General features: G+C 54.7%; 106 protein-coding genes and 1 pseudogene (1 of these 107 running past the window's edge). 64 read left to right on the top strand and 43 right to left on the bottom strand.

The window, feature by feature from the left end; translation table 11 throughout:
* Nucleotides 1-421, top strand: partial view of a glucuronyl hydrolase gene (locus CAP48_RS18320; RefSeq protein WP_100699315.1) — the final stretch only. Its footprint begins 680 nt before the window's first position; only the last 421 of its 1,101 coding nucleotides appear in the window; its start codon lies beyond the left edge, outside the window; it ends in the stop codon at nt 419-421.
* Here CAP48_RS18320 and CAP48_RS18315 read toward each other — a convergent pair.
* From CAP48_RS18315 to CAP48_RS18305, 3 genes are read right to left on the bottom strand one after another with little or no spacing between them, the layout of a single operon-like run.
* Nucleotides 379-1,671 carry an MFS transporter gene (locus tag CAP48_RS18315; RefSeq protein ID WP_100699314.1) on the bottom strand — a complete coding sequence of 431 codons (1,293 nt, stop codon included), beginning with the start codon at nt 1,669-1,671 and terminating at the stop codon, nt 379-381. The two genes, CAP48_RS18320 and CAP48_RS18315, sit on opposite strands and share 43 nt — an antisense overlap.
* Nucleotides 1,668-2,717 (bottom strand): methyltransferase, encoded by a 1,050-nt coding sequence (locus tag CAP48_RS18310; RefSeq protein ID WP_161495304.1) that lies wholly within the window; start codon nt 2,715-2,717, stop codon nt 1,668-1,670. Before CAP48_RS18310 ends, CAP48_RS18315 begins: the two co-directional genes overlap by 4 nt.
* A 9-nt stretch (nt 2,718-2,726) precedes the next feature.
* On the bottom strand, nt 2,727-4,757 hold the full coding sequence (locus tag CAP48_RS18305) for a TonB-dependent receptor (RefSeq protein WP_100699312.1): 2,031 nt from the start codon (nt 4,755-4,757) through the stop codon (nt 2,727-2,729).
* A 250-nt stretch (nt 4,758-5,007) separates the two neighbouring features.
* Here CAP48_RS18305 and CAP48_RS18300 point away from each other — a divergent pair, with 250 nt between their 5' ends.
* Nucleotides 5,008-5,412: a YchJ family protein gene (locus CAP48_RS18300; RefSeq protein WP_100699519.1), complete on the top strand. Its 405-nt coding sequence runs from the start codon at nt 5,008-5,010 to the stop codon at nt 5,410-5,412.
* A gap of 395 nt (nt 5,413-5,807) precedes the next feature.
* Here CAP48_RS18300 and CAP48_RS18290 read toward each other — a convergent pair whose 3' ends face one another.
* Entirely contained in the window at nt 5,808-6,695 is an 888-nt protein-coding gene (locus tag CAP48_RS18290; RefSeq protein ID WP_100699310.1) for a LysR family transcriptional regulator, read from the bottom strand.
* 142 nt (nt 6,696-6,837) lie between these two features.
* Here CAP48_RS18290 and CAP48_RS18285 point away from each other — a divergent pair, with 142 nt between their 5' ends.
* From CAP48_RS18285 to CAP48_RS18260, 6 genes are all read left to right on the top strand, one after another.
* Nucleotides 6,838-8,346, top strand: a complete 1,509-nt coding sequence (locus CAP48_RS18285) for an ABC transporter substrate-binding protein (protein WP_100699309.1) — start codon at nt 6,838-6,840, stop codon at nt 8,344-8,346.
* 113 nt (nt 8,347-8,459) lie between these two features.
* A complete protein-coding gene (locus CAP48_RS18280; protein ID WP_100699308.1) occupies nt 8,460-9,398 on the top strand; it encodes an ABC transporter permease in 939 nt (312 codons plus the stop codon).
* Nucleotides 9,395-10,234 carry an ABC transporter permease gene (locus tag CAP48_RS18275; protein WP_100699307.1) on the top strand — a complete coding sequence of 280 codons (840 nt, stop codon included), beginning with the start codon at nt 9,395-9,397 and terminating at the stop codon, nt 10,232-10,234. The genes CAP48_RS18280 and CAP48_RS18275 overlap by 4 nt, the downstream gene beginning before the upstream one ends.
* Complete coding sequence (locus CAP48_RS18270) at nt 10,231-11,223, top strand: ABC transporter ATP-binding protein (protein WP_100699306.1); 993 nt, start codon at nt 10,231-10,233, stop codon at nt 11,221-11,223. The genes CAP48_RS18275 and CAP48_RS18270 overlap by 4 nt, the downstream gene beginning before the upstream one ends.
* Nucleotides 11,217-12,215 (top strand): ABC transporter ATP-binding protein, encoded by a 999-nt coding sequence (locus CAP48_RS18265; RefSeq protein WP_100699305.1) that lies wholly within the window; start codon nt 11,217-11,219, stop codon nt 12,213-12,215. Before CAP48_RS18270 ends, CAP48_RS18265 begins: the two co-directional genes overlap by 7 nt.
* Nucleotides 12,216-12,225: 10 nt before the next feature.
* Nucleotides 12,226-13,176: a serine hydrolase gene (locus CAP48_RS18260; protein ID WP_100699304.1), complete on the top strand. Its 951-nt coding sequence runs from the start codon at nt 12,226-12,228 to the stop codon at nt 13,174-13,176.
* Between the two features lie 115 nt (nt 13,177-13,291).
* Here the strand turns inward: CAP48_RS18260 and CAP48_RS18255 are convergent, their stop codons facing one another.
* On the bottom strand, nt 13,292-14,272 hold the full coding sequence (locus tag CAP48_RS18255; protein WP_161495302.1) for a tripartite tricarboxylate transporter substrate binding protein: 981 nt from the start codon (nt 14,270-14,272) through the stop codon (nt 13,292-13,294).
* Nucleotides 14,273-14,408: 136 nt separating this feature from the next.
* Between CAP48_RS18255 and CAP48_RS18250 the strand changes: the two genes are divergently transcribed.
* From CAP48_RS18250 to CAP48_RS18220, 7 genes are all read left to right on the top strand, one after another.
* Nucleotides 14,409-16,001 (top strand): class I adenylate-forming enzyme family protein, encoded by a 1,593-nt coding sequence (locus CAP48_RS18250; RefSeq protein WP_100699302.1) that lies wholly within the window; start codon nt 14,409-14,411, stop codon nt 15,999-16,001.
* Nucleotides 16,002-16,092: 91 nt separating this feature from the next.
* Nucleotides 16,093-16,866, top strand: coding sequence for a citryl-CoA lyase (locus tag CAP48_RS18245; RefSeq protein ID WP_100699301.1), 774 nt, complete (start codon nt 16,093-16,095; stop codon nt 16,864-16,866).
* A gap of 279 nt (nt 16,867-17,145) precedes the next feature.
* Complete coding sequence (locus CAP48_RS18240) at nt 17,146-17,997, top strand: NADPH-dependent oxidoreductase (RefSeq protein ID WP_226817092.1); 852 nt, start codon at nt 17,146-17,148, stop codon at nt 17,995-17,997.
* A gap of 282 nt (nt 17,998-18,279) precedes the next feature.
* Nucleotides 18,280-19,176 (top strand): LysR substrate-binding domain-containing protein, encoded by an 897-nt coding sequence (locus tag CAP48_RS18235; RefSeq protein ID WP_100699300.1) that lies wholly within the window; start codon nt 18,280-18,282, stop codon nt 19,174-19,176.
* Between the two features lie 379 nt (nt 19,177-19,555).
* Nucleotides 19,556-20,737 carry an alpha-hydroxy acid oxidase gene (locus CAP48_RS18230; RefSeq protein WP_100699299.1) on the top strand — a complete coding sequence of 394 codons (1,182 nt, stop codon included), beginning with the start codon at nt 19,556-19,558 and terminating at the stop codon, nt 20,735-20,737.
* Nucleotides 20,738-20,808: 71 nt separating this feature from the next.
* Nucleotides 20,809-21,801 (top strand): tripartite tricarboxylate transporter substrate binding protein, encoded by a 993-nt coding sequence (locus tag CAP48_RS18225; protein WP_100699298.1) that lies wholly within the window; start codon nt 20,809-20,811, stop codon nt 21,799-21,801.
* 383 nt (nt 21,802-22,184) lie between these two features.
* Nucleotides 22,185-22,859 (top strand): GntR family transcriptional regulator, encoded by a 675-nt coding sequence (locus CAP48_RS18220; protein ID WP_192871362.1) that lies wholly within the window; start codon nt 22,185-22,187, stop codon nt 22,857-22,859.
* A gap of 95 nt (nt 22,860-22,954) precedes the next feature.
* Here the strand turns inward: CAP48_RS18220 and CAP48_RS18215 are convergent, their stop codons facing one another.
* The 4 genes from CAP48_RS18215 to acnA are packed head-to-tail and all read right to left on the bottom strand — an operon-like array spanning nt 22,955 to nt 28,862.
* Nucleotides 22,955-23,950, bottom strand: coding sequence for a GTP-binding protein (locus CAP48_RS18215; RefSeq protein ID WP_100699297.1), 996 nt, complete (start codon nt 23,948-23,950; stop codon nt 22,955-22,957).
* 25 nt (nt 23,951-23,975) lie between these two features.
* Nucleotides 23,976-24,701, bottom strand: coding sequence for an isochorismatase family protein (locus tag CAP48_RS18210; RefSeq protein WP_100699296.1), 726 nt, complete (start codon nt 24,699-24,701; stop codon nt 23,976-23,978).
* A 29-nt stretch (nt 24,702-24,730) separates the two neighbouring features.
* Nucleotides 24,731-26,101, bottom strand: coding sequence for a dihydroorotase family protein (locus CAP48_RS18205; protein ID WP_100699295.1), 1,371 nt, complete (start codon nt 26,099-26,101; stop codon nt 24,731-24,733).
* A gap of 52 nt (nt 26,102-26,153) precedes the next feature.
* Nucleotides 26,154-28,862 (bottom strand): aconitate hydratase AcnA, encoded by a 2,709-nt coding sequence (gene acnA / locus CAP48_RS18200; protein ID WP_242444558.1) that lies wholly within the window; start codon nt 28,860-28,862, stop codon nt 26,154-26,156.
* Between the two features lie 318 nt (nt 28,863-29,180).
* Here acnA and CAP48_RS18195 point away from each other — a divergent pair, with 318 nt between their 5' ends.
* From CAP48_RS18195 to CAP48_RS18180, 4 genes are all read left to right on the top strand, one after another.
* Complete coding sequence (locus CAP48_RS18195; protein WP_100699294.1) at nt 29,181-30,074, top strand: oxaloacetate decarboxylase; 894 nt, start codon at nt 29,181-29,183, stop codon at nt 30,072-30,074.
* A gap of 9 nt (nt 30,075-30,083) precedes the next feature.
* Nucleotides 30,084-30,791 (top strand): SDR family NAD(P)-dependent oxidoreductase, encoded by a 708-nt coding sequence (locus tag CAP48_RS18190; RefSeq protein ID WP_100699293.1) that lies wholly within the window; start codon nt 30,084-30,086, stop codon nt 30,789-30,791.
* Nucleotides 30,788-31,546 carry an SDR family NAD(P)-dependent oxidoreductase gene (locus CAP48_RS18185; protein ID WP_100699292.1) on the top strand — a complete coding sequence of 253 codons (759 nt, stop codon included), beginning with the start codon at nt 30,788-30,790 and terminating at the stop codon, nt 31,544-31,546. Before CAP48_RS18190 ends, CAP48_RS18185 begins: the two co-directional genes overlap by 4 nt.
* A gap of 66 nt (nt 31,547-31,612) precedes the next feature.
* Nucleotides 31,613-32,644, top strand: coding sequence for a tripartite tricarboxylate transporter substrate binding protein (locus CAP48_RS18180; protein WP_100699291.1), 1,032 nt, complete (start codon nt 31,613-31,615; stop codon nt 32,642-32,644).
* Nucleotides 32,645-33,077: 433 nt separating this feature from the next.
* On the opposite strand, the gene CAP48_RS18175 is transcribed toward CAP48_RS18180, so the two are convergent.
* Both CAP48_RS18175 and CAP48_RS18170 read right to left on the bottom strand, forming a co-directional pair.
* Nucleotides 33,078-34,055, bottom strand: coding sequence for a tripartite tricarboxylate transporter substrate binding protein (locus CAP48_RS18175; RefSeq protein ID WP_100699290.1), 978 nt, complete (start codon nt 34,053-34,055; stop codon nt 33,078-33,080).
* A gap of 86 nt (nt 34,056-34,141) precedes the next feature.
* Nucleotides 34,142-35,068, bottom strand: coding sequence for a TauD/TfdA family dioxygenase (locus CAP48_RS18170; RefSeq protein WP_161495301.1), 927 nt, complete (start codon nt 35,066-35,068; stop codon nt 34,142-34,144).
* 149 nt (nt 35,069-35,217) lie between these two features.
* Here CAP48_RS18170 and CAP48_RS18165 point away from each other — a divergent pair, with 149 nt between their 5' ends.
* The 3 genes from CAP48_RS18165 (at nt 35,218) to CAP48_RS18155 (ending at nt 38,065) form a co-directional block, all read left to right on the top strand.
* Entirely contained in the window at nt 35,218-35,958 is a 741-nt protein-coding gene (locus CAP48_RS18165) for a GntR family transcriptional regulator (protein ID WP_100699288.1), read from the top strand.
* Between the two features lie 156 nt (nt 35,959-36,114).
* On the top strand, nt 36,115-37,116 hold the full coding sequence (locus CAP48_RS18160; protein ID WP_100699287.1) for a tripartite tricarboxylate transporter substrate binding protein: 1,002 nt from the start codon (nt 36,115-36,117) through the stop codon (nt 37,114-37,116).
* Nucleotides 37,117-37,123: 7 nt separating this feature from the next.
* Complete coding sequence (locus CAP48_RS18155; RefSeq protein WP_100699286.1) at nt 37,124-38,065, top strand: D-2-hydroxyacid dehydrogenase family protein; 942 nt, start codon at nt 37,124-37,126, stop codon at nt 38,063-38,065.
* A 551-nt stretch (nt 38,066-38,616) separates the two neighbouring features.
* Here the strand turns inward: CAP48_RS18155 and CAP48_RS18150 are convergent.
* A complete protein-coding gene (locus CAP48_RS18150; protein WP_100699285.1) occupies nt 38,617-39,501 on the bottom strand; it encodes a LysR family transcriptional regulator in 885 nt (294 codons plus the stop codon).
* A 165-nt stretch (nt 39,502-39,666) separates the two neighbouring features.
* Between CAP48_RS18150 and CAP48_RS18145 the strand changes: the two genes are divergently transcribed.
* Genes CAP48_RS18145 through CAP48_RS18135 form a run of 3 tightly spaced genes read left to right on the top strand, consistent with a single transcriptional unit; the run spans nt 39,667 to nt 42,303 of the window.
* Nucleotides 39,667-40,626 carry a tripartite tricarboxylate transporter substrate binding protein gene (locus tag CAP48_RS18145; RefSeq protein ID WP_100699284.1) on the top strand — a complete coding sequence of 320 codons (960 nt, stop codon included), beginning with the start codon at nt 39,667-39,669 and terminating at the stop codon, nt 40,624-40,626.
* 22 nt (nt 40,627-40,648) lie between these two features.
* Complete coding sequence (locus tag CAP48_RS18140; RefSeq protein WP_100699283.1) at nt 40,649-41,998, top strand: acyclic terpene utilization AtuA family protein; 1,350 nt, start codon at nt 40,649-40,651, stop codon at nt 41,996-41,998.
* Entirely contained in the window at nt 41,995-42,303 is a 309-nt protein-coding gene (locus tag CAP48_RS18135; protein ID WP_100699282.1) for a hypothetical protein, read from the top strand. The genes CAP48_RS18140 and CAP48_RS18135 overlap by 4 nt, the downstream gene beginning before the upstream one ends.
* Nucleotides 42,304-42,338: 35 nt before the next feature.
* Here the strand turns inward: CAP48_RS18135 and CAP48_RS18130 are convergent, their stop codons facing one another.
* Nucleotides 42,339-42,938: a TetR/AcrR family transcriptional regulator gene (locus CAP48_RS18130; protein WP_100699281.1), complete on the bottom strand. Its 600-nt coding sequence runs from the start codon at nt 42,936-42,938 to the stop codon at nt 42,339-42,341.
* Nucleotides 42,939-43,033: 95 nt separating this feature from the next.
* On the opposite strand from CAP48_RS18130, the gene CAP48_RS18125 reads away from it, so the two are divergent.
* Both CAP48_RS18125 and CAP48_RS18120 read left to right on the top strand, forming a co-directional pair.
* Entirely contained in the window at nt 43,034-43,810 is a 777-nt protein-coding gene (locus tag CAP48_RS18125) for an SDR family NAD(P)-dependent oxidoreductase (RefSeq protein ID WP_100699280.1), read from the top strand.
* Entirely contained in the window at nt 43,803-45,017 is a 1,215-nt protein-coding gene (locus CAP48_RS18120; RefSeq protein WP_242444557.1) for an MFS transporter, read from the top strand. The genes CAP48_RS18125 and CAP48_RS18120 overlap by 8 nt, the downstream gene beginning before the upstream one ends.
* Before the next feature lie 13 nt (nt 45,018-45,030).
* Here CAP48_RS18120 and CAP48_RS18115 read toward each other — a convergent pair whose 3' ends face one another.
* Nucleotides 45,031-46,005 (bottom strand): tripartite tricarboxylate transporter substrate binding protein, encoded by a 975-nt coding sequence (locus tag CAP48_RS18115; protein WP_100699279.1) that lies wholly within the window; start codon nt 46,003-46,005, stop codon nt 45,031-45,033.
* A gap of 302 nt (nt 46,006-46,307) precedes the next feature.
* On the opposite strand from CAP48_RS18115, the gene CAP48_RS18110 reads away from it, so the two are divergent.
* From CAP48_RS18110 to CAP48_RS18095, 4 genes are read left to right on the top strand one after another with little or no spacing between them, the layout of a single operon-like run.
* Complete coding sequence (locus CAP48_RS18110; protein WP_100699278.1) at nt 46,308-48,077, top strand: NAD(P)/FAD-dependent oxidoreductase; 1,770 nt, start codon at nt 46,308-46,310, stop codon at nt 48,075-48,077.
* A gap of 37 nt (nt 48,078-48,114) precedes the next feature.
* Nucleotides 48,115-48,942, top strand: a complete 828-nt coding sequence (locus CAP48_RS18105; RefSeq protein ID WP_100699277.1) for an SDR family NAD(P)-dependent oxidoreductase — start codon at nt 48,115-48,117, stop codon at nt 48,940-48,942.
* An 18-nt stretch (nt 48,943-48,960) separates the two neighbouring features.
* The gene (locus tag CAP48_RS18100) at nt 48,961-49,542 is read left to right on the top strand and encodes a carboxymuconolactone decarboxylase family protein (RefSeq protein WP_100699276.1); all 582 of its coding nucleotides are present in this window, start codon (nt 48,961-48,963) and stop codon (nt 49,540-49,542) included.
* Nucleotides 49,539-50,630 carry an amidohydrolase gene (locus CAP48_RS18095; RefSeq protein WP_100699275.1) on the top strand — a complete coding sequence of 364 codons (1,092 nt, stop codon included), beginning with the start codon at nt 49,539-49,541 and terminating at the stop codon, nt 50,628-50,630. The genes CAP48_RS18100 and CAP48_RS18095 overlap by 4 nt, the downstream gene beginning before the upstream one ends.
* Here the strand turns inward: CAP48_RS18095 and CAP48_RS18090 are convergent.
* From CAP48_RS18090 to CAP48_RS18080, 3 genes are all read right to left on the bottom strand, one after another.
* Complete coding sequence (locus tag CAP48_RS18090) at nt 50,578-51,492, bottom strand: LysR family transcriptional regulator (RefSeq protein WP_100699274.1); 915 nt, start codon at nt 51,490-51,492, stop codon at nt 50,578-50,580. The two genes, CAP48_RS18095 and CAP48_RS18090, sit on opposite strands and share 53 nt — an antisense overlap.
* A complete protein-coding gene (locus tag CAP48_RS18085) occupies nt 51,485-51,826 on the bottom strand; it encodes an Ldh family oxidoreductase (RefSeq protein ID WP_100699273.1) in 342 nt (113 codons plus the stop codon). The genes CAP48_RS18090 and CAP48_RS18085 overlap by 8 nt, the downstream gene beginning before the upstream one ends.
* Before the next feature lie 421 nt (nt 51,827-52,247).
* A complete protein-coding gene (locus CAP48_RS18080; RefSeq protein WP_100699272.1) occupies nt 52,248-52,988 on the bottom strand; it encodes a GntR family transcriptional regulator in 741 nt (246 codons plus the stop codon).
* Between the two features lie 110 nt (nt 52,989-53,098).
* Here CAP48_RS18080 and CAP48_RS18075 point away from each other — a divergent pair, with 110 nt between their 5' ends.
* From CAP48_RS18075 to CAP48_RS18065, 3 genes are read left to right on the top strand one after another with little or no spacing between them, the layout of a single operon-like run.
* Nucleotides 53,099-54,460: an adenylosuccinate lyase family protein gene (locus tag CAP48_RS18075; protein WP_100699271.1), complete on the top strand. Its 1,362-nt coding sequence runs from the start codon at nt 53,099-53,101 to the stop codon at nt 54,458-54,460.
* A gap of 20 nt (nt 54,461-54,480) precedes the next feature.
* Nucleotides 54,481-55,455: a tripartite tricarboxylate transporter substrate binding protein gene (locus CAP48_RS18070; protein WP_100699270.1), complete on the top strand. Its 975-nt coding sequence runs from the start codon at nt 54,481-54,483 to the stop codon at nt 55,453-55,455.
* Nucleotides 55,456-55,458: 3 nt separating this feature from the next.
* Complete coding sequence (locus CAP48_RS18065; RefSeq protein ID WP_100699269.1) at nt 55,459-56,973, top strand: fumarate hydratase; 1,515 nt, start codon at nt 55,459-55,461, stop codon at nt 56,971-56,973.
* Here CAP48_RS18065 and CAP48_RS18060 read toward each other — a convergent pair.
* Both CAP48_RS18060 and CAP48_RS18055 read right to left on the bottom strand, forming a co-directional pair.
* A complete protein-coding gene (locus CAP48_RS18060; RefSeq protein WP_100699268.1) occupies nt 56,951-57,136 on the bottom strand; it encodes a type II toxin-antitoxin system ParD family antitoxin in 186 nt (61 codons plus the stop codon). The two genes, CAP48_RS18065 and CAP48_RS18060, sit on opposite strands and share 23 nt — an antisense overlap.
* 121 nt (nt 57,137-57,257) lie before the next feature.
* Nucleotides 57,258-58,169: a LysR substrate-binding domain-containing protein gene (locus CAP48_RS18055; protein ID WP_100699267.1), complete on the bottom strand. Its 912-nt coding sequence runs from the start codon at nt 58,167-58,169 to the stop codon at nt 57,258-57,260.
* A 145-nt stretch (nt 58,170-58,314) separates the two neighbouring features.
* On the opposite strand from CAP48_RS18055, the gene CAP48_RS18050 reads away from it, so the two are divergent.
* From CAP48_RS18050 to CAP48_RS18035, 4 genes are all read left to right on the top strand, one after another.
* Nucleotides 58,315-59,319 (top strand): tripartite tricarboxylate transporter substrate binding protein, encoded by a 1,005-nt coding sequence (locus CAP48_RS18050; protein WP_100699266.1) that lies wholly within the window; start codon nt 58,315-58,317, stop codon nt 59,317-59,319.
* Between the two features lie 4 nt (nt 59,320-59,323).
* Nucleotides 59,324-60,388 (top strand): maleylacetate reductase, encoded by a 1,065-nt coding sequence (locus tag CAP48_RS18045; protein WP_100699265.1) that lies wholly within the window; start codon nt 59,324-59,326, stop codon nt 60,386-60,388.
* A gap of 129 nt (nt 60,389-60,517) precedes the next feature.
* Nucleotides 60,518-61,327, top strand: coding sequence for a citryl-CoA lyase (locus CAP48_RS18040; RefSeq protein WP_100699264.1), 810 nt, complete (start codon nt 60,518-60,520; stop codon nt 61,325-61,327).
* Nucleotides 61,328-61,349: 22 nt separating this feature from the next.
* Nucleotides 61,350-62,501 carry a CaiB/BaiF CoA-transferase family protein gene (locus CAP48_RS18035; RefSeq protein ID WP_100699263.1) on the top strand — a complete coding sequence of 384 codons (1,152 nt, stop codon included), beginning with the start codon at nt 61,350-61,352 and terminating at the stop codon, nt 62,499-62,501.
* Here CAP48_RS18035 and CAP48_RS18030 read toward each other — a convergent pair.
* On the bottom strand, nt 62,476-63,066 hold the full coding sequence (locus CAP48_RS18030) for a DUF4202 domain-containing protein (protein WP_100699262.1): 591 nt from the start codon (nt 63,064-63,066) through the stop codon (nt 62,476-62,478). The two genes, CAP48_RS18035 and CAP48_RS18030, sit on opposite strands and share 26 nt — an antisense overlap.
* 483 nt (nt 63,067-63,549) lie before the next feature.
* Here CAP48_RS18030 and CAP48_RS18020 point away from each other — a divergent pair, with 483 nt between their 5' ends.
* From CAP48_RS18020 to CAP48_RS17990, 7 genes are all read left to right on the top strand, one after another.
* On the top strand, nt 63,550-66,555 hold the full coding sequence (locus tag CAP48_RS18020; protein ID WP_100699260.1) for a molybdopterin cofactor-binding domain-containing protein: 3,006 nt from the start codon (nt 63,550-63,552) through the stop codon (nt 66,553-66,555).
* Nucleotides 66,552-67,391 (top strand): xanthine dehydrogenase family protein subunit M, encoded by an 840-nt coding sequence (locus CAP48_RS18015; RefSeq protein ID WP_100699259.1) that lies wholly within the window; start codon nt 66,552-66,554, stop codon nt 67,389-67,391. The genes CAP48_RS18020 and CAP48_RS18015 overlap by 4 nt, the downstream gene beginning before the upstream one ends.
* Nucleotides 67,392-67,393: 2 nt before the next feature.
* Nucleotides 67,394-67,906, top strand: coding sequence for a (2Fe-2S)-binding protein (locus tag CAP48_RS18010; RefSeq protein WP_100699258.1), 513 nt, complete (start codon nt 67,394-67,396; stop codon nt 67,904-67,906).
* Nucleotides 67,899-69,452 (top strand): AMP-binding protein, encoded by a 1,554-nt coding sequence (locus CAP48_RS18005; protein WP_100699257.1) that lies wholly within the window; start codon nt 67,899-67,901, stop codon nt 69,450-69,452. Before CAP48_RS18010 ends, CAP48_RS18005 begins: the two co-directional genes overlap by 8 nt.
* A 21-nt stretch (nt 69,453-69,473) precedes the next feature.
* Nucleotides 69,474-70,280 (top strand): enoyl-CoA hydratase/isomerase family protein, encoded by an 807-nt coding sequence (locus tag CAP48_RS18000; RefSeq protein WP_100699256.1) that lies wholly within the window; start codon nt 69,474-69,476, stop codon nt 70,278-70,280.
* 86 nt (nt 70,281-70,366) lie between these two features.
* Nucleotides 70,367-71,686, top strand: coding sequence for a benzoate/H(+) symporter BenE family transporter (locus CAP48_RS17995; protein WP_100699255.1), 1,320 nt, complete (start codon nt 70,367-70,369; stop codon nt 71,684-71,686).
* 101 nt (nt 71,687-71,787) lie between these two features.
* Nucleotides 71,788-72,657: an AraC family transcriptional regulator gene (locus CAP48_RS17990; RefSeq protein ID WP_100699254.1), complete on the top strand. Its 870-nt coding sequence runs from the start codon at nt 71,788-71,790 to the stop codon at nt 72,655-72,657.
* A 219-nt stretch (nt 72,658-72,876) separates the two neighbouring features.
* Here the strand turns inward: CAP48_RS17990 and CAP48_RS17985 are convergent.
* Together CAP48_RS17985 and CAP48_RS17980 are read right to left on the bottom strand one after the other, a co-directional pair.
* Nucleotides 72,877-73,098: pseudogene (locus CAP48_RS17985) on the bottom strand (DUF1697 domain-containing protein); the annotation flags it as partial.
* Between the two features lie 205 nt (nt 73,099-73,303).
* Nucleotides 73,304-73,903 (bottom strand): TetR/AcrR family transcriptional regulator, encoded by a 600-nt coding sequence (locus tag CAP48_RS17980; protein ID WP_100699253.1) that lies wholly within the window; start codon nt 73,901-73,903, stop codon nt 73,304-73,306.
* Nucleotides 73,904-74,164: 261 nt separating this feature from the next.
* Here CAP48_RS17980 and CAP48_RS17975 point away from each other — a divergent pair, with 261 nt between their 5' ends.
* Complete coding sequence (locus CAP48_RS17975; protein WP_100699252.1) at nt 74,165-74,926, top strand: SDR family NAD(P)-dependent oxidoreductase; 762 nt, start codon at nt 74,165-74,167, stop codon at nt 74,924-74,926.
* A gap of 123 nt (nt 74,927-75,049) precedes the next feature.
* Here the strand turns inward: CAP48_RS17975 and CAP48_RS17970 are convergent.
* Nucleotides 75,050-76,125 (bottom strand): IS3 family transposase gene (locus CAP48_RS17970; protein WP_369806375.1). Its coding sequence is split into 2 segments (ribosomal slippage): nt 75,050-75,876 and nt 75,876-76,125, totalling 1,077 coding nucleotides; the frame shifts between segments, so codons are not numbered across the junction.
* Nucleotides 76,126-76,521: 396 nt separating this feature from the next.
* Here CAP48_RS17970 and CAP48_RS17965 point away from each other — a divergent pair.
* Nucleotides 76,522-77,496 carry a tripartite tricarboxylate transporter substrate binding protein gene (locus CAP48_RS17965; RefSeq protein WP_100699251.1) on the top strand — a complete coding sequence of 325 codons (975 nt, stop codon included), beginning with the start codon at nt 76,522-76,524 and terminating at the stop codon, nt 77,494-77,496.
* Nucleotides 77,497-77,582: 86 nt separating this feature from the next.
* On the opposite strand, the gene CAP48_RS17960 is transcribed toward CAP48_RS17965, so the two are convergent.
* Nucleotides 77,583-78,518 carry a fumarylacetoacetate hydrolase family protein gene (locus CAP48_RS17960; protein WP_100699250.1) on the bottom strand — a complete coding sequence of 312 codons (936 nt, stop codon included), beginning with the start codon at nt 78,516-78,518 and terminating at the stop codon, nt 77,583-77,585.
* Nucleotides 78,519-78,690: 172 nt separating this feature from the next.
* Between CAP48_RS17960 and CAP48_RS17955 the strand changes: the two genes are divergently transcribed.
* Nucleotides 78,691-79,470, top strand: a complete 780-nt coding sequence (locus CAP48_RS17955; protein WP_100699249.1) for a helix-turn-helix domain-containing protein — start codon at nt 78,691-78,693, stop codon at nt 79,468-79,470.
* A gap of 415 nt (nt 79,471-79,885) precedes the next feature.
* On the opposite strand, the gene CAP48_RS17945 is transcribed toward CAP48_RS17955, so the two are convergent.
* From CAP48_RS17945 to CAP48_RS17925, 5 genes are all read right to left on the bottom strand, one after another.
* Nucleotides 79,886-81,475 (bottom strand): amidohydrolase family protein, encoded by a 1,590-nt coding sequence (locus CAP48_RS17945; protein WP_100699247.1) that lies wholly within the window; start codon nt 81,473-81,475, stop codon nt 79,886-79,888.
* 54 nt (nt 81,476-81,529) lie between these two features.
* Nucleotides 81,530-82,507, bottom strand: coding sequence for a tripartite tricarboxylate transporter substrate binding protein (locus tag CAP48_RS17940; protein ID WP_242444556.1), 978 nt, complete (start codon nt 82,505-82,507; stop codon nt 81,530-81,532).
* A 28-nt stretch (nt 82,508-82,535) separates the two neighbouring features.
* The gene (locus CAP48_RS17935) at nt 82,536-83,525 is read right to left on the bottom strand and encodes a D-cysteine desulfhydrase (protein ID WP_100699246.1); all 990 of its coding nucleotides are present in this window, start codon (nt 83,523-83,525) and stop codon (nt 82,536-82,538) included.
* A gap of 13 nt (nt 83,526-83,538) precedes the next feature.
* On the bottom strand, nt 83,539-84,438 hold the full coding sequence (locus CAP48_RS17930) for an amino acid ABC transporter substrate-binding protein (protein WP_100699245.1): 900 nt from the start codon (nt 84,436-84,438) through the stop codon (nt 83,539-83,541).
* Nucleotides 84,439-84,562: 124 nt separating this feature from the next.
* Nucleotides 84,563-85,975, bottom strand: coding sequence for a PLP-dependent aminotransferase family protein (locus CAP48_RS17925; RefSeq protein ID WP_100699244.1), 1,413 nt, complete (start codon nt 85,973-85,975; stop codon nt 84,563-84,565).
* A gap of 148 nt (nt 85,976-86,123) precedes the next feature.
* Here CAP48_RS17925 and CAP48_RS17920 point away from each other — a divergent pair, with 148 nt between their 5' ends.
* The 5 genes from CAP48_RS17920 to CAP48_RS17900 are packed head-to-tail and all read left to right on the top strand — an operon-like array spanning nt 86,124 to nt 89,628.
* Nucleotides 86,124-86,525 (top strand): RidA family protein, encoded by a 402-nt coding sequence (locus tag CAP48_RS17920; protein ID WP_197707288.1) that lies wholly within the window; start codon nt 86,124-86,126, stop codon nt 86,523-86,525.
* Nucleotides 86,522-87,445, top strand: coding sequence for a dihydrodipicolinate synthase family protein (locus tag CAP48_RS17915; protein ID WP_100699243.1), 924 nt, complete (start codon nt 86,522-86,524; stop codon nt 87,443-87,445). The genes CAP48_RS17920 and CAP48_RS17915 overlap by 4 nt, the downstream gene beginning before the upstream one ends.
* A 10-nt stretch (nt 87,446-87,455) precedes the next feature.
* Nucleotides 87,456-88,220 (top strand): amino acid ABC transporter permease, encoded by a 765-nt coding sequence (locus CAP48_RS17910; protein WP_100699242.1) that lies wholly within the window; start codon nt 87,456-87,458, stop codon nt 88,218-88,220.
* Nucleotides 88,213-88,899 (top strand): amino acid ABC transporter permease, encoded by a 687-nt coding sequence (locus CAP48_RS17905; RefSeq protein ID WP_100699241.1) that lies wholly within the window; start codon nt 88,213-88,215, stop codon nt 88,897-88,899. Before CAP48_RS17910 ends, CAP48_RS17905 begins: the two co-directional genes overlap by 8 nt.
* Nucleotides 88,900-88,902: 3 nt before the next feature.
* Nucleotides 88,903-89,628: an amino acid ABC transporter ATP-binding protein gene (locus CAP48_RS17900; RefSeq protein WP_100699240.1), complete on the top strand. Its 726-nt coding sequence runs from the start codon at nt 88,903-88,905 to the stop codon at nt 89,626-89,628.
* Here the strand turns inward: CAP48_RS17900 and CAP48_RS17895 are convergent.
* Both CAP48_RS17895 and CAP48_RS20140 read right to left on the bottom strand, forming a co-directional pair.
* A complete protein-coding gene (locus tag CAP48_RS17895; protein WP_100699239.1) occupies nt 89,625-90,662 on the bottom strand; it encodes a saccharopine dehydrogenase in 1,038 nt (345 codons plus the stop codon). The two genes, CAP48_RS17900 and CAP48_RS17895, sit on opposite strands and share 4 nt — an antisense overlap.
* Before the next feature lie 81 nt (nt 90,663-90,743).
* The gene (locus tag CAP48_RS20140; RefSeq protein WP_153045725.1) at nt 90,744-91,106 is read right to left on the bottom strand and encodes a hypothetical protein; all 363 of its coding nucleotides are present in this window, start codon (nt 91,104-91,106) and stop codon (nt 90,744-90,746) included.
* Here CAP48_RS20140 and CAP48_RS17890 point away from each other — a divergent pair.
* The 5 genes from CAP48_RS17890 (at nt 91,096) to CAP48_RS17870 (ending at nt 95,565) form a co-directional block, all read left to right on the top strand.
* Entirely contained in the window at nt 91,096-91,617 is a 522-nt protein-coding gene (locus CAP48_RS17890; RefSeq protein ID WP_242444555.1) for a TetR/AcrR family transcriptional regulator, read from the top strand. The two genes, CAP48_RS20140 and CAP48_RS17890, sit on opposite strands and share 11 nt — an antisense overlap.
* A 182-nt stretch (nt 91,618-91,799) precedes the next feature.
* A complete protein-coding gene (locus CAP48_RS17885; RefSeq protein ID WP_100699238.1) occupies nt 91,800-92,696 on the top strand; it encodes a LysR family transcriptional regulator in 897 nt (298 codons plus the stop codon).
* 105 nt (nt 92,697-92,801) lie between these two features.
* The gene (locus tag CAP48_RS17880) at nt 92,802-93,581 is read left to right on the top strand and encodes an aldolase (protein ID WP_100699237.1); all 780 of its coding nucleotides are present in this window, start codon (nt 92,802-92,804) and stop codon (nt 93,579-93,581) included.
* Between the two features lie 53 nt (nt 93,582-93,634).
* Complete coding sequence (locus tag CAP48_RS17875; protein ID WP_100699236.1) at nt 93,635-94,963, top strand: MFS transporter; 1,329 nt, start codon at nt 93,635-93,637, stop codon at nt 94,961-94,963.
* Nucleotides 94,960-95,565, top strand: a complete 606-nt coding sequence (locus tag CAP48_RS17870) for a 2-hydroxychromene-2-carboxylate isomerase (protein ID WP_100699235.1) — start codon at nt 94,960-94,962, stop codon at nt 95,563-95,565. The genes CAP48_RS17875 and CAP48_RS17870 overlap by 4 nt, the downstream gene beginning before the upstream one ends.
* Nucleotides 95,566-96,202: 637 nt before the next feature.
* On the opposite strand, the gene CAP48_RS17865 is transcribed toward CAP48_RS17870, so the two are convergent.
* Together CAP48_RS17865 and CAP48_RS17860 are read right to left on the bottom strand one after the other, a co-directional pair.
* Entirely contained in the window at nt 96,203-96,793 is a 591-nt protein-coding gene (locus tag CAP48_RS17865) for a cysteine dioxygenase (RefSeq protein ID WP_100699234.1), read from the bottom strand.
* On the bottom strand, nt 96,790-97,968 hold the full coding sequence (locus CAP48_RS17860; protein ID WP_192871360.1) for a CaiB/BaiF CoA-transferase family protein: 1,179 nt from the start codon (nt 97,966-97,968) through the stop codon (nt 96,790-96,792). Before CAP48_RS17860 ends, CAP48_RS17865 begins: the two co-directional genes overlap by 4 nt.
* Nucleotides 97,969-98,097: 129 nt before the next feature.
* On the opposite strand from CAP48_RS17860, the gene CAP48_RS17855 reads away from it, so the two are divergent.
* Nucleotides 98,098-98,439 (top strand): carboxymuconolactone decarboxylase family protein, encoded by a 342-nt coding sequence (locus CAP48_RS17855; protein WP_100699233.1) that lies wholly within the window; start codon nt 98,098-98,100, stop codon nt 98,437-98,439.
* Between the two features lie 44 nt (nt 98,440-98,483).
* Here CAP48_RS17855 and purB read toward each other — a convergent pair whose 3' ends face one another.
* From purB to CAP48_RS17830, 5 genes are read right to left on the bottom strand one after another with little or no spacing between them, the layout of a single operon-like run.
* The gene (purB, locus tag CAP48_RS17850) at nt 98,484-99,833 is read right to left on the bottom strand and encodes an adenylosuccinate lyase (RefSeq protein WP_100699232.1); all 1,350 of its coding nucleotides are present in this window, start codon (nt 99,831-99,833) and stop codon (nt 98,484-98,486) included.
* A gap of 2 nt (nt 99,834-99,835) precedes the next feature.
* Nucleotides 99,836-101,233 carry an MmgE/PrpD family protein gene (locus tag CAP48_RS17845; RefSeq protein ID WP_100699231.1) on the bottom strand — a complete coding sequence of 466 codons (1,398 nt, stop codon included), beginning with the start codon at nt 101,231-101,233 and terminating at the stop codon, nt 99,836-99,838.
* Entirely contained in the window at nt 101,230-102,726 is a 1,497-nt protein-coding gene (locus tag CAP48_RS17840) for a tripartite tricarboxylate transporter permease (protein WP_197707287.1), read from the bottom strand. The genes CAP48_RS17845 and CAP48_RS17840 overlap by 4 nt, the downstream gene beginning before the upstream one ends.
* Nucleotides 102,727-102,736: 10 nt before the next feature.
* The gene (locus CAP48_RS17835; protein WP_161495300.1) at nt 102,737-103,177 is read right to left on the bottom strand and encodes a tripartite tricarboxylate transporter TctB family protein; all 441 of its coding nucleotides are present in this window, start codon (nt 103,175-103,177) and stop codon (nt 102,737-102,739) included.
* Nucleotides 103,178-103,209: 32 nt separating this feature from the next.
* Entirely contained in the window at nt 103,210-104,205 is a 996-nt protein-coding gene (locus CAP48_RS17830) for a tripartite tricarboxylate transporter substrate binding protein (RefSeq protein ID WP_100699228.1), read from the bottom strand.
* 276 nt (nt 104,206-104,481) lie between these two features.
* Between CAP48_RS17830 and CAP48_RS17825 the strand changes: the two genes are divergently transcribed.
* Nucleotides 104,482-105,234 carry an IclR family transcriptional regulator gene (locus tag CAP48_RS17825; RefSeq protein ID WP_100699510.1) on the top strand — a complete coding sequence of 251 codons (753 nt, stop codon included), beginning with the start codon at nt 104,482-104,484 and terminating at the stop codon, nt 105,232-105,234.
* Between the two features lie 211 nt (nt 105,235-105,445).
* Here CAP48_RS17825 and CAP48_RS17820 read toward each other — a convergent pair whose 3' ends face one another.
* The gene (locus CAP48_RS17820; RefSeq protein WP_100699227.1) at nt 105,446-106,735 is read right to left on the bottom strand and encodes an amidase; all 1,290 of its coding nucleotides are present in this window, start codon (nt 106,733-106,735) and stop codon (nt 105,446-105,448) included.
* 126 nt (nt 106,736-106,861) lie between these two features.
* On the opposite strand from CAP48_RS17820, the gene CAP48_RS17815 reads away from it, so the two are divergent.
* Nucleotides 106,862-107,998 carry a 4-oxalomesaconate tautomerase gene (locus CAP48_RS17815; RefSeq protein ID WP_100699226.1) on the top strand — a complete coding sequence of 379 codons (1,137 nt, stop codon included), beginning with the start codon at nt 106,862-106,864 and terminating at the stop codon, nt 107,996-107,998.
* A complete protein-coding gene (locus CAP48_RS17810; RefSeq protein WP_100699225.1) occupies nt 107,995-108,969 on the top strand; it encodes a tripartite tricarboxylate transporter substrate binding protein in 975 nt (324 codons plus the stop codon). Before CAP48_RS17815 ends, CAP48_RS17810 begins: the two co-directional genes overlap by 4 nt.
* Here the strand turns inward: CAP48_RS17810 and CAP48_RS17805 are convergent, their stop codons facing one another.
* The 3 genes from CAP48_RS17805 to CAP48_RS17795 all read right to left on the bottom strand — a co-directional run bounded on the left by CAP48_RS17805 (nt 108,970) and on the right by CAP48_RS17795 (nt 112,072).
* Entirely contained in the window at nt 108,970-109,899 is a 930-nt protein-coding gene (locus CAP48_RS17805; RefSeq protein WP_100699224.1) for a LysR family transcriptional regulator, read from the bottom strand.
* A 248-nt stretch (nt 109,900-110,147) separates the two neighbouring features.
* Complete coding sequence (locus CAP48_RS17800) at nt 110,148-111,386, bottom strand: arabinose transporter (RefSeq protein WP_100699509.1); 1,239 nt, start codon at nt 111,384-111,386, stop codon at nt 110,148-110,150.
* A 26-nt stretch (nt 111,387-111,412) separates the two neighbouring features.
* Nucleotides 111,413-112,072, bottom strand: a complete 660-nt coding sequence (locus CAP48_RS17795) for an O-methyltransferase (RefSeq protein WP_100699223.1) — start codon at nt 112,070-112,072, stop codon at nt 111,413-111,415.
* A 367-nt stretch (nt 112,073-112,439) separates the two neighbouring features.
* Here CAP48_RS17795 and CAP48_RS17790 point away from each other — a divergent pair, with 367 nt between their 5' ends.
* Nucleotides 112,440-113,072 (top strand): TetR family transcriptional regulator, encoded by a 633-nt coding sequence (locus tag CAP48_RS17790; RefSeq protein WP_100699508.1) that lies wholly within the window; start codon nt 112,440-112,442, stop codon nt 113,070-113,072.
* A 245-nt stretch (nt 113,073-113,317) separates the two neighbouring features.
* On the opposite strand, the gene CAP48_RS17785 is transcribed toward CAP48_RS17790, so the two are convergent.
* Nucleotides 113,318-114,436, bottom strand: coding sequence for an NmrA/HSCARG family protein (locus CAP48_RS17785; RefSeq protein ID WP_242444554.1), 1,119 nt, complete (start codon nt 114,434-114,436; stop codon nt 113,318-113,320).
* On the opposite strand from CAP48_RS17785, the gene CAP48_RS20685 reads away from it, so the two are divergent.
* Nucleotides 114,348-114,707: a winged helix-turn-helix transcriptional regulator gene (locus tag CAP48_RS20685; RefSeq protein WP_369806374.1), complete on the top strand. Its 360-nt coding sequence runs from the start codon at nt 114,348-114,350 to the stop codon at nt 114,705-114,707. The two genes, CAP48_RS17785 and CAP48_RS20685, sit on opposite strands and share 89 nt — an antisense overlap.
* Nucleotides 114,708-115,037 lie beyond the last annotated feature (330 nt).

Here is a 115,037-nt window from a genome sequence, read left to right as displayed (position 1 = left end):
GGCGTGGGCCATGCTTGGCTTGGCGCAAGCCGTCAGGTGCTATGGAGACGATTATCAGGCTGCGGCCCTGCTTGCCTGCCAGTGGTGGAGGCAGGTCCGCAGCCAGCAGAATCAGCCGGCAGAGAGTAGCCGGCCTTGGCCTTTGCCGTCGGCCGCGGCCGGCGCCAGCGAGTTTGATCCTTGCGCATCGGCGATTGCCTGCGTTGCGCTGGAACAGATGTCCCGGCAGATGTCCGGGCAGCCGTGGCTGCGCGAAGCGGCGCAGCAAGAACGGGCCAACCTGGTGAGCTGCATGGTTGGAGAAAATGGCATTTTTGCCGGTCACCTGTATAAAGTCGATGCGCAAGCAGCCTCAATCGTAGAGACGCCTTGCGCCCTTTATTTCCTGCTTGAAGCGGTCATGGCGGCCGTCAGCGATTGATGCCATGATGTCGTGGCCCAGGCGATGATCAGCGCGCCGGAAACCAGAAAGCCCATCATGCCGGCATAACCGGTACGATCCATCAGCACGCCGGCTACTGCAGGCATGAGCGTGCGGGTCAGGATAAACAGGCTTGACTGTATTCCATAATCGAGCGCCACCAGCGCTGGACGAACGAAATACATCATGACGCCAAACACCAGGCCCGATGCTGCTCCAACGGCAATAGCAAGCAGGATCGCCATGGCAATCAGTATGGTAGCGGATGCCCCGGCCAGAACAAACATCAGTAACATGGCCAGGGCCAGCACGTTCAGCCAGGCAACACCGGATAACATCTGGCCAATACCGTAGTGCTTTGTCATGCGCGCCACCACCAGGCTGGCCAGCGCCGCGAGTACGCCACCCAGAATGCCAACGATCATGGCAATCCTCTCGGTGGACAGTCCGCTATCCAGCAGTAGCGGTTTCATATAGACCCAGGCGCTGCCCACAAAGGGAAAATAAAACAGCATGAGTATTGCCCATTTGCCGTGTCCGGCTATCGTAAAGTACGCTTTCCACAGACGCCAGTTGATGCCGGTCTGCACTGGCTCACTGGAGACGCCGGGCAAGGGCTTGCGCTGCATGAACGCCAGCAGAACGCAGCCCGATAGCAAGGCCAGGGCCATGACCTGAAACGGTGCGGCCCAGCCAAAGCGGGTGTATAACAGCAGCATTAATCCGCCGCCGACAATAGCGCCCAGCGATGTTGCTGCGGACCGGATTGCGCCTGCCCGCATGCGTTGCGATTCGGGCAAATAGCGAATCGCCAGGGCGTTGATCGGGACATCCGTCCAGGTTCCCAATAAATTAATGCTGAGCGCCAGTGTGAAGAGAAAAGACCAGGGCGACTCCTGCAGGCTGGTGCGCGAAAAGAACAGAAGCAATGCTGCGTAAACGACTGACAACACGATACTCCAGTTTCTGTAACCGGCGCGCCCCAGGGGGTAGCGGTCAACGGGAGCGGCCAGAAGGAACTTGAGAATCGCCGGCAGGCCGGCCAATTGCAATAGGCCGATGTCTGTTCCGGACCAGCCATGTTGGCGTAGCACCAACGGAAGGCCGATATACAGATAGACTACCGGTGCAGTCAGGGTCAGGTTAATCCAGCCGAGCAACAATTGAAGCGGCCAATATCCGGATTCGGCCCGGATCACTGCCGGTTCGTTTGGTTGATGCTGGTTAGGCGTGCTTGCCGTGGTATTCATGGTTTGATTCCTGTGTAAAGCCAGACCGGCGTCATGGGGAACGCGATCGGTCCGAGTGACCGGATCTGTGAAAAGCCGGTGGCGACCAGCATGTCGTGCATCTGGCCGGTGGCAGGAACAAAGCGACCGCGCAACATCATTGACGCATAAAAGGGCAGTATTCGAGATGCGTCGCGCGCCTGCGAGGGCACTTCGGCATGCGCAATGTAGAGCACGCCGCCGCGACGCAGCCCCTGGCATATTTTGCTAAGCGCGGCCTTAGGGTCCTGCAGAAAGTGCAGGACGCAGGAACACCAAATCAGATCGTAGCCGGTCCCGATGTCGTCATGTTCCAGATCTGCTGACCGCACATTGATGCGGTCGGCCAGGCCGGCGTTGTCAATCGAACCCTGAGCGACGGTAGCCGTGGCCGGCAGATCACAGACGGTTCCCGTCCATTGTGGCAGGTGGTGGGCCAGCGCAATTGCAATATGGCCGGGGCCGCCGCCCAGGTCCAGAAACCTGCCCTGCTGGACAAGTGAAGACGCCGGTGGCAGACGGTCAAGAATCGAGGGCACGCTGACGGCCCGCTGTTCCTGGCTGATTTGTTGTTCCGCCGCTTTTGCCCAGTTGGTGTGAGTTGCCTCGCCGCCCGGTATGGTACGTTCGCTGCGCCCCGAACGAACGAAGTCCTCAAATTGCGTACCCGCGTGGCGCAAGATGCGTAGGCGATAACTCAAGGCGGCAGCGCAGTTCTCGGGCGAGGACGAAACCAGGTAGCGCTTTGCCAGACTGGTGCATTGATAGTGCGTAGCCGCGCCTGAGTCGCCTGGCGAGCCCGGGGGCAAGTTGCGAGCCAGTAGTTCCATACTCCATAGCAGGTCAAGCCAGACGGAAACAGGGCCGGGCTGCATGGCCAGTTTGCTGGCCACCTGCTTTGCAGTGGCGTCCTGCACAAGGTAATCGAACAGCTTGTTGTCCAAAGCCAGTTCCAGCGCGCTAACCTGTACGGGTGCGGCGGCCATGCTCCAGAAAGGCTGGAGCGCGTGTGTATTTACCAAATCCATCATTGTTCCTTAAAGACGCCACGTCAGGCGCATGCCCACTTCGCGCGGCGGACTGTATACGGTCACAAAGCCATTCTGATAACCAACGGCGTCATACTTTTTATTGGCGGCATTGTTGACGTAGGCTGCCACTTCCCAATTCTTGCCGGCATAGCCGGCCGTCAGATTGATCAGTCCGTAGCCATTGCGCTTGTATTTATTGGCTGCATCCAAATACACTTTGCCGGTGCCCACAACTTGCGCCTGCGCGTACCAGCCTTTTGAAGAGGTATAGCGTACGCCGGCATGGCCGCTCAGGTCAGGTGCAAAGGGATTACGTTTGCCCGAATAATCGGCCATGCCATCCTGAAAGCGTTCAAAGCGGGTGTGATTCCAGGCCAGGCCCGCATTGACGCGCCAACCCGGTGCCAGCATGTAGTCAAAATCCAGCTCAATCCCTTTGGCGTTTGCAGCGGCAGCGCTGGTGATATACATCATGCCGGCAGTGGGCATTTGCATCACCTGCATGTCACGCACGGTCATGTAATAGGCTGCGATTGAATAGCGTCCGCGGCGGTTATCGAACGAACCCTTGAGCCCGGTCTCGTACGAGAGGGTTTTCTCCGGACTGTACGGCATAAAGTTGGCCGCAGGAGACACCACATTAAAGCCGCCGGTACGTATCCCCTTGGCAACGCTGATATACCATTGGTGGTCTGGCGTCATCTGATACTGCAATGCCAGCTTGGGAGAGAAATGTGTCCAGCCCTCGCTCATTTTCTGCTTGTCGTCAGGGGCAATTGAAACGTTGTTGCGCTCAATGCGCCCTCCCAGCGATACGGTCCACGCATCCGAAAGCGGGACGTTCCAATGCGTAAACAAGGCCAGCGAGCTGCCTTTTTGACCGACTTGCAGATGGCTGCTGCCCATCATCGTTTTTGAAATATTGACCAGGTCATTGTCCTGCTTGTCCGCATACACGCCGACCAGCCAGTCTGCCTTGCCCGCCTTGCCTTCGATCCGCAGTTCCTGCGACAGATTGCGAAAGTGATGATCACGCCCAACATGAAGAACGTCCATGGGCATGAAGTCTGTGTCCTGCTGGACGCGATCCCGATAGTCGTTATAGGCGGTGATGGAGCGCAGCGTAAGCCCAGAGGCAAATTGATGCGAGGCGCTCAGCGAGAAAGTCTGGCCGACAGATTTGTTCCATCCCGCTGTTCCAGATGCCACTTCGTTGCGTTCGGCGCTGGGGCTGCCCCATAGGGCCGAACCATCATGAAACTCTTGCCGGGCATAACGCAAGACCACGTCGGTGGCCGGTGTCGGCGTCCAGCGCAGGCCGATGTTCAGGTTGCCGCGTTCGCGCCTGTCGTCTTTTTTTCCCGTATGGGAATTATTAATAAAGCCGTGCTGGCTGGACCAGCTACCGGAAATGGAACCATACAGGGTATCTTGTGTAATCGGCTGGCTTAGCGAAAAACTGCCCGCACGCTTGGCGCGGCTTCCAAATTCACCGGATATCGCAGCTCTTGGAGTATTGTCCATGGGCTGGGTGTGAATGGATACCACACCGGCCTCGGCATTGCGTCCATACAAGGTCGATTGCGGGCCTCGCAGCACCTCAATGCGATCCAGGTCCAAAAAACTGTTTTCGAATCCCTGGGCCGTCAACGTGGGCACGCCATCGACCAGCATCAATACCGACGTAGACGAAGTATTAAAGTTTGCGGTTACGCCGCGCATGACCGGCGAGTTCAGGCCCGACTGACCGAAGGGCTGAAAGGAAAGACCGGGCATGCGGCCCTCTAGCTGCTCCATGCGCTGGATGCCTGTCTGCTCGATGTCCAGGCCGTCGATGACCGCAATACTTGCGGGCACCTGTTCCAGCAGACGGCTGGTTTTTTCTGCCGTTACCGTAATGGGGGCCAATTCCGTGGTCTGTTGCTGATGGGAGGGTGGCACACTCTGCGCCAGCGCCGGCACCGGTAATGTCCAAGCCGCGCAAATCGCTAACGCCGGCCAGGCGGCTTCACAATAGGAAGATCGGATTTTTCTCATCAATGACACCTACAAATCTATACGCATTGCCGACGCGGCAAGAATATAAGATTGTAGATTATCAAGTGATAATGAGTCTTATTTAAAGCGTATGAATTCTGGAGTAATTTATATGAAAGTCGTCATACCGGTAAAAGCGGGAACATAATCTGCTGGATTGGGTTGCTGCTGGATATCAAGCCGGGTCAACGGAAAAGGTAGCATGCCGCGTTTATACTCCAGTATTCAATTTGCAAACCGGTATTTCGTCGTGAAGAAACATCAATCGTTTTCAGCACAGTCGCCTTGTCCTTGCGGCAGTTCAGCAAGCTATGAAAGCTGCTGCCAGCGCTGGCACCACGGCGCGCTTCGCCTTCTGGCGCCCGATGCGCAAACCCTTATGCGCAGTCGATACAGCGCCTTTGTGCTGGACGAGCTCGATTATCTGCTCGATACCTGGCACAGCAGCACCCGGCCAGCCTCGCTGGAACCGAATGCGCCGGGGACAAAATGGCTGGGACTGGATGTACGGCGCCATATGCTGCAGGACAATGATCATGCCACGGTAGAGTTTGTCGCCCGATTCCGCCAGAACGGGCGCGCAAGCCGACAACATGAGATCAGCCGGTTTGTGCGGGAAGACGGACGGTGGTTTTATGTAGACGGGCAGGTCTAATCACCGGCTAACATATTGCGAAGATCAATATCCTTTGTCGCCAGACATTGACCTGCGACATGCCAGCTTGTCGACTTCGACTTTGGGCAAAGCAGAATGTGCGAATTCTGGGTATGTTTGCCACCCTGGAAAATATTCACAACGGGATACTCTTTAAGCCCCGCGATATGCCTGGCTACAGTTGGCGCGATAGCGCCCGTCGCCGACCAGTATAAATGAAGGGTTACCCGATTGCCATTCATGCAAAATGCGTGAGTCAACCCGCCAAAACACATGCAGATTTACCTGGGTCTGTTGGAAAATGGCGCTATAGCAAATCATTTGCCAAAAAGCGTTGCCCGGCGTGCCGGAACTTTTCTTGTTATTGCATTTTCTTGTTATTGGGTTCTGTTTTATTAACGCGTTTGCTGCCCGTATGCGTGCTCGTGCCTGACCAGACGACGCACGCCGCCGATAAACTGTTTTTCCAGAGTGCTAGGCGGCCCCTGTTCGCGGTAGATGGCGACCAGCTCGAGCGTGATGGGCGGGTCAAAATGAATGTATCGGGATTGATCCTCCAGGACGAACTTTGCCGTAAATTCATCGACAATCGCAAGCCGATCTTCATACTCAGCGATGGCGGCAGCTACGTAATACGTTTCGACCTTGACTTGATTGGTAAATTGATTGGGGACAGCCATGGATTCTATGATGCGCGTCACCGGATCACCCTCAGAGTAGGTGATCAATTTGCTGAAATCGACCTGGCGCGGGTCTTTTATGTGCCCGCTCTGCGGACCGGCAAGCACCATGTTCACTTTCGCAATGGTGGAGACCATGCAGTCCGGATAGTCGTTCGGCTTGAAAGTGAACGCGATATTGATTTCGCGTGAACGCAACTTGCGGATCAGCTCCGATTCATGTCCCGTGGTTATTTCAATGTTGATATCCGGATATCTTTGCCGAATAAGCGACACGGCTCGCGGCATCAGGTGCAGGCCAAGGCTGGGCAGGCAGCCCAGTTTGAGCGAGCCTGCCGGATGCTGGTGAATATTGGTCGCCAATGACCGGATATGCTCCAGCAGATGCATCATTTTTTCAATATCGGGGGCGAGCGACTGCGCCTCTGGCGTCAGTTTGAGCCGACCCTTTACCCGTTCAAAAAGCTGGAAACCCAGCTGTAGCTCAGCATGCCCCAGGGTTTTGCTGACTGCGGATTGTGAAATATTCAACAGGCGAGCCGCCCGGCTGACCGAGCCAGTGGTGCGTATGGCATGAAAAATTTCGATATGTCTGAGTTTCACCTGCGCTCCAGGGTATGAGTTTTATTCATGGATGATATAACTTTTTTCCTTTGCATGCTATTGCTATTGCCTGCACAATAGCCTGCAAAGAGCAGCATCTTCCCTATTTGCCATTTTTAGGTGTGTCACCCGGAGAGCCGTTATGATCAGATTTCGTTCCCTATTGAAAATGGGCATTGTCTTTGCCTGTGCGATGAATGTCGCCCACGCTGCGGCGGACCAGTTCCGCCTGGGCCTGTCAAAGGATCTGCTCACGCTCGATCCGATTGCCTCTAGCGACAACCCGTCTATCTGGACGCAATTGCTGATTTACGATCAACTGGTGCGGCCCTCTGCCGATGGTACAGAAATAGTGGCCGGTCTGGCCGACCAGTGGGAAATCAGTCCGGATGGCAAAACCTACACATTTCATTTGCGGGAAAACGCCAAATTCAGTGATGGCCAGGCGGTAACGGCCGACGATGTGATTTTTTCCCTGAAGCGGGCTGCCGGAGAAACATCCGGCTGGGCCCGATTTTTCAAGCCCATTACCGGCTATGAAAAAGTTGACGACAGAACAGTAAAATTGAGTCTGGATGCGCCTTTTACGCCGATGCTAAATAACCTGGCGTTGTTTTCCGCATCCATATTGCCCGCAGCGCTACTGCAGAGCAAGGGCGAGGATTTTTTCAAGGCCCCCGTCGGCAGCGGGCCTTTCTCGCTCAAGGCCTGGGACAAGGGGCAACGCGTTTCCCTGGATAAAAACCCGAACTACTGGCAAGAGGGCAAGCCCGCTGTGGAGCACGCCACCCTGGAAATTATCGGCGACGATAATGCGCGCATTCTGAAACTGAAAGCCAACGAGCTGGATGCAGCCATGGATATTCCCTTTAACCAGGTGGCCATGCTGCAGAACGACCCCAATATCAAGACAGCCGTGGCCAAGGTGTTTCGCACCGACCTGGTGCAGCTCAATACCAGCAAAAAGCCATTTGATGACATTCGTGTTCGCCAGGCCTTGAACTACGCGGTCAATAAGCAAACGATTATTCAGGGGGTATTGAAGGGAAATGGCGAGCCGGCTTCGTCCTCTTTGCCCATCATGGCGCATCACAATACTGATATCCAGCCGTACCCCTATGATGTGGCCAAAGCCAAGCAATTGCTTGCTGAAGCCGGGCTGGCTGATGGTTTCAAGGCGACGCTGCTTGTACCATCGGGCAACGTTACTTCGCGGCAGGTGGGACAGGTGATCCAGAATGCCCTGAGCAAGATCGGCGTGACGATTCAGCTGCAAACCATCGAGAGCGGTTCTCAGTTTACGACGACCAAAGCCGGCAATTATGAAATGTCGCTTGCCTATACGACCAGCGATACGATTGACCCTGACCAATTGATCGGCTTTACCGCCGTCAATCCCGAGCGGGCCAATGCCATGCATACGAACTGGAAAAGCGATCGGGTCAACGAATTATATGCGCAAGAGCGCCAGACCCCTGAAGGCGCCGAACGCGGACGCATGTTCCAGGAGATCGAGGCGATCATTAATAAAGAAGTGCCGTTCATTTTCCTGTACCACCAGGGTGTGCCTTACGCCTACCGTTCTAATGTCGAAGGGTTCCAGGTGCTTCCCACATCAAACTACCGGCTTGAAGAGGTCCGGGTGAAGTAAGCGAAACAAATCTAGGGTGAGCAGATCCCGGTAGAGTAAGCAATACGAACCCAGGGCTGAACAGGTCCGGGTAGAGTAAGCAAAACGATTCCAGGATTGAACAGGAGTGGCTTGTGATTTTGCGTTTTATTGTCTTGCGGTTGGTGCAGTTAATCCCGGTGTTGCTGGGCATCACCATCCTGGCTTTTCTGCTTTTGCGGGTGATGCCCGGAGACCCGGCAACGCTGTTGCTGGGTAGCCGTGGCACCGCCGAAGATATAGCGCAATTGCAACGGCAGCTCGGTCTGGATAAGCCGTTGCTAATCCAGTATTTTCAGTTTTTGGTCAATTGCCTGAAGGGCGATTTTGGCACGTCTATCGCTTTCAAGTCATCTGTGGGACCATTGATTTTTGAGCGTCTGTGGGTCACGCTCGCGCTGGTCGGCTATAGCACCGTTATTGCGATTGTGTTGACCATACCACTGGCTTTCCTGGCTGCGCTGCGCAAGAACTCGCCGACCGACAACCTGATCAAGTTTTTGTTCATTTGCTTTATGTCTATGCCGGCCTTCTGGCTTGGCATTTTGCTTGTGCTGGTATTCTCGGTCTATATCCCGATCTTTCCGGTGTCGGGCTTAAATAGTGGATTTTCTGGTCTTTTGCACTCGCTGTTTCTCCCTGCCTTGGTGATTGCATTGAGTACGGCGGCGCTAACGGTTCGCTCCCTCAGAAGTTCGATTATTGCGGTTCTCAATGCCGACTACATTGATACTGCCTACGCCAAAGGCATGAGCCGCATGCAGATTTTGCGGCGTCATGTCTTTCGCAACTCGCTGCTCTCGACAATCTCGGTGCTCGGAGTGCATACCAGTTGGGTGATCGGCGGCACAGTTGTGGTTGAAGCCGTGTTTGCGCTGCCGGGCCTGGGCGGGCTGATGGTCTCGTCCATTGCTGCACGGGACTATCCCATGGTGCAGGGGCTGACGGTGACCTTTGCAGTACTGGTAGTTCTGATCAACCTGGCGGCAGATCTGGCTTATGTCGCGGCCGACCCAAGGGTGGAACTATCATGAACGCAATATTGAGTGGCTGGCGCAGTAGCAGGCTGGCGCAGAATTATTCTTTGTGGGCCGGTCTTGCCCTGTTCATTTTCCTGATCCTGGTCACTTACGTGGTTCCAGCGGTATTCAAGATTGACACGTCTGAAATCAATTTTGATAGCAGCCTGCAGGGCCCGACATTGCAATATCTGTTCGGCACCGACGACTTGGGTCGGCCGGTGTTTTGGCGGGCAATTGAAGCGCTCAAGACAGATCTTGAGATTGTTGCGGTTTGCGTGTTAATTCCATTTGTGACTGGCTCGCTGATCGGGCTGGTTTCAGGCTATGTTGGCGGCTGGTTTGATACGCTGATCATGCGCATTGTAGATATTGTGTGGGCTTTCCCGTTTTATGTGCTGGTTATCGCGATTGTCGGCTCGCTTGGCCCTAGTACTCAGAACATGTACCTGGCCTTTACGCTGGTAGTCTGGATTTCTTTTGCGCGGATTGTGCGCGGCGAAGTGCTGCTGGTCAAGACCACAGAATATGTTCAGTCGGCCAGGGTAATGGGATACAGCCACTTGCGAATACTGTTCCTGCACATTCTTCCCAATGTTATTACGCCTGCTATTGTGTTCATGATGGCCGATGTTGTCCTGACGATTCTGGCGGTAACCTCCCTGGGGTTTCTGGGCCTGGGGATCCAGCCGCCCACACCGGAGCTGGGCGTCATGATTGCCGAAGGCCGCAACTACATATTCGATGCGTGGTGGATTTCTGTGTTTCCCGGCATCATGATCATTTATATCGGCGTGACGTTTTCCCTGCTGGGCGACGGCATCGATAATCAGCTCAGGGTGAAATTATGAATGCGGCAGCAGAGCAGGTGCTGCAGGTGGAGAACCTGCATGCGGGCTTTGGCCAGCGTGGCCGAGCACAAATGGCTATTGAAGGAGTGACATTCCAGGTAAAAAAGGGCCGGGTGTTCGGGCTGGTCGGAGAGTCCGGATGCGGCAAAAGTACCACCTGTCGTTCGATTATTCGCTTGTTCGGCGGCTCGCCGTTTGTGATTGAACAAGGGCGTATTCTCTTTGACGGCAAAGATCTGGCAGCCATGGACGACCAGCAATTGGCAGGCATTCGGGGTCGAAAGATCTCCATGATTTTCCAGGATCCCATGACAGCGCTGAACCCGACAATGCGGGTGGGCGATCAGGTGGCCGAAATTGTACGGCGCAATCATGTCGGCCTGTCATCGACCCAGGTCCGCGAAAAAGTGGTGGGGCTGTTGCGGGAAGTGGGCATTACCTCGCCCGAGCGTCGTTTCAGTGCCTGGCCGCATGAGTTAAGCGGTGGCCTGCGCCAGCGGGTGCTGATTGCCATGGCCCTGTCCTGTGCGCCACAGTTGCTTATTGCCGATGAGCCCACGACGGCGCTGGATGTGACGATTCAGGCGCAGGTCCTGCGGCTGCTGCACGATCTGCGTGAACGCATAGGCATGTCGGTCCTGTTGGTCACGCATGATCTGGGCGTTGTGGCCCAGCATTGTGACGATATGGCGGTAATGTACGCAGGGAAGATTGTGGAAAGCGGTAGTGTGGCCGAGATTTTCGCCAATCCACGCCATCCCTATACCCGTGCGCTTCTTAATGCGCTGCCGGCGCATGTTGATCCCGAGCATAAGCTGGAGCCCATTCCGGGCGAACCTCCGGCCGCCGGACAGTATCCGGCGGGATGCCGTTTCCATCCCCGTTGCAGGTTTGCGATTGACAGATGTCATAACGAGATTCCTGATAATGAACAACTGACCCGCGAGCATGCGTGCGCCTGTCATCGCAAGGAGGAAATATTGTGGTAACTCAATCACAGTCTCCGATTCTGCTGACCGTGGACAAGCTGGAAAAGCGTTACGGCGGCAATCGCCGGCTTGGCGATTGGCTTGGCGGCAAATCGACAACAGCGCTGCAGGCCCTCAAGGGCGTATCGCTACAGGTGAGTCAGGGCGAGATCGTCGGCGTGGTCGGAGAGTCCGGTTGTGGCAAAAGTACATTGGGAAAATGCATCGTCGGCTTGCAACCGCCATCGGGCGGGACGGTAACCTGGTCTGATGGCAGGCCAATGCACGCGTTTTCGCGATTCGAGCGCAGCACCAAAATCCAGATGGTGTTCCAGGATCCCTACTCGTCGCTCAATCCCCGGTTTACGATCGGGCGTCTGCTTAAAGAGGCGCTGGCCACGCATAAAGCGGCGCACGATAAAAGCCCATTGAACACCGCGGTTGATCGCCTGCTGGGCATTGTCGGCTTGCCGCAGTCGCTGAAGCAGAAATTTCCACACGCTCTCAGTGGCGGTCAGCGCCAGCGCGTGTCTATTGCGCGGGCGCTCGCGGTCAGGCCGCAACTGGTGATTGCGGACGAACCGGTTTCTGCGCTGGATGCTTCTGTACAGGCGCAGATTATCAATTTGTTCGAGGATATCAGGCAACAATTGGGGGTGGCTTTCCTGTTTGTGGCCCATGATCTGAACGTGGTCAAACGCGTGAGCGACCGTGTCCTGGTCATGTACCTGGGCCAGATCGTAGAGGAAGGGACAAAAGAGGATATCTTTTCCACGCCCCGGCATCCGTATACGCGGGCGTTGCTTTCCGCCATTCCGGTTGCCGACCCGTCAATCAAGACCCCGTCCTCCATCCTGGAGGGTGAATTGCCCGATCCGCATGAGACTATTGCTGGCTGCGCGTTTTCCAGTCGTTGTCCTTATGTAATACCGGCTTGCGGGCAAAGCCATCCGGACTTGACGCCCGTCTCGGGCACGCACCGCGCCAGATGCATAAGATTGGCGCAAATCTAGGAAATTCTTTATGTATTACCATCAGACAGAACGATCAATGCAAATCGGACAACAACTGCTGTCGTCTGCCCGGCAGATCTTTGTGCCGCTTGGCCATGATGTGGCCGATTCGGGCCTGACGTTGCATTTGTTTCCGCGGTCGGATCCGGGCCAGCAGGCCAGCGGAAGTCTGGAAGGATTTTCATGGCAGGGGCAACGGCATTTTTACCCGGCCAGCGTTGTCAAGGTGGCGTACCTGGCGGCAGCGCAGGCGGCGTTGCGTGACGGTAAAATAACGCCGCATCCTGAATTGAATCGCGCTATCACGGACATGATTATGTGGTCTAGCAATAATGCGACCAATTATGTGATTGACTTGTTGACCGGAACTACCGGAGACACGCTATTGCCGGATGCGGAGATGGCGCAATGGATAGCGCAGCGCCAGGGCGTGAATCGGTTTTTTGCAGAATTGGGCTGGCCCGAGGCCCGGGAAATGAATATCTGCCAGAAGTTGATGGATGATGATCGCTACGGCAGGGAAAAACGGTTTGTCACACTGGATGGAAAGAATAATCACAACTGCCTTAGTAGCGATTTTGTGGCACGCCTGCTTAGTGAAATTTGTACCGGCAGGTTCCTGGATTCCGCGACAAGCCTGGCGGCAGCGCAGTTCCTGAAACGATCTCTGGCAGAGAACTTCAAAAGCCTTCCGCATTCTCAGGTAAACGGTTTTCTGGGAGAGCGTTTGCCTGAGAATCTGCAATACTATTCCAAGGCGGGGTGGAACGGCTGGACCGGCGATGCGCTCTCCAGTTACAACCGGCACGACAGTGCCCACTTTCTGTTGTCGCAAGCTCAATGCAATGCCTACGGCGCCATCACGATTGTGGTTTTTTCCCATGGCAAGGCGGTGTCGGAAGACATCTTGTTTCTGCCGCAGATCGGCCAGGCGCTAATGCAGATACTTGCGCAGTATTGACAGATTAATCAGGATGCCCGGCTTGTCAAGCACCATTGGGCGGCGGCCTGCGGCGTCCGTGTTCTAGGACGCTTCCACTGCGATGGCTTTTGCGCCGTTATGCGCGCTGGTTGAGTCAGCGCTCTGCGGTGTTTTTCGCATCAGGTTTCAAAATCGCTCTCCAGCGGGCAATTTCACTATTGATCAGGTCGCGAAACGCTTCGGGTGACGAAACTTGGACTTCGCCGTCAATAACGGCCAGTCGTCTGCCGACTTCGGGATCGGCAAGGCTTTTTTTGAGCGCGCTGTTTATTTTCACAACAATGTCCGACGGTGTGCCTGCAGGCGCAAGAATCCCCCACCATACCAGAGCCTCGAAGTCTTTCAGACCCTGCTCTGCGATTGTTGGTGTATCGGGCGCCGACTGCAGCCGCTGGCTCCCGGAAGTTCCCAGTAGTTTGACGCGCTTGTTATCCAGTTGTCCCTTGATTTGGGACAGTCCGGTGAATGTCATATCGACATGTCCGCTTGCGACGTCCAACAAGGCCGGCCCGGCTCCGCGATAGGGCACTTTCAGCAAATTCAGTTGTGTGGCCTCACGGAACAGCTCAGCAGCCAGATCGCTGGCTGAGCCAGCGCCCGACGTGGCAATTGTCAATTGCCTGGGATCCTTTTTGGCGTTGGAAAGCAGCGTCTGAATATCGTCGGCTTCCAGGCTCGAGCGCGCCGCCAGCCCCATGGCATAGGTAATAACCAGTCCGACGGGCATGAAATCCTCCGGCGTTTTATAGGGCAGTGAGGGCAGCAGCGTGGGATTGGTCGCAAAGCTGGGACTGACGATAAGCAAGGTATAGCCATCAGGTGCCGCTTTGGCCACAGCTTCAGTGCCGATCACGGTGTTGCCGCCGCCGCGGTTGTCAACAACCACGGGCTGCCTGACCTCGGCGGAAAACTTGTCCGCCCAGGCACGCACAATAAAGTCGCCGCCCCCGCCGGCAGCAAAGGGCACGATGATACGTATTGGTTTATTGGGGTAGTCGCTCGCGCTTGCGGCATAACCGGCCGTGGTCAGGAGCGAAGTTGCCAGTAGTACTGCCTTTAATAGGTGTTTCATCATGTCTCTCCATTGCATAGTTTGCATTTGTCATTTTTTGTAGAGTGATCAAACCTCAAGGATCCAGCTGTATACTATTGTGCACTAAGGTGTATTTAAAGTAAACTACATATACTCTCCCACGTTCGGGGTACTGGTAATGAAAAGTCCGATTGACGTTCTGCGCAGCTTTCCCCCTCACGGCGGGACGCTACACGAGGCATTTTCAAGTCGTTGCCAAAACAGGCAAGACGACACTTTTATTATCCAGTCGGAAGTATCGCTTACCTGGAGACAATTTCGCGAGCGTTATGACAGGCTTGCGCGCGTGCTAAAAGGGCGGGGCATTGGCCCAGGCGACCGCGTGGCTGTCGTGGGGCGCAATGACATATCCCATCTACTGGCGTTGTTTGCGCTGGCTCGCCTTGGCGCGACCATGGTGCCGGTCAACCCGGATTACAGCATCCGCGAATTAACTTATGCCTTGAACCATGCCGACGTTAAAGCCATCATCGCGCAGGCCGAACTGCTTAAACCTATTGAGCAGGCTACGCAAGCCATGGCGCAAAAGCCATGGGCCTTGCTGTGGGGTCAAAAATCGCCTGACGATGCCTCTCTTGAGCAAGCCATCGATAATGCACCTGACATTGTGCTTGGAGAAAATGGTAGCGCCTCTGATACCTGCGTCATCATTTATACCTCGGGCACGACGGGGTATCCGAAGGGCGTGATGCACAGTCAGCGAAATTTCCTGCTGGCCGGCGAGGCGAATGTGGCGCGTCTGCATATGCAGCCGGACGACCGGGTGATGATCATTCTTCCTTTTTTCCACATCAATGCGCTGTTCTATTCTGTAGGCGGTGTGCTGGCTGCGGGGGCCAGCATGATTATCGAGCCGCGGTTCTCGGCGACGCGCTTCTGGGATACGGCTGCTGAACACGGGGCTACCATTGTCAATATTATCGAAGCGATTGGCACCATTCTGTGTGCGCGTTCTCGGTCTGAGTTCCGCTCCGATCACCAGCTTCGCGTTGTATATGGCGTACGCAAGAAGGCCGCTGACGTGTTCCGGGAGCAATTTGGTATTGACGATTTATTCTCGGGCTTTGGCATGACGGAGATCCCGGGCGTGACCTGCAACCCTTACGGGCAGCCGAACAAGCCCGGCAGCATGGGCATCATTGGCACCCATCCGGATCCGGCCATGCAATGGGCACAATGCAGGGTCGTGAATGATGACGGTTGTGATGTCGAGACGAATCAGGTTGGCGAGCTATGGGTGAAGTCGCCCATTGTGATGCAAGGCTATTTCCGAGACCCCGATCAGACGCAGCAAGCCTTTCATGACGGTTGGCTCAAGACCGGCGATCTGGTGCGGCGAGATGCCGACGGGTTTTATTTTCACGTTTCCCGCAAGAAAGACATTATCCGGCGGCGCGGTGAAAATATCGCGGCGGCTGAACTTGAAATGGTGATTGGCGAACATCCGAAAGTTTTTCAGGTTGCCGCCCTGGGCGTGCCTTCCGACATGGGCGAGGACGATATCTTTGTGGCCGTTGTTGCCAGGCCGGGCGAGGTGCTGAGCGAATCTGACGTGGCGGCATGGTGTGCGGATCGACTGGCCGCCATCAAAATGCCGCGTTATGTGGCTTTGCTGGATGCATTGCCCCTGACTCCGACTCATAAAATTGCCAAAGCAGTTTTGCGCGATGATGCCCAAATACGCGCCAGGGCAGTGGATTTGCAAGGGTAAAGCGGTGTGCGCGACACGCTTTTGTTTGAATGGAATTGCCAGCAGGGCATAGTACGCCTGACTAATCTATTAGCGCAAAGGACGACGAGGTATGGCTAAACGTAAACAACTTAGAACCGATATCAGTTGGAGCACCGAAGACACTATCACCATCAAGGGCCTGGACCTGTGCAGGGACATCATGGGCAAGGTTTCGTTGGGCGATATGGCTTTTCTGGAGTTAACCGATCGCCTGCCCAACGAACGCGAATCCAGGGTATTTAACGCTCTGGCTGTCATTTTGGTGGAGCACGGCATGACGCCCAGCGCCATCGTGACCCGCATGACCATTTGCGGTGCCCCCGAAGCGATGCAAGCTGCAGTCGCTGCTGGCCTGAACGGGCTTGGCAGTGTTTTTGTGGGCAGCATGGAAAATGCGGCCTGTCTTTTGCAAACCGCATTGCCGGATCCTAGTGTAACGGTGGATACTTCTGCACTTGCCCGGCAAATTGTTGCGCAACAAATGCGTGATGGAAAATCCATTCCGGGGATTGGTCATCATATTCATAAACCGGTGGATCCACGTGCGCCGCGCCTGTTTGAAATTGCCGAAGACAACGGCTTTTCAGGCCCGTATGTGGCGCTAATGAATGCGGTAGCCGATGAAGCCGGCAGGCAACGGGGCAAGAGCCTGCCAGTGAATGCCACCGGCGCGATCGCGGCAGTCGCCAGTGAGCTGAAAATCCCGTGGGACATTGTCCGGGGGATCGGCGTGATGGCACGTGCGATCGGCCTGGTGGCGCATGTCCTGGAAGAATTGCGCGATCCCATGGCGCGGGAAATCAAGGCCATGGTCGAAGAGCAGGCGACTGCACATCATCGATGACCCATGACTGGATTGCATACCTGTCCGCCATGGGCCGCCATGTAGATTTTTCACGGAAGCGCTTATCGGGCCGACGATAGAAGATACCGCGCTCGCGACAAAGCCGGGTTTTGGGATGTTTCCCCGAGGACGCGCGCCTGCAATCGAAGGGGAATAAACACCGGTTGCACCATTAACAGTGATGATACGTATATCATTATGCGAATATTGATATTGATGACGGACGATAAGGCGGTGGCCATTTCGTCGCCTGTCCCTATTTGGAGTTGTTTTTAAATCATGAGTCAAGATTCTTCTACCCATGCCAAAACTAGCGGCGCAGCGCAAGACCTTCTGCACGCACGTTACCAGCAGGCTGCATTCATTCCGGATGAACTGAACGCAACCATCGAGACGCTGTTCAATCATCGCTCAGTGCGCGCCTATACCGACGAGGCACTCAAGCCCGGCACGCTGCAACTGCTGGTTGCTGCCGCGCAATCGGCCTCTACGTCGTCCAACCTGCAGACCTGGAGCGTGGTCGCGGTCCAGGATCCGGCGCGCAAGGACCGGTTGGCACAACTGGCGGGCAATCAGGAACATATACGGCGCTGTCCGCTGTATCTGGTCTGGGTGGCTGATCTGGCGCGCTTGAAGACGCTGGGCGTCAAGCGAGGCGTCGCGCATGATGGCCTGACATATATGGAGGCTTTTCTGGTGGCCGCCATTGATTCTGCACTGGCGGCGCAGAATGCGGCAGTTGCTGCCGAATCCATGGGATTGGGCGTTGTTTACATCGGCGGAATGCGCAACCAACCCGAGGAAGTGGCCAAAGAGCTTGGACTGCCCGACTATGCATTTGCGACCTTCGGCATGTGTATCGGTTATCCAGACCCGGCCAAGCCCGCTTCAATCAAACCACGCCTTCCGCAATCGGCGGTTCTGCATAAAGAAACGTACGATGCATCAGCGCTTGATGACGCCACCCAAAGCTATAACGCCACCATGGCAGAGTTCTATAAGGCGCAGGGAATGAAGAACGACGCGGCGTGGGACATGCATTCGCTGAACCGGCTTCGCGGACCGCAAGCCCTCACTGGCCGGCACCGGCTGGTTGAAGCGCTCAATAATCTGGGGTTTGAGCTGCGATAGCCAATTTGGCGTTTGAGCAGCGAGAGCAGGGCGTGTTCAGTTCTTCAAGCCGAAGGATGAGAGTGCACGAAAAGCTATTTCAAATGTAATCATTCTGACTCGGCCCTTCGTTTTAAAAGGCCGCTGCCTGCAAGCCGCTCTGCCGAGCATGGCACGGTACGAGGCAGTCCAGCGTGACACGGCCTGCCCCGTACCGGACAACCGGCAGAGAACGAGCCACAAGCCGCCGCACAGCGCAGAAAAGCGCGAACAATGATATCCAGAAACGCGAATGACTGACTTATGCAAAAACGTTTGACGCCTTCCATTACTTCCCTTCAGTGTTTTGAGGCCGTAGCGCGACACATGAGTTTTACGCGTGCCGCTGAAGAAATGCATTTGACGCAAAGTGCCGTCAGCAAACAGATTGCACAGCTGGAGTCAATCCTGAAGCACCCGCTATTTCGCCGGGTCAGGCAGCGGTTGCAGTTGACGCCGGCAGGATTACTGTATCAGTCTGAAGTCAAGGAGATCCTGACGCGAATCGATATGTCGTCGCGGTATATCCTCTCTTATGGCAGCGAGACCCAGGTGTTGACTATCGGCACCCAGCCAACCTTCGGCGCCCGCTGGCTTATTCCCCGCATCAACCGCTTCATGAAGGAAAATCCGAGTATCCACATCAAGGTGCAGAGCGAGCTAAAGCCGTTTGATCTGGTACAGGCCAAGATCGATATCGCTTTTTTTTACGGACGAGGCACGCTGCCGGGGGCCGAATGCAGGGAAATGTTTGAGGCAGGGATGATACCTGTGTGTCATCCCTGCCTGATACCACCAGAAGGAATACACGAGCTGGCGTGTCTGGCCGATATGATTCTGATTCAATGCGCATCGCGTCCTGAGGCATGGCATGATTGGTTCTATCACCAGCATTTTCATACTGATAGCAGCTATAACGGCCCCAGGTTCGATACGTTCTATATGTGCATGCGGGCCGCACAGGCCGGTTGTGGCATTGCTATCGTGCCGCGCCTGCTGGTTCAGGAAGAACTGCGCGACGGCAAATTGATTATTCCATGGCATTATGAACAGCCAAGCGATGGATCCTACTTCGTCGCGTATTCAGAACACTCTGCAGAAGTACCCAAGATCAAGGCTTTTGTGGCCTTCGTTCAATCAGAGGTCGCCACCGGGCTATAACGGGTAGTGGAGAGTTCATGGAAACGATCTGGTGGCTAGATCCATGAAAAGCCGATAGTGCATGGATTCATGAAAAAGTGATAGTGGACAGGTTCATGAAAAGGCATGATGAATGAGTTCATGAAAAAAAGGAATGATGAGCCCATATTTTTTCATTTGGCTGACGCGATCGAACGTGCTTTAATTGCAGTCTTTGTTGCTTGCGTTCGAGATTAATCCGGTGAACCGGCAACCGGTCAGTACGGGTCACGGCGACTAAAGCTTCCCATAGCGCCCCTAGGATTTTCGCCTGCTGTTCCGGATATTCTCGCCTTGGCATCCCTGGCGTCATGCATCGCGTGCAGGCAGGGTGTCGGTAGTCATAACAGCAGAGAAGTGCATGAAGAACCTTGATCGCTACTATTCCATATCCGACTTTGAAAAGAAAGCCAGAAAGCTCATGCCGCGTTGCGTGGCGGGTTACGTTTGTGGCGGCACAGAGGACGAAGCCTCATTGTCGGAGAGCCTGGCGGTTATGAAGCGTATCGGGTTCCGACATCGGGGTCTGCGGCCGGTCGAGCAGCGTACGAGCGCGGTATCCCTTTTTGGACAGACCTACGCGATGCCACTGGGATTTGCACCCACGGGCTTTTCCGCTATCGTGATGCATGAATGTGATTTGGCGCTTGCTACAGTGGCAACAGAGACCCGCATTCCGTTTGTGATCAGCGGAGCGTCGAACGTGCCGCTAGAGCATTTGCAGCAGGCCACAGGGAATCGATGCTGGTATCAGGCCTATTTGCCGGGGGATATTGCACGCATAGACAAGCTGCTGACGCGGTTGAAGCGGGCGCAAATTCCGGTGCTGGTTGTGACTATTGACACATGCGTAGCCGGCAACCGTGAGAACATCAAGCGGCTGGATTTTACCGTGCCCTTCAAAATAAGTCCGAGACTGATCCTGGACGGAATATTGCATCCGCAATGGAGTTTGAACGTTTTCATGCGAACGTTGATTAAAGGCGGTGTTCCCAGATTCTCCAATCTTTACGAGCAAATTGGCCCGCCCATCACGCAAGATCCGCCTAACGGATTTCGTGGCGGTCGCGACCGGTTATCGTGGGAGCATATGCGGTGGATACGCGATAACTGGGAAGGCAAACTCGTGCTCAAAGGAGTCATGCATCCGGAAGACGCCCGGGCAGCAGTCGTGGCAGGGGTTGATGGCCTGATCGTATCGAACCACGGCGGCAGGCAACTGGATGGCTCCATCTCACCGCTGCAAGCGCTGCCCGATATCGTTGACGCGGTTTCTGGCGCCATGCCGGTCATGATCGACGGCGGTTTCAGGCGCGGCGCCGACGTACTCAAGGCGGTTGCGATGGGCGCCAGTATGGTGTTCACCGGCAGGCCACAATTATATGGAGCGGCAGTAGCGGGTAGCGCAGGCATTCAAAAAGTCGTCGATATTTTTCATTCCGAAATCGATACGAACATGGCCTTGCTCGGCAGCAGCTGTTTGCAAGAGCTGACAGTCGATTGTCTGCAAACGGTCGACGCTCCGCGACTCGCGCGATTGTGATCAAACGCTCAACAGAGCAAGAAAACGATGCGCCCGGCGCTGCCGGGCGATGATACTTTATTGGAGGAACCATGAAACACATAAAACACCAACTGACTAACCTGGCTGCCGTATTAGGGCTGCTGGCCGCACCGCTGACTTATGCGGCCGATGCCGCGACGGACTACCCGGCCAAACCCGTCAAGCTGGTTGTTGGCTACGCGCCAGGTGGCACAACGGACATCAGTGCGCGTTTGATGGCCGATATGCTTTCCAAGGAACTGGGTCAGCCATTCATCGTGGAAAACAAACCTGGCGCAAATAGCAATATTGGCGCCGAATATGTTGCCAAATCCAAGGCTGACGGCTATACGCTGCTGGTCGGATCAATTTCAACTGCAATTAATCCCTCTCTGTATTCGAAACTGGGATATGACCCTATGAAGGATTTTGCGGCAGTCGGCCTCTTGAATATTGTGCCCAATATTATGGCCGTCAACCCCAAGGTGCCGGTCAAGACTGTCAAGGAATATATTGAGTATGCAAAGAAGAACCCGGATGCGCTGACGTGCGCCTCGCCAGGCAGCGGTTCCTCGGCGCATCTTGGTTGTGAGCTGTTCAAAATGAAAGCCGGTATTTCAATTTTGCACGTGCCTTATCGTGGCAGCGGCCCGGCAGTAGCCGATTTGCTGGGCGGACAGGTTTCTTCGATTTTTGATAACCTGCCCCCATTGCTGCCTCATGTGCGCTCAGGCAAACTTACCGGACTGGCTGTGACCACCGCAGAACGTGTACCGTTCGCTCCGGAAATTCCGACGATTGCCGAGTCCGGGGTAGCAGACTTTAACGTGGCCGCCTGGTTCGGTATATTGGCCCCCGCGGAAACGCCGCCGGCGATTATCGAGAAAGTCAATGTGGCGCTTAACAAGGCACTTGCAGATCCCGCATTGATCGAAAAGTACAGCAATAATGGCTTCTTGATGCCCACTGCACCCAACACACCGGCTTCATTCAAGGCATTCGTCCAGAGCGAAGTGAACAAATGGGGTGAGGTTGTGAAGGCAACAAACCTGAAAATAGACTAACGCCGGATCGTGCAGGCCGTGCTCATTGCGGCCTGCCGTTTCGGTGCGGTGGGGCCGGATTCTGTGAGATGCCACCTGATCAAAGGTGAGGCCCCTGCCGACCAACACAGCAGGGCCTCGGAATTCGGTTCATTGATACACGCTCTTCGACCTGCCGATGGCCTTGCGGCAGACCAAACAAGGTCGCAAAGAAATCCATGTTCTGCCGTGGACGTAATCACATGTGGCGTGCAGTCTTGTCTTTCGAACGGAATGCTGACACATCAATAGAAAGCGGTTGTGGCGGGATGAAACAGTGGCTGGGCGCTTTGTTCGCTTGGGTTGTTTGATGATGTAAAAAGAGTTGACACTTTTACATCGTATTTGATAGGCTACGGCTCACTATGAACATGAGCACGACCGAAAACACAATCAATAAACAAGAGACTCAAATTCCCTTGGCGGACACCGTGTTCCAACGCATTCTGGATGCCATATATGACGGCAGATTAGCTCCGGACAGTGTCATTAATGAAGCATCAATGGCGCAAGAGTTCGGCGTAAGCCGAGGCCCCGTGCGCGAAGCCATCCGGCGGTTGCAGGGCATTCAGCTTGTTACTCGTGAACCATACATCAAGGCGCGGGTTATGTCACTCTCGGCTGAATCCGCACTGGAACTGTTCCAGATGCGTATGGCCCTGGAGGGCATGGCATGCAATCTTGCGACACAACGCATGTCGGATCAGGAGATAGCCGCACTGCTCAATGAGATGGAGCAAGACCGCCAACTGCGCGCCACCGGAGCCGAGCCGCCCCGGATATTTGATTTTCACGAGCGTATTGTCCGCGCTTGCGGCAACCAGCGAATTATCGCGGCGCTCTGCAGCGATCTGTATCATCTGCTTCGCATTTATCGTCGGCACTCGGGCACCGTGCTTGAGCGTAAGGATGACGCATACGCCGAACATTGGCAGATTGTGCGGGCCATAAAAAGCCGTGATGGAGATCTGGCTGAGTCCCTGATGCGCTCACATATTGAACGTGCGGCAGCGCACCTTGTTCATCATTTGCCGGTTTAGGCGATTGATGAGTCTGCGACGATTTGATGACGAGGCTGCGGGGGGCGGTTTTACCACGGTAAGCGGAGCCCGATGGGGTCTGCTCGTCTCTGTTTCTACAGAAGCGCGATGGCCGCTTCCAACTCTTCTCGACTGAGCTTTTCAGTAATCAGCACCAGAGCACCTTGCTGCTGCTCTTCAACGGCACGGCGCAGTTGTCGGGGCGCGCTAAAAAGGTGGTGCACGCCATGAACGGCGTAGTAGTCGCCATCCTCCATGCACAGGATGCCCTTGGCGCGCAGCAATGCTTCGCCGTGCTGTCGTTGCATGACATGGACCCAGTTGGCATAATCTTCCCAGCATACTGGCTTATTGATGTGAAAGGTGTGCGCCGTAATCCCATATCTGAAAACGTGTCCCAGCAAAGAAGTTCGGTCACTTATGGCCGGCAACTGCCGAGGCCGGTCATCGGTATTCGCGAGTAGCCGGCCTATTCCCGCTGCGTCCAGCGTCGGTCCGATTTGTATTTCGGCATGAGGGTTGCGAATGCTCAGGTCCTGTTGCAGATTCCCGATTGCTGAAGGATTTTCCAGCAGATCGGTCTTGGTGAGAATGAGATGATCTGCTACGGCAAGCTGGGTCGCCGCCTCGCGATAGGAACTGATGGCTTCCAGCCCATGAATGGCGTCGATCGTGGTAATGATGCCCGCCAGGCGGAATCGGCGTGCAATAGCGGGATCGCCGCCAATCGCGTTGATAATGGCGCCCGGGTCGGCGAGCCCGGAGGTTTCGATGACAATCCGGTCAAAGTGAGGTATCTCTTGTCTGAGCCGGCGGTAATAAAGCGACTCCAGGCTTTCCTGCAAGGAGCCGCTCATGGCGCAGCACAGGCATCCGGAATCCAGCAAAACAATGTCGGTATCGCTGGACTGATCCACCAGAAGATGGTCCAGTCCAACTTTACCGAACTCGTTAATAATGACGGCGGTATCGGAGAACTCGGGACGATGTATTAAGCGGCTCAACAGGCTTGTCTTCCCGCTGCCGAGAAACCCCGTTAGCAGAAAGACAGGCGTCGGTTGCGAAGTGATCGAGCCTGTTCGGTCGGACATTAGACGAAACCTTTCGCGTTAATAGTCATGCTGCGCCACGTTCTGAATCCGGCAGCTCGCGCAAATAATCAGCAACTTCTGCAGTTGGGATCACATCTGCGTACTTGCAATTCATATCGAACAAGTTGACCGCGTGGCTTGCCTGGAACCGGTCGAAGGTCGCCTCTTCTGGAATGATTACCTTGAAATTATATGAATATGCATCGACCGTTGTCGCGCGCAGGCAGCCAGAGGTGGCGCAGCCTACTAATATCAGCGTATCGACATCGAAAAAATTCAGATGGCTCATGAAGATGGTGCCGAAAAAGCATGAGGGTTTCTGTTTGGTAATTCGGATATCCTGCGGGCGTGGCGCCAGCGGGGCAACGGTTTCGGTGGCGTGGGTATTGGCCACAACGGTTTTTTCACCGCCACGATGGTTTTTTCCAACCTGAACGCCGCTATCCAGAAGGTCAGGCCGACGGCCACTTTCTGTATAAAAAACTGGAATGTTCTTTTCGCGGGCCAGTTCAAGCAAAGGCACCATGTGCGCGACAGCGTCCCAGGCCTCTTTGCCGCAATGCGTGCGGTATTGCTTGAGGCCTTCCAAAATGTCTTGTGGCGTATCGCCGCAAAAATTGTATTGCACATCGATGATAAACAGAGCAGGGCGTTTGCCGAAGCCGCCACGTTTGCCGTAGCCGGCGGCCTGGAAAACCTGTTTGTCGCGCTCGGTGAGGAAATCTTCCCAAATCCGCTTGGTTTCACTCATGTTTGTTCCTATAAATCAAAGTTGGGTTATTAAGGATTCAGGCGACGCAGGAAGCGCCCGCCTGGGAGATTGCTAGCGTCTTGCGTGATCTTCCCATCCACGGCAACGGTCCGGCCCCGCACCAGTGTTCTGACCGGCCAGCCTTTGAGTGTCATTCCTTCGTAGGGTGAGTAGTCAGAGTTGGACTCCAGCGTGTCAGGATCGACCGTTTTCTCAAGATTTGGATCGACAATCAACAGGTCTGCGTCTTTGCCGATTTCTATGCTGCCTTTGTCCGGCATGCCGTAAATCTTCGCGGCATTTTCACTTGCCACTTTGATCAAGGTTTCAAGCGGAACCTTGCGCTTGTGATAGCCCTCGTGCAGCAGGATGGGCAAAATCATGCCGGTACCCGGAAAACCATTGCTGGCTGCCCAGATGTCCTTGTCTTTTGTTTCACGCTTGCGAGGCACATGATCCGAGCCAATGGTCGTTACCGAGCCGTCCAGCACGCCTTCCCACATTGCTTCGACGTCGTCCTGCCCGCGAACGGGTGGATTGACTTTGGCATAGGTGCCGGCAGAGGATTCGTCGTTCAGAAAAAGATAGTGCGGACATGTTTCGACGTACATGGGCGGCGCGTTCGGGGTAAGCCGGTGGCGGCGTACTTCGTTCAGCGCTTCGCGGCTGCTCAGATGCACAATGTTGACGGGGGTGCCTGTCTTTGTGGCGAAGTAGCACACGCGATGCACGTTTTCCGCTTCCAAGAAATCGGGACTTTGTTCGTTCCATGCTTTCAAGTCGTCACGTCCGGCGGCCCGCAAGGGATCGCGCAGCAAGGGGATCACTTCCACGTTCTCGCAGTGCACGCCGAGCACCGCGCCAGGAATCTTGGCTGTTTCGCGCAGCGCGGCGAACAACAGGCCGTCGTCGATGTCAGTGAAACCTTTGGACAAGCCCGATGCGCCTTTGTACATCATGTAGAGCTTATAGGAAGGGACGCCAAACTGATGGGAGATCTCGCTCAACGTTTCAACATGCAAATGACTGGTAATGCCAAAATGAAAGCCGAAATCAATACAGCTTTGATTCTGTGCGCGCTCGCGGACGGCATCAAATGAGTCGCGTATGTCTGCTGAGCGATGGAATGATAATACGGTTGTCGTGCCGCCCAGCGCAGCAAAGCGAGACTCAGTCTCGAAATCTGTCTCAGGAGAGCCGAAACCGAAATGCACATGCGGGTCAATAACGCCGGGCAATGTCCAGAGCCCCTCACAGTCTATCGTTTCCGCTGCCTGGAGGCGGGCGTTGGGCTCGACAATGAGTGCAATGCGGCCATTGCGTATTCCGATCTGGCCTGGTGTCAGGCCCTTGCCAGGCAGCATGATTTGGGTATTGGTCAGTACGAGGTCCAGTTCCATAGTGTCGTCTTCAGTATTGTTAAGTGTTGAGCCGGGGGTGTGCAGTATCGGGTTAATCGTTTGCTTGCAGGAAGCCGCGAAGCACGCTGCGGGGAATGCCGCCTTCCATGATCAGGTGTCGCTCTGCGGCCGTCAACACTTGCGGGCGTACCTGGAAGCGGATTTCGCGACCATCCTGTCGGGCGCTGACGTTGATGAGTTCGCTGTTCGTAATTCCTGCTTCAACGTTTTCGAAATGGAAAGATTCGCTGCCGGTCAGACCCAGTTGTCGCCAACCTTCTCCTTCCTGGAACGCCAAAGGCAGAACTCCCATGCCGACCAGGTTGGCGCGGTGGATGCGTTCATAGGACTCGGCAATTACCGCCTGTATTCCCAGCAGGGCGGTGCCCTTTGCTGCCCAGTCGCGGCTGCTGCCGGTGCCGTATTCTTTGCCGGCCAGGATAATTGTTGCATGGCCTTCCTGTTGATAGCGCGTTGCCGCCTCAAATATCGTCATTTCTATGTCGTCCGGAAAATACCGGGTAAAGCCGCCTTCAACTTCCGGCACCAATTGGTTTTTAGTGCGGATATTGGCGAATGTCGCGCGTGTCATGATTTGATAATTGCAGCGACGCGCAACGTAGCTGTTGAAATCGCGTGGCGTGATACCGGCCTCCAGCAGGTACTGGCCTGCGGGAGTATCGCTGGGTATCTCGCCCCCGGGAGAAATATGGTCTGTTGTCAAGGAATCGCCGAAGGCGGCCAGAACGCGGGTGGCATCCAGTGATTGCGCCAGCCTGGCCAGTCCGTCGCCATCTGACGGATGCTTGAAAAAGGGGGGCTCAATGAGGTAATGCGAGTCGGGATTCCAAGGGAACAGCACTCCCTCGGGGGCATGCATATCGCGCCACATTTGAGTATCGATCACTGCACTGTGATATGTCTCGGAAAAAGTCTCTGGCTTGCCGGCCAGCGGCAACAAGGCGGCTATGTCATCCGGCGTTGGCCAAACGTCCTGCAGATAAATGGCTTTGCCGTTGCTGTCGTGGCCCACGGGGTCACGCTCAAAATCGATGTCGATTCTTCCGGCAAGTGCATAGGCCACGACAAGCGGCGGTGCACCGATATAATTGGCGCGGATCAGTTTGTGTATACGACCTTCAAAGTTTCGATTGCCTGACAGCGCGGCTGCGACGACAAGCCCTTTCTTTTCGATCTGCGCTATGACCGCGTCATCCAGTGGCCCGGACTTGCCGCCGCAAGTCGTGCAGCCATATCCGATCAGATGGAATCCAAGCGTTGCCAACGGTTGAAGCAGGCCGGCATCTTTCAGATATCGTGTGACAGTGCGTGAGCCCGGTGCGAGCGACGTTTTGACCCATGCCGGGACAGTCAGCCCGAGCGCTACGGCTTTACGGGCGATCAACCCTGCGGCGAGCATAACGCTTGGGTTAGAGGTATTGGTGCACGAGGTAATGGCAGCCAGTACGACAGCGCCGTGATCGAGCTCGTCGATGCTGGAAATATACGAGCGCGGCGGGCGGGTGGCGTTGTTGTGCGCGCCGAATCCGTCTTCGGACAGGGGCTTATCCAGCCGGCGCCTGAAGTCAGCAGCGACGGCATGGATTGGCAGCCGATCCTGCGGCCGACGTGGCCCGGCAACCGAGGGTTGTGCGCGCGACAGGTCGATTTCCAGCACGCGACTGTACCGGGGTTCCTGTTCAGGCGAAGACCGGAAAAGCCCATTGGCTTTGCAGTAGGCTTCAATCAGATGCACGTGCGCCGGGTCGCGGCCCGAACTGAGCAGATACTCAAGTGTTCGAACATCGACAGGAAAGAAACCACAAGTGGCACCATACTCGGGAGCCATGTTTGCGATGGTGGCGCGTTCCTGGACTGACAGGGCCGGCAGCGCGGGGCCGAAGAATTCAATCATGGTTCCCGTAACCCCTTCCATGCGCAGCGCCTCAGTAATAAGCAAAGCGGCATCTGTTGTCATGGCAGGGGGCGCGATGCTGCCGACCAGCCTGACGCCGACTACCTCTGGAATAGGGAAGGTATAGGCATGTCCCAGCAAAGCCGCTTCCGCGTCGATACCACCCACGCCCCATCCCAGCACGCCAAGCGCATTGATCATTGGCGTATGCGAGTCGCCGCCGATGACAAAGTCCGGATACAGCCAGGCGCCGTCTTTTCGCTCGTCTTTCATGACCACAGAGGCAATGTACTCCAGATTGACCTGGTGGATGATACCTGTGCCGGGGGGAAATACACGCAAGCCGCGGAACGCTTGTTGTGCCCATTTCAGAAACTCATAACGTTCGTTGTTGCGCTCAAATTCACGACGCAAATTAAGCGACATCGCGTCTGCATTCTTCCAGTTGTCCACCTGCAGCGAATGATCCACTATCAGGTCAACGGGAACTTGAGTGTCGACGGTGGCGGGGTCCCCGTTATTGCGCGCCACGGCATCGCGCAGTGCTGCCAGATCCTGAAGCACCGGCAGGCCACTGGAGTCAGGCAGAATAACCCTGGCCACGTGTAACGCAAGTTCGGCGCCGACGTTTTCATTCCACTTGAGCAGGGCAGCGACTTCGTTTTCGGTAATGTTGGCGCCCCAGCTCTTATGGCGACAGACGTTCTCCAGAAGCACGCGTATGACGTACGGAAAGGCGGATAGGTCCTGTCCGGATGCCGCTGTAATGTCGTGTATGTTGGTATAGCGCAGGGACTGCTGTTGGATCTGTATTTGTTTTGTCATGGCATAGACTTGTTGGCGCATGAAGGATTTCATAAGGTTAAATTTAACGCCTGAAATTGTCAACAGTTTTCCCGGTGAAGGTAGATTTTGTCATCTATCAGTCAATCTAAATATATTCAATAAAAATTTAATATTGTTAATTATCAATCGATTATATACATAAAGCGCCTGGAGATGTATCGAGCATGCAGTGGTTTGAAAATTAAATTGATCAAAAGAGTTGACAGTTTAGTGAATGGATTGATATTCTGTTGGGCATTCGGGGGCGATAAGTGTTTAACGCCTCTCACGATTCGTGAAGACAGTCTTTATGTTTACTTTTGTGGGAATGGACAAAGAATGAATAGTGCCAGCAAGTTTCGGGCGTTACTGAAAAGTGAAGCCTTTATCGTTTCACCCGGAGTCTACGATGGCTATAGCATACGTCTGGTCGAAGCCGCCGGCTTTAAGACGGCATGCACCAGCGGGGCTGCGATCTCCAATTCACTGCTCGGCGTGGCTGACATCGGCGTTATGGGACTGGCAGAGAATGTCAACCATTGCCGCAATCTGGCGCGTTCGGTCTCTATCCCCCTGACGGCGGATGCAGATACCGGTTACGGCAACCCGGTAAACGTATTTCACACCGTCCGGTTGTTTGAAGAGGCCGGTGTGGCGGGAGTCAATCTTGAAGATCAGGTCAGCCCCAAGCGTTGCGGGCACATGCCCGGCAAAGATGTCATCAGCGAAGCCGAGATGGTCAAGAAAATCGAGGCGGCATGTCTGGCGCGTCACAATGACGACTTCGTGATCGTGGCTCGTACGGATTCCCTGGCAGTAGAAGGAATCGAAGGCACGATCCGACGAGCCAAGGCTTACGCAGCGGCGGGTGCCGATATGCTGTTTCCGGATGCTGTGCGCACCGAGGACGACATCCAGCGAATTGTCGATGCGGCGGGCATCCCGGTGAGCGTCAATATGGGCTTCGGCATTCGCGCGCGCCCCACCACGCCCCTCATTCCACTGCCCCGATTAAAGGAAATGGGTGTCAAGCGCATCAGCCTTCCGCGCATGTTGCCGGCCGCAGCAATTCACGCAATGCAGCAGGCCTTGGGCGTGATGCAGGAAGTGATTGCCACGGGCGAGCCGGCAGATCGACCGGATTTGCTTGTGGGCATTGAAGACATTATGAAGCTCATGGATTATGAAAACATGCGCGCCCTGGAAAAACGCCTGACGACTCTGGATCAGTGAGGAGCGCGGATGTGTGCTGAACGTGTCGCCGTCATTACCGGTTCGGCTTCGGGTATAGGGCTGGCGCTCGCTCAGCGCTTGCTAGGCGCAGGCTGGACGGTATGCGGGATCGACTGTCAGCCCTGGCCGATGTCGGCTTGCCCAGCCTATACGCATTATTCGTGCGATCTGACGGACCACGCTAGCATCGACGCAATGGTGACACAGCTGCCGGGGCAACTGCACGCTTTTGTGCATTGTGCCGGAGTCATGCGTAGCGGCGGGGCTTTTGATTCGCAGCCACAAGAAACGGAGTTGCTGTGGCGCCTGCATGGTGCCGCGCCATTGGCTCTGGTCGGCCATCTTGGCCCGCGTCTGGTCGAGAGGCTGGGACGAATTGTGCTGGTCTCAAGTCGTGCCATGCTGGGTCGTGCACGCCGAGCAGCATATGCAGCTACCAAGGCTGCACAGGTCGGTATGGCGCGTAGTCTTGCGGCCGAACTCATCGGGCGCGGCATCACGGTAAATGTGGTGGCGCCTGGGGTGGTCGATACGCCGATGCTGAACGATTCGGCGCGCGGCGCAGCCCCCGTGCTTGATCTGCCGTTAGGTCGCCTGATTCGCCCCGACGAAGTGGCCGCGACCATCGCCTTTTTTCTTTCGCCCGAGGCTGGTGCGATCACAGGGCAAACGCTATACGTGTGCGGTGGCGCATCCATAGGAGCAGCATCGGTATGACAGTCAACGCTGACCTTTCCGGGCATGTCGTTGTCATCACTGGTGCAGCCGGTGACCTGGGCTGGGGAATCGCCCAAGCATGCCTGGGCGCTGGAGCGCGGGTCGCGTTGGTTGACCTGGATGCTGAAGGACTTGCCCAGCGCAGCGGCCAGGACGATGAGCGCCTGTTGCGTTTGCCCTGCGATGTGGCAGATTCCGAACAGGTACGTCGTGTGATCGATGCTGTACTGGCGCGCTGGGGACGCCTTGACGTGTTGGTAAATAATGCCGCGGTCGTGACGCCCGGCGAGAAGTTGGGCGACCTGTCCCTTGAGCACTGGCAGCAGGCGTTGGACATCAACCTGACCGGGGCGTGGCTGATGAGCAAGTTTGCACTGGGGCCCATGCGACGTGCCGGTCGGGGCTTAGTGCTCAACATTGCGTCGCAGTTGGGCAGTGTTGCCGCGCCGGGACGAGGCGCTTACGGCACCAGCAAGGCAGGGTTGATCGCGCTGGCACGGGCTATTGCAGTGGATCACGCTGACGAAGGCGTTCGGTCCGTGAGTTTATCACCCGGCGCGGTATTGACCAGTCGAGTGTTGCGCCGTTATGGCGATGCCGAGACGGCGCGTCATATGCTGGCCTCACGCTATCCAGTCGGACGCCTGGGGGAAGTAGAAGACATCGCCCAAATGGCCTTGTTCCTCATGAGTAAAAGCGCTTCGTTCATGACGGGCGTAGATGTACGTGTAGATGGGGGATATACCGCAATATAGCGGCGATCCGTTCTGTTTTACATTTTTATTAACTACATTGATTCACGCACAGAGAGACACACGAATATGAGAAAGTTCTTCACTGCCGGCGCCAGCTTGCGTCGTACTCTGCTCAAAAGCACCGCGCTGGGTTTACTGGCCGGGCCGCTGGGTATATTTGCAATGACCGGCGCGGCGGCTGATGATGGCGTGGCGGGCTATCCCTCGCGTCCCGTTACAATCGTTGTTCCGTTTCCCGCCGGTGGCGCCACGGACATTACCGCGCGCCTGGTTGCCGATGGGCTTGCCAAAAAGTGGGATCAATCGGTTATTGTTGAAAACCGTCCGGGTGCCGGTGGTAATCTCGGTTCGGAATACGTGGCTCGCTCAAAGCCGGATGGTTATACACTGGTTCTGGGCGTGACAGGATCCCATGGGATCAACGTCTCGCTTTATAAAAATATGCGCTACGATCCGATCAAGGATTTTGAGCCCATTACCCAGGCCACGCTGTATCCCAATGCCATCGTGGTCAATAACAAGGTCCCTGCTGACAATCTGACCGAGTTGATCGAACTCCTGAAGACAGAGGACGAGGGAAAGTATTCCTACGGCTCGGATGGCAATGGTACAGCGTCGCACTTGGGCATGGAGTTGCTCAAGAACCGCAGCGGATTTGAGCTATTGCACATTCCCTATCGCGGTAGCACTCCAATGGTGACCGATTTGCTGGGTGGTCAGATTCAAGTCGGTATTACCGGCCTGCCGGCAGTACAGGCTTATGCCAAAAGCGGCAAACTGAAAATTGTTGCGCTCACGACCGCCGATCGCTTTGACAGTGCACCCGACTACCCTACGGTAGCGGAACAAGGGTTTCCTGGCTTTGCCGCACCTCCATGGTCAGGCTTTTTTGCGCCCAAGGGTACGCCCAAGGCACTGATCGAAAAAATCGCTGCCGACATGCGTGAAGTCATGGCCGACCCACAAGCTAAGGCGAAGATGATCGGAGCGGGCAGCGAATTCAAACCTTCCTCGCCCGATCAGTTTGGCACGTTTGTCGACGAGGAAATTACCAAGTGGGCCGAGGCGGTGAAAATTTCCGGTGCTCGCGTGGAGTGAAATCGATTTTTTCACAATGGCACGCTACAAGTAATAAGTAAGTTGATCTGTTCACTTGCTCTGCCGAGATATTCGGGAAGAGCGACAAAAGACGCAGTCGCAAGGTTATTCGGCCGGCTTTTGCGTCTTTTGTTTTTGACGGGGTAACTATGTGGTCTTTTTTCCGCAAGAAAGCCGGATTTCACGATTGGTTTCGGACGAGTAGACGCATTGAACTTTTGTGAGAGTCTACAAGAACTGACTTTGTATATCGGTAAATTTATGCTTTCCTCTATGTCTCCGGCGAGCAGTGCATGAACGGGCTTAACATAGACAGCTCAATGGCTCATCTTGGATACGGTGAGTAGCACATACGGTATTCGCGGTGAAAAAAGCGCTGACCGCCCGGGCAGCAGTTTGCCTGACCAGATATCTGGTTCGACAGATGACACTATTAGTTGATTTTCAATCCCAGGTCATTAATTACTTTGTGCCAGCGTGTGATCTCGGTATCAATGAAAGCATTTGATTGCTCCCTGGTCGATGACTTGGGGGTTGCGCCAAACTCAGCCAGTTGTTTGATAAACGATTCGCTCTTGAGTACTTCATTGACCTTGATGTTTAATTCGTCGAGATATTGAACGGGCGTCTTTGCGGGCGCTAGTAAGGCGAACCAGCTAACAACATTAAAATCGGCATAGCCTTCTTCAGCCATCGTGGGCACGTCAGGAAATTCCTTGAAACGCTGCTGAGACGTTACCGCCAACGGACGCAGTGCACCGCTTTTTATATGCGGCATCATCACGGCCACATTATCGAACATCATTTCTACTCTTCCTGCAATTAAATCCGAAAGTGCGGCTGAGCTTCCTTTGTAGGGCACATGAAGAATATTCACCCCAGCATCTTTCTTATAGACTTCGCCTGCCAAGTGCTGACCGGTTCCAGCACTTGCAGAAGCAAAATTAATTTCACCAGGGTGCTGCTTTAGATAGGCAGTCAGCTCATCCACCGATTTAACCGTCAACTTGGGATTGACGACCAGAACATAGGGTGAAGTGGCGACCATACCAATTGTGGCGAAGTCATTCTTTGCGTCAAAGCTCAAGTTGGAATACAAGGATGGGTTAGTCGCGTGAGTACTGGCTACGAACAGCAAAGATTCGCCGTTAGGCGTTGCGCGTGCTACTGCAGATGCCGCTATATTTCCGCTTGCCCCGGGTCTGTTTTCAACAACAAACTCCCGATGCATCTGTTTTGACAGTTCATTTGCTAACGCGCGCGCCATCACGTCCGTGGCGCCTCCTGGCGGAAACCCGACCATGACACGGATGGGATTCTGGGCGAAAACTGAGGTCGGGGATAATACCGTGGAAATTACAGACGCGCTAATTGCCATTGTCTTCAGTATGGCGTTGATACAGGTTTCCATAAGCGTTCCCTATTAATTTATTATGCAGGCTGCCATAGGTAGATGTTCTCTGCCGGCGTTACTCGTCCAACGCCGACACTATTGCATCAATCATGTAACAACGATAGCGCCTTGGCCAAGTCCTTGTTGCCCTTGGTTTTTATCGCTTCCGCTCCTGTAGCTTCATCTTCGTAGCGTCCATAGTAGTCGCCCATCGTTGATGTTCTCAGCATATGGCGGATTTCCGAACGATCGAAATCTCCTACCGCCAAATGAGTCAAGCATCGGTTATCCCACATCACAAGATCTCGGACAGACCAACGATGACGGTAGACAAACCTGGGAGAAACAGCGTGCTCGGACAGGTATTTAATCAGGGTGGCGCTTTCGGCTTCTGTCATGCCCACGAATCTGCGAGTCCGGGGGTTCACGTATAGCGCTTTGCGCTCGGACTCCGGATGGGTACGAATGGCGGGATGGATGACCGGCGGGTTCAGTCGGGCAAACTCTGCGACGATCTCCGGCGGTCGTTTTGCGGTAATTAGATTGACGTCATGGACGGCTTCCAGGCCATCCAGGAATTGTTGCAGCACAGGGGACAGTGTTTCGTAGGCATCGTACATATTAGCGAACATCGTATCGCCACCCACGGAAGGTTTTTCTATGCAATAAACAAGCGTCGCTTTGGCTGGCCTGATTGTATAGGACAGGTCCGTATGCCAGTTTTGTCCTCCGGTAGAGCCGGGAGGCACCTTGCCATTAATCGGTTTGTTCGAAAGCATGAATATCTCATCATAATCAGGATGCCGGTTAAATGGCTGGCTGGAAAAATTGTCCAGCTCCCCAAAATTACGGCTGAATGCAAGTAGCGATTCGGGGTTCAGGTCCTGATCGGGGAAGACCAGTACTTGGTGCCGAGTCCACGCATCTTTGATGTCAAGGATCTGCTGTTCGGTCAGTGGCTTGGAGATATCTACGCCGGTTATTTGAGCGCCTAGTGAATAACCCACGGGTTTGATCTGAATTTGCGCCATTGTCGTCTCCATAAGAATTTGCATAAATACATCTATTTAATACTAACCTTGTTTTATGTATTTTGTCGACATTAAATGTTAGGCGAAATTTATGGCCGCAGCCAGATAATTGTCGCTAAAATAGAACAAACTGCATAAAAAGGAATCGCATGAAACATCAAGATGCCTACTTTCAGAATGAAGCTATCCAGATCGGCCGTCATGCAAAAACATTGCCGGAACAGGTCGCAGAACAGCTTTTGAAAGCCATCCAGGAAGGTGTCATCGAGCCAGGCGAACGCATGAAGGAAGAGACCTATGCGGAACGTTTTGCTGTCAGCCGCAGCACCATACGGGAAGCCATGTCGATTCTTGAGCGACACGGTGTGGCCGAAAGGATCCCGCGATATGGCGTTCGGGTGACTGCCTTCGACCCGCTTGAAATTGAGCAAATCTTTATTATTCGTGCTCAATTGCTCGGATTGGCTGCGCGTCTTGTGGCGGAGAAGCATTCGCCAGATACCCTGGAGCAGTTACAGGCTGGTGTTGCTCAATTGAAAAAGTTAGCCAATGACCCGAAAACCCAGCCGGTGGATTACATGGAAATATCTGTCCACATGCAGCGGATTCTAATGTCGGCAAGCGGTATAAAACGTCTTCATACGATGTATGAGGCGCTGAGCGATCAGGCGCTATGGCGCTTTGCAATTAGAGAAAAGGCGGTTAGCTTCCGTACACAAAAGCGCAGAAAACAGTCAGCTTCCGATTGGGCAGCGGTGGTTGCAGAAGTTTCCAATGGCAACGGTGCAACTGCGGAGAACGCCGCCAAATCGTTGTTACACAGTTCCTATCTTGCTGTGAAGGAAACGCTCTCCTTCAAAGACATAAATAAAGAGCAGGACCCGGCTTAAAAATTGCGCTATTGGTTGCGGCTACCGAACGTATCAATAGCCCGGTTCATTTGAATTTTCTCAGCAATTCCATCCAGTGGAATTGCGCTTGTGATTGTCAGTCAGGCGGAAGGTAGAATTCTTGAATAATAAAACGACAATGACAAGGAGATAACAATGAAGATGAATGACAAGCGTAGAGCGATTCTGATCCAGGGCGCGGCGGCTATGGTTGGCCTGCCTTTCGCTGCTCGGGTATTTGCCGCAACAGCAGAAGCAGTTGGCTATCCTGAAAAGCCGATAAAGATTGTGGTGCCATTTGCACCTGGCGGCCCGACCGATCTGATGGCTCGGGCGATCTCGAGGCCCATGAGCGAGAACCTGGGGCGGACCATTGTGGTCATCAATAAGCCAGGCGGCACAGGTGTCATTGCGCTCAGTGAAGTGCGCAACGCACCTGCCGATGGTTACACCCTGGCTTTTCCTTCTATCCAGGCCGTTACGACTCCGGCGCTGCGTTCTGATTTTCCATTTGATATGACCACTGACTTTACCGGCGTTTCTGTGGTGGGCTATATCTCGCATCTGCTCGTGGTCAATGTAAAAACGCCCGTAAACACTTTGAGCGAATTCATTGACATGGTCAAAGCCAAGCCCTCCGCCTATTTCTATGGCTCTTCGGGCAATGGATCGTCCGGGCACTTGGCGATGGAGATGTTCAAAGACCGGGCGGGCATCGCACTGGAGCACACGCCGTATAAAGGCGCTGCGCCCGCTATTCAGGACCTTTTGTCGGGCAGGATTCACGCCATTTTTCTGGATACTACGGTTGCCTTGCCCTTGTTGAAAGACAATAAAATCAAGGCGTTGGCCGTGCCCACGGCAAAGCGTTCACCGCTGGTGCCAGATGTGCCTACGATCGCTGAACAAGGTTTTCCGGGATTTGAGATTCATCCCTGGTATGGCCTGCTCGCCCGGGCGGGAACTGATCCGGCCATCATCAGCAAGCTAAATGAACATGTAAAAAAAGCACTGGCCGACCCCCGAGTGGCAGAGACATTTAAATCGATGGGTATCGAACCGGGTGGCAATAGCGTGGAAGCGTTCAATCAAGTCATTAGGGAAGATCTGAAAACCTGGCATGGGATTGCCAAAAAGCTTAATCTGAAAATTCAATAGACCTACTATGCACATCATCATTCCTGAAGATTATCAAGATTGCGTTCGTGATCTGGACTGTTTCAAAAAACTGCGATCGCATGAAGTGACTGTCTACAATGACAGTTGTAAAGATCCGGATGAACTGGTGCGACGCTTTGCACACGCCGATGCGTTGGTGCTGACTCGGGAAAGAACGGTGTTGACAGAAGACATGCTCAGACAATTGCCCCGGTTAAAGCTCATCAGTCAAATAGGCAAGGTGGCAGGGCACATTGATCTTGAGGCCTGCCGTCGCCTGGACATTGCCGTGGCGCAGGGAGCCGGATCGGGCACCGCGACGGCAGAGCTTACCTGGGCGTTGATCCTGGCCAGCCGCCGGCATATCGTGGCCGAGGCCAATCGTCTTAAGCAGGGCTTGTGGCAGGGAAGCCTTGGTCAGAAACTACACGGCCACCGGTTGGGCATATGGAGCTATGGCAGAATTGGCGAGCAGGTTGCGCGATATGGTCGAGCCTTCGGCATGAACGTTTGGGTCTGGGGCAGATCAGGATCGACAGATAAAGCCCGATCCGACGGCTTTGAAGTGGCGCCTTCCCGGGAACATTTTTTTGCACAAAGCGACATCGTTTCCCTGCATATCCGTCTTAATGATGAGACGCAGGGTATCGTAAAAGAAACCGATCTAGCCAGAATGGGCACCCACGCGTTGATCGTCAATACCAGCAGGGCAGAGCTGATTCAAACCGGCGCGCTGCAGAATGCGCTGGTTAATGGCGCTCCCGGCTTTGCTGCCGTTGACGTCTATGAGGAGGAACCGGCCACCGCCTCGCCGCTGCTTAATATGCCAAATGTATTGTGTACTCCGCACTTGGGGTATGTAGAGCGAGACAATTATGAAAGTTATTTCGCAACTGCGTTTGATAATATCAACCACTTTTTTGCTGGCGAGCCAACAAACCTGGTGTGAGCGCACACTCAAAATGAGCAGCACAAGGCGCCGTGCTGCTGGAGCATTCCTGGATGGATGTTCAGACGAGGCAGAACGGCAAATAGGGCTGATTTTAGGATATTCGGAAGAGGATATTCGCTTTTATATGAGAATACAAAGCGCCGCCGCCTTATTGAATATCGAGAGCTGGTTGACCTTGGAAAATAGATCCCAGAGCGGGGGTTGTTGAGGCAAACAAATTAAGAAATGAAATATTGGAATTGACGCGAAGGGGCAGCAGTCGCATCGCGAAAAGTATGTGAAGGCATTGAAACCCGCTGGGCGATTATGGCCTTATATGAAAGCCTACAAGGCAGGCAGTTTATTCAATTGCACGTTTGATCAACTGAATGCTTCTGAACAAAATCAGTTTATAAAGCAATTATTGACTCCAGCGGTAAGTCGGACGAGTACTCGACACGGATTACTTCTGTATTGGGCAAATATGACAGAGGCCTATTTGTCGTTTCAATTGTCATTGTCGCATGACGGGGTCGCATAGCCGGACGCTGGTCATGAACCTGCCCCCTTTACTGCATCCTCAATGTATCCAGAAACTTGGTAGCTGCGGCCGATAGCGAGCGCCCGCTACGCGTCAATATCCCAATGTCCCGATACACTACTGGCCGACCCAGCTTGAGTACCGCCAGCCCCGTACTATCCATCAGCCGCAAAGCCAAACGGGGAATAGGCGCGATACCGAGCCCGGCCGACACCATTGCACCAACCACCGAAATATTCGTTGCCTCGTACTTGGGCTGGATAGACAAGCCAAGATCTGCATACACCTGATCTACGATGGGGCGAATGCTGCTTGCCGAGCCACTGGCGACGATTGGGCGCTCGGCCAGTACGTTCCAATCGACCTGCCGGCGCCTTCCCAGGGGATCTTTGCGGCTGCAGATCAGTACGAAATCGTCTCGTGTAAAGGGTTCGAATACGACTTGTCCCTGTGGGCCTGGGGCAACCGATATGCCAAAGTCTGCCCGCCCGTCAAAGACCATCTCCCGCACGAATTCGTTCGATAGAGGTACCAATGAAATGGTTACTCGCGGATATGACTGTTCGAACTTGAACATGGTTTCTGGCAGTAGCGCAGCGGCCGATGGCAGGCAGGCGATCGTGATCAGACCCTTTCGCCCGGCTACAAATTCAGACAGATCGCTCAATGAATCGTGGAACTCGGCAACAATGCGGCGAGCGATTGGCAATAGCTCTTCCCCAGCGCGCGTCAACCCTACTTGGCGGGTATTGCGGTCGAACAGCCGCGTTACCAATTTCTGTTCGGCAGATTGGATGGTACGGCTGAATGCTGGTTGTGATACATGGAACCGTTCAGCCGCGCGATGGAAATTACAGGTTTCTGCGAGCAACAAAAATGCTTCCAATTCGTGGACAGTCAATGTTGAGCGCATCGGGTACTCCGGCTTATTGATAATTTATTAACATCAAATTGATAAGATAAATTCACTTCCGATATCAGTGTGCCCTATCTACACTGTCCGCACAAGTAATGACAACGAAGGCAAGCCCGGCGAGTTATCGCATTTGCTTATTTGCCACTAATCCAAGGAGACCTGATGAAATCGATTTTCTACTTGTGCGCTGCGCTGTCCATCGCCATGGCTCAATCGGCCGTAGCCCAGCCTTATCCTTCCAAGCCCATTAGAATGGTTGTGCCGTTCGGCGCTGGCAGCGGTACCGATCAGGTTGCGCGAGCACTGGCCCATGCGATGGGGCAAGCGGATAAAATCACGGTTGTGGTTGAAAACCGGCCGGGCGGCAACGGTTTTATTGCTGCACAAGATGTCGCAAATGCAAAGCCTGACGGATATACGATGCTATTGACAACCAATAGCACTCATGCCGCCGCCGAACATTTATACAAGAACGTGCCGTACGATCCGGTTAAGGACTTCACGCCAGTCGCCTTGCTGCGCAAAGGATATCTGGTGATGGTCACAAAGCCGGACTTTCCGGCTACCACGGTCGCCGATTTTACTATTCAGGCAAAGAAAGAACCCGGCAGGCTTAATTTTGGTAGCGGTAGTTCTTCGTCACGTGTTTCTTCCGAGTTATACAAGCAGATCGCTGGCGTGGATCTGGTCCACGTTCCCTACAAAAGCAATCCAAACGCGCTCAATGATTTGATGGGCGGTTTGCTTCAGGTGATGTTTGTCGATACCTCTTCTGCAGTCAACCTTATCAAAAGCGGAAAGTTGCGTGGCCTCGCTGTCAGCAGCCAGCGGCGACTGGAAATCCTGCCCATGCTGCCGACGATGGAGGAGGCTGGCGTCAAAGGGTACGAAATGTCTTACTGGACTGCCGTCTATCTGCCGGGCAATGCCTCGCCTGAAGTCACGGCGCAGTTAAGCCAATTGCTCAAGAAGGCGATGAATTCACCAGAATTGAAGCAATTGACGGAGAAAACCGGCACCGAAGTGGCCTTTGGTGATGGCGAGGTCCTTAAGCGGTTCCAGGCCTCTGAAACCGAGAAATGGGCCAGGATCATCAAGGCCGCAGGCATCCAACCGGAGTAAGCGGATTAATTGGAGTAATTGCATGACAAAAAAAAGCATACGTGTCGCAGCCGGTTCGGGCTTTTCCGATGACCGTCTTGAGCCGGCACTGGAATTGGCCCGACATGGTGATATCGATTATCTGGTATTTGAATGCCTGGCTGAACGGACGATTGCCCGTGAAACACTGACCCGTCTTAAAAATCCCGAAGCGGGGTACTCACCCTATCTCGTCGATCGCATGCGCATGGTCTTGCCAGACTGCATGCAGCGCGGGATACGGATTGTGACCAATATGGGCGCCGCCAACCCGCTATATGCAGCCCGGATTGTTCGTGAACAAGCGCAGCAATTGGGGCTGGAAGCGCCAAATGTTGCTTCTATTGTCGGCGATGATGTGACCGAGGTTATCCGCGCCAATCCACAACTGCCTTTGCTGGAAAGCGGTGAGCCGGTGGAGTCACTGCTGCCTCACCTGGCGGCGGCGAACGCCTATTTGGGGGCAGATATTGTCAGTGATGCGCTCAGGCAGAACGCGCAGATTGTCGTGACTGGTCGTGTGGCCGACCCGTCACTTTTCCTTGCCTGCATGTTGCATGGTCTGGGCTGGTCTTACGACGATTACACGCGACTTGCAGCCGGTACGTTTGCAGGTCATCTGATGGAATGCGCCGCTCAACTGACCGGTGGTTGTTTCGCCGACTTGCCTCGTAAATTCGTACCGGATATGGCCCGTATTGGATTTCCTTTTGCGGATATCGATGTCGACGGCAACGTCCGGTTCGGCAAAGTGAATGGCTCCGGCGGACGACTGGATATAGCCACCTGCACGGAGCAGGCCCTATACGAAATGCACGATCCGGCAAGTTACATCACGCCCGATTGCGTTCTTGATATTACCCAGGCGGAATTTGCACAGCTGGCCGAAAATCGTGTGCAGATGATGGGTGCACGCGGGCGCCCACGCACCCCCAGCTATAAAGTCGTGGTTGGCTACCACGATGGCTGGATCGGCGAGGGTGAGGTTGGCTATGCCGGCCCGCATGCATTGGCTCGGGCGCGCATGTCCGAACAAATCGTACGTGAACGTCTGACTTTGCGAGGATTCACATATCCCGAAATCCGAGTCGATTACATTGGGGTTTCCAGCCTGCACGGCGAGCTGCCCGACCGGCCAGAACCGTATGAGGTCCGCTTGCGCGTCGCGGCACGCAGCCACGATCGCAAGGCAGCCGAGGCTGTGGGGTTTGAAGTAAGGACGTTAAACGTGAACGGACCAGCTGGCGGTGGGGGCGGCACCAATACGGTGCGCCAAGTCATTGGCGTTAAATCCTTGCTGCTGCCGCGCGAGCACGTTCGCCCGGAAATTGTCATGAACGGAGGATCAGCATGACCAAAGTCTATGAACTGGGGCATTCACGTGCCGGCGACAAGGGCAATACATCGAATGTTTCGGTTATTGCTTATGATGCTGCGGCTTGGGAGCGATTGCGTCGCGACTTGACCGTCGAACGAGTTATGCAGGCCTATCAGCATCTGGTTGGCGGACCGGTGACACGATACGAACTGCCGAAGCTCAGAGCGCTTAACTTTGTGATTGAAAACGCACTGGGGGGCGGCGTGACGATTTCACTTGCCATGGACGCTCATGGCAAGACGTTGTCATATGTGATGCAGGATATTGATTTGCCGAAATAGGGAAAAAATCAAGTCGCTTAGCCAAAAAAAAGGAATCAGCCTTGATCCGGCCACGCGGTCATGGCTGTTTCCACCACTTTTTCAAGGACATCGCGTGGCACGCCATCCCGCATCTGTATGGCCAGCCCGTTCATGAGCGTTGCATAAAAACTGGCGAGCGCCGAAGTGTCCACCTTGTCCGAGATCTCTTTTTCCGCCTGCGCTTTTTGTAGCCGATGGCGGATAGCCTCGTAGTTTCCCTGTCGCAGTCCCTTCAGATAGTCGTCCACATTGCGATGTTCTTCGGCGCAATTGGCTGCGCCCAGCACCACCAGGCAGCCGTGGTTTTTGCTCTTGTTGGATACTGCGCCCAATGCCTCGCGCAGCATGACCTGGATGGCGCGGCGTGCAGTGGGCTCTTCGCGCAACGCGCGGGCTGTCGCGCTACCATCATGGGCAACGTAATATTCCACGGTTTCCCTGAACAGACCTTCCTTGCTGCCAAATGCATTGTACAAACTGGGCGCAGGGATTCCCATGGCGGCGGTCAGGTCTGCCATAGACGTGCCTTCATAGCCATGAGCCTGAAACAGCTGCATGGCGGCGCGCAGGACGGCGTTTCTATCAAAGGAGCGGGGGCGGCCTCTGGTAATCATAATTAAATTTTATAACGATTGATCAAAAAATCTGTTGACGGCGGATGCTCGTTCAAATTACGATTATATAACGATCACTAAAAAAGGAAATGGATATGTCGCTACTCACAGGAAAAATCGCGCTGGTTACCGGCGGCTCGCGGGGAATCGGCGCAGCCATTGTTCGTCAACTGGCGAAAGAAGGCGCGCAAGTGGCCTTCACTTACTCAAGTTCGTCCCAGGCGGCGCAAGACTTGGTGGGCGAGATCGAGGCCTTGCGTCGCAAGGCCCAAGCCGCCGCAGAACACGGCGCGCAGTCGGCAACATTGGCGCTACAGGTTGACAGCATAGATCCGATTGCAGTGCAAAAGGCCGTGTTGACCGCCTTTGAGCATTTCGGGCAACTGGATATTTTGGTCAATAACGCTGGCGTCTTTGAACTGAAGCCGACCGGCGAGTTCACAATGGAAGACTACGAAAGGCAAATGGGTGTCAATGCGCGTGCCGTCTTCGCGGCTATTCAGCAGGCTGCGCCGGTCATGGCCGACGGTGGGCGCATTATCAATATCGGCAGTAACCTGGCTGCACGGGTGCCCAGGCCGAATATGTCGCTATACGCCATGAGCAAGGCTGCGGTGTGGGGACTGACCAAAGGCGCAGCGCGCGACCTGGGCCCGCGTGGGATCACGGTCAATATCATTCAGCCGGGATCGACCGATACCGACATGAATCCGGCCAGCGGGCCCCACGCCCAGGAGCAGCGCAGCTTGCGCGCCATCCCCAGTTACAATACGCCCCAAGAGATCGCCGCCATGGCAGTTTACCTGGCCAGTGACGCCGCACGTTCGATTACGGGCGCCAGTATGGTAATTGATGGCGGCGCCAATGTCTAAGATCGAAGCGCAACACAGCATGCCAGTCATTGTTTATTTTCTGGCCATGGCGATTTTTGCCCTGACCACGTCGGAATTCATGGTGGCGGGCATGATGCCTTCGCTTGCGCAGGCGTTGGACGTATCGGTGCCTGAGGTTGGTTATCTTATCTCCTATTACGCAGCGGGCATGGTGATCGGCGGGCCTGTCTTGATGCTGGCTCTACTTAACGTGCCGCGCAAGCGCGCATTGCTGGTGCTTATCGGGGTATATACGGTGGGCCAATCGGCCGCCGCAGCCGCAATCACATATGAAATCATGGTGGCAGGGCGCATATTGTGTGGCGTTGCTGCATCGGCATGTTTCGGCCTGGCGCTGGCCATTTGTGCCCAGATGGTGCCGCCGGGCAAGATGGCCAGAGCCGCGGCCATCGTGATCGGCGGACTGATGTTTGCCACTGTGTTTGGCGTGCCGGCTGCAACGGCCCTGGAGCAAAACTTAGGCTGGCGCTTTGTGTTCTGGCTGGTGGCGGCAATGACCGCTGCATCCGGTGTGGTGCTGGCGATCACGCTGCCAGCCTCGCGTATTGCACAGCGGACCAGTGCGCGGGCAGAACTGGCCTCGCTCAATAACGGTCGCCTGTGGGCCGCATACGCTACCAGCGCCCTGATTATCGGCGCAACCTTTGCGGCCTTCAGTTACTTTTCCCCGATTCTGCTGAACGTGAGCAGGTATGACGCCTCAACCATCCCGTTGCTGCTTATGCTTTACGGCGCCGCAACGGTAGTGGGCAATTTCGTTGTCGGGCGGCTGGCCGACCGCCATACCATGCAGGTTCTGTTCTGGGGACAGGTTCTCTTGACAGCAGCCTTGATTGCATTCGCACTTTTCGGACAACTGCAGCCTGTCGCCCTGGGCGCTTTGATACTGATCGGGCTGACTGGTGTTGCGCTGAATCCTGCCATGGTGACACGCGTGATCAAGACGGCAAATGCGAGTCCGCTTGTGAACACGCTGCATGCCTCTGTGATTAATATCGGCCTGTTCGCCGGCTCTGCGCTGGGTGGTTTGGGCATCAGCCTGGACTTTGGCATGCGCGCCCCGCTGTGGGCAGGAGCCGGGTTGGCGGTGATCGGGGTGCTGAGTGTGGTGCCGTTGGTATTCAGGGAAAAGGTCAGTACAGAAAGCATAGAAGTAGCGGGGGCGTTGCGGTCGGAGTGCGCATAGCGATGCAAGTGAGTCAGCTCGATTTTGACAGATCGACGATCCGTTTCCATTTGGCTGCTTCGTCGGGCATCTGCCGGGCAAGTTCCTGATAGCCCACGACATCAGGAAAAATAATCTGTTGCTTGCAGAATGTTTTGTACTCTGAAGAATTCGCAATTTGGCTGAATTCATCCGTGAGTAATTGCAGGACAGGTTCAGGTGTTCCTTTTGGAGCCACGAAGTCCAGCCAGGATGATAGTTCGAAATCGGGGACACCTGCCTCTTGCACGGTAGGCACGTCGGGGAACTGTTCCCAGCGTTCTTCTCCCGTCACTGCCAAAAGCCGCAATTTGCTGCTTTGGATCAAGCCTAGCAATGCGGGTGCCGTTTGAGTCGTAAATGTTATTCGGCCAGCTGCTACGTCCGTGGTCGCAGTGGTGGTAGATTTGTAGGGCACGTGTTGCGCTTTGGTATGGCTCATGTGCGTGAACAGCACTGAACAAAGATGTGCTGTACTGCCAATCCCCTGGGAGGAATAGGTCAGTTCGTTTGGCTTTTTCTTCATTGCCTGGATCAGGTCATCTAACGTCTGATAGGGAGACTCTGGCGCCACGACGACGCCCAAAGATACCCTGGCGACTCGCGTAACTGGCGTAAAGTCCGCCCTGGCGTCGAATTGGGCAGTACCCGTCGATAACAGGGGCAACAAGTACATCGGAATTCCTGCAAGCATGAGCGTATAGCCATCAGGCTGGGTTTTGGCTGTGCTGGCATAGGCTATCAGCCCGCCGGTACCTGGCTTGTTTTCGACCACCACGGGGGTCTTGAGCTTTCGTGACAGGGGTTCGGTGAAAAATCTTGCAGCTACGTCGATGGAAGTGGCTGCCGATGCCGGCACTACGATTTTTATAGGCCGGGAAGGATATTGCTCTGCGTACGCTGTGGTGCCCAGTCCAATCATTGGGAGAGCGCCGGCTGTTTTCAAAAATGTCCTTCTATCCATTTTCATTATATTGTCTCCTTTGGTGTGTTACTGGCATGTCGTGTCATAGCATCATTCTAGGGATTGGATTTACGTTGTATATGGCACGAAACTGAAAATGTGTTTTGCATAATCAGGGAAGCTGTCGTATTTCCTGCGTACTCTCATGGCCTTTGCGTATGGAGCAAGATTGTTTACCGGGAACATCACTAGTTCCAGCTCGCCGTCACAACTAGAATTTCCTGACGGCGACAAGCCTGGGTAGAAAAGAATCCAACATGCTATCCGGCTATCCCAGGCTCTGTCGACGCCACTATACAGGAGCACAGATGCAAGATGACATGATCCTTGATCGAACCCGGCTGATCGAGAATACAGATATCGTTCGGGATTGGCTATCGCGTTTCGAGGCCTCGCTATGTGCCGGAGATCGCGAGCAGCTTCTTGATCTTTTTGCTGCGGATAGCCATTGGCGGGACCTGCTGGCTTTCACCTGGAACATTACGCCTCATGTTGGCGCCCAAGAGATTGTCCAGGGCCTGCTTGAGGCCCAAATGAGCGCGCATACCAGCATGTTTGCGTTGGATACAAACCGCACGCCACCGCGCCGCGTCACCCGGACAGGCGTCGATGTTATAGAGGCGATCTTCGGGTTTGAAAGCCGGGTCGGTCGGGGCCACGGCATCGTCAGAATCCTGGCAGATCAACCGGACCGGGCGTGGGTCCTGATGACCTCTCTTGACGAACTGAAAGGGTATGAAGAGCCTATCAATGGGCGTCGTCCCAGCGGGCAGGCATACTCTCGCGCCTTTGGCGGCGAGAACTGGACAGAAAAGCGGCAACGGGAGCGGGCTTTCGAAGACAGAGAGCCTGCGGTGTTGATTGTTGGCGCTGGTCAGGCGGGACTGAGCCTTGCGGCGCGGCTGCGCCTGCAGGGCGTCGATACTCTGGTGGTGGAACGACTGGAGCGTGTCGGGGATGTGTGGCGCAACCGGTACCACTCGCTGGCCCTTCACAACCGTGTTCCCCTTAATCATTTGCCTTATATGCCTTTCCCGCCCAGTTGGCCGCTCTATCTGCCTAAGGATATGCTTGGCAATTGGCTCGAAACGTATGCCTGGGCCATGGAGTGCAACGTCTGGACGGACACCGAGTTCAAGGGCGCCAGTTACGAAGAAGCAGCAGGGCATTGGTCGGCGCGCGTTCAACGGCGCGGCCATCCCGAACGGCTCCTGCATCCCCGCCACATTGTTTTCGCAAATGGCATCGTGGGAAAGCCCAAGCCGGCGCGTGCCCCCGGCCTTGAGGATTTCGCAGGGCAAATCCTGCATACGCACGACTACCGTGACGGTTCTGCCTGGAAAGGCAAGTCGGCGTTGGTGCTGGGCGTTGGTACAAGTGGGCACGATATTGCGCAGGATCTGCACGCTCACGGCGCAAATGTCTCGCTGATACAGCGTGGTTCCATTACGGTGGCAAGTGTCGAGGCTGCCGGAATCAATCATTCTCTTTACTACAACGAAGGCCTGCCGTTGGAGGACTGCGATCTGATTGCCACGGCAAGTACCTATCCTTTGCTAGTGCGTGGCTACCAGTTGGCTGTCGAAAAAATGCTGGAAATGGATAAGGCGCTTATCGCAGGCCTTCGAGCCAGGGGTATGAAATTGGATATTGGGGAAGATAACACCGGGCACCAAATGAAACTGCGTCGCCGCTTTGGGGGCTACTACCTCAATTGCGGTTGCTCGGAACTGATCATCAATGGCCAGGTCGGGCTGATCCAGTACGAAGACATCGAGCGCTTTGTCGACAGCGGGTTGAAAATGAAGGACGGGCGCATTTACAAGGCCGATCTGCTTGTGACGGCCACAGGCTACCAGAACCAGAACGAGGTGGTGCGCGAGTTACTGGGCGAAAACATAGCCGATAAGATCGGGCCGGTTTGGGGGTTGGCCAAGGATGGCGAATTAAGCAATATGTTTCGACCAACACCACAGCAGGGGCTGTGGTTCATGGGTGGCGGGCTTGCACACGCGCGCATTTATTCTCAATACGTCGCGTTGCTGATAAAAGCGAACGAAGTCGGGCTTATTGCATAACCCCAACAGCGGTTCACTAAGCATGAAAGGAGCAGCGATGCTTGATATGACAGGAAAGGTAGTATTCGTGGCGGGCGCCGGGGCGGCCGGGCCGGGATGGGGAAATGGCAAAGCGACGGCAGTGTTGATGGCCCGCCAGGGGGCGCATGTATTCGGCGTGGACAGGGACGACAGTGCGCTGCAAGGCACGAATGCAGCCATGCTGGATGAAGGACATGAAAACTGGGCTTGCAAAACCTGCGATATGACAGACAGCGGGCAAGTGCAATCGGCCGTTAGTGACTGTCTGGATCGGTTCGGGCGCATTGATGTGCTGGTCAATAATGTGGGCGGGAGTGCACCGGGCGACCCGGTTTCGATGCCAGAGGAGGCGTGGGATGCACAGATGGAACTGAACTTGAAAACGGCGTTTCTTGGATGCAAGCACGTTTTGCCTATCATGGAGCGACAATTCAATTCGGAATCAAGGGGAGGGGCAATTGTGAACCTGTCGAGCATCGGTTGCATGAGTTTTCAGGATCAAGGACGGGTGAGCGTGGCGTATGCTGCGTCCAAGGGCGGCGTGCTTTCCTTTAGTCGCGCGGTCGCGATCGCTTATTCGCGCAAGGGAATCCGGGTCAATACTGTCGTTCCAGGCGTGATGGACACGCCCCTGGTCTCAAACCGGCTGGTCACGCAACTGGGTGTAAAAGATACCCGGTCATTTATTGAAAAACGTCACGCCAGTGTTCCTGTGGGCAGGATGGGAGACGCCTGGGATGTGGCCCATGCTGTGCTGTTTCTTGCCAGTGACGAAGCGCGATATATCACTGCGACGCAACTGGTTGTCGATGGCGGCATGACCGCAGCACGTCCCACTACTTAGAATGATCAGGAGAACTGTATGCAACGCCTTCCCATGCTGGATCCATCTGAAATGTCTGCGGAGCAGGCTGCTGCCTGCGAGGCGGCGCGAACGGGGCCTCGGGGCAAAATTCCCGCTCCGATGATCGCCTGGCTTCGCAACCCGGAGCTGGCGCGGCGCGCCCAGGATCTGGGTGCCTTGTTGCGTTTTGATACGTCATTGACGCCCAGATTGACAGAGCTGGCCATACTGGTTTGTGCCCGCCACTGGACGTCACATCACGAATGGACCGCACACAAGAAACTGGCCTTGCAGGCAGGACTGGAGCCTGCCACTATCGATGCAATTGCAGACCACCGTGCACCGGCGTTTACCGAGGTGAACGAGAAAATCGTCTATGTGATTTCACGGGAGGTGCTCTCTAGCGGCCAGCTATCGCCCACGCATTACACCGAGGGTATTCAGGCGCTGGGAGAACGCGGCCTGGTAGAGCTGGTTGCGATACTGGGCTATTACTGTCTGGTATCGATTACGCTCAATTGCTTTGAAATAGGTCTTCCAGAGAGCCGGGCGTCCGAGCTGGAGCGCCCGGACTCCAGCGAGGCCGGAGTTCAGCCGTGAACGGCCAGAAGCAGTCCCAAGAAGGCACCTGTCGGTCCCCTGTTGCCCGTGAGCTCGCACTCGATCCGGACCAGTTGATTATCGATGCTCACCACCATTTGTACGACAGGCCCGGCATCCGGTATTTGCTAAATGATCTGCTCACCGATATATGCAGTGGGCATGATGTCCGGGCAACGGTCTATGTGCAGGCGCGCTCAATGCTGCGGGAACACGGGCCCGAAGCGTTCAAGGCTGTTGGCGAGACGGCGTTTGCCCATGATGTTGCCCTGGCCTGCGATAAGGCGCCCCCTGAAGTGCCGCGTATCTGTGCTGGTATTGTCGGATACGCCGACCTGACACTGGGCGAGCGGGTCCGGCCCGTACTGGAATCGCACATGAGCGCCGGCGGCAATTATTTCAAGGGTATTCGGCAACCGCTGGCATGGGACAAGGATACTGAACTGCTCAATCGTGCCTACCCATCCCATCCGGGATTGCTCGACGATAAAACCTTTCGCCGGGGGTTCGCACAACTGGGCCGCTTTGGCCTAACATTTGACGCATGGCTCTTTTTTCATCAACTGCCCAGGCTGACCGCGCTAGCACGGGATTTTCCATCGATTTGCATCATACTTAATCACTGTGGCGGCGTGCTGGGAACACGAGGATACGAAGGCCAGGCAGCGCTGGTGCGAACCCAGTGGCTGCAGAATATGCGCGAACTGGCTGGTTGCGAAAATGTGACGGTGAAGCTGGGCGGGCTCGGATTGCCGATGACGGGACTTGGCTGGCCAGGTCATGGTGGTATGCCGGCCAATTCGCAAGCGTTGGCCGATATCTGGCGACCTTGGATCGAGCCATGTATTGAGGCTTTTGGTGCAGCGCGTTGTATGTTTGAAAGTAATTTTCCGGCAGACCGAGGCTCCCACAGTTATTGTGTGGGCTGGAATGCGATGAAGCGAATTACGCAGGCTGCGACACCCGATGAAAAAGACCTATTGTTCTGGCGCAATGCCGCCCGGATTTATCGTCTGGCAGACGTGAGCAAGACGATCACGCAGACGCCTGCGATTCAGGACCAAACAGCTGCACCAAAAAGTCGATAAAAACCCGCACTTTCAACGGCAGACCGTGTCGATGGGGGTAAACAATATACAATGCCGTGTCCGTTTCAGTCGGGTAGGCTTCATAGTCTTCCATGACTATTTGCAACGACCCTTCCTGCACCGATTTGCGAACCATCCACCCCTGCAACATGACCAGCCCCAGTCCCTGTTTGGCGCCTTCCATGAGCACCACGCTGTTGGGCGTGCGTAACTTGCCGGTTACCGGAATGACAAAAGACTGACCATCCTTCTGAAAACGCCAGTCTTTCAGGTAGTTATGCTGCAAGTAGACCAGGCAGCTGTGCTGCAGCAGATCGTCGGGCTTGCACGGAATGCCATGGCGCTGCAGATAGGCCGGACTGCCGCATATCACGCGCCTGCTGCTGCTCAGGTTTCTTGCCACCATGCTGGAGTCTTCGAGTTTGCCCAGCCATACCGCGACATCAATGCCATTGGCAAGAAGATCGACACGCTCATCGGTCAGGGTGATATCAATTTCAATATCTGGGTAGCGGACGAAGAACTCAGACAGGGCCGGTACGATGACTTCTGTCCCCGCTGAGGTACGGGCATGAAAGCGTATGGAGCCACTGATCGTGCGCTGATAGGAGAGCGCTGTCCTTCTGGCCAGCTCCAGCTGCTTCAATGCCGGGTCAATTGATGTCAGATAGGTTTCCCCTGCTTCGGTCAAGACCAGGTTGCGAGTTGAACGTTTGAACAAACGTATTCCCAGGGACTCTTCCAGCGCGTTGATCTGGCGTGAGACCGAGCTCGTTGACATATCGAGCTGGCGCGCCGCCTCGGAAAAGGTGCCCACTCTGGCTACCCGGGCGAACACCCGGATTGCAGCCAGCTCATCCATCTGAGTCACGCATTTGCATCAGCCGATCATAGACCCGGCGCTGCACGAGAATGCCTTGTTCTTCTCTGATGCTTCGCTCTCGTTGTGACCGTTCTGAAGGGATGCGGATCTCGTCCACGCCGTCCTGCCTGGGCAGGTCTTTTATCGATTGCAGGAGTTCCGACAACTGGGCTTTGAACTCGGCCGCCGGCATTAATATTTCAGGGTCAAAGGCAATAAAAAGAAAGCCAAAGTCAGATACCTTACCAGAGCGTCGCCTGGCGCCTGCAAGCAGGCCTAGCGCCTGGATGGCTAGCGATAAGCCATACCCCTTGTGTCCGGCAAACGGAACCACGCCGCCTCTCCCAGGTGCACAGCCTGTTGGGGCTGCAGGCGAATTTTCTCAGGTGTATCCGCATCAATTAGACGCATGTTCGATGTCTCCTGGTTCTATTTCTATATTAAATACGATTATATAGTAGCTTGCTGCGGTACCGTCGCAAGCAAGTCATGGCCCGATTGTAGGCAGGACAGGCAGAGCAAACAATGCAGGGTGCCGGATATGACTTTTGCAATATTTGCAAAGACTGCACAGGCAGGTTGAACGACAGGCGCTCAGGTGCTTGTTGCCTGGCCATGTCAATTACGCTTCTCTATTCAGAATCGACCCGTCGCAGAGCGTGGCTGAGCTTCTCTGGTTTGCCATTTCGCGCACTAATGTGCGTGTTATTCGATTGTGCCATGTTCACGGTAAGTGCGTTCGTGTGAAGAGCGCCCTACATCTCCCGCTTTGCATCCAGCAGCAAAGAGAATCGGCCGCTGGGATGTAAAGTAATACTGATCTGCACAACGTCGTCATGGCTATCGATATACCGCCGGATCACTTTCAAGGCCGGAGCAGGAGAGGGGGTCTGCAGGACGGTCTCCAGCTCTGCCGGCAAAAGGATGGAATCAATTTCCTGACTCACGGCCTTGAGCGTAACGTTGAACTCTTCCTCCAATATTGCGCTGACCAGAACGTCTGGTTTTTCCTTGATCCTCTCAGCCAGTAAAGATAAATCCAGGCCGGCCAGCACGACATAAATATCGGTCCAGCCAATTGGCAATTTATCACCGGCCTTGCCATATCGCATTGTTGATATTTTCAGGGCATGCAGGCCGGGTTCGAGTCCCAGATCCGCAGCCAGTTGTTTGTCCAGTACAACCTGTTCCATCCCTTGCACCGCTTTTTTGTTCTCGTTGCTGAACTGCACCAGATCGTTGATGGAATCGAGCCGATGCAAGTACATGTTTTGCGGCATCGCAGATTCTACGCGTGTGCCCAGTTTTTTTGTACGACTGACAAACCCCTGGCGCGCCAGTTCCGCAATGGCAGATCTGATGGTCTGCCGGCTTGCGCTGTGCATGGCCGATAACTCAAATTCTGTTGGCAACAGGCTGCCGATTCCGTACTTGCCGGAGACGATGTCCTCTTTCAGGCTGAGCGCGATTTCGTTGTATTTCGTCAGTTTTTTCATGCTCGAAATTATACGGGCAATTGAGCGAGTGAGGGTTATTACCGATATTTAATATGTACGTACATAATATATTATATTAATATGTTCGTACATAATGGAAATAACCTCTTATGTTGTCTGCTTCTGCCTCCACTGTTTTTGACTCCCTGCTGTTTCGCGATACGTTTGGTACGCCAGCCATGCGCAACGTATTTTCTGATGCCAGTCTTATTCGCAAATACATTGCGGTTGAAATAGCCCTGGCAAAGGCGCAATCACGCCTGAATGTGATTCCGGCAACGGCCGCGGCCGACATCGAAAGTCGAATAAAGTTTGAGCAGCTCGATTTTGAGCGGCTTAAACACGAAACGGAAAACGTAGGCTATCCCATTTTGCCGCTGGTGACGCAGCTTGCCGAGCAATGCGAAGAAGCGGGTAAGTACCTCCATTGGGGGGCAACCACCCAGGACATTATGGACACCGCCAACGCATTGCAAATCAAAGAGGCGCTGGCTCTGGTTGAGTCGGATATTCGTGCACTTCGAACAATCCTTCAGGAGCTGGCTTCTACTTACAAAGACACGCCGATGGCAGGGCGCACGCATCTGCAACAGGCGCTTCCCATTACGTTCGGCTACAAATGCGCCATCTGGCTTGGCATGTTTGATCGGCATGAGCAACGCTTGCGCGAACTGAAGCCGCGTGTGGAGGTTGGCCAGCTTGCCGGGGCAGCAGGCACGCTGGCCTCGCTGGGCGACATGGGGTTGCAAGTACAGGCAGAAATGATGCGCGAACTTGGGCTGGGCATTCCGGTGACCACCTGGCATGTTGCACGAGACAATTTCGCAGAAGCCCTTAATTTTCTCGCGCTGGTGACCGGCTCCCTGGGCAAAATTGCGCTGGATATCATGCTGATGGCATCGACCGAGTATGCCGAAGTGTATGAGCCCTTCGTTAAAGGACGCGGGGCAAGCAGCACCATGCCGCAAAAGCGGAATCCAATTTCAAGTGAAATTATGCTGGCCTGCGCCAAGGGCGTGCGACAGCATGCCGGGCTGATGCTCGATGCGATGATTCAGGATTTCGAGCGGGCGACCGGCCCCTGGCATGCCGAGTGGATCGCCATTCCCGAAAGCTTTCTGCTTACGGCAAGCGGGCTGGCCCAGGCACGTTTTGCGCTGGGCGGTCTGGAAGTGGATGCCGCGCAAATGCAGAAGAACCTGGGTATTTCCAAAGGCCTGATTGTGGCCGAGTCCGTCATGATGGCATTGGCTGCCCATCTAGGAAAACACCAGGCCCATGAGGTTGTCTACGACGCCTGCCTTAGGGTCAACAGCGGTAGCCAGACGCTGGCCGAAGTACTCATGCAAACACCGGCCGTCACACAACACCTATCCGACGAGCAGATCCACGCCTTGACCGATCCGGCCAATTACCTGGGACAGGCACCAGAAATGGTCGCTCATGCCCTGAATGCTTCAGCACGTATCTGAACGCCAATAAGGAACCTGTTATGAAAACGACTCATCTATTTATCACAAGTGTGGCAGCACTAATTTGCAGCAACCCATCTTTTGCCCAGTCTTACCCAGAGCGGGCGGTAACCTGGATCGTTCCCTTTGCCGCAGGCGGACCGACCGATGGTATGGCGCGGATGGTTGCCGCAGAAGTTTCGAAAGAGTTGAAGCAGCCCATTGTTATTGAGAACGTCGGTGGGGCCGGCGGGCAAATTGGTGCAGCGAAGGCCTCGAACGCCAAACCTGACGGCTACACGTTTCTGGTGGGGCATTTTGGTTATATGGCCGCCGCCCCTTCATTGTACAAAACAATGAAGTACGATCCTATTAAGGATTTTGACGCGGTGTTTCGCTTTCCCGATACGCCACTGGTGCTGTTGGTGGGCGCGGATTCGCAATACAAGACCGTGGACGAGATGATCGAGTTTGCCAAGGCAAACCCGGACAAGATCAATTTTGGCAACGCAGGCGTTGGCTCCAGTTCTCACCTGGTGGCGGAGTTGTTTGCCGCCAAGGCAAAAATCAAAATCACGCAGGTTTCCTATAAAGGCGCTGGCCCGGCGCTGAACGATGTAATGGGTGGTCAGGTTGACGCCATGTTCGATCAAACCAATACTGCCTTGCCCCAGACCAAAGGCGACAAGATTCGGGCACTGGCTTTGACGGCATCGCAAACCATGTCGCAGTTTCCCGATGTGCCGACGATTTCAGGCACCATGCCCGGCCTGGAGGCATCCACCTGGTATGGTATTTATGCTCCAAAGGGAACACCACGTGCCATGATTGATACCACCTATAAGGCTTATCAGAAAGTTATGCAAAACAAAGCCTTCACCGACAAGATGGAACAACAGGGAATATTTTTGTTGCCAGAGAAAAACTACGCGCCGGATGCGTTCCAGGAATTCACCCAGTCGGAAATCGGCAAATGGGCCGACGTTATCAAGCAGGCCGGCATCGAGCCTCAGTGAAATATGAACGTCATACGCCTGGAAGACCTGGAGAAAAGCATTGCCAGTGCATTGCAATATGTCAGCCATCATCATCCGCCTGACTACGTTCATGCGCTGAAACACGCCTATATTGAAGAGGACAACCGATATGCCAAAAACGCCATCCTGCAAATTCTGATCAATAGCAAGCTGAGCGCGTCGGCCAGGCGTCCAATCTGCCAGGATACGGGTATTGCGCATGTGTTCCTGCAAATCGGTATGGAGGTGCGTTTTTCATCCGACGTGCAGCCCATGCCATCCTTGCAGGAAGTGGCCGACAATGCTGTTATTGCAGCCTATACGCACGCAGACAATCCATTGCGGGCAACCACGGTCGGAGAACCGCTGGGTGCGCGCAAAAATACAGGAAATAATGCGCCAGCGGTGTTGCATATCACCATGTGCAGAGGCGACGCCTTGCGTGTCACCGTGAGCGCCAAAGGGGGCGGGGGCGACGTCAAGGCCCGGTTTGCCATGTTGAATCCGAACGAATCCGTCGAGGAATGGGTGATGAAACAAATGCCGAAACTGGGCGCGGGCTGGTGCCCGCCCGGCGTCCTAGGCATTGGCCTGGGCGGCAGCCCGGAGCAGGCCATGCAAATGGCAAAGGAGTCGCTGCATCAGCCCATTGATATTCAGCAACTGAAGCACAAGAGCACTCTTGATGATTACGAACGCTTGCGGCTGTCACTGTACCACCGTATCAATAACGAATTGAATATCGGTGCCCAGGGCCTTGGCGGCAAGTCCACCGTGCTGGATATCAAGCTGCGACATGCGCCGTGTCATGCGGCCATGCTGCCCGTTGCCATCGTTCCCAATTGCGCAGCCACCCGCTATATGACGTTTGAATTAGATGGGAGTGGATCGGCCCGCCTGCCAGTTCATGATGACAGTCTGTGGGAGGATATTCCGGATACGATCAATGTGGCCGAATCCATTGCCGTGAATCTGGATACGCTGACCAAAGAAGAGGTAAGAAGCTGGAAAGCAGGGGACATGCTGCTGCTATCGGGCAAAATGCTGACAGCGCGCGATGCGGCACATAAACGTATTGCGAATATGTTGCATCACAATCAACCGCTGCCTGTGTCATTGAGCGGGCGTGCTATTTACTATGTGGGTCCGGTAGATGCCACCGGCGATGAAGTGGTGGGGCCGGCCGGGCCGACGACGTCCAATCGCATGGACGCCTATCTGGAAGATTTCATCGACAAGGCAGGGCTGCTCATTTCCATCGGCAAGGCCGAACGTAGCCGGCATGCCATTGATGTAATCAAAAAGACAGGAACCGCTTATCTGAGCGCGGTAGGCGGCGCCGCGTACCTGATCGCCAAAACAATTACACACGCTCGTGTTGTTGCTTTCGAGGACCTTGGCATGGAAGCCATTTATGAGTTTGAAGTCCGCAACTTTCCGGTGACGGTTGCGATAGATAGCACGGGCGATTATATACATAAGGGAGTGGTGCCGATTATTGCACGCCAGTGGCGATAGGCTGGCGAAGCCCGGCAAGTTTGGCCTGGTTGAGGCGTTCCTGATCTTCTAGCACGCGCAAACCGGCGCGCACGACTTCGCGGGCGTTGTTATAACGGCCCGACTCTACCTGTTGGCGTATGAATACTTCAAAGTGCGTACTCAAAGCAATGCTTGTTGACATAAGTCATTCATAACAATAGATAATAGTGGGTACTATATTGGTGCAATCGACGCCGGGCAATAGCCTGGTTTTGCCATGCGGGCCCATCGTCTGACGATGGGCGCCTTAGCGATACTGCTGATTACGCTGGCGTGGCCCCCAGTTCGCTGGCTTTGGCCTTGGTCTGCTTGCGAATCAGGGCAATCAGTGCCATGCTGGCCCGGGTCTGAACGTGGCTGTCCATAAACAGCAGACCATGGGTTCGGATTGGTGTAGGCCCTTCTAGTGGAATGACGCGCAGGGGTTTATTATGTTCGGTCACAGCGCTAGGAGCGGCGATAAAGCCCACATGATCGCGCATAACCAGGCCCAGCATGGCCGGGATGGTATTCATTTCGGCAATGATGTTGGGCTTGGCACCAGCAGCGTTGAAGCATTCATCAAGCAGTCGGCGCGTTGAAAAGCTGGATGGCAATAACACCAGCGATTCCCGATGCAGCTCGGCAATGCGCAGACGCTTGCGTTTGGCCAGTGGATGCGTCTTGGCTACGACCAGGGCCAGTTCCTCGTTAAATAATGGCTCAAAGCGTATCTCCTTTTGCTGTTCAGGGCGATAGGCGATTCCTACATCAAGTTCCTCTGCCTTCAGGCCTTGTGTGATGGCGTCTCCCGACAATTCTTCAATAATGATCTTGACCGTTGGATTGTGCTTCAGAAACAGGGCGATGCAGTCTGGCAAAAATCCCAGATTGAACGTATGGGTTGTACCTATGCGCACTGTACCGGTCATGGGGACAACCGTTTGCTTTAACTCGCTCAGGCCCTGGTCAATGACCGTCAGGGCGCGGGCAGCGTAGATCAGGAATGATTCACCGGCCTCGGTCAGTGCCACGCGCTTGCTACTGCGATCGAACAAATGCTGGCCGATTTCTTCCTCTAACTGGCGGATTTGGTGTGACAGGGTGGACTGGGTGACATGGACCCGTTCAGCCGCGCGCGTAAAGTTCAGCGAGCTGGCCAGGGCAAGGAAATATCGTAAGTGTCTGAGTTCCATGACTATTCCAATTATCGATACTGTCGATCATATCAGACGAAAACAATCATTTCTATCTTTTCACCAGGTCGGCTAGACTTGCCCGTGTAGTAATTCATATACCAACAACCAATACAGTGCAAAAAGCACTACACAGGACGAGACAATGATGAATGCTCTTAAAGATGCACACTTTGGTCGCGCTGCGCGAGGCCTGCTTGCCGCGCTGGTTTGTGCGCCATTGTTGTGCGCGGCGGCCTCGGCTCAGACTGCGGAATATCCCGCCAAAGCGGTGCGCATGATCGTACCGTTCGGCGCGGGCACGACGACCGACACGATTGCCAGGCTGCTTTCGGACAGAATGTCCAAAGTCCTTGGGCAACCGATCATTATCGAGAACAAGGCTGGCGCAGGCGGAACGATCGGGACCGCGCAGGTAAGCCGAAGCGCGCCCGATGGCTATACGATCGTCATGGGTACGGTCGGCACGCATGCGATCAACAAGGAACTGTACTCAAAACGTGGTTATGATCCCGAGACAGATTTCGAGCCCATTGCTTTTGTGGGACAAACGCCGACGTTTCTGGTGGTAAGCGGCAGCTCTGCCTATCACACGGTCAAGGACCTGGGCGAAGCAGCGGCCACGGAGCCAGGCATCACGTTCTCGTCTGCTGGCAGCGGCACGTCGGGGCATCTCGCCGGTGATCTGCTGAAAGACCGGTTGGGCGGCACCATGCTGCATGTGCCTTACAAGGAAGGCAGCATGGCTTTACAGGACGTAATGTCCGGGCAAGTGCAGTTCATGTTTTACCACCCCGCCGCGGTATTGCCCCATGTGAAGGCAGGCAAGCTGCGGGCTATTGGCGTATCCAGCAGCCAGCGCAGTATCGCAGCGCCTGACGTGCCCTCTATTGCAGAGCAGACCGATAGCGAATTCGATCTGGTTGCGTGGTTCATGATGTACGCGCCGGCAGGCACGCCCGAGCCTGTCATGGCCAAGTTGAAAAAGGCGGCTGACGTGGCGCTGGCCGATCCCGATCTGGCTGCCAAGCTCAAGAACCAGGGCGTAGAGCCAGGCGGTGAATCTGTCCGGGATCTGGCCGGTTTCGAAGCGGCCGAAATTGAAAAGTGGGCTGAACTGGTAAAAAAATCGGGTGCAAAGGTCAACTGACGTGATGCATACGTTTCTATACACCGCCCAACAGGCACGAGTGGTATTTGGCAGCGATGCCTGGACCGTGCTGAAAGCTGAAGCCGGCCTGCTTGGCGCGCGCAAAGTGCTGGTGCTTTGCACGGCGCGCCAGCGGACGTTGGCTCAACGGGCGGTTGATGCCCTGGGTGAGTGCGCCGCTGGCATCTTTGATCAGGCAGTCATGCATGTGCCCGTTGCTGCGGTACGCGATGCGCAAGATGCAGCGCGCACAATGCAGGCCGACTGTATTGTGGCAATCGGCGGTGGTTCCACGATAGGATTGGCCAAGGCGCTGGCCGTTGAAAATGGTTTACCCATCCTGGCAGTGCCGAGCACCTATTCAGGCTCGGAGATGACCAGCATCTATGGCATCACCGAGAACGGCATCAAAAAAACCGGTAAAGGTCCGCGAGCCTTGCCGCGCACCGTCATCTATGACCCATCGCTGACCTTGAAACTGCCTTTTGCTGTCTCTGTCGTCAGCGGCATGAACGCCATTGCCCATGCTGCGGAAGGATTGTATGCCAAGGACGGAAACCCGGTGCTGGCATTAATGGCAGAAGAGGGTATACGCGCCATGGCCAGCGGCTTGCGGCAACTGAGCCCGAACACCAGCTCGCTTGCCGCAAGGAGCCAATGCCTGTATGGCGCCTGGCTTTGTGGCATGGCGCTTGCCGGCGCAGGCATGGCTTTGCATCACAAGCTTTGCCATACCGTGGCCGGCAGCTTTGATCTGCCGCATGCCCAGACTCACTCCATTGTCTTGCCGCACGCGATTGCCTATAACGCGCCTGCCGCGCCAGAGGCCATGCAACGGATTGCCCGCGCTCTGGGCCAGGACGGCGTTTGCGCTGCCGGCGCCTTATACGATCTGGCTCAATCGCTGGGTGCGCCGATGGGTTTGCAAGACATTGGGATGCGTGACAGCGATGTGGACAGGGCGGCCGATATCGCAATTGCCACACCCTATTGGAACCCGCGTCCGATTGAACGCGATGGCATACGCACGTTGTTGCAAGCCGCTTTTGAAGGGCAGCGGCCCGCCTAAGATGCCCTGTGCTTAAAACATCGATGACGATGAAAACTTTTAGCAAAACCTAATATGTTCAATGCGTTTATTCGGCGACAAGCGCGTGCCTGCATGCGTAGCCGACTGAATGCTTCTCATTGGAACCTTATGAAAATCGGTAAAGAAACCATTCCCCATTCAGCCATCTGCACCTCTAACGCCGAGACCATTGTCGTCAGGGGGAAAGACCTTGCCGTCGATCTGATCGGCAATATGTCTTTCACAGACTATTTTCATTTGCTGGTCACGGGACAGCCGCCAACCGCGGCAGCAACCGCAGTGTTAAATGCCACCCTGGTGGCCATTGCGGAACATGGCCTGGTCCCCAGCGTTCAGGCCAGTCGCATGACACTGGCCGCCGCACCCGACGCCTTGCAGGGCGCCGTGGCGGCAGGAATTCTAGGTTGTGGCTCGGTCATTCTCGGGGCTTCTGAAACCAGCGGCATTTTTCTTGAAGAGATTCGTACTCGTGCCGGCCAGAGCAAAGACTATGTTGAAGCAGCCAGGCAGGTGGTGGGCGAGTACCGTGCCGACAAGCGCGCCATCCCGGGTTACGGCCACCCGCTGCACAAAGCGCGCGACCCGCGTGTGACTGCGCTGTTCGCTGTGGCTGAGCGGGCCGGGGCTGATATGACATATGTGCACATAGCCGATGCGGTGGAAAAAGTGATTCCAGACGTTGTCGGAAAGCGCCTCATGCTCAATGTATCTGCGGCCATTCCAGCCGTCCTGCTGGGCGTGGGTTTTCCGATCACCGCGTTGCGAGGCGTGCCGATTCTGGCTCGTACGGCAGGTCTTATCGGCCATCTGACAGAGGAGTTCCAGAAACCTATCGGTTTTGCCTTGTCGTATCAGGCGACACGCAATTACGTTTACGATGGTCAGTTGCCCGAGGGCTTTACCCCCGATAACGCCTAGCATACCCTGATGGAGTTTTACCATGATCAAAGTACTTAACGGCATTCGTGTCCTGGAGCAAGGCACGTTCATTACGGGTCCTGCAGCGGGCATGCTCTTGGGAGATCTTGGGGCAGATGTCATCAAGATCGAGCAGCCAGGCACGGGAGATCCGTTTCGTGCCTTCAAAGGCGGCCTGTATAGTCCACACTTTCAGACATACAATCGCAACAAGCGCAGTATCACACTCAATACCAAGGAGGCTGACGATCTGGCCGCCTTCGATAAGTTGGTCCGTACGGCAGACGTATATATTCAGAACTTTCGTCCGGGCGCGGCCGAAAGACTTAACGTGGGCGAAGAGCGGCTGCGCAAAATCAATCCGGGACTGATTTACTGCTCAATCAGTGGTTTCGGACCAACCGGTCCGGCTGCAGGGCGGCCGGCCTACGATTCAGTCGCGCAAGCGGCCAGTGGTTTCCTGGGATTGCTCATCAACCCGGAAAACCCGCGCGTGGTGGGCCCGGCGCTGGCCGACTCCATTACTGGCTTTTACGCGGCATACGGCATTCTGGGTGCCCTGCATGAGCGCAATAGTACCGGCGTGGGGCGCAAGGTAGAGGTGTCTATGCTGGAGGCCATGAGCCACTTCAACCTGGATGCCTTTACCCATTATTATTCGGCGGGTGAAATCATGGGGCCGTACAGTCGCCCGAGCGTTTCCCAGTCTTATGTCTTGAAATGCGCAGATCAAAAATGGATTGCCCTGCATATGTCCTCGCCCGAGAAATTCTGGCAAGGCCTGGCAAGAGCGATTGAACAACCCTTGCTATTTGACGATCCGCGCTTTTGTGACCGCAACGGACGGATCCAGAACCAGGACGCATTGATCCAGATTCTGGGCGGGATATTTGCCAAGCACTCACGCAACGAATGGTGTCGCCGCCTGGAATCGGAAGATGTGCCGCATGCGCCCATGTACGACACCAGCGAGGCCCTGGAGGACCCGCAGGCCCGGCATTTGCAAATTCTTGTGTCGGCCAGACACGAAACCATGGGCGACTTCCATACGGTGCGACCGCCGGTTTCGTTTGATGGACAAAGAAGCACCGAGGTGATACCGCCACCTGTCCTGGGCGAGCACAATGAAGAGGTGCTGGGCGCTTTGCCTACAACCCCGACAGCGCCTCGTTAATCACCGCCAGCCCGGCAGAACTGTAATCCAGCATCAGTGCCTGCCGGCGGCCTGCATCATCCATCTTGAGCAACGACTTGCGAATGATACCTACGATCTTCTCTTCATTATCCAGCCGGAACGAGTCGAACTGATACTGGAGAAAGACCAGACACAGCGCATTTTCCATGACCTGAACATCGGCATCCTGCTTGATGCCGCGTTTGAGGACAATCATCTGTACGCGCCCAATCGTTTGCTCATCGTATTCCAATTGGCCCAGTATACGCGCGGCCATGTCAGCATGATGCCGGGCCAGCGCCTTGCGCCAGGTCAGGTAACCAATACGTCCTTGCGGGTACTCACGCCGGGGAATTTGCCAGCGGCCGATATGCTGGCAGCGCGCCGCCAATCGCAAGGGTTCAGACGCATTCGGGGCAAGTTTCAGAACCCATTCAGTCAGTTTGATGGCCAGGAATAACTCGCGCGGCCAGTCTTGTTCCTGCCAGTGGAAAGCGTTGGGATCGGTTTTGTTGACGGCATCAAAGGCGCTATAAGCCTGCTTCAGCCTGGAAGAAAAAGTCATTGTTTTATCTTAGCGTGTTGCGTGTCGATGAGTATGAATTTGACCACATTGATGAAAATAACGCTATGACATCTTGCGGCCCGTGCTCGTTGGGCAAGCGCTTGCACGTTGGTAACGCCAAATGCGTCCCATAGCCGATACAGAGACACCAATTTAACGGTTACTTCGTTTCCAGCGCTCACGTCTTGTGCCGCCAGCCCGCAATACCCTGCAGGGCGGTTCACCCGTTGTCCGTGTATTTCACTTGAATAAAAAAATCAGACTCAAAGGTAATTGACCGGACTGCCGGGTAAAGCTTTTGCTATGCCCCATTCCTATACTGTCGGTCACACGTTCATTTTCATCTCTGGCCATGCTGGCCCGATAGAAAAGTCAATAGAAAAAAAGACGAACAATGAACAGGAGCCAACACCCCGGGATAATCTGAGCGATCCGTCAGTTTGCCTGCACTGGCTCCAATCACGGTATTTTCGGAGGCAGTGCATGGGCACCGTTGAAAGCGCGCCAGTCAGTGGCGCCAGCAAGTTTGTCGGCCAAAGGGTCGAGCGGTTTGAAAGCATTCCGCTACTTACCGGAAGGGGTCGCTTCGGCGACGACCTGGCGGTCAAGCCAGGCACTCTGCATGCGGCGGTGTATCGCTCCAGCTACCCTCACGCACGCATCAAATCCATTGACGTTTCGCAGGCGGAAAAAATGCCCGGCGTCAGGGCGGTGCTCACGCCTGACGATGTGCGGGCATGGTCGCGACCGTTCATCAATGGGGTAAAAATGCCCATGGAAATGTGGGCGCTGGCCATGGACAAGGTTCGTTACGTTGGCGAGCCGATTGCAGTTGTCATTGCTGAAGACCGTTATCTGGCAGAGGACGCCCTGGACGGTATTAAGATCGAATTTGAGGCCTTGCCGGCCGTCAGCAGCATAGACGGGGCCATGTCAGACGACGCTGCAATACTGCATGAAGCCGTGGGCACGAATGTGCTTCATGAGCGCCAGTTCACTTACGGGGACCCGGAATCGCGTTTTCGCGAGGCGGAGCATACCCTGTCGCTCAATATTGAATATCCGCGCAACTCCTGTACGCCGATCGAATGCGGCGTCGTGATCGCCGAGCACCTGGCGGGCGAGGCGGGATATGACGTCTGTTCGAACTTTATGGGACCGTTTTCCATGCACGCGGTCATGTCGCTGGCGCTACAGGTGCCCGGCAATCGTCTGCGGCATCGTTCTGCACCTGACTCAGGCGGCAGTTTTGGCGTCAAGCAAGCTGTGTTTACCGCGGTGGTTCTGATGTGCCTGGCTTCCCGCAAGGCCGGTGGCGCACCAGTCAAGTGGGTTGAGGACCGGCTCGAACATCTGAGCGCGGCAACGGCGGCAAACGGCCGAAAAGCCACCATCAAGGCTGCTTTTGACAGTGATGGCAGGATTCGGGCGCTTGACCTGGACCAGATGGACGACGTGGGTGCCTACCTGAGGGCGCCCGAGCCAGCCACCTTTTACCGCATGCACGGCATATTGACCGGGGCTTACCGTATCGCCGACTTGCAGGTGCGCAACCTTGTGGTTGTCACGAACAAGATGCCTTCGGGCCTGGTGCGCGGATTCGGCGGCCCGCAGGTTTACTTTGCCCTTGAGCGCATGGTGCAGCGGATTGCGCAGCATCTGAAGATGGATCCGCTGGACGTCTACCGACGCAATTTTATCCAGGCGGATCAATTTCCGTATCGGGCAGCGGCAGGCGCACTGCTTGATTCTGGCGATTATCAGCAAGCCATGGATGCGGCCATTGCACAGGGTGGACTTGAAGAACTATTGCAACGAAGGGATCAGGCGCGCGCTCAGGGAAAACTGTATGGCATTGGCTATGCGGCCATTGTCGAGCCGTCGATTTCCAATATGGGCTACATCACGGTTGCGCTGACGCCGCAGCAGCGGGCCAAGGCAGGCCCCAAGAATGGCGGCATCGCAACGGCGACAGTCAATATCGATTTACTGGGCAGCGTGACAGTGATTATTGCATCCTCTCCGGCAGGACAAGGCCATGTCACGGTATGCGCCCAGGTAGTGGCAGATGTGTTCGGTCTGCAGCCGAAGGATATCCACGTCAATGTGGATTTCGATACGGACAAGGATGCCTGGTCGGTTGCCGCCGGCAACTACTCCAGCCGGTTTGCCGGCGCGGTTGCTGGAACGGTTCACCTGGCGGCAACGCGGCTGAAGGCAAAAATGGCCGACATGGCTGCCCACCAGCTTGGTGGCGAGGCTTCGGACATGGCATTTGAAGACGGGTTAGTGTTTCGCAAGGGCCAGGCGGACAAGGCAATACCGTTTGCAAGGCTGGCCAGCAGCGCTCACTGGGCGCCTGCCGAGCTGCCTGAAGGGATGGCCCCTGGCATGAGGGTGACCGAGTTCTGGACGCCCGAGTCGTTGGGCGCGCCTACTGAAGACGACCGTGTCAATACGTCGGCTGCCTATGGTTTTGCCTTCGATATTTGTGCGGTCGAAATTGACCGCAAGACCGGGCGCGTCACGATTGACCGATATGTGACCGCCCACGACGCAGGCAAAATCCTGAATCCCGCCATGGCAGACGGACAAATCCGGGGCGCGTTTGCCCAGGGATTGGGAGCCGCCTTGCTTGAGGAATTTCGCTATGGCGACGATGGTGGGTTTCAGTCCGGTACCTTTGCTGATTACCTCGTGCCTACAAGCTACGAAGTGCCCGATCCTGTCATTGTGCATCTGGAAACGCCCAGTCCGTTCACCCCGCTGGGCGCAAAGGGCCTGGGCGAAGGCAACAATATGAGCACGCCCGTGTGTATTGCGAACGCCGTGGCTGATGCATTAAGCCCGTTGGGCAGACAGCCGGATATCCGCCTGCCGCTGACCCCGAACCGGGTGCTCGATCTTATCGGCTTTGACGATCCGGCACCGTCTGGCGACGTGCAAGTGCATAAGCCGGCCAAAAAAACCGGACGCGGACACGCGTTGTCCGCATCGGGAAGTACGCAGATCCCTGCTTCGCCCGACAAAGTATTCGATGTACTGATGGATCCGCAAGCGCTGGCCAAGGTGATTCCAGGCTGCCGGGAACTGCAGCGCATCGGCGAAAACCAATACCGCGCCGACGTGACGATCAGCATCGGGATGATCAAGGCGCGCTATGAAGCCACGATCTCCCTGACCAATATCGACCGGCCGCATTCACTCCATTTGCAGGGTAAAGGCGTCTCATCGCTTGGTGGCGCAGAAGGCGGCGGCGACATTGTGCTGCAGGCCAATGAGCAAGGCACGCTGATGAAATACCAGTATGAAGCCGAAGTTCAGGGCAAGGTTGCTGCTGTGGGGGGGCGCATGCTCGAAGGCGCGGCCCGCATGGTGCTGGGTCAACTATTCGAGCAGCTTGGCCGTCAGGCATCGGGGCAGGACACCGCTAGCGGCTCGGAAGGCGTCTGGCACCGCGTGTTGCGGTTTCTGAGGATTAAAAAATGAAGCCACTGGCATTTGAATACAAGCGCGTTGACAAGGTTTCCGAGGCAGTGCAATGGCTGCATGAGGCAGGAGAAAACGCACGCATACTGGCTGGCGGACAATCGCTTGTCATCCTGCTGAACATGCGGCTGGCCCAGCCTGCTTATCTGTTGGATATATCGCGGTGTGAGGAACTCAAGTTCGTCCGTCAGGAAAAAGGCATGCTGTGTATTGGCGCCAGCACCACACAGGCCCAACTGCAATATTGGCCCGATCTGGCCCGGGCCGTCCCCATGCTGGCAGAGGCGATCCCGTTTATCTCTCACTATCAAATCCGCAATCGGGGAACCATTGCCGGTTCTATTGCGCACGCGGACCCCAGTGCAGAGCTGCCCTTGTGTCTTGCAACCCTTGGCGGCCAGGTTGTGCTGCGCTCACGGCAAGGCGCGCGCAAGCTGGATGCGGCGCAGTACCAGCAAGGCATGCTCACCACTGCCAGAAAGGCTGATGAACTGGTGACCGAAGTGCGCTTTCCGGTGGCCAAGGCCGGACATGGCTACGCGTTTGATGAATTTGCGTTGCGCCGTGGCGATTTCGCGATTGTGGCATGCGCCGTGGATGCGGGGCCGGAAAGGATACGGCTGGGCATTGGCGGGGTTGCCGACAAGCCGGTCGTTGTGCAATGGGCACGCAATGACCAGGCGTCGTTCACGGAAACATTGAATGACCTGGCCTGGCAACTGGATGCTCAGGACGATCAGCATGCTTCGGCAGCATACCGGCGTCACCTGGTGCGCGAGCTGGGGCAGCACACAATCGAAACGGCGCTTTCCCGCTGTGAAAAAAACAAGGACTAGTTATGTCGGAACAACGTACCAGGCATCCCATTAACGTTACGGTCAACGGTGTCGCCCGTACTGGTCACGCAGAAAGCCGCATGCTGCTGTCTGATTTCATCCGGCACGAATTGGGGGCCACTGGCACCCATGTAGGCTGTGAGCACGGTGTCTGCGGCGCATGCACGGTACAGATTGATGGCGTTGCCACGCGGTCCTGCCTGTGCCTGGCCCGCCAGGTGGACGGTTGCGATCTGCGCACGGTCGAGGGCCTGGGCAACCACGACGGCACGCTTGGTGCTCTGCAGCAGGCTTTCAAGAAACACCACGCTTTGCAATGCGGCTTTTGCACAGCCGGCATTCTTATGTCCTGTGTCGATTTCCTTGAGCGGCTTGCCGACCCGACCGAAGAGCAGGTTCGCGACATGCTGTCCGGGCACCTGTGCCGGTGCACCGGATATACACCGATAGTAGAGGCCATCCTTGATGTGGCTAACCAATTGAAAACTGAAAAATCGGAGACTTCACATGCTTGATCTGGGAAGCACTTTTATCCAAAGTGTTGAACGCAACCCGAACGCGCTGGCCCTGGTGGCCGAGGGAAAGCGGCTGACTTATGCGCAATGGTTTGAAACGATCAAGGCTGTTGCGGGCGGTCTGGAGAAACAGGGGCTTGGACACGGTGATCATCTGCTGGTGGTGATGCAGAATCGCTGGGAGATGGCGACCGTGCACTGGGCCTGCCAGTTGCTTGGCGCGATCGTAACGCCGCTGAACTGGCGGTCCAAGGCTGACGAGATCGATTACTGTATTGTCGACTCAACCGCCAAATTGATCATCTACGACGATTCCTGCATCGAGGCGGTGCGAGGCGCCAAGGCCATGTCGACGATCGGTGCGATCGCCGTTGGTCAGGGTGCGCCTGGCAGCCTGCGGTTCGAACAGTTGCTGGCGGCCACGCCGATCGAAGGCACATCGCGCGCCAGTGCGCAAGACGTCTCGCTCATGCTTTATACCTCGGGCACCACGGGCAAGCCCAAGGGGGTGCCGCGCAGGCATCGGCACGAGCGCGCCGCGGCTGTGGCTCACGTTGCACAGAACCTGTACGCCTATGGGGAATGTACCCTGGGCGTCATGCCGCTTTATCACACCATGGGCGTGCGCTCTTTGCTCTCCATGGCGCTCATTGACGGGAGTTTCGTGTGCATGCCCAAATTCGATGTGGCCCAGGCGCTGTCGCTGATTGAAGCTGAAGGCGTGACCAACCTGTACCTGGTGCCCACGCTCTATCACGATATGCTGTCGCATCCCCAATTTTCTGCTACTGACGTCAGTCGCGTACGCAAGCTAGGATTTGCCGGTGCGCCAATGTCCGAAGCGCTATTGCGTCGCATCGACAAGGCGTTTGCTCCCGATCTGTTTGTGAATCACTATGGCAGTTCTGAAGTCTACACCATGGCAATTACCCAGAATGCGCGGCTCAAGGCTGGCTCCTGCGGTCGCGCGGCCATCAATTGCCGTTTGCGTGTCATCAGGCTTGGCAGCAGCAATCCGGAGGAACGGGTTCAAGCCATGGAAGAGGGGCAGATCATTGCCCATCTGGATGGCGACGAGGCGTTCGAAGGATACTGGAATCGGCCGGACGCCAACGAAAAATCACTGATCGGCCACTGGTATTTCACTGGTGATATTGGCTATTACGATCCCGATGGCGAACTGTTCGTTAGCGGACGTGTGGACGACATGATTATCAGTGGTGGAGAAAACATCTCGCCGGTGGATATCGAATCTGTGATTTCCCTGCACCCTGCGGTCGATGAAGTTGCCGTGGCCGGCGTCAAGGATGAACGATGGGGCCACCGGGTGGTTGCATTCGTCAAACGTCAGGCAAAAGTGGACGCGCAGGAGCTTGACCGGTACTGCCGGTCCACTGACCTGGCCAACTTTAAGCGGCCGCGCGAATACGTTTTTGTGGCCGCCTTACCCAAATCCCCCGTTGGAAAAATTCTGCGTCGCAAGTTAGTGTCCGGTGAGTATGAAGCCGATACCGATTGCACGCCTGCCATCGATCTGACTAATTGAAATTTAAATAAGGATTACCGAATGACTCAAATTAAACACCCTGCGCACGACCTGCTGGAGCAACTGGATGGCTTCCGGGTCGATATCGATCCGGCCGGACAGCGTGCAGACATTGTGCTGCAGCGACCACCATTTAATATCATTTCCATGCCGCAGCGCGAGCAATTGCGTCTGGTTTTCGAAGCTCTGGACGCCAATGATGATGTGCGTGTCATTGTTTTGCGCTCGGAGGGCGAGCATTTTTCCAGCGGCGGCGATATTCGCGGTTTTCTGGATGCCTCGCCCGAGCATGTCTCCAAGCTGGCCTGGAATATTGCCTCGCCTGAGCGTTGCTCCAAACCGGTGATCGCGGCCAACCGCGGCTATTGTTTCGGGGTGGGGTTTGAAATTTCGCTGGCCTGCGATTTTCGTATCGTGACTACGACAACGCAATATGCGCTGCCAGAGCAAAAACTGGGGCAAATCCCAGGCTCCGGCGGCTCGGCCCGGTTGCAAAAAATGGTGGGTATCGGTCGCACCAAGGACATCGTCATGCGTTCACGCCGCATCCCCGGTCCGCAGGCGTATGACTGGGGGCTGGCGCTGGAGTGTGTACAGGATGATCAGCTTGAAGCGGCGACTGACAAATTGGTGGCAGAACTGTTGAAGTTTTCCCCGCTCGCACAACGCACCGCCAAAAAATTACTGAATGACAGCGAGGACGCTTCGCTGACGACCGCCATCGAACTGGAAGGTCATTGCTATAGCCGCTTGCGCAGTTCAGAGGACTTCCGTGAAGGGGTGGAAGCGTTCCACGGCAAGCGTAAGGCCAATTTCACGGGCAAATAAAACATCCGGCACGCCGGCCGGCAAGGCACGGGCATGCCGGTTACAACAAAAGGCTCGATCAATATCGAGCCTTTCAGGAGACAAGTATGGATACAAGACAATCTGCGGTTGAGCGCAAGGAAGCTCACAAAGATCCGGTCGCACCGGGGTGGATTGCAGGATTAAGAGGCTTGCCTGCCGCGTTGAATCTCAATTCGATAAGTGCAGGCCTGGTCGCCGCCATTTTTGGTTGCTCCGGCCCCGCGTTGATCGTGATCGGAGCAGCCCAGGCTGGACAGTTGAGCAACGGTCAGACCGTTGCATGGTTGCTGGCCATCTATTTGCTGGGCGGCATCATCAGTATTTTTATGGGCATGCGCTACCGTATGCCGATTACCGGGGCATACTCTATCCCGGGCGCCGCGATCATGGCTGCCGCCTTCGCCTCCTTTTCATATCAGGAAGCGGTGGGTGCCTTTATCATGGCCGGCGTGCTGGTGCTCATTCTTGGTGTCACGGGTGTGATCGGACGTATCATGCGCTGGGTGCCCATGCCAATTGTGATGGCGATGATTGCCGGCGCAATGATACGTTTTGGAATTGGTGCAGTGGAAGCAGTGAGCGCGGCACCATTGATTGCAGGGCTGGCTGCGCTTGCTTTCTTTTTGACTGGGCGACTGACGCGTCGTGTTCCGCCGGTGCTGGCCGCACTGGTTGTCGGACTGATTATTACCGTGGCCACAGGGGGACTGCAGACCGGCACAACGGATCTGGCCTTTGTCATGCCCCAGTTCACTGCTCCCGTATTTAGCGTAGGGGCATTCTTTGGCATTGCCGTGCCACTGGCCGCCTTGGTGATCGGCGCCGAAAATGCGCAGTCCATCGGCGTACTCATGGCCGAAGGTTACAAACCGCCTATCAATACCATGACAGTTATCAGCGGTATTGGCGGCATTGTTGCCGGCATGATGGGTGGACATAACGCCAATATTGCCGGGCCCATGACGGCGATTTGTGCTTCTGAACAGGCCGGAGAGGACAAGGACAAACGCTACGGAGCCACGATTGTCAATGGTGTTCTGTTCGGCGCGTTTGGCCTGGTAGCAGGTCTTGCGGTTCCTTTTGTCATGGCGTTGCCCAAACCCCTGATCGGCGTCGTTGCCGGCCTGGCAATGATTGGCGTGCTGCTCAGCTCGTTGCAGGGAGCATTCGGGCCAAAGCTGGGTAATCAGGTTGGCGCTTTTGTGGCTTTTGTTGTTGGCATGAGTTCGCTCAACCTGCTTGGTATCAGCGCACCATTCTGGGCGCTGGTATTCGGTGTGCTCGCCTCTGTGCTGGCAGACAGGCTCACATTGGAAAAAAGTAATGAGCCCGGATCTGGTTCCAAAAAACTGCCCAAGGTGTCCGGCGAGCGAGGCGCAGCCTAGCCGTTTAATCGCCAAATTGTTGATATAATTAACAAATATTGTGCGACAGGCTTACTGAGTCTGTCGCCTCCCGCGCGGGCGGGTGTTCTCATTTGGGTACCATGTCAACGGCGATTAAAATATTTCAAGGCGCCTTTGGCCGCGTATCGTTGCTCGATATGAGCAAACCGCTGGTCATTCATGCCCACCATCATTGCCACGCCCTGATCAAGATAAGCGGGGTCGACAGTTCGTTTCTGGTCAAGGGACGAAGCCAGCCGCTTACAAAAGACAGTGTTGTGCTCATCAATGCCTGGGAGCCCCATGCTTATGAGCATACGCCCAGCGGCGAGGGGCGATGCATCCTGATGGCGCTGTATCTTGAAACCGCCTGGCTGAGCAAGGTGCTGCGCTCGCTCACCGTGAGTGGGCACCCACAGTTTTTTCCCAAGCCCTGTGCCGCACTACCTGCTGGCGCGCGGCTGCTGGTCAATTCGCTGGCCGCCGAGATGCTGGTATCCCAGGAAATTGCATCTGACATCCTTGAGGGCAGGATTTTCGACCTGTTCATGGCAACCGCCGAGCGTCACTCATCCCTTCGCGATTCTTCGCAGTTATTTTCCAGCCTGCGATCCAATACAATGGATCCACGCATTCGACGCGCCGTGGCCAGAATGCGCGAGAACCTGGATTATGGCGAGAACTTTACGGAGTTGGCGGCCGAAAGCGGGTTGTCTCGCGCCCATTTCTTCGAACTGTTCCGCCGCTGCACCAATTTGACGCCAGCCGTGTACGCCAATGCGCTAAAGGTGGAATCTGCGATCGCAGAGCTTTGCAAGCCGGACATGCGAATCGGCGATATTTCCTATAATGTCGGGTTTTCGGCACCGGGGCATTTCACTCGTTTTTTTCGTCAGCATCTGGGGATTACACCCGGAGAATACCGGCGCGTGGTCGATTTGATGGATGACGGTATCGATTCGCTGCTGTAGGCGTAACCGAACCGGCAGCATCCGGGACATCTTTGAACTTGGAAAGGTGGGTAATCCTGAGGGTTGTATTGGCCAGTTGATAGCGCGGTCTCCGGGCATTGAGATGACCGAAACGGCATGCGTGGTTGCAGGCCTGGTTGGACCTGGGCAACCGATTACATCGTATTTTCGGGATGATATGGCAAATGTAATCGCCGGGCCATGCGCTTCAGCCAGCGGTACAGCAACGGGCTTGTCGGCATAGGTTTGCAGCCGCTTTTCAAGCGCCGCCTTTACCTGGACTTCCGATAGTTCGGTAGAAAAAACGACATTACCGCTGGCGATATACGTTTGGACCGCTTCGAATCCCTCGGCGATACACATGGCTTTCAATTCGGCCATCGGCAGTTTGCAGGTTCCGCCAGCGCTCACGGCGCGCAATAATGCAACATAGTTTGGCATCCTGTCTCCTTTTTCCGGGTCTGTCTGTGCATTTTGTCAGTGTATTCGGTCGGTGTTTTCTTTCCTTTCTATGCATGCTGTCTGTGCATGCCGGCAGTACATTACAAAAATGCATTAACGCTTGTTTATGAGCGATTTTTTTTGTGCGTTCCTCGTAATCGTAGACCAATAAATAGCGTTGCCGCACTTCAATCTCCGATCACTATCAGGAACGTTTGGCGTTGCGGACAGGCCAGCTCAATAGCGCCTGTTCGGCAACCGCTTGCAGCATGTCGCGGCTAAATCCTGCTTTGGCTTGCACCGCCATACCATGGAGCACAGCCATCAGAAATGCCGCAAGGGCTTCGGGTTTGGCGGTTTTGGGCAAATCACCTTCTGCCTTTGCCCGCTCGAAACGCTCACGAAGTTTGGCTTCGCCGGCTGCGCGGGCTTCTATCAATGCTTGTCGCAGCGGCTCGGCTTGGTCAGATCCGGCCATGACGCCATTGACGAGAAAGCACCCCATATGCTCAGGACTGCTCGTAGTCAGCTCGACCGAGCCAAACAGCAGGTGCGCCGCAACTTCCCTTGCGGTGGGCTTTGCGAGCGCTTCTGGAATAAAGCGCTGATGCTGCTCGTAATAGCGCTGCAGCGCCCGGCGAAAGAGGGCTTCTTTATTGCCGAACGCAGAGTACAGCGCAGGGCGCTCCACACCGGCGGCTTCGGTAAGGTCTGTATACGATGCGCCTTCATACCCCTTACGCCAAAAGACACAGAGTACGGCATCAAGTGCTTTGTCTACATCAAACTGACGACGGCGTCCCATTGAAGTTGATCCTTTTTTCTTAAACATAACAAGCATTACGAAAGTGCTTGACAGTATATCATACCGTCCGTTATCGTAATGATCATTACGATATGGATTCTGGATGGGTGGTTCAAGCCGAAACGCCGGCTTGCATCATCCCTTATTGGTCCACATAACGTAAATCAGGGCTTATCAGCCCACTGAACGTAAACCCAGGACTTATCAGTCCATTAACGTACCCCCGGACCCACCGGTCCATTTTTCAAAAAAGGAATTACCATGCACAAAGACCTCAACGGCAAAACCGTTCTTATTACCGGCGGCTCACGCGGACTTGGCGTCGCACTGGCACATGCGTTTGCCGATCGTGGCGCAGACGTGGCGATCAGCTACGCGACTTCGGCCGACAAGGCGGCAGCCGTCGTGGAAGCATTAAAGGCCAAGGGCGTGCGCGCCATTGCCATCCAGAGCGACCAGTCCGAACTGAAATCCGCTCAGCCGCTGATTGACGGCGTGATAGCGGCATTAGGCAGGCTGGACATTCTTGTGAACAATGCCGGCATCGCCATCCAGGGCCAGTTGGTGGACGATCCTGCGCTGGATGCAGAAAACTACAATCAGCAATGGCAGGTCAATGTCATGGGCACGATCGCCAATACGCGCGCCGCCGCGTCAAAACTGTCCGATGGAGGTCGGATTATCTTCATCGGTTCACGGCTTGGCACCAGCACACCCTTTGCTTCAGTGGCAGACTATGCCGGAACCAAAGCGGCGTTAGTCGGTTATGCGAAGGGTATTGCGCGTGATCTGGGATCGCGCAACATTACCGTGAATGTTGTCCAGCCAGGCATTATGCCAACTGATATGGCTGCCGAAGTCGCTAGTGAACTGCCAACGCGCGAGGCCATTCTGGACTTGCATCCGATCCGGCGCATTGCGACCCTGGAAGAGGTGGCCGAAACAGTCTGCTTTCTTGCCGGGCCTTCTGCAGGCTATATTACCGGCGAGACGCTGAGCATCTCCGGGGGTCTGGGGATCTGATATTTGATATTAAATATTGGATAAAGCACGCCTGCTGGCATAACGGTGGCAGGCGACAAAAACGCCGGCCGCGGGGAGGTCCTGTAAATACCCCATTTATAACACAGTCATCTCGTAGAGAATTTATGCCGCATTTCGGTACTCTAACGGCGTCATGTCATTCAGTGAGTCGTGTGGTCGTTCAGTGTTATATAACTCAATCCAGTTTTCGGTTATTTGCTTTACCTCATTCAGGTTGTTGAAAATATATAAATCCAGTACATCATCACGATACGTTCGGTTAAATCGCTCAATGTATGCGTTCTGGTAAGGGCAACCAGGTTTGATGTAATCAATCATAATGCCATGCACTTTTGCCCAGCTGGTGAAGACTTCTGAGGTAAATTCACTGCCGTTATCAACGCGAATTTTCTCAGGGTAACCGTGCCATTCAGCCAGTTGGTCCAGATAACGTATTACACGCAACGATGGCATACTGGTCGCGATATCAATGCCGAGTATTTCACGGTTAAAATCATCAATAACATTGAATGTCCGAAACCGGACTTTGTTGTGCAAGCTGTCGCTCATAAAGTCCATTGACCAGCACTTACCCAGCGCACTAGGCGCAACCAAAGGCTCAGGGTTGCGGTTAGGCAAGCGTCGCTTTCCTTTGCGCCGTAGGTTCAGTTTTAACTCAGTATAAACACGATACACTCGTTTGTGGTTCCAGCGGTGGCCTAGCTTGCGAAGACGTTTGAAGCACTTAGGAAAACCCCAGCGATGATGTTTTTCAATCAACGCATTGAGTGCATCAATGATTGCAGTGTCATCGGTTAACTTAGGTTCGTAATAATAAGCGGTACGGCTGATGCCAACCGCATTACAGCAGGTTACAACGCTCGCGTTATACTGCACCTGTAGCTCACGTGCCCAAACTTTTCGTTCTGCCACAGGTGCTAAAGCTTTTTTATAATATCTTCTTGCATCTGCGATTTTAGGCTCAAATCCGCATACATTTGTTTGAGCCGACGGTTTTCTTCTTCAAGCTCTTTTAAACGGCGCACATCGGATGCTTCCATACCGCCGTATTTTTCGCGCCACTTATAAAACGTTGAATTGCCGATGCCATACTTACGGCAGAGGTCTTTGATCGGCATACCAACTTCAGCTTCTTTCAAAATCGCCACAATTTGGCTTTCAGTCTTTCGTTTGCTCATCGTCAAACTCCTTTCGTTTAGCTTAAAAGAAATTCTACGAGTAATCTGTATTATTTTACGGGGTAGTTACAGTCCCACGGCCGGCGTTTTGTTTCGAAACTTGGGCGCCCTTACGATTAATACCATAAAACCCAGGTATCACTGCGAGCGGACGCGGGTGTTATCGCGTGAGGTTCGATTTAGCCGGTGTTGACTCCTGGACGGCTGGCAATTGTTCTCACGCGCAGTGGAAAAGGGCGGCAAATCGTCGCGTAGCATGGCTGCTTTTCGCATCAATAGCGCAGTATACCTCTCATATTTTGATTCCGCCGCACGGAACGTCGCAAGGATTCCGTAGCAGTAAACGCCGAGGTGGCCATATGATGGGACAAAATCTGTTCATATGAGAGGGACGTTATGTCAAAGCGCTGTTTGAATATTGCCACGCTTATATTGGCCACATGTGCCACTGTTTGCATGTCGGCCGCGAGCTATGCCGCCTATCCGGAAAAACCGGTGAAAATTGTTGTGCCGTGGGAGGCAGGCGGTTCTGCCGATATGCTGGGGCGGCTGGTAGCCGAACGTCTCGGGAAATATACGGGCCAGTCCTTCGTTGTCGAAAACAAACCGGGGGCATCCGGCAATATTGGAACGCAACAGGTGGCGCGTTCGGCGCCGGATGGCTACACGCTGGTACTAGGCTCGATGAGCACTCATATCTTGCAGCCCGCCATCGGCCTGAAAGGGCCTTTCCAGCCTATCGATGATTTTACGCCAATTGCACGCCTGGGTTTTATCACGAACGTGCTAGCCGTCAGATCAGAATTGCCGGTTTCCTCAGCAGGCGAGCTGATCGATGCTGCAAAAAAACAGCCGGAAGGTCTGACCTACGCCTCCGCCGGAAACGGATCATTCAATCACCTGAGCGGTGCGCTGTTTGAACAATTGGCGGGAATCAGGTTGCTGCATGTGCCTTACAAAGGAGGATCCAAGGCGGCGCTGTCGACTGCGTCCGCTGAAACGGATGTTGTGTTTTCTTCATTGGGTTTGGTCAAACCGTATGTTGATAGCGGAAAATTGAAAATTCTTGCCGTAGCCGAAGGGCAGGCCAGCCCATTGCTGCCAGGCGTGCCTACCGTTGCTGATGTCGCACCCGGCTATCGTGTTTCCGTTTGGTATGCCTTGCTGGGCCCAAAAGGATTACCGCAGGACGTGACGGCCGCGCTGGACAAAGCGATGCACGATTTGAATAACGACAGTGAAATAAGAAGCCAGTTGGCTCGCAACGGCTTTGATCTTAATGTTGAGACCGGCGAGACGTTCAAGGAGGAAATGCGTAGCGATACCGAGCAATGGACCGAGTTTTCCCGCAAACACGGTATCGCGCCTTAAGCGCAGAACACACAACTTACGGATAATGTCCGTAAGTTGAAAAGGCCCCAACCGATGGGGCCCATTGTTTTTTAAGGGTCAGCGAATCAGCGTTGTTCGACCGGATTGATCAGTCTTCCGATCCCGGAAATTTTCACTTCTATCGGTCCACCCAGCTGGGTAAGATCAATATTCTGCACAGCTTTACCTTCCGACCCGGCGGCTTTGAGTGCAGTACCCATGGAAATAATGTCTCCTGGCTCCAGCGTCATGAAGGAAGAAATAAAAGCAATGGCGTCGGCCACTTTGTACGTCAGATTGGCTGTGTTGTCTTCTGTGATTAACTCACCCTTGTGCAGGCAGCTTACAGTAAGGTTATGTGGGTCGGGAATGGAATCGGCAGTGGCAATCCATGGTCCCATCGGACCGAACGTGTCCGTACCTTTGTAGCGGCCTGGGTATGAGACCCAACTATCCTTGTATTCAATGCCGGTGCTGCCATCTGCCTTCGGATGTATGGCGCGGTAGTGGAACGTGTCCTCACCCCGCATCAATGGTGCGGTCAGGTCATTGATAATGCTGTAGCCAAAGACATGATCCAAAGCGTTTTCTTTTTGGATGTCTGCGCCGCCGGTGCCGATGATAACAGTCAATTCCGGCTCGGGATGAACTCGGCCAAAGCTTTCCCGTAAGCGAATCGGCTGACCGTGGCCCACCAATGATGAAGAGGGTTTGATAAAGGTCGCCGGATGGCTGGGGCCCTTCATGATCCGGTCTTTGTTCGCGCTGTTATTGAGCGCCAGGCAAACGATTTTCCCGGGACGGGGTACGGGAGGAAGCCATTTGAGGGCGTCGACGTCTTGACCGTGCCGCCCTTCAATTGCTGTGGCGATGGCCTTGAGTATAGGCTGGCCGTGGCTTATTACTTGAAGGATATCGGTGGGGGCATCCGACATAACGTCGGCTAAAACGGTTGCCTGGTCATCTGTCATACTTGCCACAAGCAACGGGATGCCTTCGCGTTCGATTGTTCCAATTTTCATGGGATTCCTAAATGTAGTTGAAGTCTCGTTAGTCCGTAGTCCAGTATAAGCAGCATCTGGCTTTTATCCGTTACAGATATTCATTTATTCCGTGGGGAGGAATTGGCGCGGTCTGTAACCCATGGGGCCATGCCATAATCTACTTTCATCTTAACAATGCTCATGCAGAAAAATGGCGACACAACAATCCATGTTACTCGTGGTTCGAACGCTTGAACTATTGCGCGCAATGAACAGACAGCCTGCCAGCACGCTGGTCAGCCTGCAGCAAGAAACAGGGATGCCCAAGACGACCATACACCGCTTGTTGGCGACGTTGAAAAATGAAGGGTATGTACGCTCTGACGTGGTAAGAGGCATTTACTCGCTCACAGAAAAGGTACGGTTGCTGAGCGAGGGTTTTAGCGAGCATGAAACCATCGTGGAGCAGGCGATTCCCATTTTGCTGCGTACCACCAGAGAAACGGGTCTTCCCTTTGCAATCGGCATTGCAGAGCATAGTCACATGGTCGTGCGATACAGCAGCATGCCATATAGTCCTATCGGGCCAATGCACACGACAGTTGGCAATACGCATAGTATGCTTGATTCGGCTCTGGGGCAGGTGTATTTGGCTTTCTGTAATGACGAGGAACGCGAGCGTTTGATCGCATGGCATGAAACCGGGGAATTAAGCGAGAACGAGTGGCGCTCAGTAGAGCGCGGTCTGCGCGCGCAGCTGGCGCTCGTAAAATCGCAGAAGTATGCTTTGCGCTTGCCCAACAGGCAACACCAAAATGCGACGCTTGCAGTGCCCGTTTTGCATGAGCGCAGGATACTGGCAGTGCTGTCGGTTACGACTTTCCCCAGTGTATTGATTGGAGCGAAAACAGGGGAATTGGCCAACTCGATGGCCCGCGTTGCAGATGAGGTAGCGTGCTTGTCTATAACTGCACAGCAGTTTCTGGATTGATGTTCTTGCGCCAAAGGGTGGCGTGCTTAATAGAGATTAATTTGTTTTTTATCGCAGGCACTTACAATATGGCCCCACTCGTTGCACAGCCGTTGTCAAAACGGTCCAGGGTGCAAAATCGGGTCGGCATGGCTAGTATTTATATTTCTGAAGTCGGGAGCCTGAACAAATTTATCCAGATCACAGCTCACGACAATTATGCCGCAATAGAAGCGCTTAAGCAGAGATTGGCAGCAAATGCTGAGTGGTGCGTTTCGCAATCATGCGGACGATCTTGTTGTTTCCCAAACCACGAAAATAGTCCGACAAATACAAATGTCATAAGGGCATTCGCGAAGCGATAGGGCAGTGATTGACCACCCCGGCACCGTGTTCTACTTCACAAACCAGTCCGTCTCAACATCAATAATCGGGCTTAGCATCTGCGAACTGCAGTACCCGCAAGATCGCCGGTCGCCGCTCCATCGGCCAAACTGGGACGTCCATTCACAAATACCCATTCGATGCCACTGGCGAACTGTCGCGGATTTTCATAAGTGGCGTTCGCTTGTACATTGGCGGGATCAAAGACAGTGATGTTAGCCCGATAACCTTGCTTGAGCAGCCCCATATCGCCGAGCTTAAATGTGCGCGCCGTGTAGCCGGTCATTTTGAATATACTTTCTTCAAGCGTCATCCACCCTTTGTCGCGTACGAGTTCCCCCAGGACTTTCGGGAATGTTCCGTATTGACGCGGATGCGGGTGATCGCCGACGTCCAGGCCGTCACTGCCGATCATGCTGTGTGCGTGCGTGAGCACATTCCGAAGGTCCTCGTCACACGAGTTTTGCATAATTTGGCCAACTTCGCCTTGTTCTGCCAGCATCAGGTCAAAGACAAATTCGCAGACCTCCTGGCCTGCCTGTTGCGCGGCTTCGAGTACCGTCAGGCCGACGTAGGCCTGGCGTTCGGCGTGCTTGAGATAGGAGATGGAAATGTTGTGCCAGCCCAGGGCCGCGATACGGTTTTCCCAACCTGGGAGGCCATGCGTCCAGTCGTGCCTGATGCGCGTGCGGCATTCGTGCGATGCCAATCTTTCCATCATCGCGTCCCGCCCGCCATCCAGTACCCAGGGTGGAAACAACATGGACAGGGTCGTGCTGCCGGCCAGGTAGGGGTACATATCAGAATACGTCCTGATACCGTGTTGGCGGGCCTTGTCCAGCTTGGCAAGCGACAGACGTGTCTTGCCGAAGTTTCTCGTACCGCTAGTCTTGTGATGAGAGATCAGCAACGGAATATGCGCACGCAGGGCAACATCCACAGACTCGTCAACGGATTGGAGCAGCCCATCTACCTGGTCCCGCATATGGGTCGCATACAACCCGCCATAGTCATTGGAAATGCCTGCCAGAGCAACGAGTTCGTCCGAATCGGCGTAGACGCCAGGTACATAACAAAGGCCTGATGACAAACCTAGCGAGCCCTGTTGCATTGTCCGATGAAGCAGGGCCTTCATGGATTCGAGTTCGGCCGGGGTTGGTGCTCGCGCCTCAAGCCCCATAACCGCAGCACGCAGCGCACCGTGTCCTGTCAGTGTGGCGACGTTGACGGCGGCGCCTTGCCTGAATACGCGCTCGAAGTAACCGTCGAGGTCCTCCCATTCCCACTCAATGGTGGGGTGGCCGAAGATGGGGGCAGCCTGTTCACGGAACGCAGCCGCGTTCGCACCAGCCAATGGAAAAGTGGACCATCCGCAGTTTCCTAGCACCTCGGTGGTTACGCCCTGACGAACCTTGCTTTCAGCGCCGGGGTTGGCAATCAGGGAGAGTTCCGAGTGGCAGTGGCAGTCGATGAATCCGGGCGCGATGATCCGCCCGCTACAGTCGATTCGCCTTGCGGCCGATTCGTCTGTCAAATCGCCGATTGCGGATATACGGCCGTCTTTTAAGGCAACATCGCCGGTTGCGCGTGGTTTGCCGCTGCCATCAATGATTGAACCGTGAGAGAGAATGAAGTCGTGCATAAGTGATAGGGATACCTTGGGGTTGGGTGAGCGCGATCAAGTACGCGGCCCGTATTATTGTTTTTCGATTTTGGCGCTTTCGATAAGCTGCGCCCATTTATGCTGCTCCTGGGCGATCAACTCGCTGTACTCTTGCTGAGTTCCCGGGGTGGGAGTGGCAAAGGAGTGCTTTAGCGTTGCCTGTACCGTGGGTGAACGCATCGCTGTGTTGAGCGTTTCACTTATTTTCATGACAATGTCCTTGGGCGTACCGGCTGGGGCGATCAGTCCACCCCAGGCGCTATTCTCATAATCTTTGAGGCCGCTTTCCGCGAGGGTCGGTATTGAGGAATCCATCTCCGCGCGCTCGCTGGTTGTAATTGCCAGTGCACGCAGCTTGCCGCTTTCAACCATCGGGTATGCGACCGTGGCATTAGTGAACGTATAGTCAAGCCGGCCTCCCACCAGGTCTGTCAGTGATTGAGGATCGCCGGTATACGGAATAAATTGGCTATCAATGCCGCTGAGATCTTTGAAGAGCTCACCCCCCATATGGCCGCTGCTTCCGATGTTGGAGGCTGCCCATGTCATCTGGCCCGGGGATTTTTTGGCGGCGGCAATCAGTTCGGCGATCGTTTTGTAGGGGGAATCCTTTCGCACCACGACTAGATTGGGTACTGTATACATCGGGCCGGCCGGGACAAAATCTCGGTTCACGTCGTATGTAAGTTTCTTGAACAACGCGGGATTAATAGCCAGGTTATTGATATTTCCATAACTCAGCGTGTAGCCATCAGGCGCTGAACGTTTCAAATGCGATAGCGCGATCGCGCCTGCGGCACCCGGCCGATTCTCGATGATGAAAGATTGGCCGGTGATTTTGGCCAACTCGGCGGCGACGGCTCGCGTCAATACATCAGATGCCGCGCCAGGTGTCGACGGCAGCACAATGGTAACCGGCTTTGTCGGCCAGGCAGTCTCGGTGGCGTGGCTGCATTGCAAGCTTGATATTACACCCAAGGAGACAATAAATGCGCAAATTATTTGGTTCATGATTCTTCCTTTTAGAATGGAAAACAAGCTAGAGCAAAGAGGTGTAAGCAGACAGTACGGCTGCGCCGCCGGTGTGGAGAAAAACAATATTCTGGTCCGCAGAAAACCTACCCGAATGAATATCAGCGATCAAGCCTGCCATGGCCTTGCCTGTGTACACAGGATCCAACAGGATGCCTTCTTGTCGTCCCAGGAGCTTGATGGCATCCAGGGCTTCGGGGGTTGCGATACCATATCCATCGCCGATATGAGTGTCATCGACCTCTATCCGGTCGGCGCGTACGGAGGGTGCATCCATCAGGCTCGTAGTCTGGTTGGCGATGGCATGAACGATTGCCGACATGCGATTCGAATCGAATCGCACGCTATAGCCTCGCACCCGGGTATGTTTGTGACGGCACAGTGCGGCAACCAGGCCCGCTTGCGTTCCGCCACTTCCGGCCGCATGCACAATGTAGTCGACCTTAATTCCCAGATCGGACGCCTGGGTAGTGATTTCATGTGCGCAGCCAACATACCCCATCGCGCCCAATGGGCTTGAACCTCCAGCGGCGACGACGTAGGGTTTGCGCCCTTGCTGGATCAATTGCGTTTCCAGCTCGGCAACAGCTGTCGCAATGTTCGCGCCTGCAGGCAACTCCTCGCAGAGCGTCGCGCCGAGCACTCGGTTCAGGAGCGCATTGCCTGCCCGGTAATATTCGGCGGGTTGCCCTTGCAAGCGTCGTTCCAGCAGCAATATGCAGTCCAGGCCCAACTGGGCGGCAGCCGCCGCGGTTTGCCGGGCATGATTCGACTGGGTCGCGCCCGTCGCAATCAGGGTATCGGCACCCTGGGCGAGCGCGTCAGCTGCCAGATACTCCAGTTTGCGAGCCTTGTTGCCGCCGCCGGCCAGACCTGTGAGGTCGTCGCGCTTGATAAATATCTTCGGCCCGCCCAGATGGTCAGACAGTCGCGAGAGCGGCTGCAGGGGCGTTGCATGTTCAGTGAAGCCGATTCTGGGAAATGCATTCCATTTCATGTGGCAGCGCTCGTTATTGGTATGAGGCAGCGTCGGTGCTGTCGGTAGGAGTGGCAATGGCGCGTCGCAGTGCTGGACTCATGGGGACCCGTAAGTTGATGGATTTGGGTGGAATCGCCGACTCGAACCATTTGGCATAAATGCCGTCGATGGTATTACTTGCAAATGTGGATTTGAGCACATCGTCCACCAGTCTCTTGAAGGAGGCATCCCCCTTTCTCATCATTAGGGCGTACGGCTCGACCGACAGGGGGGTCTTGGAAATCACGTATGCATCCGGCGTTTTTGCGTTGGCCACCAGACCGGCAAGTGTAATGTCGTCCAGGAAGAATGCGGCTGCCCTGTCGGTTTCCATCATCAGGAAGCCTTCGGCAAAATCGCGTGCCGGCGCGATACGCATGCCGTATTTGTGCGCGACGTTCAGGGCCGTGATCTGCCGAATGTTTGACGAACCCGCCGTGGCGACAACCGCCTTGCCGGCCAGAGAACTCAGATCAGCCAGGTTGGCGCTTTTCTTGGAGACAAATCGTGTGCTGGACACAAAGATGGTTGATGAGAAGGCGACCTGTTTCTGGCGCTCGACTGTATTCGAGGTGGTGCCGCACTCCAGGTCGATTGTGCCATTGGCCATGAGCGGGATACGGTTGGAAGAGGCTATGGGTACCATCCTGATCTTGAGATCGGGCTGATTGAGGTGGGTCTTTATTCCTTCTACGACTTTAAGGCAGAGGTCCACCGAATAGCCGACAAACTGGTGTGATGCATCGAGATAGGAAAAGGGTTGTGCGGTTTCCCGAACGCCCAGCGCGATCTCGTTCTTTTGCTTGATTTTGCTGAGTGTGTCAACTGGCTGGGCGGTTGCGCACGTGCTGGCGATCAGCGTAAGGGCTGCGACAAACATTGAAGTTTTCATGGGTGTCTTCTCCGGTGCCGCAGCGTGAATCGCTCACGGACTTCTTATTGTATCGTTACAAAACGATGAAATTCAATTATCAATCGATACATAAAGAAAGTCAATGGTATATATTGCTGGCGGACTAGGGGAAAATCCCAATGAAGGGGGGGTGTGGTTCTTCATTCAGCATGTCTGCAATAAGTAATCCAAAGTTGCGCAGCTCGGCTCTGTCCTGTGCTGCGCTGACGCTGATGCGCACGGCGTTGTCTACGGCGGGAAGACTCGTGGCAAAGGCTTCTGAGTGGGCAACTCGATAGCCCATCGTTTCTACCCGTCGGCAAAACTGGCTCGCAGTCCATGGATCGGGAAGTCGCAACCACGCATGGGAGCTAAACGCACTTGTCTGCAAATCGAATCCGGCAAGCGCCTGAGCAAGCGCCTTGTTTCGTTCGCCCAGCTCAAGCCTGTTCTCTTGCAGTACCCGTTCGGCACTTCCTGAAGTGACAAGTTGGGCTGCCACCTCAGCTGAGATTGGCGAGGCCATCCAGGTTGTGGCGCGTACCGCCTCGATTGCTGCTGCTGTTAGCTGGCGTGGTGTTTCCATGTAGCCTACACGCAACCCAGGGCCCAGGGATTTGGAAAAGCTGGTAATTCTGATGGTCAGTTCCGGAGCCAGGGATGCCAGGGTAGGCACGGAGGTCTGCGCAAGACACCCGTACACATCGTCCTCCAGCAGGAAAATGCCGGCCCGCTTTGCAATGTCGGCGATCTCCATTCGTCGGTCTGCCGGGATCGTTGCTGTTGTCGGGTTGTGGATATTGGGCACACAGACAAGGCCTTTGATCGGGTGTGTCGCGATTGCTTCGCGCAGGGAATCTGGTACCAGGCCGTGCTCGTCGATGTCGATAGGCACTAAGTTGAGTCCTAGCCGGGGCGCCAGGGTTCTCAGGCCCGTATAGGTCAGTTGCTCCGTGGCGATAGAGTCGCCGGCCTTGCTGCATGCCAGCAAACCGCATAAAAGCGCGTGTTGTGCGCCATCTGTCACGACTACCCGGGCAGGGTCTACGGGAGTATCGGCGTTGCGGCTGAGCCACTGGGCGCCAGCCTGGCGGTGGGTGGCGCGTCCGGCCGGGTCATCGTAGCGCAGGAGCTCACCAAAGGTGGGCGATTGGTGCAACACTGACAGCGCCTGCCCGATGTCGTTTCCCCAGCTTTTCAATGCAGCCTGGTGACCACGCAGATCTGCCATTCGATTTCTGGCAGTGGTTGCGCCAGCTGCTGCCTCAACGACATCTGCTGTGGCCGGATCCTTCACGCGCGTGCCGCGGCGCGCGCCGGTTTCGAGCAACTTTGCTCTTACGACCTCGCCGAATGCGCGGGACACAGTGCCAACGGTCACGCCAAGCTGGGATGACAGTTGGCGGTTTGGCGGTAGCTGGTCGCCGGGCTTGAGCTTGCCGCTACGGATGTCCTGAATGAGGGCCTGGGCGATTCTTTTGTACATCGGTCCGCTGGTTGCAGACAGATCTGGCGCCCAGTCGTTTGAGCTTTGCATATATTGCCTTTTTCGATTCGTAGCCTTAGCGCAAGGCTTGACAGGAATAAATGTACCCGTCTATTATCGGAACAATCTATTTTGTATCGATACAAAATAGAATAATGTGTGATACAAAACAATTAACCTATTTTACATGGAAAATAACATGCTGAAGATGATCCATACGCCGCGCGATAAGGCTTGCGGCGGCCACTATTCGCACGCGGTTCGCGCCGGAGACTTTATCTTTGTGTCGGGACAGACGCCGCGCGACGGCTTGCGTGCGGTAGTTGGAGAGACTATTGAAGAACAAACGGCGGTCACCCTCGAAAACGTGCGTCTGACGCTCGAGGCTGCAGGCGGTGTGCTGGAGGATGTGGTCAAGGTTGGTGTTTTTCTGAGTGACCTTGCAGATGCCGCTTGCTTCGATAAGGTCTACGCCAGACATTTTTCGACCTTCCGGCCGGCACGAACCACGGTAGGCTGCAAGCTCAACGGTGTGCAGGTCGAGATCGATGTGGTGGCTTACGTTCCCTTGTCGGCCCGTAAGCAGGAGGTGGTGCTATGAACCCGATTCTTCATGGCGTGATTCCCGCCGTGCCGACGCCATTGCGTGCTGATGGCCAGCCTGATACAGCAAAGCTTGTGGCGTTCATCGGCGATCTGTTCGATGCCGGTTGCCAGGGGGTTAATTTGCTAGGAACGACCGGAGAGGCGACGTCTTTTGACCGAACCACGCGTTTGCAGGTCATGGAAGCGGTGGCAACGGCCGGCCTGGCGCAGCGGATGATGGTCGGCACCGGTGGCGCTGCATTGGCTGACGCAGTTGCCTTGACCCAAGCGGCCGACACGATGGGCTTTGCCGGCGCGCTTCTGTTGCCTCCTTTTTATTACAAGGGTGTTGGCGACAGCGCGCTAGTGCAGTATGTTGAGGCCCTGGCGGAGCGCGCGAGCCTGCAGCGCAGCAGATTGTATCTTTACAACATCCCGCAATTTACCGGCCTGAAGTACTCGCTGGATGTGATCGAACGTCTGACACGCAGTCTTGGCGCATTACTGGCGGGCATAAAGGATAGCTCTGGCGATTTGCCGTATGCCGAGGTGGTAGCGACAAATTTCAGCCAGCTTGCCGTGTTTCCGAGTGATGAAGCGACGCTCAGGGACGGTGCCAGGAAAAAATTTGCCGGCTGCATATCTGCTTCGGTGAATGTATTCCCGCATCTGGCATGCGCGGCCTATCAGGCCGGTGTGGATACGTCCGATGAAATCTATAGCCCGATGGTCAATGCGCGCAAGGCCTTGACCAGTGTTCCCCTGGTGCCGGCGGTGAAGGCCGCTCTGGCCTGGCAGCGCCAGGACGAAAGTTGGGCAACGATGAAACTGCCCCTGGTTCCCCTGAGTTCAATGCAGCGTGCCCAGTTGCAAAACGGACTGGCTGCAGCCCAGCCTAACCGGCACAACAGCGACCAAGACCGTCTGGCCATTTAGAGAGGCAACAATGAACTACCACTGGAACTGGATGATTTTTGCAGAGCCCGCGCCGGATGGAACAGGCACCTACATGGACAGCCTGTTGTCGGGACTGAGCTGGACGCTCACCACCGCACTGCTGGCCTGGGCCATTGCAATGGTGTTGGGCGTGGTCGTTGGCGTTTTGAAAACCACAGAGTCAGCGACAGCTCGCCGACTGGCGTTTGCCTACATTGAGCTGTTTCGCAATATTCCGCTATTGGTCCAGATGTTTGTCTGGTATTTTGTGATCCCCGAGCTCTTGCCAGGTGCGATGGGTTACTGGATCAAAACCTTGTCTAACGGTCCCTTTGTCGCCGCTGTTGTGTGTCTTGGGTTCTTTGCGTCGGCCCGGGTTGCGGTCCAGGTATCGGCGGGTATCGACGCCTTGCCACGTGGTCAGCGTGCGGCAGCCAAAGCGCTTGGACTGCGGACATGGCAAATTTACCGCTATGTGCTTTTGCCTGTGGCCGGACGGCGGATGCTGTTGCCGTTGACGAACGAATTTCTGAACAATATCAAGAACACCTCGGTGGGGCTGACCATCGGTCTGATTGAACTGACCGCCACCGCCCGAGCAATGCAGGAGTTCTCGTTTCAGGTCTTTGAGGCTTTCACCGCTGCAACGCTGATCTACCTGGTGGTGAACTTGTCTGCTGTGGGGGTTATGCGACTGATCGAGTCAGCTGTGATACCTGGGCGCTCGTTCAGAAGCCTGCTGCCACGTAACCGACGGGTGAATCGTCATGCTTGACTCATTCGACTTTAGCGTGATCGTCCAGGCCTTGCCGTTTCTATTTGGCGTAGGCATGGTCTTCACTGTCAAATTGACGCTCCTGGCTATGGTGGGTGGGTTGATATTGGGAACGCTGCTGGCGCTCATGAGGCTGTCGCACTCAGCTACCCTGCGCACCGTCGCCGGCGTTTATGTCAACGTTATTCGCTCTATCCCGCTGGTGTTGGTAATTTTCTGGTTCTTCTTTCTGGTGCCGTATATCGGAGGCTGGATAATGGGTTCGGACACGCCTATCGAAGTGGGCGCGTTCAGTTCGGCACTGGTCACATTCGTTATGTTCGAGGCTGCATATTACTGCGAAATCATACGGGCTGGCATCCTGGGTGTTTCACGCGGACAAGTACAGGCGGCACAGGCGTTGGGCATGAACCACCGCATGGCGATGACATACGTGATTCTTCCACAGGCAATAAAAAGCATGCTGCCCCTGCTGCTAACGCAATCGATTATTCTTTTGCAAGAGGTTTCGCTTGTGTACGTGGTTTCAATCACCGACTTTGTCGGCGCTGCCGCCGCGATTGCGCAGCGCGATGGGCGATTGCTGGAAATGTATCTGTTCGTGGCCGTGGTCTATTTCTGCATCTGCTTTACGCTTTCATCCCTTGTCAGACGCATGCGTCAATTTCAAAATGGCTAAAAAATGATCGAAATAAATAATATTTCCAAGTGGTACGGCAATTTCCAGGTACTAAACCAATGTAGCGCGTCCGTCAGCAAGGGCGAAGTGGTGGTTGTATGCGGGCCTTCCGGCTCGGGCAAGTCGACCTTGATCAAGACGGTAAACGGTTTGGAAACTATTGATCGGGGCAGCATCGTGATCGATGGCGTTTCGGTTGCTGCGAAGGATACGAATCTTCCGCAACTGCGCGCTCGCATTGGCATGGTGTTCCAGGGCTTCGAGTTATTTCCCCACCTGAGTGTTCTTGACAATATGCTTCTGGGGCAGATGAAAGTGTTGCAACGTGACCGTGCGTCGGCGGCCGGGAAGGCGGTTGAGTATCTGGATCGCGTTGGCCTGGCAGGCCACGCGTCGAAGTTGCCTGCTCAGCTCTCGGGCGGACAGCAACAACGCGTCGCAATTGCGCGGGCGCTGGCAATGGACCCCATCGCGATGCTGTTCGATGAACCTACGTCTGCACTGGATCCGGAGATGATCAACGAAGTGCTGGACGTCATGGTCGGATTGGCGCGTGACGGCATGACTATGATGGTGGTGACGCACGAAATGGGTTTCGCCAAAAAAGTGGCCGACCGGGTTATTTTCATGGACGGCGGCGTTATTGTCGAGGACTGCGATAAGACCGCATTCTTTGAAGAGCCGCGATCCCAGCGAGCACAGGACTTTCTTGGCAAAATTATCCATTAGGCAGGATGGCCTGATCCACACTCACATCCCTCCACATCCAATGACACGACGCTGCCGCCTTCGGTCTGCAAGCGGGATAGATAACTCGCATGATCGATAACCTGGAAAGGAAAATACAATCCTGGCCGCGTTGGCGCTTTGCCGTCCAGCCCGGCCAGTCGCTCCAGAATCATGCTAACTCCCAACGCAGTCAACGGGGCGGCGCCGCCTGGATGGAACACGCCATGACGGGTGCGCAGCGGGTGGCCGTCACGGTCTTTGCCAGCCATTTCGATAATGATTTCCGTGGACTTGGGTTCGCTACGACGTCGTGATGAACTGACGCCGATGGCCAGATTAAATTGCACGTCCGACGCCCCGGTGGCGGCCGCCAGGCCGGCAACATCGATAGACGAAAAGCCAGTGCTTTCCATTTCGGTGCCATCGATCGCACGGAAGCGGGCTTTTGCATCGTCGTTACTGCGCCAGACATAGCTGCCGCCGCGGCGGGTGAAGGCAGCGGGCATCATCCGGCCCAGGCGTTCAAAATCTTCGGCAACCGCCGGACCGCCTTCATCCTGCTCATCAACAAGCGCATTCATCGTGATCTGATCCAACTGGGCAAATGGTTTGGCACAATTGAGCACGCTGATGGTTGTGGCGCCGACCAGCCATTCATAGCCCAGGACAATGGCCGCAGTACCGGGGGAATGCATATAGGTTGCCACTTCAGGAGCGATTTCGTAAATGCCCGAAGAAATGCTCAGGTGAGGTACGCCGCGAGCGTGCGCAAATCGCAGGCTCGCCAGGCGATGGTCGGCGTAAAAGACCGCAACCGCGCTGACCCGACGCTCGCCCAGGCCGAGATCGACTGCCTGCGGATTGATCACCACGCCTTCGGCGTTGCCGATCTCGTTGGCCACCTGTCGGCTTTTAACCAGATCGCGGCTGCCGATCAGTAAAGGAACATCGGGATAGGCGCTGCGCAGTGCACTTGCGGTCTGGCGTCCAATTGCGCCGGTGCCGCCCATCAACAAAATTGCGTCTGAAATCATTGTCATATTTCCTTGCAGAGGGTTAGAATCTACTAACAGTGGGGAAACCTACTTAAAGTAGCTTAACCTACTAATGGTAGGTTAAGCAAGGAGAAATTCGACTGTGATTAACGCTTCCGACCAGAATGCCCTGAATCCGCCCGCAAAGACAACTTCAAAGGGGTCTTCAACCACCGCTTCAAAGGCCACTTCAACAACGGCTTCAAAGGCGTCGACAACGGCTGCTTCAAAGATGCATCCAGGTATGGCTTCAAAAGCACGTGCAAAGAAGCCTTCAAAGCCGACTTCAAAGGCACCGACAAAGATTACTTCAAAGATATCTTCAAAGACGCTGCAAAAGACGGTTTCCAGGATGCCTTCAAAGCCGACTTCAAACGCGCCGGCACGCAGGATGCCGAAGGAAGAACGGCGCCAGCAACTGCTTGAAACAGCGTTGCTTATCATCCGTGATGAAGGCGCAGATCGTCTTACCCTGGGCAACCTGGCTGTCTGCGCCGGAGTTTCCAAGCCCGTGGTGTACGAACATTTCGGTACGCGCTCGGTGCTGCTTATCGAGCTATACCGGTGGATCGATACCGAGAGGGTAAGTGCATTTCAAGCGGCAATGGCTGCTGAAACGCGAGACCAGGGCGAGACCATTCGTTTGCTGGCAACAAGCTATATCCATTGCGCAACGGACATCACTGATGACTTTCACACCGTAGGCGCGGCCTTGGCCGGTAGCCAAGAGAAGGCAGCCGTTTTCCAGGAACTGCTCGACAACGTGATCATGATGTTCGTCGCGGTGCTAAAGCCTTTCGACACTTTGCCTGAGGGAGAGCTGGAAAAGCGGTGCATCGGCTTTGTGGGGGCAGGAGAAGCGTTGTCATCTGCTTTGGTGCGCGGGACGCTGGACGCGCGGGACGCCGAGGCTGTCTTTGCGTCGTTGATAAGTGGCGGGATGGTGGCGCGTTGAAGATGTCTATCGGCACAATCTCCTGAATTGGAGGTTGAGGATAGCTTTCGCTTTGCCATACTGCTCCAAGGACAGCGGTTAAATCAAACGTCAGTTTCTGTTTGAACCATAATGAAGGTGATTGCTGTTCTTGCCGATGGATATCACGGGGCTCATTTCAATGTTTGCCCGGGGAGAATAATATGTCTTTAGACTCGGTTGACCGTCGATTGCGTTTTTTTGTTTCTATTGCCGATTTGGGTTCTCTGTCAAAGGCGGCAACAGTCCTGGATCAAACGCAATCCGGACTTAGTAAACAATTGGCGCTGCTTGAGGCCCATGTAGACCAGCGCTTGTTCGTGCGGACCGGGCGGGGACTCAAGCTGACTGAGGCCGGAGAGATTCTCTATGAATCAGTCAAACCCGCCTTTCTGGAAATAGACCGGGCGATGGATCAGGTGCGCAAGCAAGGCATTACTCAGGGTACGGTGCGCCTGGCGGCCGTGCACACGCTTAGCTATTATTTCACGGCAGATTGCGTGGCCACTTTTGTCAGCAACCGGCCGCATGTCAATCTTTCACTCATGGGTAGAAGCTCGCCAGAAGTCGTGACGCTGGTCGAACACGGAAATGCAGAGCTGGGATTGGTCTACGATTCGGCAGTCAATTCTGATGTGCTAGTGTCTACTGCGCTGTTTGAAGAAGACATGGCGCTGATTGTCAGACAGGACAGCGCCTTGAGTGGGCCACAGGATCTGACCTGCACAACACTCCAGCTGGTCGGCTTCCCCCCACACTATGCCCTTCGCAAAATGATACACAGTGGCGGCCTGGAGCCACATTTCGTGACGGAAGCCGAAACGGTGGACGCCATGTTAAAGCTTGTTTCTTCAGGCGTCGGCGATTGCATTTTGCCGTCCAGGATTCCGACAAAAGTGCTGGCAGACTATGGCTTGAAGAAGGTGAAAATCGAACTGCCCTTATTGCGACGAAGAATGGTATTGATCAAGCATCATGACAAACCGCTGAGTGCTTTGGCCATTGCCCTGGAGCAATGCATATTGCAGTTGTCGAAAGCCATGAACGAACAGGTGGAATAGCTGCTATGAGTTTTGCTTTATAGCTATATTTGATTTGAATCAATAGAATCTGTCATAGAACCTTGAAAGTTTTTATATAAACAGATCATGTATGGAGGCCACAGCATGAATGCGCCATTAAGAGAAAAATCCTACTTCGATAAGCGTGCAACCCAGGAGATGTCCAAGCATCTGCAAATTGTAGAGCGGGACACAAAAGAGACTATGGCCTACGCCTGTCGAATCCTGGCCATGACCGAACAGGAAGCGGGCCTGGCAGGGCAGATCAGCGTAAGATCGGAGCGCCCGGGTGCCTATTGGACCTTGCGCTTTGGCCTGGGTTTTGACGAAGCGAAACCTGAAGATTTCATCGAAGTTGATCGCGATCTCAATACGTTGACGGGAGAGGGCATGGCCAACCCGGCGACTCGCTTTCACCTGTGGGTCTACGATGCCCGCCCCGATGTCAACAGCATTATTCATACTCACTCGCCCTGGGCGTCCGCCCTTGCCGCTGCGCGACAGCCATTGATTATCTCCCAAATGGATATGACTCCCTTGCATAACGATTGCGCATTTCTGGGTGAATGGCCCGGTGTGCCGATTGCCGATGAAGAAGGCGTCATTATTTCAAAGGCATTGGGACAAAAAAAGGCAATTATCCTGGCCCATCATGGGTATTTGACCGCGGGTACCTCCTGTGAAGAGGCGACCTACCTGTCGGTTTACCTTGAGCGCGCAGCTCGTATGCAGATCCGTGCGCAGGCATTTGGCAAGCTGACTCCCGTTGATGACAAGCTTGCCGCTGAAGCCCACGATTATCTGCTTAAAAATTCAATCGTCAAGGCGACCTTTAATTACTGGTGCAGGCAGACGCATGGTATTGCGCCGCTAGATCTGAAGTAGTTACTGGCACGTTAAACAGACGATAAAGTTCATTATTATTAAAAGGAACCGGGATGGCGAATAATACGACATCCGGGTCTGTCCGTTCGCGTTCGCAATATGTGACGGCAGGCCTGGCAAGCATGATGGGGACAACCATTGAGTGGTACGACTTTTTCTTATACGGAACAGCCGCAGCACTGGTTTTCAATACGATCTTTTTTCCTTCGTTCGATCCATTGACGGGGACGCTGGCTGCGTTTGCCACCTATTCCGTGGGATTCTTTGCCCGACCGCTGGGTGGTATTATTTTCGGCCATTTCGGTGACAAGGTCGGCCGAAAGTCTATGCTGCTCATTACATTGTTCATGATGGGGATTCCGACGATCCTGATCGGGCTCATTCCCTCGTATGAATCCATTGGCTACTGGGGCGCGGTGTTGCTGGTGCTCATGCGATTTATACAGGGTATCGCCGTGGGCGGCGAATGGGGCGGCGCTGTATTGATGGCCGTGGAGCATGCCCCCGAAGGCAAAAAAGGATTCTTTGGCAGCCTGCCTCAAGCGGGGGTTGCCCCGGGCCTGATTCTGTCTTCTTTGGCAATGGGCGCCGTGGCGTCATTGCCCAACGAAGACATGTTGGCCTGGGGGTGGAGAATTCCTTTCCTGGCCAGCGTTCTACTCTTGCTGGTTGGCTGGTTCATCCGCGTCAAGGTTGCCGAATCCCCAGACTTTGAGCGCATGAAAAAGAAAGGCGAAAAGGTTGGGATGCCGGCCATGATCGTCCTGAAGAAGTATCCGAAAGAAGTGCTTGTTGTTGTGGGCGGCAGGCTTGCCGAAGTAACCTGGTTCTACACAGTGGTCACCTTTGCACTGGCCTATACCACCAATACCCTTGGTGTTGATCGGATGGTGATGCTGGATGCCACTATCTGGGGCGCATTGGTATCGCTCTTTACCATGCCGCTGTTTGGCATTCTTGGCGATCGCCTGAGTTTTAAATGGGTATTCATGGCAGGTTCTATTGGCATATTGCTGTTTTCCTCCTTGTTTTTTTCTATGCTCGGCAGCTTGGACGTCGCGTCCATCAATATTGCAATGATCATTGCCATCGGTGTGGTCTACGCCTGCCTGTATGGTCCCGAGGGAAGTCTTTTTTCTGCCCAGTTCCCGCCTGAGGTCAGATATAGTGGTATATCGATCGCAGTGCAGGTCTCTGGCGCTATCGGCGGCGGCCTGGCACCACTGATTGCAACGTCGCTGCTTGCCTATGGTGACGGCGATCCACGCTATATCGTGTGGTACCTGAGCGGTTTGGGTGTGATTGCCATTATCAGCTCCATATTCATGCATGGCCCCGCCAAATTTGCGCCGCTGACGGAAATGCAAGAGGCCCGGTCATGAGTGGCAAAACCATAGACTATTATTTTTGGCTGAACTCCGACTGGGCCTATCTGGGGGCGGATCGCCTGGCGCGTATTGCGGAAAAATACGATGCAGCAATTAACTACAAGCCAGTAGACCTTCCTGATGTCTACGCCAGGACGGGCGGGATGCTTCTGCATCAGCGCTCGCCCGAACGCCAGGCCTATCGCATCGCCGAATTGAAACGGTGGTGCCGCAAACTGGACATCAGCATTAACCTGCAGCCTAAATACATGTGCCCGAATGCAGACCTGGCATCGTGCATGGTGATTGCAGCAAGCCAGAACGGCATCGATATCGCCCAATTGTCCAAATCCATTCTTCGTGCCGAGTGGTGCGAAGATGAGGATATTTCATCTGACATAACTCTGATTGATATTGCGAATAAACATGGCCTGGATGGCCTGACGCTGATGAACCAGGCACAAGCGCCGCAGATTATTGCTCTCTACCGGAAATTTACCGATGAAGCCGTGGCTTGCGGTGTATTCGGTTCTCCTTCGTATGTTTTTAAGAACGAACTGTTTTGGGGGCAGGACAGGCTGGATATGCTGGAAGAGGCGATCAGAAGGGCAGAATGAGCGTTTGGTCGATGGCTATCTACTGCACCGTAACGACTAGCAGTGTATCAACAACATCAACGCCGCATGTGCCCAATATTCGAAGAAAATTTTGAACTTGGCGGCGGTATCTGGGTCCAGAAGACTGCGGTTGTTGGAACTGAGGCGTGGAAAGAGTGGCAGGTAAAGTAATAGTGGACACGCGCAAGGACGTTGACACTGTCGATTTGGACCACGTCGAGCTGTCTGATTGACCGACGAAGCTGCCGCATTTTGACGCCACCATTCCGATTATGAGTATTGAGCCTCGGGCTGGGGGGACGATACGGCGAGCTTTGGGGAAAGTATTCCGGGCTTCAAAAGAGGGTTTGCGGCTGGCATCGAGAGGGAAAAAAGTCAGGCGGTGACAAATTTGAGCGTTAAGCTTGATAGTAGCCAGACGCCATACGATTTTCCGGGACATAGCAGGACGTGCGCAGACGAACTGCCATGTTTATTTATCAACAACATTGATAAACAGCTACTTTTTCAACGTTTAATACACGACTTTCTGCCAGCGACTGAGCGCTCTGGGCTATGAATCCAGAAACAATAACTCACTGGTTTGCGTTCGCTGGACAATTCGCCACGTGCTGTGTATGTTGCGTTTGGTTCTATCTCAGGATTGTGGGGTTTCGACCCAGAGATTGGGAGCAAGAGCATTGGAATAACCTGAGATGAATTGCTTGGGTTGTCCTGTCACGGGATCATACACGCTTCGTTGAATACGACCGATATTACCGCCGTACAAATGAATACTTATTGAGACCTGATCAGCGTAGGCGTTACTCACCCGATGAATATCGCCAATAGTAGGAGATACACAAGCAGTATCACCCGGTTGCAGTGTGTGTTGCGGTCCCGTCGGCTCCAGTCCATTCTCTGTTCGACGGAAGGGCTGGTCGACTTCCGCGCCTCGGAGCATACCGATTACACCCCAAACGGTGTGGTCGTGAACGGGAGTCTTTTGTCCGGGGCCCCACACAAAACTCACTAACGAGAATCTGTCTTGCGGATCTCCATACAAGAGATATTGCCGATAATAATCTGGATGTGGCTGCGCCATCTGATCAGGCAGCCAGTCGTCTGTTTTGACCAGATCAGCAATTAGCTTTCTGGATTCCTCAAGTGCCTGAGCTTCTGTCAGCCCTTTGCGTTCCACGAGGCGGCTGAGCGCCTCTACTGTTGTCTGGAGTTTGTTGTAACTCATTGCTCAATGTCTCCTTTAGTTGTTGAAAATTGTGATCGTATAAGATTGGTATGTGCGCCTAACGCGGGCGGATTAATACGAATCGGTAGTCCTTCGCCACTCAGCATAAGTGGTGACGCAAACGTTTTTATTTCAGTGCCATCCGGTAAATTAACCGCTCGCACCCAGTTCATATGTGCAACTTGCGGATCGTTCAAAGCAGACGCGTAATCATTAATATGTGCATGTGGTACGCCAGCTTCTTTGAAAGCGTTAATCCAGTGGTCCACAGATTGAAGATTAAAAGACCGCTCAAGCATCTCCTTGAGCGCTATCTGGTTTTGGGCGCGTAATGAGGTAGTGGCGAACCGTGGGTCCTGCTCCAATTCAGGTATTTGTACTACCTCGCAGACAGCTGACCAGAGTTTCTGGTTTCCGGCTGCTATGGCGAAATAACCGTCTTTAGCACTAAATGCCTGGTATGGCGCATTTCGGGGATGTGCAGAGCCGAGGCGGCGTGGATTGAGGCCGGTGCCAAAATACTCGCTGGTCTGCAAGGCAGCCACGCCCAAAGTACAGCCAAACATGGGGACGTCAATATGTTTGCCTGTGCCACCAGCGCGTACACTTGCTAATGTTGAAGCAATGGCAAAAGCAGCATACAGTCCAGACGAAAAATCGGAGATTGGCACTCCGCATTTGGCTGGGGCACCGTTTTCCTCGCCCGTCACGCTCATGACGCCCGCTGCAGCCTGCATGGTAAGGTCGAATCCCCCCTCAGTTGATCGAGGACCACTTTGGCCGTATGCAGAGATAGAGCAATAAATAAGAGCGGGCTTTTCCTCGGAGAACGTTTCATAACTCAGTCCTAATCGCTTCATGACGCCAGGTCGATTATTTTCGATTACGACGTCCGAACTTAAAATCATCTGTCGAGCCAGACGAAGGTCGTCCGAATTTTTCAAATTAAGCTGTACAGACATTTTATTTCGATTGAGCGATGCAAAATTTTCACTGTAACCGTTATTGAGGGGCGGCCATTGTCTAAGTGTGTCACCGTCTGGCGGCTCTACTTTAATTACTTCCGCACCCATGTCGGCGAGCAGCATGCCACAGAATGGGCCGGCAGCGACTGAACAAAACTCTATGATTTTGATTCCTGCCAGCGGTAGATCTTGCGTGTCAATTTCCTTCATTGTGCACCTATGTCAATTAATTTTTTTCTTAAAGCTTGCAACGAGTTTTACGAAAGTGTACCATTAACTTCCCGAAATACAAAACGTCGTTCTAAATAGTAGAACGAATCTTTTTTTGGAGATAAATAGATGCTTAATAACTGGAAAGATCAATTATCCAACTTACGCCAATCAGCCAAGACATTTGCCCAAGCCAACCCGGCGGTCGTTGAGGCTTATCAAGGGCTCAATAAAGCGCAGGCAAGTGGATCAGCGCTGGATGCCAAAACAAGGGAACTCATTTCCCTCGCCGTTGCTGTAACAACTCGCTGTGACGGATGCATCTCTTCCCATGCTGCAGCCGCCCGACAAGCAGGCGCTACTGAAGCTGAATTGAGCGAAGCGCTTGGCACGGCAATTGCGCTTAATGCCGGTGCTGCTTATGTGTACTCTGTTCGGGCGATGGAAGCGTTTGGTCAGTTTGATAAGTAAGGCGTAAAAGTCTTGATGGGCCTTTTGCGGCCCATCAAGTTTAGTCAGTCCAGCGAGTTTGCGAGCACCTGGTCCACAAAGTCTCCCGCATGTCCGATATAACCATGCGGCTCGAGCATTCGTTCAATATCGGCTTCTTTTAGCCGCCCGGATACACCGGGGTCCGCCAGCAATGCCTCTTTCAGTGACCCACCTTTTTCGAAAACATCCATGCAAATCCGGTATACGATGTCGTGTGCTTCCTGTCTGCCCAATGCATCACTCAATCCCATCATGACGGCTTCGGACATTAACAGTCCATTTTGGGCAAAAAGATTTTTTTCCATATTTTCTGTTCGCACGCTCAATTGGCCAGTCACAAAAATCATTTTTTTGACAGCGGCATGTGTCATGTTAAACACTTTTCCGATGAACTCTCTTTCAGTCTGCAGCACAACCTTATCACGTTCGTGATCGGCAACAATAGCCTCGATCGCCAGTGGAACAGTCGTCCGAACCACACGCGTAAGCGCTATGACTCCCTCACAAACAGGCGGGTTTCGCTTGTGTGGCATCGTACTGCTGCCAACCTTGCCAGGCGCAAACGGTTCTTCCAGTTCGGCGACATCCGTCTTCTGCAGGCTGAATATCTCATGTGCAATTTTTCCGGCGGTGCCGCAGGCGATAGCGAGGACACATATCAATTCTGCAATATTGTCTCGCGATGTATGCCACGTGATGGTCGGGCACTCGAGTCCAAGCTCATCAAAAAGTCTACGCTGTACGGTTAGGCCCTGGTCGCCCAATGCAGCCAGTGTGCCTACTGCCCCGGAAAACTGCCCAACAAGCACACGCTCCCGCATCTGTTTCAATCTTTTGAAATTACGCCTGAGCTCTTCGGCCCAGCCTGCCGCTTTAAAACCGAAGGTAATGGGCAGCGCATGTTGTCCATGACTGCGTCCTACCATGACCTGGTCTCGATAGGTTTCGGCCAGGCGACGGGTGTTTGCATAAAGTTCGCGATATGCAGCTTCTATCTCGTCTAACGCATCGCGCACCTGAAGAATGGTTCCTGTATCCATTATGTCCTGCGTGGTTGCGCCCCAGTGGATGAACTCACCGGCTTCTCCCTCGCATGCTTTTTTCATTGCCCTTAGCAATGGAACAATAGGATGAGCCGTTCGGTCCATTTCCCGCTTCAGCTCTGGAAGATCGATATTTTCAACCTTGCTTTTCCTTTGAATTTCTTCTCCGGCCTCCTTGGGAATAATTCCCAGCTCTACCTGCACTTTTGCCAAAGCGGCTTCTACATCCAGCCAGCGCTGTACCGTGGTTTCATCGCTGAACAACTCACGCATTGTATCGGTACCGAACTGATCCCGAAATAATGCACTATCAATGACATAAGCTCCCATTTCTATTCTCCTGTATTGGTGTGTTCATGTTGGTTACGGCGATGCTGGCTTTCCCATACGCGAAAGTCTTCCATCCACCCATGCAGATCAGGCGCCTTGTCGATACCAAGAATGCGATCATGCAAAATTTTTTCACTGCCCTCAATGTATAGATCCTGCAGTAGCGCAGCCGATTTTTCACAGAGTCGGTGCTGCTGTCGTTCAAGATTACTTTCTGGACGGCTAGCATCGACGGTGACACGCTGTTGTGTCCCATCTGTGAATTCAACATCGATACTGGAGTTAGCGCGGGCGATTGCTGCATCGCCATAGACCGCGATGCGTTCCCGCCACGCAGCGATCTGCGGATCCGTCAGGCATTCTGAAGAGAATGCGTGTTGGCTGGCGGTATTGAAGCCTTCGAGGGCCAAGGCCACCATATGGCGTATGCTGAATCGGGCTTGTGCCGCGGTCTTTGGTGTCTGAATATTGCATACAGACAGGTATTGTGTCTCTACACCAACTCGCACCGAACTGACGGACGCAAAATCTGGCCTATTGAACTTGAGCGCAGCCTCCACTGGAGCTTGCGTTCCGTAGCATGAGGCGTGATATTTGAAAATTACCTGACGGATATCCCAGTTGCCATCTTTCTGGATGACAGCATCCGGAAAAGTCTCATCGGCATAGAGTGCCGGGAAGCCGTCGGCGACATCAAAGACAGCGGATTGCGCGTCAAAAGCGTGTTTTGCCAATCCGGTAGCGAAAAGCCCGTTTGCTGCCGCACGGCCGGCATGTAGCGGTTTGCACGACGTGCCAAATGATGATCTTAAGCCGCCGGTCTGGCTGGCAGTGATACCAAAGGCATGACACATTTGTATCGGGGTGAGTTTACGTAACCAGCCAAGGGCAGCGGTAGCGCCAAAACTGCCTAGTGTGGCGGTATTGTGCCAGCCAAGCCGATAGTGACTTTCTCCCATGAGGGCAGCAAGTCGAGTCTGAATTTCTACGCCGATGACAAATGCGGCCAAAGCCTGCTTTCCGGACAACCCTTGGTGTTCGCATAGGGCGAGAATGGCCGGCCACAAGGGAACCGACGGGTGTACGCGCGATGGTAAATGGGCGTCATCAAAATCCAGAACATGGCCGGAAATTCCGTTGATGAGCGCAGCATGTGTCAACGATGCCAGGGAATTACTGCCGAGCAGGGTGGCTTGTGGTGCACCAGGTTCGTCATTCAGATATCGACGCAGGTTTGCAACCGCCGGCTCGTTCCAGCCCACCAGCACCATCGTATACCAATCCAATAAAGAATGGCTGGCGATCTTCAACACGTCCGAAGGTAACTGGGATTCGTCGACTGCGCATGCCCATTCCGCCAGCTTCAGGGTCAATGTGTTTTTCAGCTTGTCATCGTTCATTTCTTTGAGTCTGCTTTACTGGCAGGGATCGGACGACGGTTTCTGATCAGCGGAACCAGGAACGATAGCAGCGCCAACACTAACAGGACGACGGTAATCGGTTGTTGAAGAAAAATCATATGATTACCCTCTGCTACAACCAGTGCCTGTCGATAGTTTGTCTCGGCCATCGGCAAGAGTACCAATGCAAGTACGATTGGTGCCAATGGTATATTCACCTTGCGCAAAACATAGCCAAGAAAACCGAAGAAAAGCGTGACATAGACGGGAAACATGGAGTTTTCTGATGCATAGGCACCCACAATGGAAATCGCGGTGACAACTGCCGCAAGCAGCGAAGCGGGAATATCGATCACTCGAACCCAAAGCCTCGCTCCAAATAACCCAACAATGACCATCAGAGGTACGCCAATAATCAAAGAAGCAAAAATCGAGTAAGGAATCTCTGGATTCCTGACGAACAAAAGAGGTCCGGGCTGGATTCCCTGTATCATCAGCGCGCCAATCAGAATTGCCGCTGTAGCTGATCCAGGGATGCCAAGTGCCAATAGAGGAGCCATTGCACCGGACACAGCTGCATTATTGGCCGATTCCGAAGCGGCCACTCCTTTGGGATTACCCTCGCCAAATGATGCCGGGTCATGAGACGCACGTTTTGTCTCGTTATAAGAGATGAGACTGGCAATTGATGCGCCGGCTCCTGGTATAACACCAATAATGTATCCGATGCCCGAACCACGAAGGATCGTTATCCATAGATTCCGGTATCGGGACCACGGCAGCGACCAAACTTTACTGACCTTGATGGCCGGGGCGTTAGCATCCTGTCCTTCAAGCATGAATAGCGCTTCTGAAATTGCATATAAGCCGAGCAGTGCCGGCACCAGTGGAATACCGTCAAAGAGTTCAGGCGTAAATGCGAATCGAGGTGTACCATTCTCAGGATCCATGCCGATAACGGCAAAAGCGACCCCGATACACAGCGCCAACAAACCTCTTAGTGGAGATACGCCACCTAGGCTGCTGACCAGGCTCAATCCGAAGACTCCAAGTGCGCAATATTCTGTAGGACCGAACTGAAGAGCAAGTTCTGACAATGGAATAGCGGTTGCAATCAACAGGAATGCGCTGATTAGTGCACCAATGCCGGAACTGATAATTGAAATATGCAAAGCAAAGCCCGCTTCGCCCTTTTTCGCCATGGGATAACCGTCCCAGGCCGTAGCTACTGCAGCGGCCGTGCCGGGCGTATTCAATAAAATGGCGGTGATCGCGCCACCATATTCTGCGGCCATATATAAACTGACTAGCGCAACCATGGCTATGACAGGATCAATGCCGTAAGTAAAAGGCACGAGGAGCGCTACGCCAAGGCTAGGCCCCAGTCCGGGCATCGCCCCGATCAGGTAGCCGACGAGGGTGCCACCCATCAGAGCCAGCAAGACGTATGGGTGCAGGACCAGTGCGAATCCATTCATTAGATCAGCAAACACAATGACTCTCCTATGGAAATTCGACGCCCAGCAGCAACTGGAAACACAGATAAATAAAGAGGACAAATCCCGTAGAAGAGAGAAGCAGGCGCAATGGGCGTCGCTCGCCACCGACCAGCATCAATGCAGGCACCGCGAATACAGATGTGATATAGAATCCAACAAAGGGGATCAAAAGCACATATCCGGCGATCACCAGCATGCCCGATGCCACCGCAGCAGGGCGACGCAGTTCAATTCTGGTGGTTATTCGGCCTGCCTGTACAAACAGAACAACGCTGCAGATCATGCCGAGGTATGCGATGAGCGTTGGGACTTTTCCTGGTCCGACGTCTACTGGATTGAGGGGCGGCGGAAAGCCGTGGCTCAACCAGGCTATCCAGCCGAAAGCGAGCAGGCACAGAATTGCAACCACCCGGGTAGATTTCATTTCGCAGAGCCACGTATTCATGGCGAGTGTATCGTCCGTTGTTGAGCCGACAGTCATTTGGCCAGTCCCAATTTTTTCAGCCACTCGCTGCCGACACTATCTATTTTTTCAATATAGGCGGGGTATTGTTCTGGCCCCTCATCGCCTGCAATCTGCGCAGTGTCTTTCATGTATTTCTGAAAGGCCGGTGTTTGCATGGCTTTGAAGAAGCCGTCGGCGAGTTTTTTCTGAATTTCCAAGGGGATATCCTTCGGACCAAATATGCCGCGGATCTGCTTCCAGGAAGTATCCACGGGATATCCGGCCTCGGCGTAGGTGGGCGTGTCCGGCAACGACTCTGCCCGTTTATCATCAAGGATGCCCAGAACGCGCACACGGCCGGCTGCAGCAAATTGCAAGGCCGGGCCTGGATTAGTGTTGACGGCATCAATATGTTTGCCAAGCAGCGCGGTCATTGCCTGAGGGCCGCCAGTGTAACTGACCCATGTAAATGGCATATTTGCCTTGTCTGCAAGCAGATTAAAACCAATATTGTGAGCTGCACCAACCGTGCCAAATCCACCTATTTTGAGATTGACTCCTTCTTTCTTGCCTCCTTCGACCAGATCTTTCAACGTTTTGTATGGGCTGTCTGCTGCCACGACTGTGACATATGGATCCAGTTGATTCAACGTTATCCAGGAAAAGTCTTGCCATTTGTACACACCCTTCAAGTTTGACTGCATTGCAGTCAAATGCGAGGCAGTATTGACTCCTACGGTATAGCCATCAGGTGGGGCGGATTTGATAAATGCCATTTGCGTTGCACCGCTTCCACCTGGCCTATTGACGACAACAACCGGTTTTCCAAATACTTTGCGAGCGCCTTGCGCCAATTCTCTTGCAAATATATCCGTTGATGATCCCGCGCCAGTATGTACCACAATGGTAATTGGTTTGTTCGGAAAAGAATCCTCTGCCGCTTGTGCGCTCGCTCCGATCAGGCAGGTTAAAACGACCGTTGCGGGTACAAGCCATCGTCCGGGCCATAAAGTTTCGTGATTTTTCATGTCTTCCTCATGTTTTACTATTTAGAACGCCGTTCTTCTTTGTAATAAAAACACTATATACTTGACCTATTGAACGTGTCAATAATTATCTATAAGGGTTTTCCCAATGCCTGGCAAAACAAATCGTTGTGGCACGAGCGAGCGGTGAGGCGCTGGGTCTTTCAGAGATAAGGCACCGGCTGAGCGCAGATGAATGAGAATAATAATTGTTGTTCTAATATTTGAATTTTGATTACACTATATAAAATAAGATGAATTTGTTATATGGTTCAACATATGGATAAAACTTTCTTGAAAGGCCTGGTTCTGCTCGAAACACTTGCGAGAAGCGAGCGCCCCTGTGGCGTGACAGAACTGGCCAAGGAGCTGGAACTTACCAAAAGCAATGTACACAGACTGCTGCAAGGTCTGGTGTACCAGGGATTTGCGCGAAACGTGGCCAGCACCGGCCGCTACGAATTGACAATGAAATTATGGGAATTGGGTTCGCATGTTTTTGGCAAATTAGACGTGCGGCACGTTGCAGATCCTTTCATGAAGGAACTGGCCGCAGCAACGTCAGAAACGGTGCATTTGTCTTCGTTGGAGGGCATCGAGGTATTGTATCTTGCAAAAATTGACAGTCCTCAACCGGTTCGGGCTTACACGACCGTGGGAGGACGCGCGCCAGCACAGTGTGTGGCAACGGGCAAGGCTCAGCTCGCCTGGTCCGATCCGGCCACGATAGAATCCGTTAAGATCGCACTGGCCAAATACACATCCAAAAGTATTGTGCGTTCGGAACAATTGGAAAACGAGTTGGACCGGGTACGCGTGCAGGGATTCGCAATTAATATCGGAGAATGGCGCGAACAGGTCTGCGGCGTTGCCGGACCAATTCGCGATGGCTCCGGTAAAGTTGTTGCTGCATTAGGCGTGTCAGGTCCAGCGGACCGGCTTAAACCCAGAGTTATGCACAACCTGGCCCCTGCGATCATCGAGGCGTGCGATAGAGTTTCTTCTTTGCTCGGGTATCGACCGAGATCGTAAGGTTGGATTTGTGGATGCATCGGGGTTGTTCTGTTTCGAGTGCTTGCTCGAACATAGCCAAGGGGGCTGATGATTTCCTTACGCCGTTCGCCCACAGCGGAAAGCAATATTGAAGAGGACGACGACGAGCTGTTCTCGGCACGCGTGAAAGAGGTTGCGAAGGCGCAAGGTATAGCTCAGATCTCTGAAGCGACTGGCTTGCCTGGCGCGATCACCCTGCGCAGGTTGTTGTTGTTGTTGTTGTTGTTGTTGTTCGACGATCAATCAATTTATGTATCTGATCAGCGATCAATAACAACGGCCTGTCGGTCGCCGGCTTTCCGATAAGTTGTACGCCCAGTGGCAGCCCCTCGCGTGACTGGGTGATAGGCAAATGTATGGCGGGCCAGCCAAGCAGCGTCCAGATTCGATTGAATGTGGATTCTCCCGTATTTTCCAATCCACGGGGCGCAGGCCCTTTTGCGCTGGGCGTCAATATCACATCTGTATCCGCGAGCTTATGCAGCAAGCGCGCCTGACAAGATTTTGCCGCATCCAGCGCAAGCTGATAGTTGGCCGTTGAAATGCGAGAGCCCTGTTCGCAAGTAGCACGCAGCGTTGCACTGAAGTGTCGCCAGTTTGCCGAATGTGCCGTCTGGATGATGTGAGCCATTTCGTAAAACATGATCGTTTTATGTGCTGTGGTCAGCGTGTTCCATTCGTCTTCCATATTCAGACACGAAACGTTGGCGCCGTTTTCTTTCAAAGTGATGCATGCCATGTCCATCGCGCTCACAGTCTCGGCATCAGGGCCGGCATGTATTGCATCCACGCGAGCGACCCGCAACGCGTTCAGCTTGAAGGCAGAGGGTGCCGGCTGGTGTGGCAGCAGCACCTGGGCCATACGATCGGCCAGTCTCACATTTGTGGTAAACCAGCCCAGTGTGTCCAGGCGTGGGCTGACGCCCGTTATGCCTGTCATGGAGACAAGGTCATAGGTTGGCTTGAATCCAACGGCGCCGCAATATGCGGCGGGGCGGATGATTGATCCCCCGGTCTGGGTTCCGAGTGCTGCCGCTACCATCCCGCATGCCACGGCTGCAGCCGATCCGCTGGACGAGCCGCCAGGCGTATGGGCTACATCCCAGGGGTTTCTTGTAGCGCCGGGGTGGGCGTATGCCATTTCAGCGGTGACGGTTTTGCCGACAGGCACTGCCCCCGCTTCCCGTAAAAGGATTACGCAGTCGGCATCAGCGCCTGCGCATGGCAATGGCGTACTGTGTTTCACGCCATTGCCGGTCGGCATGCCGGCAACGTTGATAATGTCCTTGATTCCCACCGCCAGTCCTGAAAGCAGCCCTTCATGAGCCTGCGATTTCAGTCCTTTAAGCGAATCGGCAACAACGTCCTGGTTAAACCAGGCCCAGGCTTGCACGGCAGATTCGCACTGGCCCAGGCGTTCTAGCCATTGACTATATATGTCAGGATCGCGCAGGTCTTCGTAGGGTTTGTTCGCATTCATCGTCTGGAGTATGCTGCAAAACGGACCGGCCGCGGCGTGACTTTTTGGAAGCGCTGCCGTTCCGAATGATTGTTTGTCACGGCAGCGCAAGTTGGGCGAGAATGCTTCACATAGGAGGCATCTTCCATGCACACATTTTCTGATCAGCTGGGTTTGCCCTGCGTTGTTATGCGCGGTGGCACATCCAAGGGCCCGTTTTTTCTGGCGTCCGATCTGCCCCCGCCCGGCGAGCAGCGCGATCGCATCTTGCTGCGGGTTTTGGGCGCGCTTGAGCCCAGACGTATCGATGGCATTGGCGGGCCGGACCCGCTGGTGAACAAGATTGCGATTATCTCCCCGTCCAAACGCGCCGATGCGGATGTCGATTACTTGTTTGCCCAGGTCTGCGTTCACAAGAATACGATTGATTACAACGTCAACTGTGGCAATATGCTGGCGGCCGTGGGTCCGTACGCCATTGACCAGGGTCTGGTGAAAGCGCGAGGCAAGACGACCACGGTCCGAATATTCAATGTTAATACCGCCAAGCGCATCGTCGCGACGATACAGACTGATAATGGGCGCACCCTGTACCAGGGCGATGCGCGCATCGATGGCGTGCCGGGCCAGGCTGCGCCTGTCTGGCTGCGCTTCGAAGACATGGCCGGCGCCAAAACGGGCAAACTGCTGCCAACCGGACACGTTGTCGATGTAATGGACGGCTTCGAAGTGAGCTGCGTGGATGCCGCCGTACCCATGGCCATTGTCGCAGCCGAAGCATTCGGGCTGACGGGGCATGAGCCAGCCGAGGTGATCAATGCCAATGCCGATCTGCTGGCAAAGGTGGAAAATTTGCGCTGTATTGCCGGTCGCGCCATGGGCCTGGGCGATGTATCGCGCTCTGAAATGCCCAAGCTGACGCTGGTGGCAACACCTGCCGGCAACGACGCGACGCTGGCCGCCCGCTATTTCATGCCCTATACATGCCATTCGGGATTTGCCGTGACCGGCGCGGTTTGCCTGGGGGTAGCCGCGTTTCTACCCGGTTCTGTCGCTCATCGTTTTGCCCGGCACACAGCCGGTCCCGTCTGCATTGAGCACCCGCAGGGAAGTATTGAGGTGGATGTACAGGGCGATAGTGCTGACGCCAATGGCGATCCGGACATACGCGCCGTCAGTCTGCTGCGTACCGCCAGGCGTCTGTTTGAAGGGACCGTTTACGTCCCGGATGCCAGCTTAGTCCCGGCGCCGGAAAATATTCTTCAGGAGATAGTCACATCATGAACCGTCGCCAATTCCTTCTTAGCGGCTCGATCGCCGCAGGTACACTCGCTTTCCCGACTGCCTTTGCTTCAAGCTATCCCGCGCGTCCGGTGACGCTTATCGTGCCGTTTCCAGCCGGGGGCGGGACAGATATCCTGGCCCGTCGCCTGGCCATGTTTGTTGCCGATAAATGGGGTGTGCCGATCGTTGTCGAAAATAAACCCGGTGCAGGGGGCGGCATCGGCGCAGCCCAGGTTGCCTCCTCGAAACCGGATGGCCATACGCTACTGATGACTACGGCTGGCGTCAGTTCCATTAATCCCGAGCTTTACCGCAAACTGTCCTACGACCCGGCCACGCAATTTAGCCCGATCAGCCGCGTTGCCTCGACCGTGTTTGTTGTCGTGGTCAACCCGTCATTGCAAGTGCAATCGATGAAGGAGCTCATCGCTCTGGCAAAAAGCGAACCCGGTACCCTGACCTTCGGCACCGCAGGTAACGGTGCCGCCGGCCACTTGCCGGCCGAACTGTTCAAAAATATGGCAGACATCGATATCCAGCATATTCCCTATCGTGGCACTTCTCCTGCGCTTGTCGACCTGCAGGGCGGGCAGATCTCCATGATGTTCGCCATTCTTGGCGCGGCGTTGCCAGCGATCAAATCGGGTGCCTTGCGCGCGCTTGCCACCACTGGTGAACAGCGCTCGGTCGTCTTGCCGGATCTGCCTACCGTTGCGGAAGACGCGCTACCCGGTTACTCAGCCGACGAATGGTGGGGCGTGGCCGCGCCTGCAGGCACACCACAGGCGGCCATCGACCGCTGGAACCAGGCCATGGGCGAGTTTTTTAAGGACGCCGAGTCAAATGCCTGGCTTGTCGGCAGCGGTTTCGAGCCGGCGTATGATTCGCCGAGCGCGTTTTCGGACTTGATCGCCAATGACCGCAAGAAATGGAGCAAGGTCATTCACGACGCCGGCGTTGTCGTAGGTTGATTAGTCTGCTTTTGTCGTTCCCGTACTGCTGCTCAGTGTATTCAGCAGGCGGGATGCGGCTGGCGACATGATGATCCCCGGGTCGCAGACCAGGCACAGGTCGAACTTTGCCCACGCGTCTTTTAACGGCACCAGTGCGATATCCGGCACGGTAATCAACTGCGTCGGACTCAACGGCACCACCGCTACGCCGGCACCGGCGCGCACCAGCGAGAACACAGCAGAAAAACTGGTAACCAGCGAGTCCAGCGCAACCTCTTGCGGCGTGGCCGCTGGCGGAGCGCCGGCCAGGCGTCCAAGCGCGCTGTCGGCAGCGCGACCAATATGCGGATAGGCCAATGTATCCGCATAAAGAACGGCCTTGCGTTGACTTAACGGATGGTCTTTTGGCACCGCCAATACCAAAGGTGTGGACCGATATGGACGTGCCGTGAGTCCACCCAGTTCGGTTTGGGCACTGGCAATACCAATATCGGCCCAGCCCTCGGCGACCGCCTGCACAACGGCAATGCTGGTGGCTTCGCGAACCGATATCCTGACATCCGGATAATTACAGTTGAAAGAAACCAACTGATCAGCAAGCCCACAGGCCAGGCCCGATGTATTGGAGGCCAAGCGTATGCTTCCGGCCGTGCCATTCGTAAAGTCGGCCATATCGTCCTGAAGACTGTGAAACTCCTTCAGTATCGACTGGGCCCGGCGTGAGAGTGCAACGCCAGCCGGATTCAGACGTGCTCCCTGGGAATGGCGCTCCAGTATTGCCGTACCAAGTTGATCTTCCAGCTCCAATATCCGCTTGCTAACGGCAGACGCTGTCAAGTGCATGCTTTCAGCGGCACGCGCAACGCTGCCGGTGGCTTGGACGGCCAAGACCAGTTGCAAGGTGAACAAATCAAAGCGCGGCATGGAGGCTTGTACTTTTGTTTTCATGGGAGTAGTCAAAAGCGTTTGGTTCAGGGTTGGGGGGTTCTGAAAAAACGCTGCACCGAAGGCTATTCTAGCTGAGCTGTTTTGTATTTATCGTGCTTTTCATCATAAATGCGTTGTTTTTCAGATCCGTATATGTTTTTGCATCCTGTTGTCTTTTGTTCTTTGCCAGCCCGGCGCGCCCCTGAATGTACAGGAGTTTGCCGTGCCGGGCGATTGCCATTTATCCTGCCGATCTGCTCCAGTCCTCTCTAAGCCGCGCCAGTCGGTGATTTTTCCTGGACCGGTTCCGTGACCAACAACCTTAAGGCGACCACCAGGGCCAATCCCACGGCTATGGCACCGGCCAGATACACGGAAGCGATTCCCCACTTGCCGGCGAGAGCGCCGGCTGCCGGACTGGTAATGCCCAAGGCAATGTCCAGGAACGCCACATACGCGCCCATCGCCAGGCTGCGGGTCCTGGGCGGAGCGCGCCTGACTGCTTCAACGCCAAACCCTGGGAAGGCAAGCGAGTAGCCAAACCCAGTCAGTGCCGTGCCAAGGTAGGCGAATGGCGCAACATCGGCTCCCCAGATCAGCAATTGGCCCACCGCTTCGATGGCCACGCTCGCCAATGCGACCTTTGCACCGCCAATCTTATCGGGCAGATGTCCGAAGAAAATGCGCGCGCCAATGAAAGACAGTCCGAATGTGGTGAAGGCCAGCGAGGCGTTGCCCCAGTCCTTGGCGACGAACAGCAAGGCAATGAAAGCGGTGATCAGGCCGAAACCGACACTGGACAACGCCAGCCCCAGGCCAGGCATCCATACGGCGCCCAGCACCTTATAGAAAGGTGTTCTTCTTGTTGCTGAGGGCGCAACGGCACGCACGCCTGAAATTGCCGTCAGCGCCAGAAGCGGAATAAGAACTGTGGCAATGGCGATGCCGGCGAAGCCCCATTGGCTGTTGGCCAGCACGCCGATGGGAGCGCCCAGGGCATAAGCCCCAAAAATGGCGATGCCGATCCAGACCATGACCTTGCCGGCATTCTGCGGTCCGACCAGTCCAAGGGACCAGCCCAACGCTCCGGTGGTGATCAGGCTTTCGCCCAGCGCCAGCAGGATGCGGCCAAGCAGCAATATCCACAAGGAAGTAGACGGCATATCGATAAAGGCGAGTGACGCAAGGTAAGCGAGTCCGGAACTGGCCGCAAGCAGCAAGCCTGTAATCACGGCCCGCTTGGGGCCGCGCATATCGGCAAAGTTGCCCGCCCAGGACCGGGATAGCAGCGCCGCAACGAACTGCGAGCCGATTACCAGTCCCACGACGAGGGTTCCCATACCCAGCGTTTCATGCAGATGCAAGGGCAACACCGGCAATTGCAGTCCTATTGTGAGAAAGCCGATAAAAACCGCAAGTGTGATCGGCAGCAATTTTAGAAAGACGTTGACAGCTGGCGGCGTATCCATTGCCTGTGCTGTCGTGGATGAAGAATGTGCATTAGTCATATTGTTGTTCAGCCATTTGTTGAATGTCATCCCACTCGCATGGAAAGCTCTATGTCTTGTGCGAAAGGGATAGATAGATAACCGCTGTTGGCAGCGCACACCCGCGCCAGGTAGTCGGGGCTGTAGTCGGCGTTGTCAGCCACAATCATCGCGCCAGGGCGCAGGCGATGCTCCAACAGCGCCAGAATATCGCCGTAAAGCGGCTTGGCTCCGTCGAGCAGAACCAGGTCAATAGTTTCAGGAAGATCGGTCGCCAAGGTTTTGACCGCGTCGCCCTCACGGATATCCACGAGATCGGTAAACCCACCTTCGGCGATATGCTCGCGCGCCCGCGTCACCTTGGAGGGTTCGAATTCGCTGCTGATCAGGCGGCCGCCGCCGTTATTGCGTAGCGCCGCAGCCAAATGCAATGTCGAGATACCGAAAGACGTTCCAAACTCGACGATATTGCGCGCGTTCATGGTGCGCGCCAACATATAGAGCAGCCTGCCGGTCTCACGCGTCACGGGCAACCAGAGGTCCTTCAGGCGGCTGTAAAACGCCTGATACTCAGTCCTGCTGTGCATCAGACGTTCACGCTCCTCTTGCGTCAGTGCATCTATTTCGGGACTCGTCGCAGCAGCAGCTTGCGCAAACAGGCGGTCCAGCAAGGGGCCAAGCGTAGAAGCGGTGAGGGGGGTAGTCATAGTCATTTTCATGGGATGAAACTCTTTAGCAAAAGATGGTGGAAGAAATGCGATTAATTATTCGCATTGCGATCTATAATACGATGAATTATTCGCATTTTCTATTCGCATTATTGTTCGCGTTTGGCGTTTCCGAGCTTGCCCCGCAAATCCTTATTAAGCCTGCCTTCTAGTGGAGAATGAGCGCTTTTCTGGGGGTAAATGGATGCCTGCCTCAGGTTTTTACTCAGGAAGCGGCACAGTTGGAACTGCTGTGGACATGCACGACCTTCCCGGACGTTTTAGAATGAGATCAATCCATCGTATTGGGAATGCGGCGGAGCACCGCTTTGCATTCATCACCGTTTTTTTTCCTATTTATGCCGCCATGATTAAACGACACCGTCCGCAAATTGCCACTCGCAAACAACCCCAGCAAGCCCGTTCCGCGGAGCTGGTTGAGGCGATCCTGCAAGCGGCCGCCCAAGTGCTGGCCGAAGAGGGCGCCACGCGTTTCACCACCGGGCGGGTAGCAGAGAAAGCCGGGGTCAGTGTCGGATCGCTATATCAATATTTCCCGAACAAGGCGGCGATTCTGTTTCGACTTCAATCAGACGAGTGGAAAGAGACGGCAGGGATGCTTTGCCGCATCCTTGAGAACGAGAGCAAGCCGCCGCTTGATCGCCTGCGCGAACTGGTGCACGCTTTTTTGCGTTCCGAATGCGAAGAAGCCAGGATGCGCGTGGCGCTCAACGACGCTGCGCCGCTCTACCGCGACGCTCCAGAGGCCAAACAGGCGAGGGCCACGTCGGATCGCGCCTTCGAAGCGTTTATGCGGGACTTGCTTCCCACCGCCAGTGTGGATACCCGTGCAGTGGCTGCAGACTTGATCACCAGCACCTTCAGCGCGGTGGGAAGCCGCTTTTCGGAAACGCCTCGCACGCAAAATGAAATCAAAGTCTATGCGGATGCCATGGCTGATATGTTCAGCGCTTATGTCAAAGATCTGGGGAGACATTGAGATGCGGCTAACGCGTCGGCTGGTTGCTGGCACGGCGACGCGGATCATAATCCCCGCTCATACACATCTCATTACGACTGGGAATCCATGAGCCGTCGGTAATAGTCGCAAATTCCTGAACATCCAATAATCTTCGAATGAGCAGCCCTTGATATAGAGTTTGATGAAAATTACGATCAAGAACATCGGAATCCAGCCGTAATGGAAATAGAAAGCCTCGGGTATGTGCGGTACTGATGGCTTGCTTAAACTTTTCCTCTGTGCAGGGCTTCTTTGAGCTGCGTTCGTCCGGCCCCGCGGAGCCACGAACGCAGCGAGACAACTTCGGGATTGATTTCTCGCATGAGCTTAAGATCCACATGCTCTGCGAGTGGGCCATCCTCCAAACTCGAAGCCATGTGCGCCAAATCACCATTAGCTGCCAGGACATCATCCGAAAATCGAGCATAAGTGATGGGCTTATCTGCAGCCTCCGTAAAGATGGACTCCAGCTCATGGCCTGTTACTCGGTCGCTGGCAATCTTCAACGTCAATCCAGCAAACCGCGCTTTGTCCACGAACATGGCCGCAACAATTTTACCGATATCGTCCACAGCAGTGAGCTGTATCGAATGATCAGGACGGATCAGAGAAATTAAACGTCCTTCTTCTAGCCCAAATCCGGGGCGCACAAGCATTTCCATAAAGATCATGGGTCGAACAATGGTTGCAGTGAGCGGTAATGCGCGAATGTGTGCCTCGATACGAGGCTTGGCATCGAAGCGCGGAATGCCCGTCAATTTGTCGCCAACGCTTGCGCCCGACGAATAGATGAAGTGGTCAATCTGACTCTCTGCTGCCAGATCAGCGATAAGTGTTCCATAGCGGACCTCATCATCCGCCGACAGATTAGCTGGCAGCACGCTGAAAACGCCATGTACATCCTTCATAGCGGATGCGATGGTATCAGAATCTTCCAAAGACCCATGTACAATTTCTGCGCTTGCCTCTCGCAGCGCAATAGACGCGGGGTCTGAAGGGTCTCGTACAAAAGCGCGGACGGGCCATTGAATTTTTCGCAACCCTTTGACTACCGATCCGCCTTGCCGACCGGTAGCTCCCAAAACTAAAATAGGACGACGCACTGTAGCCATGATTAACCTCGGATAATGAAAGTACCCAATTCTGAACCCTGCATTAGGATTGCGCAAGACCGCACTTTTTTTAACCTCAGGCACAAAAAGGTAACTTATGAATAACTCAGTATCGGATCGCCTCAGCGAGAACCACGCAGACATGTCATCGTTCAAACCGCTTCCCTTAAACGGAATCTGTACGCGACTTGGTGACAAATGGACTGTCTTGATCATCTGGCGCTTGAACATAGCGGGTAATCGCCGACTTCGGTTTTCCGCGCTCAAGCGCGAGGTGGAAGGAATCACGCAGCGCATGCTCACATTAACATTACGAAGGTTGGAAAGAGACGGACTCGTAAAACGCCATTATTTCCCTGAAATTCCTCCACGAGTCGAGTATGAAATAACGAACTTGGGGAAAAGCATGTTGCACGCACTGGAAGCCGTTAATTTATGGATCAGAGAAAATTTGCCACATGTAGAAGAATCTCGGCGCGTTTACGATTCAAATGAGCGCTAATTCACAAGTCCAGGCTTATGAAGCTTAGGATTTACTCAAAAGCTCGTCTACATTGATATGATCCGGCATCCCAGGGTGGCTTTCATTTCAAGCGCCAGAATCATACTTATAGGTTCTTAAGGAAGGGCTGTTCTCCTTTTTCCTCTGAGTACATTGCTAATTTAGCTTGGTACGAGGGATGCACAACCTCCCTAAGCCCTTTGCCTAAATACGTCACCACGGTTGGTTACGATATGTAAAAGGGCAGCGGCTTAAGTAGTTGATTTTGGCTCCGATTTAAGAGCTAAAGCCAGGTCGCGTATCTTATGTGGGTTGTCCAATCCCCAACAC

This window comes from Advenella sp. S44 (assembly GCF_002810445.1).
In the GTDB taxonomy this organism is placed as follows: domain Bacteria; phylum Pseudomonadota; class Gammaproteobacteria; order Burkholderiales; family Burkholderiaceae_B; genus Advenella.
Note: the sequence above shows the minus strand (reverse complement) of the source record. Positions and strands in the feature narration are given on the sequence as shown.

Coding starts and splice junctions, on each gene's coding strand:
- CAP48_RS18315 (WP_100699314.1), bottom strand. CDS start 1,671: ATGAATACCACGGCAAGCACGCCTAACCAGCATCAACCAAACGAACCG.
- CAP48_RS18310 (WP_161495304.1), bottom strand. CDS start 2,717: ATGGATTTGGTAAATACACACGCGCTCCAGCCTTTCTGGAGCATGGCC.
- CAP48_RS18305 (WP_100699312.1), bottom strand. CDS start 4,757: ATGAGAAAAATCCGATCTTCCTATTGTGAAGCCGCCTGGCCGGCGTTA.
- CAP48_RS18285 (WP_100699309.1), top strand. CDS start 6,838: ATGATCAGATTTCGTTCCCTATTGAAAATGGGCATTGTCTTTGCCTGT.
- CAP48_RS18275 (WP_100699307.1), top strand. CDS start 9,395: ATGAACGCAATATTGAGTGGCTGGCGCAGTAGCAGGCTGGCGCAGAAT.
- CAP48_RS18270 (WP_100699306.1), top strand. CDS start 10,231: ATGAATGCGGCAGCAGAGCAGGTGCTGCAGGTGGAGAACCTGCATGCG.
- CAP48_RS18260 (WP_100699304.1), top strand. CDS start 12,226: ATGTATTACCATCAGACAGAACGATCAATGCAAATCGGACAACAACTG.
- CAP48_RS18255 (WP_161495302.1), bottom strand. CDS start 14,272: ATGATGAAACACCTATTAAAGGCAGTACTACTGGCAACTTCGCTCCTG.
- CAP48_RS18250 (WP_100699302.1), top strand. CDS start 14,409: ATGAAAAGTCCGATTGACGTTCTGCGCAGCTTTCCCCCTCACGGCGGG.
- CAP48_RS18245 (WP_100699301.1), top strand. CDS start 16,093: ATGGCTAAACGTAAACAACTTAGAACCGATATCAGTTGGAGCACCGAA.
- CAP48_RS18240 (WP_226817092.1), top strand. CDS start 17,146: ATGAGTCAAGATTCTTCTACCCATGCCAAAACTAGCGGCGCAGCGCAA.
- CAP48_RS18235 (WP_100699300.1), top strand. CDS start 18,280: ATGCAAAAACGTTTGACGCCTTCCATTACTTCCCTTCAGTGTTTTGAG.
- CAP48_RS18230 (WP_100699299.1), top strand. CDS start 19,556: ATGAAGAACCTTGATCGCTACTATTCCATATCCGACTTTGAAAAGAAA.
- CAP48_RS18225 (WP_100699298.1), top strand. CDS start 20,809: ATGAAACACATAAAACACCAACTGACTAACCTGGCTGCCGTATTAGGG.
- CAP48_RS18220 (WP_192871362.1), top strand. CDS start 22,185: ATGAACATGAGCACGACCGAAAACACAATCAATAAACAAGAGACTCAA.
- CAP48_RS18215 (WP_100699297.1), bottom strand. CDS start 23,950: ATGTCCGACCGAACAGGCTCGATCACTTCGCAACCGACGCCTGTCTTT.
- CAP48_RS18210 (WP_100699296.1), bottom strand. CDS start 24,701: ATGAGTGAAACCAAGCGGATTTGGGAAGATTTCCTCACCGAGCGCGAC.
- CAP48_RS18205 (WP_100699295.1), bottom strand. CDS start 26,101: ATGGAACTGGACCTCGTACTGACCAATACCCAAATCATGCTGCCTGGC.
- acnA (WP_242444558.1), bottom strand. CDS start 28,862: ATGCGCCAACAAGTCTATGCCATGACAAAACAAATACAGATCCAACAG.
- CAP48_RS18195 (WP_100699294.1), top strand. CDS start 29,181: ATGAATAGTGCCAGCAAGTTTCGGGCGTTACTGAAAAGTGAAGCCTTT.
- CAP48_RS18190 (WP_100699293.1), top strand. CDS start 30,084: ATGTGTGCTGAACGTGTCGCCGTCATTACCGGTTCGGCTTCGGGTATA.
- CAP48_RS18185 (WP_100699292.1), top strand. CDS start 30,788: ATGACAGTCAACGCTGACCTTTCCGGGCATGTCGTTGTCATCACTGGT.
- CAP48_RS18180 (WP_100699291.1), top strand. CDS start 31,613: ATGAGAAAGTTCTTCACTGCCGGCGCCAGCTTGCGTCGTACTCTGCTC.
- CAP48_RS18175 (WP_100699290.1), bottom strand. CDS start 34,055: ATGGAAACCTGTATCAACGCCATACTGAAGACAATGGCAATTAGCGCG.
- CAP48_RS18170 (WP_161495301.1), bottom strand. CDS start 35,068: ATGGCGCAAATTCAGATCAAACCCGTGGGTTATTCACTAGGCGCTCAA.
- CAP48_RS18165 (WP_100699288.1), top strand. CDS start 35,218: ATGAAACATCAAGATGCCTACTTTCAGAATGAAGCTATCCAGATCGGC.
- CAP48_RS18160 (WP_100699287.1), top strand. CDS start 36,115: ATGAAGATGAATGACAAGCGTAGAGCGATTCTGATCCAGGGCGCGGCG.
- CAP48_RS18155 (WP_100699286.1), top strand. CDS start 37,124: ATGCACATCATCATTCCTGAAGATTATCAAGATTGCGTTCGTGATCTG.
- CAP48_RS18150 (WP_100699285.1), bottom strand. CDS start 39,501: ATGCGCTCAACATTGACTGTCCACGAATTGGAAGCATTTTTGTTGCTC.
- CAP48_RS18145 (WP_100699284.1), top strand. CDS start 39,667: ATGAAATCGATTTTCTACTTGTGCGCTGCGCTGTCCATCGCCATGGCT.
- CAP48_RS18140 (WP_100699283.1), top strand. CDS start 40,649: ATGACAAAAAAAAGCATACGTGTCGCAGCCGGTTCGGGCTTTTCCGAT.
- CAP48_RS18135 (WP_100699282.1), top strand. CDS start 41,995: ATGACCAAAGTCTATGAACTGGGGCATTCACGTGCCGGCGACAAGGGC.
- CAP48_RS18130 (WP_100699281.1), bottom strand. CDS start 42,938: ATGATTACCAGAGGCCGCCCCCGCTCCTTTGATAGAAACGCCGTCCTG.
- CAP48_RS18125 (WP_100699280.1), top strand. CDS start 43,034: ATGTCGCTACTCACAGGAAAAATCGCGCTGGTTACCGGCGGCTCGCGG.
- CAP48_RS18120 (WP_242444557.1), top strand. CDS start 43,803: ATGTCTAAGATCGAAGCGCAACACAGCATGCCAGTCATTGTTTATTTT.
- CAP48_RS18115 (WP_100699279.1), bottom strand. CDS start 46,005: ATGAAAATGGATAGAAGGACATTTTTGAAAACAGCCGGCGCTCTCCCA.
- CAP48_RS18110 (WP_100699278.1), top strand. CDS start 46,308: ATGCAAGATGACATGATCCTTGATCGAACCCGGCTGATCGAGAATACA.
- CAP48_RS18105 (WP_100699277.1), top strand. CDS start 48,115: ATGCTTGATATGACAGGAAAGGTAGTATTCGTGGCGGGCGCCGGGGCG.
- CAP48_RS18100 (WP_100699276.1), top strand. CDS start 48,961: ATGCAACGCCTTCCCATGCTGGATCCATCTGAAATGTCTGCGGAGCAG.
- CAP48_RS18090 (WP_100699274.1), bottom strand. CDS start 51,492: ATGGATGAGCTGGCTGCAATCCGGGTGTTCGCCCGGGTAGCCAGAGTG.
- CAP48_RS18080 (WP_100699272.1), bottom strand. CDS start 52,988: ATGAAAAAACTGACGAAATACAACGAAATCGCGCTCAGCCTGAAAGAG.
- CAP48_RS18075 (WP_100699271.1), top strand. CDS start 53,099: ATGTTGTCTGCTTCTGCCTCCACTGTTTTTGACTCCCTGCTGTTTCGC.
- CAP48_RS18070 (WP_100699270.1), top strand. CDS start 54,481: ATGAAAACGACTCATCTATTTATCACAAGTGTGGCAGCACTAATTTGC.
- CAP48_RS18065 (WP_100699269.1), top strand. CDS start 55,459: ATGAACGTCATACGCCTGGAAGACCTGGAGAAAAGCATTGCCAGTGCA.
- CAP48_RS18060 (WP_100699268.1), bottom strand. CDS start 57,136: ATGTCAACAAGCATTGCTTTGAGTACGCACTTTGAAGTATTCATACGC.
- CAP48_RS18055 (WP_100699267.1), bottom strand. CDS start 58,169: ATGGAACTCAGACACTTACGATATTTCCTTGCCCTGGCCAGCTCGCTG.
- CAP48_RS18050 (WP_100699266.1), top strand. CDS start 58,315: ATGATGAATGCTCTTAAAGATGCACACTTTGGTCGCGCTGCGCGAGGC.
- CAP48_RS18045 (WP_100699265.1), top strand. CDS start 59,324: ATGCATACGTTTCTATACACCGCCCAACAGGCACGAGTGGTATTTGGC.
- CAP48_RS18040 (WP_100699264.1), top strand. CDS start 60,518: ATGAAAATCGGTAAAGAAACCATTCCCCATTCAGCCATCTGCACCTCT.
- CAP48_RS18035 (WP_100699263.1), top strand. CDS start 61,350: ATGATCAAAGTACTTAACGGCATTCGTGTCCTGGAGCAAGGCACGTTC.
- CAP48_RS18030 (WP_100699262.1), bottom strand. CDS start 63,066: ATGACTTTTTCTTCCAGGCTGAAGCAGGCTTATAGCGCCTTTGATGCC.
- CAP48_RS18020 (WP_100699260.1), top strand. CDS start 63,550: ATGGGCACCGTTGAAAGCGCGCCAGTCAGTGGCGCCAGCAAGTTTGTC.
- CAP48_RS18015 (WP_100699259.1), top strand. CDS start 66,552: ATGAAGCCACTGGCATTTGAATACAAGCGCGTTGACAAGGTTTCCGAG.
- CAP48_RS18010 (WP_100699258.1), top strand. CDS start 67,394: ATGTCGGAACAACGTACCAGGCATCCCATTAACGTTACGGTCAACGGT.
- CAP48_RS18005 (WP_100699257.1), top strand. CDS start 67,899: ATGCTTGATCTGGGAAGCACTTTTATCCAAAGTGTTGAACGCAACCCG.
- CAP48_RS18000 (WP_100699256.1), top strand. CDS start 69,474: ATGACTCAAATTAAACACCCTGCGCACGACCTGCTGGAGCAACTGGAT.
- CAP48_RS17995 (WP_100699255.1), top strand. CDS start 70,367: ATGGATACAAGACAATCTGCGGTTGAGCGCAAGGAAGCTCACAAAGAT.
- CAP48_RS17990 (WP_100699254.1), top strand. CDS start 71,788: ATGTCAACGGCGATTAAAATATTTCAAGGCGCCTTTGGCCGCGTATCG.
- CAP48_RS17980 (WP_100699253.1), bottom strand. CDS start 73,903: ATGGGACGCCGTCGTCAGTTTGATGTAGACAAAGCACTTGATGCCGTA.
- CAP48_RS17975 (WP_100699252.1), top strand. CDS start 74,165: ATGCACAAAGACCTCAACGGCAAAACCGTTCTTATTACCGGCGGCTCA.
- CAP48_RS17965 (WP_100699251.1), top strand. CDS start 76,522: ATGTCAAAGCGCTGTTTGAATATTGCCACGCTTATATTGGCCACATGT.
- CAP48_RS17960 (WP_100699250.1), bottom strand. CDS start 78,518: ATGAAAATTGGAACAATCGAACGCGAAGGCATCCCGTTGCTTGTGGCA.
- CAP48_RS17955 (WP_100699249.1), top strand. CDS start 78,691: ATGGCGACACAACAATCCATGTTACTCGTGGTTCGAACGCTTGAACTA.
- CAP48_RS17945 (WP_100699247.1), bottom strand. CDS start 81,475: ATGCACGACTTCATTCTCTCTCACGGTTCAATCATTGATGGCAGCGGC.
- CAP48_RS17940 (WP_242444556.1), bottom strand. CDS start 82,507: ATGAACCAAATAATTTGCGCATTTATTGTCTCCTTGGGTGTAATATCA.
- CAP48_RS17935 (WP_100699246.1), bottom strand. CDS start 83,525: ATGAAATGGAATGCATTTCCCAGAATCGGCTTCACTGAACATGCAACG.
- CAP48_RS17930 (WP_100699245.1), bottom strand. CDS start 84,438: ATGAAAACTTCAATGTTTGTCGCAGCCCTTACGCTGATCGCCAGCACG.
- CAP48_RS17925 (WP_100699244.1), bottom strand. CDS start 85,975: ATGCAAAGCTCAAACGACTGGGCGCCAGATCTGTCTGCAACCAGCGGA.
- CAP48_RS17920 (WP_197707288.1), top strand. CDS start 86,124: ATGCTGAAGATGATCCATACGCCGCGCGATAAGGCTTGCGGCGGCCAC.
- CAP48_RS17915 (WP_100699243.1), top strand. CDS start 86,522: ATGAACCCGATTCTTCATGGCGTGATTCCCGCCGTGCCGACGCCATTG.
- CAP48_RS17910 (WP_100699242.1), top strand. CDS start 87,456: ATGAACTACCACTGGAACTGGATGATTTTTGCAGAGCCCGCGCCGGAT.
- CAP48_RS17905 (WP_100699241.1), top strand. CDS start 88,213: ATGCTTGACTCATTCGACTTTAGCGTGATCGTCCAGGCCTTGCCGTTT.
- CAP48_RS17900 (WP_100699240.1), top strand. CDS start 88,903: ATGATCGAAATAAATAATATTTCCAAGTGGTACGGCAATTTCCAGGTA.
- CAP48_RS17895 (WP_100699239.1), bottom strand. CDS start 90,662: ATGATTTCAGACGCAATTTTGTTGATGGGCGGCACCGGCGCAATTGGA.
- CAP48_RS20140 (WP_153045725.1), bottom strand. CDS start 91,106: ATGATAAGCAACGCTGTTTCAAGCAGTTGCTGGCGCCGTTCTTCCTTC.
- CAP48_RS17885 (WP_100699238.1), top strand. CDS start 91,800: ATGTCTTTAGACTCGGTTGACCGTCGATTGCGTTTTTTTGTTTCTATT.
- CAP48_RS17880 (WP_100699237.1), top strand. CDS start 92,802: ATGAATGCGCCATTAAGAGAAAAATCCTACTTCGATAAGCGTGCAACC.
- CAP48_RS17875 (WP_100699236.1), top strand. CDS start 93,635: ATGGCGAATAATACGACATCCGGGTCTGTCCGTTCGCGTTCGCAATAT.
- CAP48_RS17870 (WP_100699235.1), top strand. CDS start 94,960: ATGAGTGGCAAAACCATAGACTATTATTTTTGGCTGAACTCCGACTGG.
- CAP48_RS17865 (WP_100699234.1), bottom strand. CDS start 96,793: ATGAGTTACAACAAACTCCAGACAACAGTAGAGGCGCTCAGCCGCCTC.
- CAP48_RS17860 (WP_192871360.1), bottom strand. CDS start 97,968: ATGAAGGAAATTGACACGCAAGATCTACCGCTGGCAGGAATCAAAATC.
- CAP48_RS17855 (WP_100699233.1), top strand. CDS start 98,098: ATGCTTAATAACTGGAAAGATCAATTATCCAACTTACGCCAATCAGCC.
- purB (WP_100699232.1), bottom strand. CDS start 99,833: ATGGGAGCTTATGTCATTGATAGTGCATTATTTCGGGATCAGTTCGGT.
- CAP48_RS17845 (WP_100699231.1), bottom strand. CDS start 101,233: ATGAACGATGACAAGCTGAAAAACACATTGACCCTGAAGCTGGCGGAA.
- CAP48_RS17835 (WP_161495300.1), bottom strand. CDS start 103,177: ATGAATACGTGGCTCTGCGAAATGAAATCTACCCGGGTGGTTGCAATT.
- CAP48_RS17830 (WP_100699228.1), bottom strand. CDS start 104,205: ATGAAAAATCACGAAACTTTATGGCCCGGACGATGGCTTGTACCCGCA.
- CAP48_RS17825 (WP_100699510.1), top strand. CDS start 104,482: ATGGATAAAACTTTCTTGAAAGGCCTGGTTCTGCTCGAAACACTTGCG.
- CAP48_RS17820 (WP_100699227.1), bottom strand. CDS start 106,735: ATGAATGCGAACAAACCCTACGAAGACCTGCGCGATCCTGACATATAT.
- CAP48_RS17815 (WP_100699226.1), top strand. CDS start 106,862: ATGCACACATTTTCTGATCAGCTGGGTTTGCCCTGCGTTGTTATGCGC.
- CAP48_RS17810 (WP_100699225.1), top strand. CDS start 107,995: ATGAACCGTCGCCAATTCCTTCTTAGCGGCTCGATCGCCGCAGGTACA.
- CAP48_RS17805 (WP_100699224.1), bottom strand. CDS start 109,899: ATGAAAACAAAAGTACAAGCCTCCATGCCGCGCTTTGATTTGTTCACC.
- CAP48_RS17800 (WP_100699509.1), bottom strand. CDS start 111,386: ATGACTAATGCACATTCTTCATCCACGACAGCACAGGCAATGGATACG.
- CAP48_RS17795 (WP_100699223.1), bottom strand. CDS start 112,072: ATGACTACCCCCCTCACCGCTTCTACGCTTGGCCCCTTGCTGGACCGC.
- CAP48_RS17790 (WP_100699508.1), top strand. CDS start 112,440: ATGATTAAACGACACCGTCCGCAAATTGCCACTCGCAAACAACCCCAG.
- CAP48_RS20685 (WP_369806374.1), top strand. CDS start 114,348: ATGTCATCGTTCAAACCGCTTCCCTTAAACGGAATCTGTACGCGACTT.
- CAP48_RS17785 (WP_242444554.1), bottom strand. CDS start 114,436: ATGTTCAAGCGCCAGATGATCAAGACAGTCCATTTGTCACCAAGTCGC.